Raw genomic sequence first — 115,343 nt, forward strand, 5'->3', positions numbered from 1 at the left:
CCGGATACTAAACGAGAACTACTGAACAACTTTTCTCACTACAGATATGTTTCTTTCTTTCCACAGCTGTGGTAAGAAAAGAACATTGCTGTGGAAAGATTAGTTTTTAGAGAAAAACAAGGTAGTACATCGCAGTTTTTTTCCTAACTCTTAGGTGTCATCTACGCACCATACTGCGACAATCAGTAGAAGCCTTTATCAAATCCACTTCTGTGCCCTACCCAAAGAACGCACAACGGCAGCAAACTCTTCCCGAGGAATGATAGCCTTATTACGTGTTTTCAAACGATTATTATAAACGGTCTGAGGTGAATAATGCAAGAATTCGGCAATCTTCACACTATCAGTGATACCTAAACGCACCAAAGCATAAATGCGCAATTCCGTATTCAGTAACTCACCATCTTTTAGCACAATCTGCTCGTCAGGATGGAGCAAGGCATTGAAGTCACTTACAAAATCCGGATAAATGTGCAAGAAGATAGCATCAAAGTTATGATAGAACTCTTTCAACTCATTCTGTGCCATAGAATGAGTATCGGTTAATGCTTTCACATCCTCCAACTGGTTTGCCTTAAGCTTACGATTGATATTTTTCCGATACTCATCCAGCTTACTGATATAATTGGAACAAATGGAAAAGACATAACCTATGTATTCCTCCTTCACATAGTTGGATTCACGAAGCTGATTATTGGTATCCCTCAACTGTTCATTCAAAGAAGTAAGCTGTACATTCGTTTCTGCCACTTGTCCGTGCATTTTCGAAAGCTCTTCCACATGCTTATTCAAGCGGTTGTTTGCCTCATTCAGCTGTTGGCGCGACTGCTTCAACCGCTTCATCTGCTTGTATATATATAGGAAGGCAAACAAGGATATCAAAGACAAGACACTGACCAGTACCAAATACATACGTAACCGCGCTTCTTGCCTCTGATTACGTTCCTGATAGATCTGATGAATGGTGTCCTGCACCGCAGAGATGCCCACTACCCTCACCCGGTTCCGATATGCCAAGGCATTCTGCAAGCAGTAACTCATGTAGACATAAGCATGGTCAATATCACCCAAACTAAAAAGTACCCCCGCCAGCTCTTCCAACGAAGCAATATCTTTATTGGAGATACGTACATCGGCCATAGCAGAATATATCAGGTAAGTCAGATAATTTTCCTGCTCATCGGACTCGCGATAAAAGCAGGCCAGCACGTAAGCATTCATGGCATCGCGCCGAGTGTCGAATGCAGAATTAAGAATTCCCTTCTGCAAACGTTCTTTAAAAACATACATACTGTCCGTACCTTGTACTACCTGCCCTTTATACCACAAGAACAAGGGGTCTTCAGGGGTAAGAACCATATTCAAAGAGTCCTTGTAAACACGCTCCAACTGTGCATAATGTTCATGCAAAGTACCCATTTCACTACCGGTATACTGATTGAAATGCGAATACAGATACAACATTTGTCCGTAATAGTCCACTAACAATTCTTTGGGGAGCGAACCGCCCGAGACTCCGTCCAACTCATCCTGGGCTTCTTTCAACAGACCGGTGGCAGCCAACAGAAAAGACTTTTTTATCTTCCACTCCATCTGCCGGTATTTATCATTCTGCTTATAAACTATGTCCAAATTGCCTGCCACATAATTCATTGCAGAATCGGCATTATAGACACAATACTCATCATAAAGATTTTTATTCAGCCAATATCTCTCCTCCAAAGTACGCACATCCTTTCGCAACTTGTGCAACTGGGCAATCTTCGCCTCTTTAAGCATAGCAAACGTGTTTTTTTGCGCAATCAGAGAATCAAGACGCACCAGCAGTTCTTTTATCTTTTCACTGTAAGGTGCCGCATTCAGAAAGGTACACCCCATCAGCAAAAATAGTAAAGCTATGATTTTTCTTTTCATTTCTATTATCTATATAAGGCTGAGAGCACAAAGATAAATTAATCTATCTAAACATAAACTACCTCCACCCTAAAAAGTACATGAAATTTAAGAGATATTTCGACCGCTCAAAGCGACAAAACAGTATATACAGACCTCCTTCCATAGTGGCCGACCTTTACTTTACACAGTAATCAGCAAGAATACAACTTATTATATATCTGATATTTACATTTCACACAGACTTACTTCTCCATATTACCTGCCTATCGGACGAATAGGGTTGTCCGCTATCTTTGCAGCACAGAAAGAAAAGTGTACTATGGAAAACCACCAATCTCTATTAGGACATACTTTTCTAATAATAAATTAAATCTTTCAATTAAAGTACTATGAGAATGATTACAAGAAATCTTCTTACGCGGAGTTACAAGCTCCTTTTGACATTACTCGTACTGCTAATGTCAACAAATGCATTTGCCCAACGATTGACAGCTACGGGTAAAGTAACAGATGCTGCAGGCCTGGAGGTCATTGGCGCATCCGTATTGGAAAAGGGTACCGCCAACGGTGTTGTTACCAATCTGGACGGGGAGTTTTCCCTGAGTGTAGGACAGAATGCCACACTGGTAATATCCTTCATCGGCTACAAAACGATAGAGGTAAAAGCAACCACCAACATGAATATCACATTGCAGGAAGATAACGAACTGCTGGACGAAGTGGTAGTTATCGGTTATGGAAGTGTGAAGCGTAAAGACGTAACCACAGCCGTATCCACGGTTTCTACAAAGGATTTGGACCAACGCCCCATTGTATCGGCAGCCCAAGCCCTGCAAGGCAAAGCAGCCGGCGTGTCGGTTATGCAACCCAGCGGTGAACCGGGCGGAGGCATGAGCATCCGCGTACGTGGTACCACCTCATTCAACGGCAGCAACGACCCGCTCTACGTAGTGGACGGTGTGCCCGTGGACAACATCAACTTTCTCTCTCCCAACGACATTGAAAGTCTCTCTATCCTAAAGGATGCCTCATCGGCAGCCATCTATGGTTCGCGTGCAGCCAACGGTGTGGTACTGATTACGACCAAAGCCGGAGCAGAAGGCAATGCCAAAGTGGCACTGAACGTACAATATGGTATGACGAAAGTAGCCAAGAGCATGGATGCCCTGAATACAGAACAATACCGTGAGTTACAGGAAGAAATCGGGGCTGTCAACCCCGCTGCCCTTGAAGGTCTAACAGACCAGACAGACTGGTTTGATGAAGTTTACAAAACCGGACAGACCCAAAACTACCAGGTGTCCGTATCTAACGGAAACGAAAAGATGAAATACTTCCTCTCTGCCGGTTATCTGAATGAAAAAGGCATTTTGGAAGGCACGTACTTCAAACGATATAGCTTCCGTGCCAACATTGACAACCAGATACGCAGTTGGCTGAACGTAAGTGCCAATATCTCCTACTCCGACAATATCGGAAACACCGGCATCATTTCCGGTACGGGTGCCAACCGTGGCGGTGTAGTCCTCTCGGTTATCAACACACCGACCTATGCTCCTATTTGGGACCCTGAAAAGCCGAATCAATACAATAAGAACTTCTACGGGGTAAATATCATGAACCCGATGGAAAACCTGGCCCGCCAGAAAAACAACAAGAACAAGGAGAACCGCCTCATCGCATCCGGAGCCGCTACCATCAGCTTTCTGCCCAACCTGAAGTTGAAATCATCCGTAGCCCTGGACCGCCGTAACGGTGTAAGCACCACATTCCTCGATCCAATATCGACCACCGACGGACGCAACAGCTTCGGTACAGCTTCCGACAACCGAAACATGAATACCGTATTGGTTTTCGACAATATATTGACTTACAACACCAACATCAAGAAACATGGTATCGACGTCATGGCAGGTTCTTCCTATACCAAATCGGACTATACCAACAGCTGGATAAACGGCTCACACTTCCGGGACGATAAGATACAGACTCTGAATGCCGCCAATAAAATTTCATGGGACGGTACCGGAACAGGAGCTTCACAGTGGGCTATCTCTTCCTATTTCGCCCGCGTGTCCTACAATTATGACAGCAAGTACATGCTTACCATGAACATGCGTGCCGACGGTTCGTCCAAACTGCATCCCGACCATCGTTGGGGCATTTTCCCGTCCTTCTCGGCTGCCTGGCGCATTTCATCGGAAAAATTCATGAAAGACATCACTTGGATTGATGACCTGAAACTCCGTGGCGGCTGGGGACAGACCGGTAACCAAAGCGGCATAGGCGATTACTCGTATCTGCAACGCTACAACATCAACCGCATACCGTGGTTCGAAGAGGGCAACGACCATGCTGTTCCCGGCATCAGCCAGGCCAACCTGAGAACAAGTGACCTGAAATGGGAAACCACCAGCCAGACCAACATCGGCCTTGACCTGACCGTACTGAACAACAGACTGACCTTCAGCATGGACTACTATTACAAGAAAACCACAGACATGTTGATGAACGTAAGTCTGCCTGCGGGTGCGGCAGCAACCACCAGCATCACCCGTAACGAAGGCGAGATGACCAACAAGGGATTCGAGTTCGCCATCAACTCCCACAACCTGACCGGCGAGTTTTCCTGGGATACAGACTTCAACATTTCTTTCAATAAGAACAAGCTGACCAAGCTGTCATTGCAGAAAATCTATACCGCAGCAAGCAGTGCCGAGGTGGTGAAAGAGAATATCGTACGCAATGAGCCCGGACGTCCTTTGGGTGGTTTCTACGGTTACATCAGCGACGGCGTAGACCCTGAAACCGGTAACCTGATCTATCGCGACCTTAACGAAGACGGCAAGATTTCCACTTCCGACCGTACCTATATCGGCGACCCGAACCCCGACTTCATCTACGGATTGACAAACACCTTTACATGGAAAGACCTCAGCCTGAGCATCTTCATCCAGGGAAGCTACGGAAACGACATCTTCAATGTGTCCCGTATGGAAACCGAAGGCATGTACGACGGCAAAAACCAGTCAACGGAAGTATTGAAACGCTGGAGAATCCCCGGACAGATTACGAATGTCCCGAAAGCCAACTTCAACATCAAGAACTCCACTTATTTTGTAGAAGACGGCAGCTACCTGCGTGTCAAAGACATTTCACTCTCTTACAACATCCGTTGCCGCCAGTTCAAGAAATGGGGTATCAGCCGCGTACAGCCTTACTTTACCGCCAGCAACTTGCTGACCTGGACCAGCTATTCAGGTATGGACCCCGAAGTGAACCAATATGGCAACAGCGGTTCTGTACAGGGCATCGACTATGGAACTTACCCGCAGAGCAAATCATTCGTTTTCGGTATCAATGTTGAATTCTAAAAAAGGAAGAAATAACTTATGAAACTAAACCATATATATAAAAGTATAGCTTGCGGTGTATTGTTGGCAATGACCGCAACCTCATGTGACTTGGACTATAATCCGGTAGACACCTACTCGGATGTAACGGAAGGAGTGAACAAAACTGATGAAAAGCCTATTTTCAACAGTGTGCAAGACGTGGAAACTTCAATGGTAACCCTTCACAAAAAATTTCGTGACCGGCAGGAGCACTGGTATGTCGACAAACTGCTTATCGGTGACGCTCATTCCGATAATGCCTACGCCGGAACAACGGGGGCCGAAGTGGTGCCTTACGAAACCAACTCCATTGAAGGCTCTAATTCTGTACTAAAACGTGACTGGGACCGTTTCTTAGGCGACATTGCCGTTGCCAACCGCATCATCGTGGGCTGTGACCAGCTCAAGGCACTCAGTGAAAGTGAACGCGGCAAGTATCAGTCACAAGCCAAGATATTCCGTGCCATGGTCATGTTCGATATGGTACGCTTATGGGGTAACTTCCCGGTCATCACTACCGTGGGCGGTGACATTACCGAAGACAACGTAGAAGAAATGTACCCGACCTATTTTCCTCCACAGAATACGGCTGAAGAGGCTTACGCCCAAATAGAGAAAGACCTGACTGAAGCAGTGGAAAACCCCAACACACCGACAAACGACACATCAGACAAGAGCATACTTACCAAATCGGTGGCACGTGCCATGCTTGCCAAGGTCTATGCAGAAAAACCTCTGCGCGATTATGCAAAGGTTATCAAATATGCCGATGAACTTGCTGCCGACGGCTTCGACCTCGTGGAAGACTTCAGCGACCTTTGGGCGTATGATACGGAAAAAAAAGACTGCCGGGTACGCAATACCAAGGAGGCAATTCTCGAAGCCCACTTTCCTCCCGGCTCCGGCAACTGGTGTACTTGGATGTTCGGCCGTAACTTGAGCAACTGGGATGAAAGTTTCACCTGGGCCAAATGGATTACCCCTTCCCGTGACCTTATCCGCCTCTATGAAGAGCAAGGAGACACGAAACGTTACAATGAATCTGTTGTATGGTATGACTGCGGATGGAGCAACTATTATCCGGCAGACCATTATGCCTTCATGTACAAATGCCGCTCTGCGTTCAACAGCATTATCTATCTGCGATATGCCGATATCCTGCTCCTCAAAGCCGAAGCAAAAATTATGGGAGAGGCTCCCGACCTGAACGGTGCAGCCGACATCATCGACCGCATCCGCAACCGCGCCGGACTGGGCAAACTTCCACAAAGCACCCGCAGCAGTAAAGAAGCATTGCTCCAAGCTTATATGGACGAACGCCGCATGGAGCTTGCCTTTGAAGGACAGCGCTGGTACGACCTTTGCCGCCTCAATAAGGTAGAAGAAGTGATGAACGCCGTTTACGCCAAAGACAGCGGCCGCCATGCACAAGAAAATCTGTTCAATGAGAACTCCTATCTGCTGGCTATTCCCCAAGGAGCCATCGACCAGAACGAAAATCTGATACAGAACCCGGGCTATTAATACTAATGAGTAATATAAAAATCAATTGAATATGAATTTAAGAAATATATTCACTACCGCATTAGGCTGCTTCACCATACTGGCAGCCTGCGGCAATGACAATGACAGTAACATCACCCCTACACCGGAACCCAAGCCAGACCAACCCACGGAAGAGGCAAAGGATGTTACCCTCTATGTAACGAACACCAGTCGTACTTATGATTTGACAAAGTCCGGGCTGGCCTTCGGCACCGGAAGCAACATGTCACCTTCTACCGTGACACTTGACCCTGCCACCCGCTATCAGGAAATGGACGGTTTCGGTGCAGCCATCACCGGCTCTACCGGTTACAACCTGATGCAGATGACACAAGAGAACCGCACGAAGTTTCTGACTGAAACATTCTCGGACAAAGAAGGCTATGGCTTCAGCTATGTACGTATTGCCATCGGTTGTTCCGACTTCTCATTCAGTGAATTCACTTGCTGTGACGAAAAGGGGCTTGAGCACTTTGCCCTTCCGATGGAAGACACCAAATATGTGATTCCTATATTGAAGGAAATTCTGGCAATCAATCCTGCCGTCAAAATAATTGCCGCTCCCTGGACATGTCCGAAGTGGATGAAAGTGAAAAGCCTGGAGGAACGTGTACCCTTTGACTCATGGACCAGCGGACACTTGAACCCCGAATATTACAGAACGTATGGCGACTATTTCGTAAAATGGATACAAGCTTTCGAAAAGGAAGGCATCAAAATCCACGCTGTGACTCCGCAGAACGAACCGCTGAACCACGGTAACTCAGCATCCTTGTTCATGGGATGGGAAGAAGCCCGTGACTTCATCAAGACCGGCCTGGGCCCTGCCTTCAAAGAAGCCGGAGTTACTACAAAGATTTATGTTTTCGACCATAACTATAACTACGACAATCTGGCCGATCAAAAAAGTTACCCCACCAAGATTTATGATGATGCGGAAGCCTCACAGTACATTGCAGGTGCTGCCTACCACAATTATGGCGGCAACCGTTCCGAACTGCTGAACATCCATAAGCTTTACCCCAACAAGGAATTGCTTTTCACAGAAACGTCTATCGGCACCTGGAACTCCGGCCGCGATTTAGAAGCACGTCTGCTTAACGATATGGAAGAAATAGCATTGGGGACAGCCAACAACTGGTGCCGCGGTGCCATTGTGTGGAACCTGATGTTAGACAGTGACCTGGGACCGGTAAGCCCTTCAGACGGTTCTTGCAAGACCTGCTACGGTGCAGTGGATATTGACAATACAAACTATTCTAAAATTGTCCGTAATTCCCATTATTACCTTATCGGGCACATGTCTTCAGTCGTGAAACCGGGAGCTGTACGTATCGGAACGACCGGTTACACAGCCAACGGAATCACCTACTCCGCCTTCGAGAATACGGACGGTACCTATGCATTCGTATTGGCAAACAACAATGCAGATGCCAAGCGAATCACCGTAAGCGACGGCACACACTACTTTTCCTACGAAGTTCCGGCCAAAGCAGTCGTTTCTTACCGTTGGAAAAAATAAAACTAATAATTTAAACAGAAGATTATAATGAAAAGCTTAAAATACTATCTAATGGCATTGGCAGGCATAGCCATGCTGAATGCTTGCAGCGATGACGATCCGGTTCCCGGCAACCCGACAATGGACTTTCAGGCAGAACCTTCTTCAGCCTTGTTCGGAGACAGTCTGCCTTTTACAATCAAGGCATCGGACGCAGATGTACCCCTTTCCACGTTAAAAGCGCGGTTATACTTCAGCGACGAAATGGTGTCAGAGACTATAATCCGTACAAAAGTAAACGGTCAAGACTATACCGGGAAAATATATGTTCCCTATCTGGCAAATATTCCCAACGGAACAGCTACATTGAAGTTCATTCTGCAGAACATCAATTTCACAATTACAGAAAAAAGCTATGACGTGGCGCTGAGTCGTCCGGACTTCCCCTACCTAACTCTGATTTCCGGAGACCAAGAATACCGCATGGAAAAAGTCGCAGCCAATCAGTATAGCGTGACCGGTGAATTTGCACAAAAAGTGAAAGGTTACATCAAAGCTCCTAAAGTAGGCGCCAACGGGAATGAAATCAACTTCGGATGGAGCAACGGTGCCATTACACAAGGTACCTCCAGTGAAATTACCTTCTCCAATCTGTCAGCTGGAGAATATTCCATCTCCTTCAATACGTTGACTTATGCAGCCGCTCCTTTCGTGAAACTACTGCTGAACGGTTCTGAAATGGAGATGGTGGATGATGACCATTACAGCATCGACCTCAATCTGAAGCAAGGGGACAACATCACTGCAGACATTCCCAACTTCGACCAATATTGGATAGACCCCGACTTCTTCGAAAAGAATGAAGACGGTTCGCTGAAGTTCCTGCCCATCGATGGAACTTATCGCGTCATTGCCAACCTGGCCCTGAATTATCTGGAAGTATTGAAAATGAACGGAACAAGCACCGCCACTCTGAACGATGACGGAACCGGCGCCCTTTGGATTATCGGTGACGGTATCGGTAAACCTTCCGTAGCGACCAATGCCGTAGGTTGGACCACAGAGAAAGGACTCTGTATGTCACAGATTGAAGCGAAGAAGTATCAGGTAACAGTAGTAGCGGGAGAGCAAATCAAATCTGATGACATCAACTTCAAGTTCTTCCACCAGCAAGGTTGGGGAGGTGAATATAAAAACGATGCCTTGTCTACCACCAGTGACTTAGTATTTATAGGTGACGGTACCAACGGACGTGATGCCGGCAACTTGGGCCTCGTAGAAGGCAAAAGCCTGGAAAACGGTGTCGCTTACCGGTTCACAGTTGACGTAACGGCAGGTGTCTCTTCGGCAGTTCTGACAGTAGAAAAGGTAGAAAGATAGACGGATAACGCAGAAGATTAACTAAATGAGAAAGGGGCTGGCTCTATAAAAGAGTTCAGCCCCTCTTGTTTATGCAGAATATATGTTCCGGATTTAGCTTAAACCTTCTTTCGCCTCTTCTTGTGGAATACGTATCGAAGTGTAAAGCTCAAGAATGGCGGCTATCGTCAGAGACACAATCCATTCATTGCCCCTTGTAAAGAGCATGAATGCCCCCGTAAGCACCAGCAAAAGCGCACCGAATATTTGCTGTCGGCGCAGGCGTTTGACAGTGGGACTTTTACATTTGGACGGAGAATTAATTTGGGCCAAAGCAACCATCGTAGCGCCGATAGTATATATATAAGGTGAAAGAGGCCAGCCCGTGATATAAACGGCAGCTCCTGCCAAGAGCATCACGGCCCCTACTGCGAAAAGGGCAGGTATCAGTTGTTTCATTCTTCTATATCTTCTTCAAATACATAAATATCCTCATTGGGCTTTTTCATCAGATACTTCTCACGGGCAATCCGTTCGATGGCACCGGAGTCGACGGCAAGCTCATTGAGCCGTTCGGTATTCTCCTCGTATTCCTTGCGGTACTTTTCTATTTCATCGCGCAGACGGCTTTCTTCCCGGGCGTAACCCAAACGGCGTACAACACTGTTCTCATCCAGGAACCCGATAATTACAGCAAACAACGCAAGCGTAATCAAATATTTATGCTTGCGGACAAAAGACCAAAGAGAAGCAAGTTTATCCATCTCGTTATCTACTATTTAGCAATTTATCATTCATGATGGAGCTTGTCCATCATATAACTTCACGTCACAAAGATAAGAGGAATAACCGAAAGATTTCTTTTTTTTGTGTACATTTGCACAAAAAGCAAAGAATATCCCGAATATGGAAAACTATATCGTATCTGCACGGAAATATCGTCCCTCGACCTTTGAGTCTGTGGTAGGCCAACGTGCACTGACCACTACCTTGAAGAACGCCATTGCCACCGGAAAATTGGCGCATGCCTATCTTTTTTGCGGTCCAAGAGGCGTGGGAAAAACAACTTGTGCCCGTATCTTTGCTAAAACAATCAACTGCATGAGCCCCACAGCAGACGGCGAGGCATGCAACCAATGTGAATCCTGCACTGCCTTCAATGAGCAGCGCTCCTACAATATCCATGAGCTGGATGCCGCCTCAAACAACTCTGTGGATGACATCCGCCAATTGGTGGAGCAGGTACGCATTCCACCTCAGATAGGCAAATACAAAGTATATATCATTGACGAGGTACATATGCTGTCCGCCTCGGCTTTCAATGCTTTCCTGAAAACACTGGAAGAGCCTCCACGCCATGCCATATTCATCCTTGCCACTACCGAGAAGCACAAGATATTGCCCACCATCCTTTCACGCTGCCAAATATATGATTTCAGCCGGATTGGTGTGGAAGATACCGTAGCACACCTCGCATATGTCGCCTCCAAAGAAGGTATCACTGCTGAACCGGAAGCGTTGAATGTCATTGCCCTCAAAGCAGACGGCGGTATGCGCGACGCACTATCCATCTTCGACCAGGTGGTAAGCTTCACCGGAGGACACATCACCTATAAGAGCGTGATTGAAAACCTCAATGTGCTGGACTATGAATACTACTTCAAACTAACCGGATTCTTTCTTGAGAACAAAATCAGTGACGCGTTGCTATTACTGAATGATGTGCTCAACAAAGGCTTCGACGGCAGCCACTTCATCACCGGACTTTCATCCCACCTGCGCGACTTGCTTGTCAGCAAAGACCCGGCGACACTGCCGTTGCTTGAAGTGGGCGCAAGCATCCGCGAACGTTACCAAGCACAAGCACAGCAATGCCCCCTCCCTTTTCTTTACCGTGCCATGAAGCTCTGCAACGATTGTGACCTGAACTACCGTGCCAGTAAAAACAAACGGCTACTGGTAGAGCTCACTCTGATACAAGTGGCACAACTGACCGCCGAGGAGGACGACGGTGCCAATGGGCGCAGCCCTAAACAAGCTATAAAACCCATATTCACGCAGCCTGCCGCCGCTCAGCAGCCACAGGCCACTGCTGCCATGCCCCAACAAACCGTACAGCCGGCAGTACAGACAAACAGCACTCCCCAACCTGCTGCCACGCAGCATAGTAATGCAACAACTCCACATGCCACACCTGCTGCCGTATTAATGGCGCAAGGGAGAGAAGAGAAAAAAATTCCGGTCATGAAAATGTCCGGATTAGGGGTCTCCATCAAACGCCCCCATATAGAAGAGGAACAAAGAAACCCTTCATCTAACCCTACTGCCGCCCACCAAGCAGCACAACCGGAAGAAGACTACATCTTCAATGAAAGGGATTTGAACTATTACTGGCAGGAGTATGCCGGACGTATGCCCAAGGAGCAAGTAGCCATAGCCAAGCGCATGCAGAACATGCGCATCACTTTAATAAATGACACAACTTTTGAGGCTGTGGTAGACAATGAAATCGTTGCCAAGGAATTTACCGGCATGATACCCACTCTGCAAAATTACCTACGTACCCGGCTAAAGAACCGCAAAGTCACCATGACTGTCCGGATTAGTGCTCCTACTGAAAAGGTACGTGCCTATGGACGCGTTGAAAAATTCCAAATGATGGCACAAAAGAACAGTGCACTATTACAACTAAAAGAAGAGTTTGGTTTGGAACTCTATTAATCCCTTCCAATCGCCTGCATAAAGTTGCTAACAAATTGAGTATAAAGGATAAAAAAACATCTATTTAATTTTTTATTTATTCATTTATATTTATTTTTGCCAATAATAAACAAAAGAGGCAAACAAACATTTGAGAACAAAAACAATTATATGGATGCTATTGGGGCAGATACTGTATACTTCTGTCTTATCAGCACATACAATAGCCAATCAAGAAAAGCAGAGTATTCTGCAATCATTGGTCAAAAGACAAGTTCTCTATGATGACTCTATATCCATAGACAGTGTCATTGCGTGGAGTGAGCAACTTCTTCCCATCCTACAATCAAATGAAGATAGAACAACATATTTTCTATTACAACTTCAATTGGCCAATGCCTATACATTGCGCGGCGATATCAGCTTAGCAACGAACCGGGCACAACTTATGTACGAAGAAGCTAAAGCAACAGACTACCAATTTGGTATGGTAGTGGCCAACCAAGCCATCGGAGACGCCTATAATACAATAGCCAACATGGGGGATAAAGCCCTGGAATCATACCAGGATGCTTTGACTGAACTATCCAACATTTCAGACCAGCATCCATATAGGACACAGCTTCTTTTAAAAATGTCCAACGTTCTGCAACGGAAAGGACGTCTGGAAGAAGCGGAAAAAATCCTGGAAGAGCTGGAGAAAATATTATATCAGGAGCCTGACTACCCGACAGACTTCTTTTTCTGCATCGAAAAGACGAATTTTGCCATTTCCCATGGACACCTCTCACAAGACTATCTTGATGAAGCAAACATCTGGCTCCACAAAATGGACTCCATTTACCAACTGCACCCAGAGAAGTTCTATCGGTTTCACTTGGATTATACCACTGCCGCCTACTATAGAGCCATGGGAAATTGGGACAAACAATACTGGAAACAAGCTCTGGACATCTACTCCAAATTGCAAGCAGAATACTCCGGTAATAAGCGCTCCACGTATTACCGCTGGACTTCGCTGGAAAAAATCTATCTCTGTAAAATACAAGGCATGGCCATGGAAGCCTGCCGAATCTACCAGGAATTGTATCCTCCTATAGATACACTCGCTTCACAAAGCTATATCCGGCAAATCAATACGATAAAGGCAAAATACCAGGTAGATAAGGCAGAGACGGCCAGCAATAACGAATACAATAAAATCATAACCAGCATATTGGTAGGAACGATGGCATTAGTAACGTTATTTGTTCTACTTGCCATCCTACTCAAAAGGCAACGGGAAAAGGTGAAACTCTCCACCCAAAAACTGGCAACATCACGGATAAATGCCGAAAATGCCATGCGTGCAAAAAGCGTGTTCCTCTCGAACATGAGCCACGAAATCCGTACCCCACTCAATGCATTATCGGGCTTTTCATCCCTATTGACGGAAGAGGGACTGGACGATGAGACACGCCGTCAATGCAATGAAGTTATCCAACAGAACTCAGAACTATTGCTGAAGCTTATTAACGACGTGATAGATCTATCGAGTCTTGAATTCGGCAAACTGCAATTCTGTATTGCACTACATGATGCCGTAAGCATCTGCAGAAACGTGATAGATACCGTGAATAAAGTGAAACAGACACAAGCTGAACTCACATTCACCACCGAGCTGGAAGAAATGCCCATCGAGACTGACGACTCACGCCTGCAGCAAGTCCTGATTAACCTACTGATAAATGCTACCAAATTTACCCCACAAGGCAGCATTGTCCTAAAGCTGGAAAAAGAAACGGACGATACCGTACTATTCACCGTAACAGATACCGGTTGCGGCATTCCCAAAGACAAGCAAGCCAACATTTTCCAACGTTTTGAAAAGCTGAATGAGAATGCTCAAGGCAGTGGGTTGGGACTCTCCATATGCCAACTTATCATAGAGCATATCGGCGGACAAATATGGATTGATTCAGAGTATGCCGAAGGCTCACGCTTCTGCTTCACCCATCCCATAAGCCAGAAAGGCAGAAAGGAGAATAAGAAATGAAACAGATATTTACATTGCTCATTGCCTTATGCTGGCTGTTACCGTCCGCACACGCAGATGTGCGACGGACAGAAGCCAAGGATAGCCTGCTACGTATATATCTTGCCTCCCCAGCCGATACCACCAGATTGGAAACCCTATATCAGATAGCACTGCTTGACCAACTGTCACCGACATTCATCTATTACGAGAACAAATTACTGGAAGAGGCCATCGCCCAGAAAAATATACTTTACCAGAGTGCGGCCATATATGCGCACATTATTTATTACTACAACCTACTGGACCAAAAACATGCAGAACAATGGCTGAAGAGGCTCGAACAGTTGTCTGAAGAGCACAACTACTACCGTCATTACTTCAGAGGCAAAAAGATGATGATAGAATTCTATGTCATCAGCCAGAAGATTGAATTAGCCCTCAAACAAGCACAAGACATGTACGACAAGGCTCAAAGTCTTGGCAACCATGACGGTATGCGCGAAGCATGCCTATGCCTGATGACTGGATATTTCAATACCTTACGTTACAAAGAAGGAATCACCTACCTAAACAAGGCTTTTGAACTGACAAGTCCGGATTCCTCCCTTGCCACTCAGATTGATTTATTGACAAAAGCGGTACTGGCTTACTCATATCTGCATGACAATGACAACATGTTCCGGTATCTGGAGGAACTCAACAATGCAAAAAACAGATTGCAGGAAGAAGGCACCACCGTACTGACAAACGGCTATACCAATTTGTATCTGCTCATAGATTTACAATACGCCCTTTACTATACCCGCCTTCAACGTCCTGCGGAAGCATGGGAATATTTGCAGAAAGCAGAGCGGCATCTCAGTACATCTTCATTTCTTCCTTATCGGTTGATACGTTTGGCAGCATATGCCGAATATTACCAACTGACAAAAGAATACGACAAAGCTTTGGTTTATTTAGAAGACGCCATTGAACTTGTAACCCCTATTTCACTGGATGATGCCATGATTTATGGACTTCAGAAAGCGGATATATTAGTAAAGATGGGGTTTCCGGACGACGCACTTCCTGTCTATAAACAAATAACCAAGGCAAAAGATTCGTTATATACAGTATTCTCCACCTCACAGATAGAACAGATACAAAGCCTATATAATATGGACCAACTGCTTTTCCAAAAAGAACAGCGGCAAGCCACTTTTCACCGTATCTGTCTCGTTACCTCCATCATCATCATTATAGCCTTGTTACTTTTCAACCTACATATGTATAGAAGCAGGAAGCGGCTGCAACAAGATGAGAAGGAAATGCGTAAATTGGCAATTATTGCCGAAGAAGCCAACGAAATAAAAAGCCGTTTCCTTGCCAATATGAGTTATAATATCCGTATCCCACTGAACAATGTAGTCGGTTTCTCCCAACTGCTTTCCACCGACAACGAGCTGGATGAAGAAGAGCGAAAAGAGTATTCCTGTATTATCCAAGCCAATTCGGGTGAGCTTATCCAACTGGTAAACGACGTATTGGACCTCTCACGCCTGGAAGCGAATATGATGAAATTTCAATTGCAGGATTGTAATGTAAAAGAATGGTGCAACGAACTAGGTTGTCTAATACAAATGCGCAGTGAAGGCCGTATCCTCCTGGAACTACAAGTGGAGGTAGGAGATGTACGTATCCATACCGACGTCAACCGCCTTACACAAATAGTGACAAGTATGCTGCTTTATCCGAACGACTGCAAAGAAACACGCAAAGTCAGCATGTTCTTGGTCAACCATCCGGACAAACACATCATCGCATGCCGGATAGAGAACAGTCCTATAGCCGATTCCAGGTTTGCCTCTCAAAAAGTATCAGTGCAACAGAAAATCAACCAGTTGTTCTTTGAACATTTCAAAGGTACCTATCAAACCGAGAATGTCGAAGAAGGAGAAATCGCAGTGATTACTTTTACCTATCCGACTCTTTCTTAAAAGTTGAAAATCGGCTTAAGCTCCAGCTAAAGCCAATAGTATCAGAGCAATTCGTTTACGAAATTCAAAAACGAACATTTTTCAGTCTCTGCGGTATGCTGTGTCGCTTTCTCGACTCCTTATTTAGACGACATACAAATTATACGTTTTTAATCAAGATTGATAGCAAGTAATAAAGAAAACCACTATTTTTGCCAAACGAATTAGTACTAATAATAATTTAAATCTAAAAGAAAATGGCTTACGTAATTAGTGACGATTGTATTGCTTGCGGAACTTGTATCGACGAGTGTCCGGTTGGCGCTATCTCTGAAGGTGATATCTATCATATCGACCCTGAGACTTGCACAGAGTGTGGTACTTGTGCAGATGTTTGTCCTTCTGAAGCAATTCATCCGGGAGAATAATACAATCCCAGTATCAAAAACAAAAGCGTGGGTAGATAAACTGCCTGCGCTTTTTTATATCCCACGTGAGATTCAGTACCTTCACCCCCCTCATTGTTATTTTCTATATACGGATAATACGTTAGTTCACAGACATGAACACTTTGTTCCATAAGTATAAAACAAAGTGTTCATATAGTAGAAAACAAAATGTTCGTATAATATAAAACAAAGTGTTTATACTGTATGGAACAGAGTGTTCGCTATAATGAAACAAAGTGTTCGTCATAACAAAACAAAGTGTTCGTCATAACAAAACAAAGTGTTCGTCATAACAAAACAAAGTGTTCGTCATAACAAAACGAACAGTCCGCTTTGATGAAACGAACTGCTCGTGACAGCATGACAGATGTCTTGCTAAAATAAGTTTGTAGAAGAAGTTAGAATCACTTCAGATTAGCCAGTGCTTCTTTTATACGACGGATAGCTTCAACTATATTTTCATCGCTGGTTGCATAACTCATACGAATGCATTCAGGAGCTCCGAAAGAAGCACCACCTACGCAAGCCACATGAGCCACTTCCAACAAATACATGGCCAAATCATCTGAATCATTGATTTTACGTTCTCCGGCAGATTTACCGAAGAATGAATCGCATTTAGGGAACAGATAGAAAGCACCTTCCGGTACATTCACCTCGAAACCCGGAACTTCCTTGGCCAACTTTACAATCAAATCACGACGACGCTCGAAAGCCTTGCGCATTTCCTCCACCGGAACTTGTGTACCCGTATAAGCAGCCTCAGCAGCCTTCTGAGATACAGAACAAGGACCGGAAGTATACTGTCCCTGCAATTTATTGCAAGCCTTCACAAGCCATTCCGGACCTGCAATGAAACCGATACGCCAACCAGTCATTGCATATGCTTTGGAAACACCATTCACAATGACCGTACGCTCTTTCATTTCGGGGAATTGTGCTATGCTCTGATGCTTGCCGATATAGTTGATATGTTCGTAAATCTCATCGGCAATCACAACAACCTGCGGATACTTTGCCAATACTGCGGCCAGGCCTGCCAACTCCTCCTTGCTGTACACCGAACCCGTAGGGTTAGAGGGAGAGCAAAGAATCAGCGCCTTTGTCTTCGGGGTGATGGCAGCCTCCAGCTGTGCAGGTGTTATCTTAAAGTCCTGGTCGATACCGGCAGGTACGATAACCGGCGTACCCTCAGCCAACTTTACCATTTCCGGATAACTGACCCAATAGGGAGCAGGTACAATTACTTCGTCACCCGGATTTACCAATACCAGGATTGCATTGCAAACCGACTGCTTGGCACCATTGGCGCAAGAAATTTGTGCGGCGGTATATTCCAGACCGTTTTCCTTCTTCAACTTCTCTACAATTGCATTACGTAAGGCAGGATAACCCGGCACTGGAGAATAGCGAGAAAAGTTATCGTCTATCGCCTTTTTCGCAGCCTCTTTAATGTGGTCGGGAGTATTGAAGTCCGGTTCTCCCACACTCAGGTTAATTACGTCTACGCCTTGAGCCTTCAGCTCTGCGCTCTTTTGAGACATAGCCAGTGTCGCAGAAGGCGACAAACTGTTTAAACGATCTGATAATTGGTTCATTTTGTTACTATTTAATGATTGTTACGCAAATCCGGTTGCAAAATAAGCGATTTTCTTTGATATAAGAAAACAAAAAGACAGTTACTTATTGAAATGAAGTGTATGTCCCATACGTTCTTTCTTGGTACGGAGATAACGCTCGTTGTATGGATTCGGAGTAGTCTCAATAGCTACGTTCTCCGTTATTTCCAAACCGTAAGCCTCCAAGCCCACACGTTTCACGGGATTATTGGTCATCAGCCGCATTTTGTGCACTCCTATCTCACGAAGAATCTGGGCACCCACACCATAATCACGCTCGTCTGCCAGATGTCCCAGGCAAATATTAGCATCCACAGTATCCATGCCTTCTTCCTGCAATTTATATGCTTTCATTTTTTCCATCAGGCCAATGCCGCGACCTTCCTGATTCAGATATACAACTACCCCCTTACCGGCTTTCTCTATCATCTCCATTGCCTTATGCAGCTGCTCGCCACAATCACAGCGTTTGGAATTGAATATATCACCAGTGGCACAAGAAGAATGTACACGCACCAGAATCGGTTCATCCAATTCCCAAGTACCCTTGAACAAAGCTACATGTTCCAAACCGTTCGACTTCTGGCGGAAAGGAATCAAACGGAAATGACCGTGGTCTGTAGGCATATCCACTTCCACTCCTTTTTCTACAATAGACTCCTGCTTCAAACGGTAGGCAATCAAGTCACGGATAGAAATCAATTTCAAGCCAAATTCATCTGCCATTCTGCGCAATTCGGGCAAACGGGCCATTGTACCATCCTCATTCATTATTTCCATAAGGGCTCCCGCCGGATAAAGTCCAGCCAAACGTGCCATATCAATAGTAGCCTCCGTATGTCCGGCACGGCGCAACACACCTTTCTCCTGGGCATACAATGGATTAATGTGGCCAGGACGCCCGAAAGTGGCCGGAGTAGAAGCCGGATCGGCCAACGCCTGGATAGTAGCAGCGCGGTCTGCCGCAGAAACCCCGGTACTGCAACCTTCCAACTTGTCAATAGTCACCGTAAAGGGAGTACCCAATACAGAAGTATTATCCGATACCTGATGCGGCAAATCCAGTTCCTTGCAACGCGAAACTGTAATTGGAGCACAAAGTACACCACGGGCATGCTTCAACATAAAGTTTACTTTCTCCGGTGTAATCTTTTCAGCTGCAATTATCAAATCACCCTCATTCTCACGGTCCTCATCATCCACAACAATCACAAAGTTACCGGCTTTGAAGTCTTCAATGGCCTCTTCTATCGTATTCAACTTTACATTTTCCATAATCTATTTTGTTTTTATTTATTCTGATCTCTTTCTATGATTCCAATCACATCTTCATTTGTCTTGATAATCCGCTCCATATCCTTATTCAGACGGATACGGAATGCCCAGATACGGAAATAAAAGAACAAGCCTATCGGGAAAACAATACCGCAGAGCAAGTTTAACCAATAATTGCGGAACGGACGGACATGCGCATGGATGGGGATGACCGGATAGGTGTTCAGCGCTGTCAACAAAGTAACGGATCTTGTATTCGACATCTCATCTATCAGACTCTCCAAACGTTCGTTAATATCTTCCACTGCCTCATCCTGGCTATCAGTCATCCACAATTTAAAGTAATTGGGAGCACGTTTCAACCCCTTTCTATCAGCATATTCACGACAGTCTACGGACAAAGCCTTCAGCTCTTCCGGAATACGTGTATAATCAGGATCATGGATGATTACTTCCTTACGGAACAGATGGCGTACACTGCGAATACCCACAACCTTCTTGAACCAATTTATATAAGCATCAGCATTCAATACCACTGAATCATTGTTGGATTTATATGTCAAGAACGCACCCAATGGAGCCAAGACAGCAGTACTGGTCCACATACCCATCCAGACAACCCACTGTCCGTCACGGGCCATCTTATACCCCGTATTGTTGATGATGTAATAGATAATAAAAATCAATACAGAAACCACCACCGGCATTCCCAAGCCTCCTTTACGGATAATTCCTCCGAGTGGCGCACCAATAAAGAAGAAGATGAGACATGCCAGAGAAAGAGTCAGTTTCTCATGCCAGGAAGTCATGTGCCGTCGAAGGCTGCTTTCAGTCTGCGATATATTAAAGCTCTTAAAACTCCAGTCACTCCCCGCACTCTCTGCACGGCTGACGGCCGTGGATATAACCTTCTGTTTCTGCATCAGTGTAGCCACATTGTAGAGGCTGTCTACATTGTACTCACCTAAATAGGCCTTTTCAATCTTCAATGTATCCTCTTTAGACAAGCTGGCTGTCACCTTATAAGTTCCTGCCATAGCTTCTTTATAATAACCACGTCCCACACTGTCATTCTGCAATTTCATGGAATCAATATCCGCCTGCAGCATTCTCATATCCTTACTGTTGGACTGATTACTCATGATACCTGCATCCACCATATTAAAATCCGAATTGAACTCAATGATTGCATGCTTTTCGCGGAATGTCTCACGCCGGTAAGGCACATTCCTTTGGTTCATGTTCTGCGATTTCAAATTCTCAAACTGCTCACCACTGTATAAATGCAAATATAAATGCTGTTTGTCAGCCGTCATCTCCAGACGTCCCGAATCAGACTTGATAATTTGAGCATTCTCAAAACCTTTCTCAAAATTATATATCAGTACGTCATACAGCATACCAGTTTTGCGGTTCTTATGCTTCACATACAGATTATAACCATCTATTTCATCGTAGAACACACCTTCAGGAATATCCACTTCGGGAGATTTCTGCTTCATGGAAATAAGCAAAGTCCATAATTTTGTTTGGGCTTTTGGTCCTATGACATTTTGGAAATAGAAAGAGACACAACAGATGAAACAAATAAAGATAATCAGGGGCCGCATGATTTTCAATAAAGAAATACCGGCTGCCTTCATGGCAAGTAATTCAAAACGTTCTCCGAAATTTCCAAAGGTGATAAGGGCAGCCAGCAGAATAGCCAGCGGCAACGACGCAGGTACCAACGAAAGCGCAGAATAAAAGAAAAACTGTGCAAGGACAGTCATCTCCAATCCTTTTCCTACCATTTCGTCCACATACCTCCATAAAAACTGCATCATAAAGATGAAGAGGCAGATGAAGAAAGTACCCATAAAGAGCATGCAAAAGCTCTTCAAAACAAATATATCTAACTTTTTTATGCGCAGCATTTTACTCGTTTCATGCAATGAGAGCACAAAAGTAGTACAAAAAAAGGGAGTACGGGAAATTTTTAATCTAAAGTTAACTAAAAACCACAAGTTCTTCGCAAAGTATCCACTTGCGATTCCCATAATTCACGCGAATCACCCACCTCGTCTATATCGGCAAAGTCTGTTATCTCCAATACGAAATCATTGGTCAACTCATTGTTTGTCATCTTCAGTTCAAAGTATTCTCGCTCGTTCTCATCGTCCAGCCAGCGGAAGCGGATGAATGAATACGCCCGCACGGCAATAATCTCGGCATCACGTTTTTCTGTTTTTCCCCAAAAAAAGGTTACTGTTTTATCGTCTGACTGAACCCTATCAGCAAACCAGCCCTCCAAACCAGTAGGGGTACTTATCGCTGCCCAAAGAATACTTTTAGAAGTCGCATTCAAGAGATATTCCAAATGTATTTTCTTTCTTTCCATAGTCTATTCTGCTTTTTATTGCGCCAGCCAAGATAAATACTTTTTTCTAATTACAGAAAATAAATCATCAAATTTATTTATACCTCCCTTTCCATACACCCCTAATTCATTGATAATGTTATACAAAGACTTTTAATAAAAAGTACTGCAAACCACTTCAGCACCCTATCAGCAAAAGAAAAAGCAGAAAATATCCATAAAAGTTTTGGCAATTTAAATAAAAGCTATATCTTTGCACCCGCAATCGAGAAATGATGGCGGGATAGCTCAGCTGGTTAGAGCGCATGATTCATAATCATGAGGTCTCCGGTTCAATCCCGGGTCCCGCTACAAAGAAGATTTAGACTGTTAGGAGGCTTCCACTCTTGGCGGTCTTTTTTGTTTTTAATACTCGTTTTTTACTATGGTTTGTTTTCAAATTATAGTAAAAAGGAAAATATGAATACAAACAGTTGATATATGGATAGTCCTCTTGCATTTTAAGCCACTAACTTTGTGTGCAAATATCAAGTGACTATTATGAAAAGACAACTGTTCACATTTTCCTTTCTGTGTCTGCTTGCACTAGGTACAAGAGCACAAGATACCCTAACCTTGGAGGACTGCCTCAAAATAGGTATCGAAAACAACTTGTCCTTGCAAAGCAAACGGAAGGAAATACAAAAAGGGAAATACGGCATCTCTGAGAATCGAGCCAAACTGCTGCCCCAAATCAATGGTTTTGCCAACTATAACGACAACATCGATCCACCCGTATCCGTCACTGACGGCTCAGCGTACGGCAATCCCTACAATGTAACCCAAACCTTACAATACAACGCCAACTTCGGATTACAGCTGCAGATACCACTTTATAACCAAACACTCTACACCACTCTGTCCATAGCTAAAACCATGGATGAGATGAATCGTCTTTCTTATGAAAAGGCAAGAGAAGACCTCATCCTTCAAATTAGTCAAATGTACTACCTAGGACAGGTTACAGCTGAACAGATTATTTTGATAAAAGCCAACATCACTCGCCTGGAAGAGTTGAGAGATATCACTCAGGCCTTCTATGACAACGGTATGGCTATGGAAGTAGATGTGAAACGCGTCAACATCAACCTGGAGAACCTCAAGGTGCAACACGACAACGCACAAGCCATGATGGAACAGCAACTGAACCTACTGAAATACATCATCGACTATCCGGCAGAAGAAAATATAGCACTGGTACCGGTGAATACAGAAATGATTACGCCCGCAGCACTCACCGGGCTATCTGAAACACTATATGAACTACAGCTGCTGCAATCACAGAAACAACTCGCAGAGCAACAAAAAACAATAGTCAGCAACGGTTACATCCCCTCCTTGAGCTTGACGGGAAGCTGGATGTTCTCTGCCTATACGGACAAAGCTTACCATTGGTTCCATTCCGGCCCTTCCAACCATTGGTATCGCTCCTATGGAGTGGGACTCTCCTTGCGTATTCCCATTTTCGACGGACTGGACAAACGCTACAAGATGCGCAAGGCAACCATTGACATAGAGAACATCAAGCTCGCCCAAGAGAATACCCGAAAAAATCTTCAGACACAATATCTGAATGCCACCAATGACCTGATGAACAGCCAACGTAACTTTAAGAAGCAGAAGGACAATTATCTGCTTGCCGAAGATGTATATACCGTCACCATGGACCGTTATCGGGAAGGAATCGCCTCAATGACCGAAGTATTGCAGGACGAAATGCGGATGAGCGAAGCCCAAAACAACTATATCAGTGCCCACTACAATTACCGGATAACCAATCTGACTTTGCTGAAGCTGACGGGACAGCTGGAGACGTTGAGCCCCTCAATTCATTAAAGAGGAAGATGAATAGAGCCCGTATTCAAGGACGGATGTATATATAATAAGTAAACAATATAATATAGAAAATATGGAAACAAAAGAGAACAATAACACCGCAAGTACCCACCAAGAAAAAGCACGGAAATTGAAGAAGCTTCGCCGTTGGCAAATCGTTGTCAGCCTATTAGGAATAGCTATCCTTATCTGGGGAATTATTCAAGTGGTCTGCCTCTTTTTGAACTACAAACGGACGGAAACCAGTAATGATGCACAGATTGAACAATACATATCTCCCGTCAATCTGCGCGCATCAGGATATATCAAGAAAATTTGTTTCACAGAACACCAAGAAGTACACAAAGGAGATACCTTACTTATATTGGACGACCGGGAATATAAAATCAGAGTCATGGAAGCTGAAGCTGCACTCAAGGATGCACAAGCCGGTGCCACAGTCATTGGTGCCACACTACAAACCACGCAAACTACAGCCTCTGTCTACGACGCCTCCATAGCAGAGATAGAAATCCGCCTTACCAAGCTGGAGAAAGACCGCCAACGATACCAGAATCTGGTGAAGAGAAACGCTGCCACCCCCATTCAATTGGAACAGATAGAAACCGAATATGCAGCTACCCACAAGAAGTTGGAAGCCGTGAAACGACAACAGAAAGCTGCCTTGTCGGGTGTGAACGAAGTGTCACATCGCCGTGAAAATACCGAAGCTGCCATACAACGGGCAACAGCCGCACTCGAAATGGCACGACTGAATCTCTCCTACACCGTAGTAGTAGCTCCTTGTGATGGGAAATTGGGGCGGCGTACCCTTGAAGAAGGACAATTCATCACTGCCGGACAAACCATCACCTACATTCTGCCTGACACACAAAAGTGGATTATAGCCAACTACAAGGAAACCCAGATTGAGAATCTGCACTTGGGACAAGAAGTAGTCATTACCGTCGATGCCATCAGCGACAAAGAATTCAAAGGAAAAATCACTGCCATCTCCGGAGCCACCGGCTCCAAATATTCCCTAGTGCCCACGGATAATTCTGCCGGCAACTTCGTGAAGATACAGCAACGCATCCCAGTCCGCATCGACTTTACCGATTTGTCTAAAGAAGACAACAGTAGCCTTGCCGCCGGTATGATGGTAATAGTCAAAGCGAAAACAAAAAAATAGGGATTAAGGATTAGAGGTTAGGGATTAAGGCAACCAACTCCTTAATCCTTACCCCCTAATCCTTAATCTTTAACCCTTAATCCCTAACCCCTTAACCCTTATCCCCATGCCCTCATATTCCAAGAACTATCCCTTCTACAACTGGGTACCTAAACCGGTAGGTATCATCATCCTATTCGTATTCTTTTTGCCGATACTGACCGTGGGCGGTACCTACTCGGTGGCAAGCACCGAAATGATGAGCGGACTCGGCATCATTTCCGAGCATATCCAGTTTGCCAGCTTCGCCACTTCCATCGGCATGGCGGCATTCTGCCCCTTTCTGTATAGGCTGGTAGTGATACGCAGGCAGAAAATGATGTGTCTGGCAGGTTTTTCGCTGATGTACATCTTCAGCTATATCTGTGCCAAGACAGACAGCGTTTTCCTGCTGGCACTATGCAGCATCTTTATGGGATTCCTACGAATGGTGCTGATGATGGTCAACCTCTTCACCCTCATAAAGTATGCTGGGCATATCGAGGCGTATGACAAGATTACACCCGGCAACGAGCCCACAACCGACGAAGGCTGGGACAAGCTGGACATCGAACGGAGCGCGGCACAACCCGCCATCTACCTGTTCTTCATGATACTGGGACAATTGGGCACCTCGCTCACTGCCTGGCTCGCCTTTGAGTACGAATGGCAGTACATACACTACTTCATGATGGGCCTGCTGTTGCTCTGCATCCTCATCACCTTCATCACCATGCCTTATCATAAATATACCACGCGCCGTTTCCCCATCAACTTCAAGCAGTTCGGCAATGCCTCCATCTTCTGCATCACACTGGCCTGCATTACCTACGTGCTTACTTATGGCAAAGTGCTCGACTGGTACGATGACCCAACCATACAATGGGCCACAGTCTGCGCCATCATCGCCGGTGGCACATTCCTCTACATCGAGTCTACCCAACGCAATCCTTACTATCAGCTCGATGTATTCAAACTGCGTACCATCCGTATGGGTTTCCTATTCTATTTTCTGTTAATGGTACTGAATTCCAGCACCATGTTTGTCAATGTATTCACGGGTATAGGCATGAAACTGGACAACTTCCAGAACGCCACCTTGGGCAACTGGTCCATGCTGGGCTACTTCATCGGCGGCATTGCCACCATCTGGCTCAGCGTGAAAGGTGTACACTTCAAATATCTCTTTGCCGCAGGTTTCCTTCTATTGGGGCTTTCCGCCATGTTCATGTATTTCGAGGTACAAGGTGCAGGACTGTACGAACGGATGAAGTATCCGGTCATCATCCGTTCCACAGGTATGATGTTCCTCTATTCGCTGATTCCAACCTACGCCACCCAACGCATGCCTTACAAATATCTTTCTTCCTGGATATGTACCATGATTACCGTACGCATGGTATTGGCTCCCTGCATCGGAGCCGCACTCTATACGAATGTGCTGCAAGAACGCCAGCAGCACTACGTCACCCGCTATGCACAGAATGTAGACATGTTGCACCCCGAAGCGTCCGCCTCGTTTACCCAAACCGTACAAGGCATGCAATATCAGGGAAAAAGCAAACAAGAAGCAATCAACATGGCTGCCATATCCACCAAAGGACGCATCCAGGTGCAGGCCACCCTCTCTGCTGTAAAGGAAATGGCAGGATGGACACTCTATGCCTGCCTGATTTGCATGATATTTGTGCTTGTCGTGCGGTATCCTAAACGAAAATTACTAACTTAGCAGACAATTTTCGGTACAACCTGTAATTTTGTCTGTTATGGATACTCAACAAGAACGTTTATCCCACTTGGACCGCGCATTGTCCAACGGAGAAAACATTTGTAGTTCAGAAGGTATGCTCTGCTCCTTCCCTGCCTCCTTGAAGAAACCTTTCATGATTAATGGAGCAGGACTGATGGTCTGCCGCCAGGGCAACTTCACCTTTTCGCTCAACATGAAGGTATTCTCGGCCCAGGCAGGCGAAACAGTTTTCATTCCGGAAGATTCCCTCTTCCAAGTGCTGAGCGAATCGGAAGACCTGCAACTATTCATATTCATTTACCAGATAGAACCGATAAGGGACATCATAGGCAATTCAGTGGCAACCATGTACCTATACATGCAGCTCCGGACCGAACCATGTTACGTATGGAACACCGGAGACGAAGAAGAAGTCCTGAAATACATGTCCTTACTGGACAATACCCTGCACTTAGACAACAACACCTTCAACGACAACGAACAAAGGCTGCTTCTGCTGGGACTCACATACCGCATCTGTTCCATTTACAACCGTAAACTGATGAACCTTAAAACAACGGTTGGCCACAAACATGAAATTTTTATCCGGCTGATTCAGTTGATAGATGCGCACTACACGGAAGAACGCGGTGTAGAGTTTTATGCAGACAAACTCTGCTTATCACCCAAATACCTCTCTGCACTATCCAAGTCCGTCTGCGGATTCACCGTGCAGGAACTGATATTCAAATCCATCATCCGCAAAAGCATCTCACTACTCAAGAACACCCAGAAAAATATCCAGGAAATCGCCGATTTCTTCAATTTTCCCAATGCTTCTTATTTTGGTACATTTTTCAAGAAACAAACAGGCATGTCTCCGCAACAGTACCGCAAAAAATAGAAAACGTTACGCTTTCAACCGGATAACGAAGCGGCTCCCCTTACCCAGCTCACTCTGAACAGTCAGTGTACCGCCATGCGCTTCCACAAAGTCTTTCGAAATGGAAAGTCCTAAGCCACTACCTTGCACTTTAGTGCCCGGCACTCGGAAATAACGGTCAAAAATGCTCTGGTGATAACGCGGGTCGATACCTTTTCCAAAATCCTGCACATACATTTCCACAAAATCCTCGTCATGCTTGGCGCCGATAACCACCCTCCCGTTCTCTTTGGAATAGCGGATAGCATTACTCAACAAATTGGTGAGTACCCAAGCAATCTTTTCGCTATCGACAAACAATTTAGGCATTTTTTCTTCCGGATACTCCACTTCTATCTGAATGCCGAATTTATCAGCCTGTACCTGATTAGCCTTGATGGCATACTCTATCAGTTCAATGGGCTTTGTTATTTTAGGCATCATCTGCAGTTTACCGGCTTCTACCTGCGTCATGTTCAGTAGTTCTCCGGTAATCCCAAGAAGGCGATCAGCATTTTCCTTAATGCTGTTCGATAATTGCTCCTGCTCGTCGTTCAACACCCCTACCCGTTTGTCCTCCAACAACTGCAGACTCATCAGAATAGCGGATATAGGCGTTTTCAGTTCATGAGAAATAGTCGAGATAAAAGTAGTCTTGGCACTATCCAATTCTTTGAATTCTGTAATATTTTTCAGTAAAATCACATCGCCAAGATTATGAGGTTCGTCATCATCAGCCTCTGCATTTATAATGGTAATGTAAGAAGCTTTAAAGTAACTCTCCTTATTGTCTGCATAAATCTTCAACGGTTCTTTCTTTTCACCCGGATTTACCAATTCACGAACTAAACGGCGGAGCAAATCATTCTTCAAAGAAAGCTCCTCAGCCGAACGGCGAATTACCTCTTCCCGTTTTAAATTCAGCACAGTTAAAGCCTCATTATTGATAAAGAGAATTTCCCTATTACGGTTCAAACCAATAATAGGTTCATCAATACTATTCACAATAGCCTCAAGAAATTTCTTAGCAGAAAGTATGTCGTTCAGCGTACTGGCGCGATACTCCGTCAGTCGTTCCGCCATCCGATTAAAACTATCAGCCACTTCACGAAATTCCTCGCGTCCACTCATATCCAGACGTTTCTCATAATTATGGTTCGCTATTTCAAGAATCCCACGCGTCAGTTCTTGAATAGGTTTGCTGATGGAACGGGGAAGCCATACCAACAATATGATACTGGCAAAAATACATACCCCACCTATCACAGAAATCCAGAGCAATGCACGTTGCAATCCCGGTACAGCAGCAGGACTATCCGGCTCTGTAGCCGTCAGTATCTGTAGATTCACCACAGAAAGAGCAACCAACAAAATAATCATTCCAGCCAATACCCCTACACTGAGTATCAATTTTGTACGAATATTCATAATGTTCCTAAGAATTAATATTATGCAAGTATAATCAAATCTATGTTTACTTGTGCCAAATCACGCACAAATTTTCGGTATTTCAATATCATGAACAATGATTTCGGAAAAGAAAGTGACGGACTTCCCATGCAGACAGTTGTTATCTGTTTCTCCCTACAAGTATCAACAATGCTTCCCAGCACATCCGGCGATTGCACCTGAACGACCTCCCCTCCCAGTTCGGTCACCAATTTGAAGTGGTTCAATAAATACCTTTGATTTGCCAGACCGATGCGGTCAGTACTTTCTCTGGGAGTCTGCACATAAAGGGCAACAAACGAAGTATTGTAGCGGGTTGCCAGACGTGCAGCTTTACGAATGATGCGTCGTGGTGTTTTCTCGTTGCTGCTGATACATGCCAGAAATCTCTCATGACGGACTCCCACACTGGTAACCACTTCATTCTCCACTTTCTTTTCCACCCGTAAAGCCACCTCTTTTAAAGCCAGTTCACGTAATTGGAGAATATTTTCCGTTTTAAAGAAATTGTTCAAGGCAGTAGAGACCTTTTCCGGCTTGTAAATTTTTCCAGCTTTCAGACGGGCTATCAATTCTTCCGCAGTCAAGTCAATATTCACCACCTCATCTGCCTCTTGCAAAACGCTATCGGGAATACGTTCCTTCACCTCAATACCCGAGATGCCTTGTACTTCTTCATTGACACTCTCAATGTGCTGGATGTTAACGGCAGAAATCACATTGATACCCTCATCAAGCAAATCCATCACATCCTGCCAGCGTTTCTCATTCCGGCTACCTTCCACATTGGTATGTGCCAGTTCATCCACCACTACTATCTCAGGGTGTATCTGGATAATGGCATCCAAATCCATTTCTTCCAGCTCTTTCCCTTTATAGAATATCTTACGACGAGGAACAACGGGCAATCCTTCCAACATAGCATCCGTACCGGCACGCCCGTGTGTCTCTATATAGCCTATCTTCACATCTACTCCGTTGTCAAGTAACTCGTGTGCTTCCTGAAGCATACGATAAGATTTACCTACACCAGCAATCATGCCGATGTAGACTTTGAACTTGCCACGCCGCGACTTTTTAATCAAATCAAGAAAATGCTGTACGCTTTCTTCCCTACTCATTTCTTCTGTTTTTTTACTTGTCTTATATATGCCATATAACCCGTAACGATCATCACGACCGCCACGGGCATCCAACACTAATTCATGAGTTCTAAAGTTATATCTAAATAAATCATGGCCTTAAAGTAAAGCCGAATACCAGATGTGCATCTTCCATACGAGGGTTCCAAATGGCTTGTGCAAATACAGGTATTGAGAAATTGTCAGTAATCTTGATTTCCGTAATACCTTTCAGTGCCACATTGGTTACGGCAAACCCGCTGTTAGGAACGCCATATACTCCTACCCCAGCTTCATAAGGCAGAAATCCGCAAGTCAGGTTCAAATCTACAGACTTAACACTGAACGGATAGTTGAGTTCAACATACGAAGAATAATTCTGCCTGCCTTTGTCATCTTTGTCAGCTCCGGCAAACATAGTGTACCAAGCGATTGACAAAGGGAACTTTTCAACCGGCAATGTATAGGCTAATCCCGCTTCAAAGTGATGAGCTGTTTCGTGACTCTTAAAATTAAAATACTTTCTTGCTCCTTGTCCGCCCCACCACAAGCTGGCAACAGAAAAAGTTAGACCTGATTCTCCCAAAGCATAGGCAGCCGTCAAATCAATCTCCTTAGCCGCAGCCCCTTCCCCTGAAGAAACTCCGTCAAAATCGGTAGAGCCCCATGCCGTCAAAGAAAAATCACCGACCCCAAAACCCAAAGTGGGCTGAAAACTGACTCCCGTCTGGTAAAAGCCGCGCCAAACATAAGAACTGACTAAATCACCTTGTATTGTAAATTCCTGAGCTTGCACTTTGCCGGTTCCCATAAAACAAGCAGCTACCATACTCGCAAAAACTAGAATTGATATTTTTAAACTTTTCATATCCAACTATTTATTTACCATTACTAATCAATCGTTGAAAGGCAGGAAGGAAGTTTCGGCTCCCCCTGTAAAATGACAGTCTTTCGCTGCCTGAACAGAAATACTTCCGCTCCTGCCCATAACACATGACAAACACAACTAAAAAATTATTTATTCTGATCGGCTTCTTCTAATGCAATGTTCAGTTCCAGCACATTGACAGTTTCCGTACCAAACACCCCCAAAAAGGGTTTGCTGATGTTCTTGTCTACAATGGCTTTCACTTCAGCCTCGTTCATGCCACGTGCCTGAGCCACACGCTTCACTTGTACATAAGCACAAGCAGGTGTGATATGTGGGTCTAGACCGGAACCACTGGCGGTTACCATTTCAGCAGGCACATCCTTGCGGCTCAGATAAGGATGATGTACCAGAAAAGTATCGATACGGGCTTCCACTTCTGCCAGGTATTCATCGTTCGTAGGTCCCTTGTTACTACCACCCGAAGCATCGGCTGTATAATTACCCGCAGATGGGCGTCCCCAGAAATAAATATCTTGCGTAAACATCTGGCCTACATTGGCTGCACCTACCACTTTACCATTGAGTGTTGCCACCTCTGCATTTCCCTTGTTGGGACCGGCGAACTGTGCAAATATCCACAAGACAAGGATATAGAACAGAGAGAAAAATATGCAAAATGCAATTGTTATTTTAAATGATTTCCAAAGAGTTTTCATTTTATCCAAGTTTTAAAAAAACAGACTAACTATCATATCTATCAGTTTGATGCCGACAAACGGAGCAATGACGCCACCCACACCATAAATCAACAGATTGCGACGAAGTAGAGCACTGGCACCGATCGGCTTATACTGAACACCTTTCAAAGCCAACGGAATCAAGATAGGAATAATGATAGCGTTGAATATGACAGCCGAGAGAATGGCCGTTTCAGGGCTATGCAGTCCCATAATGTTCAGAGGAGCCAACTGAGGGATGGCTACCATAAACAAAGCAGGGATAATAGCAAAGTACTTGGCAACGTCGTTCGCAATGGAGAAGGTAGTCAACGTACCGCGTGTCATTAACAACTGTTTGCCAATCTCCACAATTTCAATCAGCTTCGTCGGATCGTTGTCAAGGTCCACCATGTTACCAGCTTCTTTGGCTGCCTGCGTACCGCTGTTCATTGCCACCCCCACATTAGCTTGTGCAAGGGCGGGAGCGTCGTTTGTACCGTCACCCATCATAGCCACCAGCTTACCGGCCTGCTGTTCTTTTTTGATATATTCCATCTTGTCTTCCGGCTTGGCTTCAGCAATGAAATCATCTACTCCAGCTTTCTCTGCAATATATTTGGCTGTCAAAGGGTTGTCACCGGTCACCATCACAGTTTTCACACCCATCCTGCGAAGACGCTCAAAACGTTCCTGAATGCCCGGTTTGATAATATCCTGCAACTCAATTACCCCAGTAACTTTCTGATTGACACATACCACCAGCGGAGTTCCACCGTTGCTGGTAATTACAGCAATCACCTCTTCAATCTCTTTCGGGAACTTGTTTCCGGCATTTTCCACAATCTTGCGAATAGCGTCGAATGCGCCTTTACGTATCTGAGTACCATCCTGCAAATCCACACCCGAACATTTTGTTTCGGCTGTAAACTTAATCATATGAGCACCGGTAGTATTCAAATCACGCATACGATGACCGTTTTCACGTCCCAGTTCAATGATAGACTTACCCTCCGGAGTCTCGTCAGAAAGTGAGGACAACAAGCAAGCCTCTACGAACAAATTCTCGTCAACACCCGAAGCCGAATGAAACTTAGTAGCTTTACGGTTACCGATTGTAATGGTGCCAGTCTTGTCTAGCAACAAGGTATCAATGTCACCGGCTGTTTCTACCGCCTTACCGGATTTTGTAATTACATTAGCGCGCAAAGCACGGTCCATCCCAGCAATGCCGATGGCAGAAAGCAGTCCGCCGATAGTAGTCGGTATCAAGCAGACAAACAAAGATATGATGGCTGCAATGGAGATATAAGTTCCCGGATGGTCAATATTCGTATAATCAGCCATAGGAATCAACGTTACACATACAATAACGAATACCAAAGTGAAACCAGCCAGAAGAATAGTCAATGCTATTTCGTTCGGAGTCTTCTGGCGAGTAGCGCCTTCTACCAAAGCAATCATCTTGTCAAGAAAGCTCTCACCCGGTTGCTGCGTCACCAATACCTTGATTTTATCAGAAAGAACTTTTGTACCACCAGTTACGGAACTCTTGTCACCACCGGCCTCACGGATAACCGGAGCAGATTCACCGGTAATGGCACTTTCGTCAATGGAGGCCAAACCTTCCACAATCTCACCGTCGGCAGGAATCGTATCTCCTGCTTCACAAATAAAATAGTCGCCTTTCTTCAAACGTGAACTGCTAACGGTATGGATTTTACCGTCAACCAGCACTTTAGCCGGAGTCTCTTCACGGGTTTTACGCAAGCTGTCAGCTTGGGCCTTACCACGCGCTTCAGCGATGGCTTCAGCAAAATTAGCAAACAGCAACGTCACAAACAAGATGACGAATACCAAGAAATTATATCCGAATGCTCCATATTCCGAAGTACCCAATGAAAGGAAACAGACAATCAGCATGACGACTGTTACGACTTCCACCGTAAACATAATCGGATTCTTTATCATCACCCGTGGATTCAGCTTCACGAATGATTGCTTCAAACTTTCCATTACTTGCTCCTTCTGAAACAGAGAAGCTGATTTATTATCTTTCATACCTATGAAATTACTTTTTACAAACTACTATTACAAACTGAAATGTTCAGCAATCGTACTCAATGCATGTGCCGGGAAGAATGACAAGGCAGCCACAATAAAGATAACGGCAAAAGTCATCACACCGAAAGTTACTGTATCTGTCTTCAGCGTACCGGCACTCTCCGGAACATATTTCTTTCCGGCCAACAGACCAGCAATGGCTACCTGACCTACGATAGGCAGGAAACGTCCTAAAATCAGCGTCCAGCCGGTAGTATAGTTCCAGAAGTAAGTATTGTCGCCCAATCCTTCGAAGCCAGAACCATTATTGGCCGCAGCCGAAGTATATTCATAAAGCTGCTCACTCAGTCCGTGGAAACTGGGATTATTCAACCAGCCGCCTTCACCTGCCACAAATTCAGGATAATGAGCGAACAAAAAGCAAGAAAGTGCCACACCGCCCAAGATGATAAGCGGATGAAGCAGTGCCACAATGGTAGCAATCTTCATTTCACGCGCCTCTACCTTCTTACCGAGAAATTCCGGAGTACGTCCCACCATCAGTCCACTGATGAATACGGCGATAATGATGAATGTATAATAGTTCATGAAACCTACACCCACACCTCCAAACCACGTATTAATCTGCATGTTCAGCATTTCCATCATACCGGAAAGAGGCATCGTTGAATCATGCATACCATTCACAGAGCCATTGGAAGTAACTGTAGTCACAATACTCCAAAGAGCAGTAGCAGCAGACCCTAAACGGACTTCTTTACCTTCCATTGCTCCATTGTCTTGAGCAATTCCCATCTCATCAATGCGCGGATTACCTCCCATCTCCTGCGAAACATTGATGCAAACACCGACAAGAAAAGCAAAAAGCATTACGCTATAGATAGAGTAAGCCATCTTCTTACGTTTGATGTAAAAGCCGAGTGCAATCACCATAGACATTGGTATAATTAGGATAGACCAACATTCTGCAATATCTGTCAAGTAAGTAGGATTTTCCAACGGATGTGAAGAGTTACATCCAAAGTAACCGCCACCGTTCGTACCCAATTGCTTGATAGGAACAATCGCTGCCGTAGGACCTTGTGAAACCAACTGGGTTTGTCCTTCCATCGTCTGAACTTCCAGCTTACCATCAAATCCCATCGGAGTACCTTGTAGAATGAGGATGAAGCCCACAATCAACGAAAGCGGTAATAATACACGTGTACAGCTCAAAACCAAGAACTTCCAGAAGTTACCGATAGTCTTCGTCGATTTAGCAGCCATACCCTTCATGATACCTGCCATAGCTGCCATACCGGTAGCGGCGGTAATGAATTGGAACAACATAATGACGAACAACTGTGTAAAATATGTCAGTCCGCTTTCACCGGAATAATGCTGCAAATTACAGTTCACCATAAAACTGATACATGTATTGAATGCCAGATCCGGTGTCTGGTTAGCGTTTCCATCCGGATTTAACGGCAACCACTGCTGTGTACAGAGTAGCACCATGCCCCATACAAACCAAAAGGCATTCAGAATCAGCAGGGCTTTCAAGAACTGTTTCCAGTTCATCTCTTCCTCCGGATTGACTCCGGCCACTTTATAAATCAATCTCTCGACCGGCTTCATGAAATCCGACCATGTCTTTTCGCCTTTGTAAACCTTGGCAATATACTTTCCCAGAGGATAGGATATCACAATCAGCAGAACAATCTGCAAGGCTACACCTAAAATTTCAGTGTTCATTTCTCCACTCTCCATTCATTAAAACTTTTCGGGTCTTATCAGCACATAAGTCAGATACCCGAACATTACAATACCTAATACAAATAAAGCTGTGTACATAATTCTCTCTTTTAAATCTTCTCAAACCAATCTACGCATTTCCAGAAAAGCCAAAAGGCGAACAAACCGCTCAATAGGCAAAAAATAAATGATACTGTTATTCCCATGTTTTTACCTTTTAAAATGTTACTACATATTTTTGTCTGCCAGGAATGTGCCAAATATGTACCAAAAAGAGCGCATATACCATACACCATTAATTATCAACAGAATACATACTAAACAAGTATAAAAAGAAACAGGTTGCACCCTTTCAAAATGAAAAGGTGCAACCTGTTTTGATATGTTTTAGCCCATAGGCACTTTCTGCTTCTAAGCCTGTTTCAAGAATAATCTTGCCACGGTCCTATATCGAAGGTACCTCAGTCGTATACTGAGCCCCCTATTATAGATCTGAGATCTTGTATTCCTCAATCTTCCGATACAACGTCGTCAAACCTATTTTCAATAACCGGGCTGCTTCTGTCTTATTCCCCTTTGTATACTCCAGTACACGGGCAATGTGCCGGCGTTCCATAGCTGAAAGTTCAAAACTGCCGGGACTTGAATCATTGGAGTGTTCATAATGGGCATTCTGAATATCAAACGGCAAATCAGCAATGTCCAGATATCCGCTCTCGCAAACAATCATACTGCGTTCTATCACGTTACGTAATTCACGAATATTTCCCTTCCACGGTTGGGAGTCCAATGCTTCAAGAAATGCGGGAGCTATTTCAACCACCGGACGCGCCAGCTGTTCCGCAAAACTCTTTATAAAAGCCTTCGCCAACAGCCGGATATCACCTGCACGTTCGCGCAATGGCGGCAGATGTATCTGAAATACGCTTAATCTATAAAACAAATCCTCGCGGAAACGTCCGGCAACAATCTCCTGGGACAAGTTGCGGTTCGTAGCGGCAATGATGCGGACATTGACACGGGTAGGTTTCGTATCACCTATCTTAATATACTCACCGGTTTCAAGAATACGCAGCAACTTGGCTTGCAGTTCAAACGCCATCTCACCGATTTCATCCAAAAAAATAGTCCCATTATTCGCTTCCTCGAACAGTCCCTTCTTATCCTTCAATGCGCCGGTAAACGAACCGGCTTTATGACCGAACATTTCACTTTCCAGCAACTCCTTGCTGAACGAAGAACAGTTAACCGCTACAAAATTCTGCCGTGCACGCTTACTACTGTAGTGGATGGCCTGGGCAAATACCTCCTTACCCGTGCCCGTTTCTCCAGTCAACAGTACAGGAACATCAGTCCCTGACACCTTCTGAGCTAATGAAACAGCATCCTTCAGGACTTTGGATTCTCCCAGGATAGAATCAAAAGAGTACGTCTGTCCCACCTTCTTCTCCAGTTTTTCCAACCGCACATTCATACGCGCTTTCTCTACAGCACGGCTTATCAGAGGAATAATCTTGTTATTATCGTCTCCCTTGGTGATGTAGTCGAAAGCACCGTTCTTGATGGCCTGCACCCCATCGGGAATATTGCCGTGCGCTGTCAGCAGAATAACTTCCACATTGGGTGCCGCCTTCTTGATAGCCAACACCAGGTCTACCCCATTTCCATCGGGCAGAAACACATCACACAAAACTACATCGGGATTTTGGAGTTCCAGTTGCTTCAGGGCAGCCCTGCAATCACCAGCCTGACAGACGTCATATCCCTCCAACTCCATCATCCGTGTCAGAAGGGTACGGATTTGTACCTCATCATCAATGATTAGAATCTTACTCATATCTATTCGATAAGTTTTTAAACTGATAACGGTAAAAAACAGGGTGTGCAAATATAGGCTTTTCCCAAATACCAACGGCATATCTTTTGAACTTTTATAGGTGAAGGGGCAAGAGCCTGCCACCAACCGGGATATGAATATCCCACCACAGCAATGCCACAGCGGCATTATGCAGGCCTAGTCCCAGTGAAAGCCCCTCATGCCTCCCCCTTCCATTTTGGAAAGAGGCCACCTGAAATGAAAAGCCGGAAGGAAGAACATCCGGATGAATGCAATTATGAAACTGTTAAAAAAGAAACAAGAAATGAAAGTTTGTAAATTCGGCGGAACTTCCGTCGGCACCGTAGAGAGAATGAAACATGTAGCAACACTCATTAAAGATGCAACACCCAAGATTGTGGTACTGTCTGCCACTGCAGGCACCACCAACCATCTGGAGGAGATTGCCGCCAACTTGTTCAACCGTGAAATAGAACAAGCTCACGACCGTATCACCCGGCTGGAATTCCAATTCATCGAATTTGCCAATGGGTTGCTGACCGACGAGAAACTGAAACGGGAAGCAATAGATTATATCCTCGACCGCTTCCAGCAACTTTGGAAATTTACCAAAGATTCCTTCACCTCTGTCGAAGAGAAGGAAGTGCTGGCACAAGGCGAACTTATCAGTACCGCCCTAATGCACTTCTACCTGCGCGAGCTGAAAGTTCCCAATGTACTGCTTTGTGCATTCGACTTCATGCGTATCGGCCCCGACAACGAACCCGACTTGGAATATATAGAACAGAAACTCCGAGAACAGCTTGCCTGCCATCCCGGCATCAATCTCTTCATCACTCAGGGTTTCATCTGCAAGAATGCCTATAACGAAACAGATAACCTGAAACGCGGCGGCAGTGATTACACTGCTTCCCTCATTGGCACCGCCCTCCAAGCAGACGAGATACAAATATGGACGGACATAGATGGCATGCACAACAATGATCCGCGCGAGGTGTCAGGTACCCGCCCCGTGAAACGCCTCAGCTTCAACGAAGCCGAACAACTGGCCTTCTATGGTGCCAAGATACTGCATCCCTTCTGTATCGCCCCGGCACGCCTAAGGAATATTCCCGTCCGGTTGCTTAACTCTATGGAACCGTCGGCAGAAGGCACGCTAATTTCCAACCTGCAGGACGACAATATCATCAAGGCCATAGCCGCCAAGGACCACATCATATACATAAAGTTCGAATCGAACCATAATCTGTGTCCCTATCTGTTCATCAGCAAGATTTTCGACATTTTTGCCAAGTACCGTACCCCCCTCTGCCTGCTGGTATCTTCCAATCTGGACGTATCTGTGGCTATAGACGACTGCACTCGTTTATCGAACATCATCTCCGAACTACGCCAATATGCCCATGTATTGGTAGAAGACCGCATGACCATCGTCTCCGTGGTGGGCAACATGCAATGGGAATATGCCGGGTTTGAGGCAAAGATTATGGAGGCGCTAAAGGACATCCCCCTACGGATGATTTCATATGGCAGCAGCAATAATGATGTGGCATTCGTCATTAAGAATACAGACAAAAAAAGGGCTTTACAAGCCCTAAATGATAAGTTATTCCAACCGGAATATGCAGAACGGAACTAAAAGAAATGGTTCCGTATCTCCTTCGCGATGTAACGGCCCATCAGCTCCTGCCCCGGTTTGTCGGGATGCAACCCGTCGCGCAGATAGCGCCCGCTACCGGAAGGCTGCTCAAACTTTTCGGTGATACCACAATTGGAGTAACAGTCTATCAGCTGCACGGAAAGCGCCCGGCACAACTCACGCAAGATGGCAATCTTCTGCAGATTCAGTGCATTGTGTTCGGGGTTGCCGGTCTGAATCGGCGTGCACACGAATACGCGGCATTGGGGATAATGCTCCAGAATGGTCTGAATGGACCAACGGGCACCGCCCGCCATGGTGTTGACATCTACTTCATCGAGCGTCTTCCCTTTAAGGGCCTCTTCGGCACTACCCAAGTTACGGTCATTCGTTCCCATAGAGAACACAAAGACATCGGGCGCAGGGTAAGCGCCACTTTCCACTTCGGCTATGAACTTCTGGATATGCACCTTTGACACGTTGTTGTGCCGCATCTGTAACTCATGCTTATCCTCCGTAACCTGCCAACCGCCGGAGATGCCGGCAAAAGCTTCGCTGCCATAATCCTGAGTATCGGGATGGCATGCCCATGTGGCAGAACCGACCGCCACGTTGTGATGTGTAGCGAATCCGAGTTTATCCACTACAGTCTTAGACCATTGTTCGCCTGCGGTAATGCTGTTTCCATCGCACCCGAAGTTCAGCTTGCTGAAGTCCGGATAAAGAGATTGCGCATGCAGCGCAATCCCCATCCAGACAAGAATCCCCAAAACCATCAATCTATTCATCTTCTTATGATAGAAAACCTATGAAAAACGTTCAATAATTTCCATGCACATACGTCCGTTGTGATACGGACATTTCCAGAATCCCGCCTTGTCATCATCGGTGTTCACCGTGCCGTCGGCACGCACGCTCCAATGCCATTCTCCGTACTTGTAGTCTACCAGATGCTGCTTGATGAAGTCCCAACATCGGAGAGCCTTCTGCATGGCCACTTCGTCATCAAAGTGCTGGTAGAGGTTGGCATGTCCCACTACGTTCTCGGCCTGCACCCACCAGTGGCGGTCAGTATCGGTCTTTCCTTTATCCAGAAAAGTCTCGTATATCATGCTGCCGTCGGGCGTCAATCCTTCATCGGCAGCGGCAGCGATGTATTCTACAAGTGGTTCCACTTTCTCCAGGAGGTCCTTATCGCCCAGAACAAGGGCAGCCTCGTGTATCAACCAGGAGGCTTCGATGTCGTGCCCATAGGAGACAATGCGGTATTTACTAACCCAATCATCATTGAAGAACAATTCCAGATGACCGGTCTTGATATTCAGAATCCGTTCCGTGAAAAGGCCTATCAAATTGCGCAGTTGCCTCTCCAGACGGGTATCCTTCCACACGCGGAAAAGATTGGTATAAGGTTCCAGAATATGCAGATGGGTATTCATCGTCTTGCGCTCGTTCTCATCCTTGGCGCTGAGGCGCATGTCGGCTATTTCTCCCCATTCGCGGGTCAAGGCTTCGCAATAACCGTTTTTCACGGGGTCGAAGCTATGCTCTTCGATGGTCTCGAACAAGCGGATGGCATATGCCAGCGCTTCATCATCGCCCGTGGCACGAGCATATTCACTCAGCCCGTAGATGGCGAACCCCAAAGCATAAATCTGCTTCTTGGTATCGAGCGGATTGCCTTTATAGTCGAGAGACCAGTAAACTCCACCAAATTCATTGTCATAGAAACGGTCGATAAGAGTACGTTTGGCACGCGTAGCCGTTTCCAGATACTCCGGCCTCTTCAGCAAGCGGTATGCAGCCGAGAAGGTCCACAAGATGCGGGCGTTCAGGATTGCCCCCTTTTCTGCTTCGGGCTTCACCTCCTCCCGGCCCGTGATACGGCCGTAGAAACCGCCGTTCACTTCATCCGTCATTCTATTTATCCAGAAGGGGAGGATATTGGAAACCAGCTCCTCCTCCATCTCCTGTTTCATCTTCTTGATATCCACAAGTTTTTGAGTTATGAGTTATAAGTTATGAGTTATTCTGCTAAAGGTTCTCACGGCGCTCTTTCAGGTCTGCATTGATGGCTGCCATACGCGTCTTATTCAATGGATAGATGAATACGACAACGATGGAAAGTGCGGCTATCGCAGCAGGAATAAAGCTCATCAGATACTTCAAGCCATCCAGCGCCTCGGGAGTCTGCACGGCATTCTCTGCGGTATTGTAACCGAAGAATGCCAACAGTGCCATTACTGCCCAGCCTGCAAATGCACCGCCAAACTTCTGCGCCATAGAACCGGAAGAGAATATCAGCCCCGTAGAGGATGTGCCATCCTTTTGCTCGGCATAGTCCGCCACATCCGCATACATGCTCCAAATCAACGGAGATACGATACCGGTGCAGATGGAGATAAGCACCTGGAAAATCATCATCAGCCACCATCCCAGCCCGTCATTCGGCACAAAGAAGAAGAGCACGCTGAGCACTACCAGGCACACGAGCGAAATGATATAAGTGGACTTCTTTCCAAACTTCATGGACAGAGGCACAGCCAGCGCCACACCAATCATATTACACACTTCACCCACCATCAGGAACAAGCCGGCATACAATACCAGATTGAACACCCCGAAATCGAGGAATGCATTGGCACTGATATAGTCCTTGAAGAAGTAGGCGGCAGTAGCTCCGCGTACCGTATTGAAGAAATTCGACAACAACGCCGCACCATTCAATATCCACCAAGGCGAATTGCGCACCAGTGACTTCACATCCTTACCGATGGATTCGGACGCCACACTCTTGACATGCTCGCGCGTCATGCTAAAGCAAAACAGAAAACCCAAAAAGCAGAGCGTGGCAATGCATACCATGGCATATTGCCAACTGGAAGCATTGCTATAGTCCATTGATTTAAACCAATTACACAATGGCTCCCATGCTCCCAAAGCGATAAAACTACCTCCGTATGCAAAAAACATACGGTAAGAAGAGAAAACCGTTTTTGTGTTCGAATCATCAGTCATTACTCCCAACATAGCCCCGTATGGTACATTGATTGCCGTATATACCGTCATCATCAAGATGTAAGTGACATAAGCCCATACCAGCTTACCCGTTGTCCCCATGTCGGGCGTTGTAAAAAGTAAAATCCCGGCAATGGCAAAAGGAGCTGCAATCCACAACAAATAAGGACGGTATTTACCCCAACGCGTATGAGTACGGTCTGCAATGACTCCCATCATCGGATCGGACACTGCATCCCAAATACGTGTCACCAGCATCAGCAATCCTGCATCAGCCAAGCTCAAGCCAAAAATATTCGAATAGAAGAACGGTAAGTAATAGGAGAATATTTTCCAGAACATAGAGGAAGACATATCCCCGAAACCATAACCGATTTTCTCTTTTAGTGTTGCCATAGTATGTTGTATTTTTATTATTTCATTATCTGCAAATTCTTGTCTATCAGCTTCTTCAACGTTTCTACCGAAGCTGATGAAGACAAGCCGTCAGCAGGCGTATTCATGCAATAGTCCACCAGCTTATCAATGGTAGAGGTAGCCACATGCATCCGCGTGTCGGAAGAAGCGTAGTAGATGAATACTGTTCCGTCTTCGTCGGCAATCCAGCCGTTGGTGAAAAGTACATTGCTTACGTCACCTATACGCTCCTCACCCTCGGGTACCATAAAGGCCCCACCGGGAGTGGCAATCAGTTTCGTCGGGTCTTCCAGGGAAGTCATGTACATATAGAGCACATAACGCAATCCGGCGGCACAACCGCGGACACCATGAGCCAGATGCAACCATCCTTTCGGAGTCTTGATGGGATGCGGACCTTCACCATTCTTCACCTCCTTGATGGTGTGATAGTAGCGCTGGTCGATAATCTTCTCTTCCTTCACCTCAGCATGGGTTATGTCGTCCACCAGCGCCCAGCCGATACCACCACCGCTGCCGGCATCAATAAAGCCATCCTGCGGACGGGTATAGAGGGCATATTTGCCATCTACAAACTCCGGGTGCAGCACTACGTTGCGTTGCTGGCTCTTGGTCTTCAGGTCGGGCAGGCGTTCCCAGTTCTTTAAATCCTTGGTGCGGGCAATGGCAGCTGTAGCCGTAGCCGAGGACAAATCACCGGCAGGCGCATTGTCGTCGTGGCGTTCGGCGCAGAAGATACCGTAAATCCAGCCGTCCTCATGAGCCGTGAGGCGCATGTCGTATACATTCGTTGCCGGAATCGCGTCTTCGGGCATGGTGATGGGATAATCCCAGAACCGGAAATTATCAATGCCGTTGGGACTCTCGGCTACGGCAAAGAACGACTTACGGTCAGCGCCCTCTACACGTACCACCATCAGATACTTGCCATTCCACTTAATGGCCCCCGAATTCATGGTCGCATTCATACCGATACGTTCCATCAGGTACGGGTTGGACTTCTCATCCAAATCATACCGCCAGAATACAGGTGTATGAGCAGCCGTCACTACCGGATATTTATAGCGGGTGAATATGCCATTGCCGTCTTCCACGGCCACATTCTTTCTCGTAATCAACTCTTCGTGTCTCTGAAAGAGCCTCTCTACCTTTTCTTTAAAAGCTTCCATGTCTGTTATATTGATTGTTTGTTTATTGATACAGATTTACATCAGCTGCAAACAGCGTCTTGGGATTGTTATAGAACTCCACAAAATCCTCCGCAGATGTCTGTCCCGGATAGGGGGCATAGTAATGGGTCACCTTTTCACGGGCATTGCGCCACACCAGCACATAGGCAAGCGGATATTTCTCCAACGCAGGCAGCAGAGTACCAGTCCACCATTTGGCATCGGGAATTCCTTCGTAACCGGTTTCGGTCACAGCAATCACCTTATTGTGTGCTTTCCCTACACTGTCGATAATGGAAAGTGCCCTATCCATCCCGGCAAGATAGGCATCCCGATCGAACTGATAGGTATCGAAACCGATAACGTCTATCAACTCATCGCCCGGATACTTCTTCAAATATTCCGTCGTGTCCTTGGGTTCCGTGCCCGGAGAGTAAGCATAAAGTGCATTGTCCACTCCTTTGGCCTGCAGAGTATCCACTGTCATGTGCCACAATGCCTTATACTCTTCAGGGGTACACAGTTTTTCGCCCCACCAGAACCAGCTGCCGCTGTGTTCGTGCCAGGGACGGAAAAGTATGGGTATCTTCACGCCGTCCGCCGTCTTCAACGAATGAAGGAAATCGGCCACTCCTCCCAACCAGCCGGCAAATTTCTGGTGATTCTCGCCACCAGGCAAGATGGACTTCACCACCGTCGTATCCGATACATCCCAGGCATCACCGCCCGTCTTGGGATTGCGCGCATGCCAACTGAGCGAAACCATGCCGCCCCGCTGATACTGATTGATTATCTCTTTCCTGATTTTATCGAAGGGAACCTTATCCAGATTGGCGGCATTCCCAAGTTCCAGCTCTCCCAAATCAAAGCTGATAACAGCCGGATAGTCGCCACACACGCTTTTCACATCCGAACGGCCTTCCTCACCTTCCCAGCCGATACCATATACCGTATCGTCATGATGGCCGAGCATGATACCTTTGGAAGGGATTTTTTTCAAGTTAGCCAGTAAGTTCTCCGTTTCCTGCGTACGCGCAGCAGCCGTCTCTTCATTCACACTCTGTTCTTTCTTGGAAGAACCGCAGGCGGTCAACAGACTTGCCGCCAGAATCATCATAGCAAATTTTACTTTTCTCATATCCATGTTTTTCAATCTGGTATTGTTATTGGTAACACTAATTCCTGGCACAAAGATAGCGGATTGCACCAAGAGAAAATGATACAATTTTATCCCTTTACTGTATTAAAAAGCAGAATATAAAAAACGTATCATCTAACTTTCACCGGAACGCGCTTCCGCGAGACAATTCCCCGTTCCACTTTCCGGCGTTCCAGCTTCACCGGTTCGCTTGTAAAATCGGGAACATTGTACGAGTAGACCAGACGGTCGTAATACTCCCAAGGATTTTCCTGAGGAAGCAGGAAAGGCTTGCCCACCACCCCATTCTCATCCATACTTGCCAGATACAGACGGGTATAAAGCCCATCTCCCCTGCGGCTACTGAACACAAACCATCGGGAGTTACTGCTCCAGTTATGGAAACTTTCCGTATCATCGCTGTTCACCTCCTTTATGGGACGCATACCGCCATCCTTCAAATCCAACAGCCATAAATCGGCTTCTTTATGCCAAATTGAGAAATTCCCGTAATCCGACAAAGTAAACATGATATACTCGCCATCGTACGAGGGCCTCGGGAAGGAGATGCTTTTCTTCATAGCTGCCGCATTGACCAGCGTATCTATCTTTTCGCCAAATGTCCCGTCTTCCGGATTGAAATCTATACTACACAAGCTATAACGTATTTCCTTATATTCCGCCGGTATCGGCTTGGCCTCCGCAGTACAGAAATACAGTTTGCGTCCGTCCGGTGAAAATACTGGAAAGGTTTCGAAGACTTCCTTCTTCTGAAGCAAGGGAGAGAGCAGTAATTCATGTGTCTCGGGATGATAGACCAGTACATCCGATTCCAAGTCGAGCACTTCCACACGCTCATCCTTCACCGCATGGAAAGACTGGCGCGTATTGTTGACAGAATAGGCAATATATTTGCCGTTTGGATGCCAATAAGGGTACACCCCCGCAGAGAGAGTGGAATCCGTTTTCGTATCCAGCATTTCGCGCTTCCCGTCTATCTGCATCAAGGTCCCTCCGTTCTTTCCACGGATATGCAGGCTCAGATGGTCCGGATTTGTTTTGTTGAAAGCATGACAATTCAGGCACATGCCCGGCACCATGGTATTCTCCAGCAAGGGACGCTCCTCGAACGAAGCAAGGTCACGCTCATAAATGCCCATCTTGCTATAAACTTCATATCCGGGAGCCAGCTTGCGGTATACCACCCCATAATCTATAGGATACGGACTGACATACATGGGAAAAGAGCGGTACTGTTTCCACTCGCCGTCTTTCCGGATACATACCGTAAACAGAAGGCTATCACCCTTGTTCTCCTCCAAAAGCTCTTGCCATGCATCTTGCGGAAATGATACTATTTTATCATTTACGTGCATCTCTCCGGACTTTCCTCCGGTCACGGTCACATCCACACGTTCGTACGCTCCACCAATACAATTGAAATTCATAGGAGCAATGGTTGCAGGAATAGTCACACCGATATAGTCGGGATAGATATCCGGCCATTCATCCACCCTTTCCGGGGAAGTCACCGGATTGCCGCAAGCGGCAAACCACCATGCAGCCATTATGCAAACAGCTATATTCTTCATCTTTTTCATTTTACTTTCTTAGTAGCAAATAATTCCAGTATGTACTGCCGAAACGCGCCTCCAACATCTGCCGGGCATTCTGCTGCGAGGTATATATCCGCGCAAATTCCGTTACATCCCGCACCACTTGGGGCGAAATACTCCACGGCATACCCTGGAAGTTCTTGTGCGTCTGTGTCCATACATATATCAACGCCTCTTGATAGCTGCGGGGAATATGGTCGTAGCCGGCATGCTTGCCCAGCGGATAGTACTTCATGAAACGTTCCAAATCACGTTGCTGCAGGACATAGGCCAGCATATACTCAAATGCCATCCGGTTCCGGTGGTTGTGCTGGTAAAGCAGCCCCAGCATGATGTCCGTTTCCTGGCTGCTGAACAAGAAGTCTTCCGTATAGCGTATCTGCCTCAACCAACCCCACTCCTTGTGGGCATTGATTTTTTCCTCATTATACAGATAGGTCATGGCATCCTCCGCCCAATCCTTGTAGAAGATTGTCTTCCTCAACAAACGCAGGTACTTGGCTGCCACTTCGTATTGCCCGTTTATCAGGTTCGTCTCCGCCAGACGCTTGAAGCAACGGCCACTCTTGTTGAAGTTAGGTATGGCCTCCATCGCCTCAAAAGTGAAACGCTGTGCCGTATTGACCATACCCAAATGATAGTATGCCTCACTGGTGGGCAACGGAGAAGTAAAATCACGCTGAAACTCCGGCAGCAGCCCTTCCGTCCCGTTCTGGTAAAACTCGAACATACGGTCGCCCATCTGTCCCGTCTTTCCCAAAGCAAGATTCAGGCAGGTCACGCCGAAAGGTGAAACCGGTGACTTCTCTTCTGCCTTTTCTATAATCTCCTGCCATTGTTTATTACGTACCAGCTGGTCATACTCCATCGCTTCCTCTTTATCCATATCGCAACCGGCCACCACGTAGTAATAGCCGAACAATGTTACCGCCACCACTTGCAGAACTCCATAAAATACCGGCTTCTTCTTCAAAGCGGGCAAAGCGGACAGCAGGAAGGGGAGAACAACCAGTAATACGGCAAGCCCTATCTCTATCCAGGGAATCACTGCCGGGAAACGGTAATATCCTATACCGCCCATCAGACGGTAAATGGGGAATTGTACCCACATGCTTGCCAATAGCGGACAACCGATACCCCACAATCCTACACCCCAGAACACTCCGACACCACCCCAGAAATTCTTACCTTTAAGATTCAACCGGAACTCGCGTACAATCACCCAGCCCATAAAGATGAAGTGTGCCGCACCCGCTGTCCAGTAAAGCAGCGGAAGGGCTATCAGAATGTATGCCACACGCTGCCACTTCCCTTTCAAATCCGCATACCAGCAGGATGCAGACAATGCTAACAGCAGAGCCACCACCAATGACAGCATCGCATTTTCATCACCCATGAAATGCCACAAGACAATGATGGGCAGAAAACTCAGCGGATAATACACATCAGCCGCACCCTGCTCCTTCGCCAGTTTCCAAACCAACCGTTGCAACAACACGTACAAAAAAGCCAGAATACAAGCTCCCGCCCACACGTGATAATAGAACTGCGTCAGATACTCAGCGATATAATCGGCCAACCCACCGGGAACCACTATCCGTTCCCACCAGTAGTCGGCATCGAACAAGAAAAGCTGGAACTGCTCCTGATAGGAAATATGGGCCGGATATACGCTTCCCCAAAAGAGAAGCACCGCTACGCCAAAAAGTATCGACAACCCTATCTTCCAAGTCTTTTTCAGAAATAAGAACATTTACTATTTACAATTTATTATTTACAATTTGGTACTCTCTGTATGTCTTGTCATTTGAATTCCTCAGCCTTCAGTTGCCGGTTTATCCGCTTGATGGAAGAAGCATCAAAAGGAACGGGAGTAGCCGACAAATCGGGAATATTGTAGGATTTCAATGTCAAATCGTCTTTTTCAGGGTCCGACTGGGGTAGCACAAAAGGCTTATGCGCCTTCCCTTCAGCATCCAGATAGGCAAAATAAACCCGCCCGTACTGCCCGTCACCCCGCTTGCTGGCAAAGGCAAACCAACGGCTGCCTGACGACCAACTGTGATAAGTGTCCGAACGGTTGGAATTGACCATTGGCAGGGAATCGATGGCACCCGTCTGCAAATCCATCAGCTGCAATTCCGTCTCCCGGTGCCAAATGGGGAATGTTCCATAATCAGCAACGGTATAGAGCAGGTAGCGGCCGTCCGGTGAAGCTTTCGGATGACACACGGAGCCTTTCTCCAGCCGGGCATTCCAAAGGGTATCCACGCGGTCACCCCATGCGCCGTGATTGGCATCGAACGCAATGCGGCAAAGCGAATAGCGTAATTGCTGTACGCTGTCCGGCAATGGAACAGTCGGAGCTGAGCAGTAATATATCCATTTCCCATCGGCAGAGAATGTGGGAAAAGTTTCCAATACGGTGGAATCCGCCGTAAGCGGAGATAGAATCATCCGGTTTCCGTCAAAATCGGCGACAGCCAAATCGGAGACGGTATCGTAAACTTCCAGACGGCGGTTACTTTCCGTATGGAACATGGGAATAATCACATTAGACGAGAACACACCATACCGCCCGTCAGGATGGAAATCCCCGTAGACAGCCGCAGATATCATCTGTTCATTCTTCAAGGCAAGCTTACGGAGCTTGCCGTCACGGTTCAGGACAGTCCCCCCTCCCTCACCCCGAAGATGGAACATCGAAAGGTTGCCACTATTTCCTCCGTGCACATGACAGTTCATGCACTTGCCGTCTGTCTGACTGTTATCCGCCAAAATACGCTCTTCGAAATTCTCAATACAACGTTCACGTATCTGCAAGGTATTCCATACCTCATAACCGGGCTCTATCAGACGGTAACTGACATAGGCGTCAAGCTTGTCCGCCACTACCTGCCATGCAAAGGAAGGATAGCGCAGCCAGCGGCCGTCGGTACGGGCAGTAACAGTTACTTCCAAAGTATGTTCCTTCTCCGCTTCAAGCAATGCACGCCAAGCTTTCAAGGGGAATATCGCCTTGTTCCCGCGCGCATTTATCTCCAAGCTGTCCGATGCTCCCTTTACACTCACGCATACCGCATCCACCCCTTCATTCCGCACAAGGAAATTCAAAGGAGCCACATTGTAGGGAATGGTTACATCCTGATATTCCGGATAGAGCACCAATAACCGGTCTGCAGGCTGTACAGACTCCGGACGGGGACTGCAAGCATATAGGCAGTAGCACAGTAACAGCCCCACAACAACTTGTATATATTTCATATCTATGTTCATCATAAATCACTTCCCCTTTTTCATCGTAGCATAGTGGAAATAAAACCAATATGTTTTTCCGTATTTGGCTTGCAAAGGGGCACCATTACCACCATTCGCCTCGTACAGTCGGGTATAATCGCCAAATTCATCCAATACTTGAGGCGGTATATTCCATTTTTCCACTTCATCCAACGAAGCCTTTTTCCCGGCAAGATAGATAAGTAAACCTTCGGCATACAATCTGGAAGGAAACTTCTTTGCAGCAAACTCCCGATAATCTCCGGCGAAAGCCCCAATATCCTTATTCAGCAAATCAAAGCAGAGAAGGTAATCGCATGCCAACGTATTATCAGGATTGTTACGCAACAGATGACGAAGTGAAAGCGGAATGTCGGCAGAAGAACGCAAAGTATCCGTTGCAGGCAACAACAACCGCTTCCGTTCCAGCCATTGGCAGACTTCGGCCGTCTGTTTTCCGGGAATACGTCGTTCTGCCCAATCACGGTAACACATTGTCTTTTGCAGGAGACGAAGATATTTCATAGCCGCCGCCTCATCACCGTTCACCAGGTTGATTTCCGCCAAACGCTTGACAGCTCTTGCCCCGGTGTGGTGCGGAGAAAAAATCATTCCCAGAATGGCGGCATGTTCAGCCATCGTCATATCTCCCAACGCAAACCAGACTTCATTGGCTGCATAAATAGTGAGGTAGGTAGAATGGGGAGCCACAGGCAGAAACAGCCCTTGCGAAGCCGGTTGATAACCATCCATCAGCCGGTCGGGAAGCCGGTTCTGCTGTGCATTCAGCAAATTATAATAATAGGCAGTGAACGGAGAGCGGTATTCACCCTCCACCAACAGTTTCCGTACTTTTTCCGAACGGCCGAAATACATTTCCGAATCCAACGCCAAAAGATATTCCCGCCCTAAATCGGGCATATTGTACCATCGTGACGACCAATCGCCACAGCCAAACAGCCAATAGCCGGACAATACCGCCAATATGCTTACCGGTAAGCCCGACTTCCACGAACGTCGCATGCAGCTACGGCACAACAACAAAACACCTCCGATACCGGTTAAAGCGATTGTGCCGGAAAGCGGATAACTCAATCCGCATTGCCTTCCTGCCTCCCAAGCCACCGCCAACACCGTAGGAATCCACGCCCAACGTCCCATGTACGGAGCCAACAAACGAAACACCACCACTCCCCAAAGCAACAGCACGACAGCCATTATGGTCGGGCCACCCCCTTCGTAATAAAAGAATTGAGTGAGGAAATCTCCTGACAGACGTGCCAGAGCCGCCGGATGCCGCAGATACCCGGCCAATGGTTCGGTGGCAAGCAAAAAGAGCTGTGTCTGCTCCCGATGGAACAGATGATAGGGCAATATCCGGAAGAAAAAAAGAAACAACGCCAAAGCACCGATTCCTGCCGCTCCCCATTCAATGTATTTCCTTCTGCAAGCTTTCATCCAACAGTTTTTGTTGTTCTTCCGTCAAGGAGCCACGCACCATCTTCCGCATGAATGTCCCCAACGTATTGTTTCCCTGCTCTTTCAAAAACAGAAAGTTCGTTTCCTGCTCCTGCATCCTCAGACTGTCACGTATCCGTATCAGATGCAGTGAATCTTTTCCGGTGGCATTCCGTAGTCCCGTCCGGATAAAATGGTAAGCCTCTTGCTTCTTTTCCCTCCCCTCTTTCCATTTCTGAAGGGCATCATTTTGCGGAGTGCCCGTTACCGAACCGACAGAGTCGGCCTTCACATGTATGGTTCCCGGCTCCGTCACCACCAGCAGTTCCTGGATGTAGATACGCAGCAGATGGCGCAGACGCAACACCCTCATCTCCTCCCCTTGTCCGGAAAAAGAAAAAGAGGCATTGGTTATCTTTACAGAATCCACCCGCCCCGGCGCATTCTCCATCGGCACGAGGTATATCCATTCCCCGTCGTATTTCACCGACGGCAACGTTCCTTCAATCACATAATTCTGTCCGGAATTTCCACAACTTGCCCAAAGAAGGCAACTGATACAGAAAAGCAAGATACGTGTTTTCATCCTTATACATTAGAATTTCAACAAAGGTAGGCGTTTACCAACTGTCAGCCTAATATTCAATTAACCAAAGATAATATTTTTAATCAGAGATTTTCTTCACCGCCATACACTCCATTTCCACCAGCCACCCCGGGCGACAGACGGGAGCCAGCGTAATCACTCTCGGCGTATCGGGAAAACGCTTGTCAAACATCTCTTTCACTACAGCATAATCCGCAATATCACGCAGATAGACAATGATATGCCCTACATCTCCAAAGCCGCAGTCAGCTTCCTTCAGCAGAGCCTCCACATTCTCCCACATCCGTTCTGTCTGACGGCGTACATCTCCGGCATACATCACTTCCCCACGGTTGTTGATACTCGCCGTACCGGAAATGAGTACTTGCCGACGGTCGTCGTAATCCACCGCCGTTCCCCGTTCGAAACTGACTCCATACTCATAAGTGGGATTCAGGTGTGTGCGGGCATAGAGATATTTGATTTGTCCGGGCTTTAATCCCGCTACAGCAAAAGCATCAAGCATCACCAATGCTTTCGGGTCGGCATGACGCCCACCGATACCGGTACTGGCAATATAGTGCGTGTTCTCTGTCAGGTTCTGGGTGACGAACATCTCATTGCGTGCCTTGACTACACCGGCATAATTGCAATCCACATTCTGCACAAATATCCAGGTACGCAGGCAATTGTCGGCCAAGGTACACCCTTCTTCCATCAGTTGCATGGCATAGTCGTTGAGCAAAAGACGCATCTGGTATTCCGAATTGGCGGCACGGTTGAAGCTGCCTCCCATCCAGAGCTGGCGGTAAACACCGTGTTTCACTTCATACAGTCCGTTCGGCAGCACTCGTGTCTGCACATCGGTCTGCAGATAGGCCCACAAAGCAATCTTGGTACCATCCAGCGGAGGCTGTTCCACCACAGACAGCGCGCAATCGGAGCTTTCCGCCGTAGCGGCAAGCAACAGTTCCGCTTGGTTGGCGGCATCACTCAGGAAGTATCTTTTAAAAACCGCCACGGCTCCGGACAGTTCTTTTTTCAGTAAAGCGGCATACGCATCCAACACGACATTCATCTGTTCACGATAGGTCTGTTTCGGGTCAGTGGCATGTATCATCACATGGTATTCCGTCACTCCGCCGGTCACAACAAATGCAGCCACTTCCGCCCTGCCTGAAGGATAAGAGTATGATGTGTATTTCATATCATTAACAAGAGATTGTTTCAATCGCAAAGATAAGTTTTTTATCCGACAAGGAGTAGTGAAAATCGCAACTTTCGCTTGTTTTGTTCTTATAAAAAAGTTACTTTTATAGAAATCTATAAAATATACAGTTATTATGAGCGAAAATATTTATCCCATCGGCATCTACAACCTGAATTAATAGGAATCTATGTCAATCCGTAATGAGACTATAAACCGGCTTTCTCTTCCTTCACCCCTTCACCTTTCGCATTATTTCCCTATCGTTCAACCCTTTCCGGTGAAACTTCTTTCTTCCTTCTCACCACCTCATATACATTGCCGTACTTCGTATGCCGGCGTTTCAGTCCCACCCGCAGCAACACCGAACCGAACTGCATGGGATTGCTGCCACGCATCAGGGCGGGATGCGTTTTTTGTAACTCATCAAAGATGTCGGCGGCAGTCAGATCGAAGCTCTTCTCTGCCGGAAGCGGGGCACGAAACAAGCTGTGAACTGCCTCCTCCACAAGGCTGACACGATAGAAAGCCTCGTTATGCCATTGCAGTTCCTCCTCCTCCGGCTTGGTGAACCAGTTGCGCCGCCCGGCAATGAGTTCCGCTTTCAGTTGGGCAAAAATCTGGTCGTGCTCTATGCCTATGCAGTCAATATTGTGCTTCACCTCGATGCAGAGGAAGCGCCGGCTCCCGGTGGGGTCGGTCAGCAGGTCGAACCGGTTGCTGGTGCCGATGAACGAGGCGATACGGGGCAGTTGCCTGAAGTTCTGCTGATAGGCCTTGCGGATGTTGAGCACCGACATCTGCATCAGATTTTTCAGTAAGGGCATTTTGTTGTCGGCATACTTGTCGAACTCGTCCATATTGAGCAGCCCCATTTCCGCCAGCATTCTCTCAGCTTGTCCCTGCGAGGTCAGTTTCAGGTTGTCGGCGTAGTAACGCGTCAGCACGTCAGGCATCAAGGCGCGACAAAAGCTGGATTTCCGTCGTCCCTGCTCGCGGCTGACGAGAACGGGAGCCACGCTGTTGGCATGCAGTCCGGACACGCCCATCCATTGCGAGGCAAGTCCCAGCATCCAGGTATGGAATCCCCGCACCCAGTGAGGCCGAGAAGAGACGCGGCAGGCAAGCGCAGTCAGCCGGTCCTTGCCGTCCCAATCGGGCAGTTCGTCCATGTAGAGCAGGAAGGGATGGTAGGCAGGGATGTAAGTGGAATAGACGTATCGGTTCAAGTCCTTGTCCCAGCAAGGAATACCTTCGGCATGGGCTTCGATGCAGAAAGTGTTCAACTCGCGCTTGCCCACGGGGGTGAAGGCGGCAGAGCGTTGTCCGGCGGGGCGGAACTCGGTTTCATCCGTCAGCAGATTATAGCGAAAGTCGTAGCGCGAAGTGAGGAACTCCTCGATGTCGCCGCTCAGTGCAGTCACGGTGCTTGCGGCTTTCGCGCTCCGGCGGCGCTGCTCTTCCCGCTCCTTCCAGTTTCGGTCGGTCGTTTCTTTTTGTGCGTGTTTCAGCCTTTCGGAAAAGGCTATCAGTTGTCCCGCTTCCTTCAAGAGCCGGTGTTGCTGCAAAGTCATCAGTTTTTTCTTCATAAATATTTTTTATTAAAATGATTATTGGGAGGTTTCGAGGAAGGGAATCATCCTTTCTTTCCTCTCGCCTCTTCGCCAAAGTTACTGCCTGCCGAGGGCGTTTTGCAAACCATTCTCCGCTTATTCTTCAAAAATCATTCCTGCCGACAAACATACTTATTTATGCTTCGGAACCCTTTATTTTCAGTACCTTTGCACGGTTCTTTATAAGTGAACGCCCCGGGTCGTCCAATCGACTGACTTAGGTCGTTCAATCGAACGACCCGGGTTATTCGTTCGGCCGACCGGAGTCGTTCACTTACAGGAAGACACTTCCGAGGGAAGAAACAAGTATGTTGAACGCACTAAAACCTATTGATATGGCAATACTATATGACTGGTACGAGAATCCGGGCACTAATGAGGAAGCCCCTGAAGAGAGAGGCCTCCATCCCCGCCCGTTGCTCAACGGGAAAGTAACCATGCGGCAGCTCTACAACCGCGTGCATGCCCGCAGCTCGCTCACGGTGGGCGACGTGATGAACGCGATAGACTGCCTGGCGCAAATTTGCGGCGAAGAACTGCGCGACGGCCACGAGGTGCACATCGAAGGGCTGGGCTACTTCGCCCCCACCCTGGAAGCCACACAGAAAGTGACCCGCAGCACCCCGAACAAGCACCTGAAACTCCGGCTGAAAAGCATCAGCTTCCGTCCCGACGTCAGGCTGAAACAAGCGATGACGGGAGTCAATGCCATCCGCAGTAAATACACCCGCCACTCCCTGAAGCTTTCGGAAGTGGAGATAGACATGAAGCTGAAAGAATACTTTGCCGACCACGACGTGCTGATTCGCAGTGACTTCCAAGCGCTCTGCGGCATGGCGCGCACCACCGCGAACGTCCACCTGAAACGGTTGCAGCAAGAGGGCAAGCTGAAGAATGTGGGGAAGCCCACGCAACCCATCTACCGGGCCATGCCGGGATACTACGGCGTGTCGCGCGATGCAAAGGCGGGGCGATGAGGGTGGAAAGCGGTTTCACCGGGAAAGCCAATGAACAGGAGGATGGGAGAAGGAGGTGAAGGAGATGCAGGGATAAAAAGAAACATTCTGCGCCCTGAAATCAGGGGTAATACAAAAAGGAATGTGAATTGCATCCGGAAAGGCAATAGAGAATGAATGCGAAAAGGCGAATCTCACGACTCGCCTTTTCCTGATTTAACCATTAAACAATTGTACTATTCGGTTAATGCATTTACAATTATCCGATGTTACGGGCGACTAATAAAGTCGGGGGGTAACGACAACTGCTTTGAGTTGAATAATTCATTTATAGATTATTCTTAAAGTGCCTTTTTAGAAAACACAATGGAGAAGAATGACGCAGGAACTGTGAAAGTCCTACCAGCAGAAAGCGGTTGTCTAACATTTCCATACTCCAAATAAATATAATTTCCATTGGTAGCACTCAAAGATTTTATAGTGTATGTGCCTGGCTTAATGTAAAAGTAATGAGCACCGCCTATATGTCCGGTATAATTAAAGATACCATATTCTTTTTTGTCAGAATCAACCAACACCCCACCGCCGTTTGTCTCTATTCCATACACTTTCATTATATTGTAACCTACTTTGGAAGGAGGAACATTATCATCAGTACCCGATGCTTGAACAATACTTGGAGTAGAGATTGTTCCTATATAATTTAAAGAAATATAGCCACCTCCTGTCACTTCGAAAATTGTACCAACCGTAAGTGCGCCCCAATTAGATTGTGCTGTACAATCCTCTAAAGCGACCACGCGGTAAACGCCATAAGCCAAGAAATAACAATATGGAGCAGCATTTGGGGTAGTAGTTCTCAAAACATACTGTTGACCACTTTCGTCACAAACAGTTATGCTTACGGCTACCGAAGCGTCAGCACCTCCTATCGGAAGTACAACCCGAGCATATCCGGTTGGTGTGGGAGGTACATTACTATCCATTGTATACGGTCCCAAAACATCCGCTTTAACAAAAAGAGCACAGAAGAACAGTAATATCAAAAAGAAAGTTCGTTTCATTGTTGCATTTTTTTATTAGTAATAAAAGTATACGAGTGGTCGTTACCCACCCGTACCTTTCAATATTAACTATTTTTTCTTGAAGTTCCAGAACCATGCCGTACCCCAAGCGCCAGCACCGGGTTCAGGAGCACAAAGACGAAGTTCATCTTCTGTAATCTTCAAAATATGATACTCATACTGACGTGCATTTCCTTGATTCGGCTGTATACCTAACAATGGAATAGTACCAGAGAACTCCATAGTACCTACATCCCAACCGGATTGCACCACATCTTCTGACACCTTGACAGAACCACTTTCACCACGACTTGTCTGAACACCAGTCAAACTAAGTGAGAACCAACCATTTAATCCATCATCAGGCAATCCTTTTCCTACAGCTTGTTCATCAATTTGCCCTCTACCGTTTCCGACATCTCCCACAGCATCACAAATCCACCAACCGGGGCCGGTATTGCCGAGATAACCTCCATTACCCCAACAACCGTCTGCAGCTTCTGTATTCCAGACCCAAGTGGTTGTTCCATAACCACCGTCCGGAGTTGTGCCGAATACATCAGCATAAATAGCGGGAAGATCTGTATACTCCGTTACTGCTATTGATTTGGAAGCCGATTTTGTTATGGAGCCGTCCGAATTAATGGTTGTTACATATACTTGCAATTCTTTATTAGGAGGAGCTACTTGAACCGACGGAGCCGTACCTTCTGCCAACTTGATATCAGACGTAGCATCATAAACCTTCACATAACGTGACGGAGTAGGAACAATCTGAATGTTGTTGTTTCCCTGGTTCTTGGCCACAAGTTCAAAAGTAAGATTTTCCGGTGTGACATTGGGATCCGGACTGATTTCATCCACTATCGGATCGCAAGCCACCAGCAGCATTGCAAACAAAGGTATTGCGAATAATATCTTTTTCATATCTTTTTTCATTTTAAATTCATATTCTATTCTTGCCAACCATTATACTCAGCACTTGCATCCGTATAACCCTCATTTTGTTCTACCTTTCCTTCATTCAGGAGGACTTGGTTTTCGGGAATCTTCTGGAAACCTGCCGTAGCCTTATAACGTGCGGCATAACCACCGTTCTGCGCCACATTACGGCTTTCAGCCCCATTTGTATAAACCTTTGCTCCCGTCTGTCTTTCAAGGGCATCGGCAGCAATATGCCAACGGCGAATATCGTTCCAGCGAGTACCTTCAAAACATAATTCCCAACGGCGTTCATTCTGCAATGCAGCCAACGAATATGTACCAATAGGTTCAAGTCCGGCACGACTACGCACTCTGTTTATACCGGAAACATCTTCCTTCAATTCAGACTGCATCAACAATACATCCGCAAAACGAATCAAAACCAAATCATGAATAGAACCGGTTTGCATCAGATTATCATTAATCCAGCCGTCGGCACCATACATTATCTTCTCAAATACCGGCTCAATCGTTTTATTTCCAGCCGCATCCGTACTATAAGCCATGATAGAACCTATTTTCATCTGATAATAATCCGTTTCTTGGATAAAGCCGTCACCACCACCTTTATTATAACTCGGCATATCCTCCGTCTTGAATACGGAGGCCGGACGACGGGCATCATCTTGTTCTGCCACACTCCAATCATTATAAAAATTGGGAGCTACAGGACCGGCACCCCATCCTTGTCCGAAGGGGAAAGAATTGGCCTGATCATTGCCACGTACACCAAAATGCAGAGCATAACCGTTACCATAACCGATAGTAGTGCTCCAAGATGCAAGTTTATTATATTTAATGGCAAACATGGATTCGGGATTTACCGCTGCATCATCTTCTACCCACTTCAATCCCTGACCGGCAGTAAACGGAAAATCTTCTACCGTACATTTATTGGTATATGCCCACAAATTACGAAACTCAGGAACAAGACTATAACCAGAATTATTCACACAATCATCAATATACCCAACCACATCCTGCTTGGTCAAAGTTGTCCCATCAGGCAAATCAACTGAAGTCAACGGACTATAGTTCGTACTAACCAAATCGTTCAGAGTTTCACCATTGCCATACATACCAGTATAATACAACCAAGCACGTCCTAACATAGCTTCAGCCGTATATTTATCAACATGCCCATCCGACTTGCGAACAGCCGGCATATTTGCAGCCGCATCGCGAAGATCCTGCAGAATCTGCCCCCAGATAACAGCGGCAGTCGGAGGAGTAGTATCTTCGGGCAACAAAGCAGTAATCACCAAAGGTACGCGCCCATACATGGAAGCCAACTCGTAGTAATAAAAAGCACGAAGGAACTTGGCTTCGCCCTCAGCCTGCGCTCTTACTTCCGGATCCATTTCAATACCAGCAAGAGCCTCCAACAACGTATTGGCACGGTTGATTCCTTGATAGCGAGCCACCCAGTAGTCCTGCGTAGCATTTGTACCCGTATTACAAATAAGGTCCAAAGATTGCATCAACTTATCATTGGGACCACCACCACCCAACATATCATCGCAAGCCAGCAGAGAATTATACAAGAAAGACTGCTGTGGAAAAGCATTGACATTATTCAGGTTCTGATATATGGCAGCTAAAGCCTGATTGGCATCTTCAGCCGTTTTAGGAAAATTGGTCGTATCTTTTTCCGTCAGACTCATCGAGTCCAAGCTACAAGAAGCAAACATTCCTGCTATCATCAAAGCTGCACCTATTAAATATGCTATTTTTTTCATCGTGTATCAATTTTAGAATTTAACATTAACACCTACCATATAAGTACGAGGTTGAGGATAGTTACCTACATCAACACCGGTTACCCACGGTTCTTTGTCATTGAGGGCTCTACCATTCTCCGGATCCATCCCTTTATAACCGGTAAAAGTAAATAGATTCTGTGCAGCAGCATACACACGAAGTTGCTGGAACGGACAGTTCTTCCAAATTCTCTTGAAATCGTATCCTATAGTCAGATTTTGAATGCGAACATAGTCGGCATCATCAATATAAATATCTGAAATGGCCTGGAAATTCTGTCCACTATTTCCCGGCGCAAGCAGCGGATATCTGTTTGAGGTTCCTTCGCCATGCCAGTAATCGTAAACTTCTGTCGTATAGTTTTCATACTGTCCATCTGAGAACTTTCGCCAAGAGCGAGCTACCTGTGCACCAAAAGCGCCATAGGTTGTTACAGAGAAATCAAATCCTTTATATTCCGCACTTAACGTAAGACCCATTGTCACGTCAGGATGAGGATTACCCAAATCAGTCTTATCGTCATCATTAATCACCCCATTTCCATCAACATCCACAAACTTCAAATCACCCGGTTTAATACTTGCACCTTGCTTAGAGTTTGCCGCATTTCCTTTACAATTCTGGTCAAGATATGCCTGCAAGTCATTCTGGTTCTGAATGACACCATCCGTCTTATAACCATAAAAATAGCCAATAGGATGTCCTTCTTCCATACGGACAAACCGACCCGTACTTTGAGCCAACAAATCATTACCGCCTTCAATAAAATGATTGGCGTTATTAACCTCCGTTACTTCATTCTTATTATAGGCCATATTGACATTCACCCCATACTTGAACTCCTTACCAATCTGATCTCTCCAGCCCATTGAAAGTTCAAGGCCAGTATTCTTTACCGTACCAGCATTTTGATATTGAGTAGCGAAACCGGAAGCCGCATTGGTACCCACTTCCACTAACAAGTCTTTCGTCTGCTTGCTATACCAGTCCATGGTAAAACTCAGACGGTTATCCAAGAAACGGGCATCAATACCGATATTGGTCTGTTCTGAAGTTTCCCATGTCAAATCGGGGTTAGCCAAACGATTCGGGTAAGCTCCGGTTGTACCTCCATTCTTATCCGAGCCAAATGTATAAAGACCATAATCGCCAAACTCGTAACCGGCACGCCAATTTGAATTAGGGATATTGTCATTACCATTCTGTCCCCAACCAGCACGGACTTTCAAGAAACCAAGCCAAGAAGCAGTATTCTTCATAAAAGCCTCGTTTGAAATAACCCAACCAGCAGAGAATGATGGGAAATATCCCCATTGATTGCCTTTCGCAAACTTAGACGAGCCATCGGCACGAATGATAGCAGAAAACATATAAGTTTCCTTAAAGTCATAATTCAAACGTCCAAAATAAGACATCTTAGAACCATAATCCGAGGGATAACCATTTACTGTAGCAGTAGCTTTACGTTCTGTATTATGCAAATAAGCATGTGTAAAGTCACCAAAAGCACTATTATAACCGGTTGCCTCTACTGATTCGCCATAAGTTGGTCTTGATTTAGAATACTCTGTACCAGCCAAAACATCAAAATGATGTAAGTCTGTAATATCAAACCGATAACTCAACGTATTAGTCAAACTCCAGTTCCAACCCAAAGACACGTTATTTATCGTTTGGTCTTTATCACGGCTATCTCCCTGATTATTAATTTGGTAAACGGGAAGATATGAACGCCATGAACTTGACCATTGTTTGTAACTAACCTGACCTTTATAAATAAGATTCTTAAGTGGTTGTACTTCCAGATATGCCGCTGTGTTCAGATTAAAATTCTTATTCTTATTATTCCCAGCCTGATTATATACCATGTGAGCCATCGGATTAGAAGCATATGCAGTATAATCAAGTATACCATTAGCACTCGTTCCAAAATTCTTCAAATCATCATACATGAAGAAATCACCATTTTCATTATATACAGGAATCAGAGGAATAGCACGCAAAGCATTAGAAAGGTCATTCGAATATTGATTACCTAACTGCACACCTTGATTCTGTTTGTGCTGATAATATATATTCTCACCAAACTTTATCACATCCACATCTCCCTTACGATATATCACATGCTCAGAATTAATGCGGAAAGTAAAACGACGATAGTCAGTCTTCACCGGACCACCGAATGCACCATCCTGATACTGATAGCCTATACCTGTCGAAAATTTGGAGAATTCAGAACCACCTGTTACATTCAACGCATGATTAGTAACCACAGCATTTTTATTCCGGAATTCTTTTACCCAATCTGTACCAGGATTGGTACCATTCTGATAAGCAGTCAGCAAATCAGCATCTACGAATTTTGACCAATCATACGGTTGGCCTCCATTATTATAGGCCACTTGATCCATTACCGCCATATATTCTTTGGCATTCAACATATCAGGCATCTTATATATATTTGCCCAACCTATGTTTCCATCATAAGATACAGAAACCTTTCCTACCTTACCCTGCTTCGTAGTAATAAGGATAACACCGTTGGCACCGCTCGAACCGTAAATTGCACAAGATGCAGCATCTTTCAACACGTCAATACGTTCAATATCGGCAGGATTCAAGGCGTTAATATCGCCACCGGCTACACCATCAATAACGTAAACTGGAGCTGTATTTCCGTTAGTACCAGCACCACGAATATTAATTTTAAACCCATCACCCGGCTGACCGGAAACGGCCTGAATATTTACACCCGGAGACTGGCTTTGTAAAGCGCCCAATGCCTGCGTAGTATTTAATTTTGCGATGTCTTCGCCTTTTACCTCAACCGTAGCACCTGTCACCAGTTTCTTCTTCTGTACACCGTAACCCACTACGACTACTTCATCCAACAATTCCGTATCTTCCTTTAGCTGAATCTTGAAACTAGTCTGGTTACCTACCACTATTTCTTGCGGCTGATAACCGATAAAAGACACAACAATCGTTGCTCCCGGCTGAACATTCAATGTGAAATTACCGTCAATGTCGGTAATGACACCATTTGTGGTTCCTTTCTCCAATACATTGGCACCGATGACCGGTCCCATTGCATCTGTTACAGTACCTGTGATTTTTTTTGCTTGCTGCACAGCATCTATTGCATCGACCGATGCGGCGAAAAGTTGCGGAGTATAAGTCAGGCTGACAGCCGAACAGATACCCACGAGCAGCGCGGTTCTTCTGAAATTTAAATTCATACTTGTATTTTTCTTAGATTAATGAATTGGTATTGCCTGGCGGCATCTACCGTTTAATATAAGGTTAAACTTCTCTTTTTGAGGAAAAATTAAATATACCTTATTCTATAAAGTGGTTGGTATACATATCACTCCTTTCTCATAGGCATTTTTCATTTCATTAGCGGTTAAACATTATATGATTATTATCAAATTTTAATTAGGCTTGACAAAAGTAGACTTTTAGCAGCAAACCTTATAATACTATTTTATCAAATAACGACACTCATTTAACATCCATTACTATTTTTCCTAAAAAGTATAAAGCATGAATTCTATAACCAACAACTAAAAGCTATAAAAGACAGAAAGGGTTGCCCCGATACTAACCAGAGACAACCCTTTCTATTTTATTATTAAAAATTGCTATTCCATAGAAGGAAGCTCTTCACGGGAAACAACAAATTCCTGGCTCATAGCATCCTTCCACCATGCTTCATCAGCATGGACTACCGGGCTACCATCCTCATTTGTCCCGTCATACCACGGCATGAACCAACTCCAACGTGCACCAGATGCCCATTGTTCGGAAATAAGTCCGACCGTACCACATTCACTCAGCGAAACAATCTTGTTTCCATAATTTTCGGCAATGGAAGTATATTCTGAAACACAATCTGCAGTTTCCTTATTATAAATATCACGTCCCACGATGTCTACATATTGGTCTCCCGGATACCAATCGGAATCATTGCCCTCGGTAGTCCAAACCCAGATAAGATTATCCAATCCTTCAGTCTTGAAGTAGTTGAACATAGCAATCCACAGAGATTTAAAGCTGGCAGCATCCTTACCCCACCAGAACCAGCCACCGGCTGCCTCATGGAATGGGCGCCACAATACCGGAATATCCGCATCTCTCAACAGCTTCAAGTAAGCGGCAGCATTTTTCAAATCTTCGGTAAACACCTTGTTTTCCCAAGTGCCTTCCACTGTGGCATTGGCAGCATCAAACTCCGTATCTGCCTTATAAAAGGCATAATCCTTATTCGGGTCGAGAGCTGTACCGTTATTTTCAAGATAAACAGCAACTGCTGTATAATCATGTCCACCAATGATGAGACCACCTTCTTGCAGGGATTTCAAAACATCTTCGGTAATCACCAATGTATAGTCCCCGGATATGTCAAAATAATCAGTTCCTGAAGCAATCTCGCTCCAACCACTGTTTTTGAACGAACCTTGCGCACCCGCTGCCACATCCTTCACAGCCACGCGTATCACCTGACCCACTTGCGCATCAGCAAAGACAGCTTTTGCAGCATCATCCGTCATCTGTACATTTCCACTCCAATCACCCGGCATTACCGTCTCTCCTTCCCATATCCGGGTAGAAGAAGCTTCGCCTACAGCTTTCTTGGGTACATTCCAATGCCACATGGCAGCTACGATGCCACCTTTGTCAGACCAATCCTTAACAGGAGTAATGTCACCGTAATTAATCCAGTCTGCTCCAGCTACAGATGCCGGCAGATGAACATAGTCGAAACAGTTGATAGCCGGATATTTTCCAGTCCATCCATACACCTTTTCGGACATTTCCGTATTCCAGGCAACATTGGCCATCATAGCTGAAAGTGTCTTCGTCTCAAAATTATCCAGTAGATAATTGTACAGTTTCACAGCTTTGGCCGAAGTGGCAGCAACCAGCGTCTTGTCCAAAGCAACAGTAGAGAACTGAACCGATACAGCCGGAGCAGGCATCTGGTTTGGTCCGGTTACTATTCCCTCGGGGATAGAGAGAGAACAAGCCGTCTCTCTCCCGGGAACATTCACTTTTACAGTCAGTATATTGCTTGCGCCAAGTACATCGGCACTTATCAGTTCACCACCGGTAAACTTGATTTCGCTCAGATTGTCTGTTGCAAAGAATATATTCTTGTCATATTTCACCTCAATAGTGATTTCTCCCGTTTTCACTTTGGCTGCTCCACTTTCAGGAGTAGTAGACACCAATACCGGTGCATCCACTGCAGGGATATCATGATCGACATCAGTATCGCAGGAGGCAAAAGTAAAAGCTGCTATCAACGAAAGCATCCATTTTATATTCAGTTTCTTCATCTTAATTATGATTTTATTTCATTCTTAATCAAGGCATCCATAGTCACATTCTTCAAGCCACAATTCATCAATTTACAATCGTTATTTTTGTAAACGTCAAATCACTGCCCTGAATAATGATACCTACATTTGTCTGGTCTTCACAATCTCCTTGTTTAGCTTGAATATTATCAAGTATCTCCTGAGTCAACGTCAACTCCATCACACGGCTCTCGAAACTCCAGCCGTAAATGTCTGTCGGTACCATAGTCGTATCAAACAAAGAGAAAGTTATGCCACTCCAATCGCCATAGTTAAACTGAGCCTGTGCCCAAGTCTGGTCTTTCTGATCGAAATAGACTTTCATGACAGTGCCTGCCGTTACCTTGGCAAAAGATACAGCCGGTACCAACACACGTCCTCCATCACCCCAACTAATATCGAGCGGACCAGCCCAAACTGTTTCTTCATTAGCAACCACAAGAACATCATAAGCAATTTCACCATTTGAAGAAATCAGTTTCAGGCTATAAGTTCCATCCAGTTCAGCCGGTACATTCAACATCAATACCCCTTTAGCCGCATCATTGATATACTGGACTGAAGCCTCATTCAGCAATACATTTGTCAGTTTATCAGCATTAACAATCTCAAGTTCCACAATTCGTCCCCGAACCAATTTGTCAGGCAATGCCGGCAAATAGGCGCATACCGGTTTCTCTATTGTCAGAGACGGTGCTTCCACAGATTCACCATTGGCCATTTTCAAAAGTAAGGCCCCAGTTTCGGCAGTTGTAGGTACAGTCAAAGAAATGGCAGTAGCAGTGGCATCGGATACGGTAACTTCCACATTACCACTGAATACAACAGCCGAAACTACATCCATATTTATTCCTTTGACAGTCAAAGCCTCTCCTGCCGGGACCGTCGCCGCACTATAAGAAATGTTTTCCGGCTTTGCCGTTGCAATAGATACGGCAGTTGCTTTTCCACTATTTGTATTCAATTGCAAATCACCACTAATAGCCGCAGCCGGCATCAAGACCTTTATTTCAGTCGAGTTTTGTGATTCCAATCCTACTGCTTCTTCTACACCAGGGAACGTTACATCAGTCACCAAATCCATATTGGTACCTTTCAAGGTAATCATATCTCCACCACGCAAGTTCACAGCAGGAACAGCCACTACGTTCGAAGGCGTAGCTACTACAACAGTAGCAACCACAACTTTTACATCCGAAGCAGGAAGTACCGTAATTTCTCCGTCCGAGACATTATCCGGCAATGTAAAAGTAAGTTCATCTCCTTCGGAAGAGGCAGTCATCGTAAATTCAACTTCATCCCCATTCGGCATCTGCACTTTCTTCACCAAATCAAAGTTTTCACCAGAAACTCGAATGACATCCCCCGGCTTCTTATCTACCAGGTCGAGTGGAGCCTCTACCGATGGCAAAGTAACCTCCAGTTCCCCTTCAGAATAAATCCAATTGGGGATTTCAGCTCCATCAGACAAGATGAACTTACCGGTCTGAGCAGAATCAGGAACAATAACTTTAATCTCCTGACGGCTTTGACTGACAAACTCATCAGCAGGCACTGTTACCTCGTCAGCAAATATCACTTCTTTAATCAAATTCAAATATTCACCAGTAATGGTCAATTCACTACCAGGCTTTACTTCTGCCGGTGCAAAAGCCTCCAAAGCAATCGGCTCCGTAAATGTCAACTCGGTTTTTGTTGTAATATCCCCTTTCGGAGTCTTCAAGACAACCAACCCCGGCTGGGCTGTCTGAGGTACAGTGACACGGATTTCCGTATCACTGACTACTTCGATGTCTGTTATATCGTCGCAACCGGGAATAGCGACCGCAGTCACTTTATCCATGCCACTGCCTAGGAAACGGAGTACACCGCCGCGGGATACGGGACTCGGTCCGAATACATTCAGACTGATTCCCCCTTTATATTGGTTGGTATCTTCATCATCCCCATTGTCGCAGGCCGTAAACGTCAAGCAACTGAAGAGCATCAGGCACATCATCCACAGTGCCGGAAATTTATATGTTTTATTCATATCAGTATTCTATTTAAAAGGTTATTCAATAGGTACCACACGGATGTTGTCAATCATAATCACCGGATTGCAATCCTTACCTTCCACACCACCTGCCCAGACAAAGAATGTCAATCCGGTCAGCATAGTCTTGTCAAAAGTTCTATCACACTTATTACCTTCATGCGTCTTGTTGAACTCGGACAGATTCATGGAAACGGTTGTCCATTTACCACCCGTATCATACGAACCCGTATTCTTCCAAGGCAACCACAAACCGCGCGGCACATTCGTATCACTAAAATAAGCATTAGTTCCCGTCGCATAAGTCACCACATCATTACCCGTAAACATCACTTGTAGAGCGCAAGACTGCCACGGATTGGAAGAAGGAATATTCACCTCGAATTTCAGTTGCAAGCCATTGACGCCATACTCCTCGAGCAGTTCTGCAAACTCAGGACGTGCAGAAAGTTCGGGATAACCGGCAGACGGTTCCGGCCAATAGTTGAACGAGAACTCATCTTCTGCCCAAGTAGCTCCGATAGCACCGTCAAGTGCTCCGGTGAGACAGATATAAGCACCGTCAATACTGTTTTCATCGGCTTCTCTCAACACCTTGCTACCATCACGCCAACCGTGGGCAATAGCCATACCGCCATGAGAACCGTCCCAGTCAAAGAGAATGTTACGTGTATCATAATAGCGGAACTTGGAACGTCCGGTACCATAAATGGACTTCACGTTGATATAGCCTGCAGGAGCATTGTCCGGAAGAATAAAGCTGACCGCAGTCTTGGTTATGTTCGTAATATTAGTCACTTCCACATTACCGGCCATCGTAATGGTCAGCGGCACATTCGGGTCATCAATGAAATAGTCACCAATCAGTGTCACCTCACTACCCGGCTTTGCAAACTCACAAGAAATGGAGTTCACGGTAGGAGCCGGAACCAACACCTTGAAATCATAATCTATGGTATCCTTTGCTTTGGTCACCATATAAATCTTATCAGTCACTACCGAAGGAATCTCTTTCGGAACATCTACCATAAGTGTATGGTCAGTGATGTAACTGGTATTAAGTATCGCCTTCTGGTCATTGAAATAGAGCTCGTAAACACTCCGCAGATTCTCACCGACCAGACAAATCGTATTCGCCATATAAGCCCCCGTCAGCAAAGAGTCTGCCGCTGCCGGATCAGGGACACGAACATATTTCAAGGTAGGCTTTCCCCCTGCCACTTCATATTTATCCGGTTCATCCTCACAAGCCGCCATGGAAAAGCCTGCTACAACAACAGCTGCCGCGAAGAACCAATTCGTATATCTATTATTTTTCATCTTTTCAAGCATTAAATTAATAACTGAATTCAGAACGTACATCTACGTGTACCGGGTCTTTCATCAAATTAGGATTGAACACCACGTCTTCTGTCGGGAACGGCAATGTAAAGCTGGAGACTGTCACATTCGGCGCCTTTGCATCCGGATTGTAACGGGTCTCGTCCGGATTCACCGTCCAACTGCCGTTTTCATAATAAGCCTTATAAGTAGTACCCAGACTATAATAAACATCACGGCGCTGTGCCTTCAACTCATTGATAGCACGCTGGGAATCATAATATGCCAAACGTACATAATCATACCAACGGTCGCCTTCGCAAGCCAGTTCCAGCCGGCGTTCCTTCCAGACGTCCTCCCAAGTAATGGAGGTTTTCGGAGTAACTCCCGGAATGGCACGGCCACGTACTGCATTGAAAGCATCCAGTGCACTCTGGTCTGTAGTAGAGGTAGCCAGTCCCATTTTCGCCTCGGCATATACCAGATAGATATCGGACAGGCGCAGGATATGGGTTGCCAGGCCGCTGTACATATTACCAGCCGATACGCCCAAGCCCAATACATGGTCATTATTGTTACCATAGAGATGCTTCACGTGATTGGCACCGGTAGGAGACTGGTAATCGCCATTAGGTCCTCCCTTACCATATTCGGCATCATAAATAAACCGCAGATAATCAAATCCGCCCTTGTCCTGCCAGAAATAATCGTATACATCACCTGCCATCATCATAGTAGCCTTACGACGGGTATCCGTATCCGAACGCGTCTCAGGACTTTCCAAAGCGGAAATTCCAAATGCATCCTGCAAATCAACCGACGGACCTGCATAGCCACCCCAGCAATCACCAAATTCATCGAATCCCACCATTGCCAAGTCCGACTGCAACGTATTCTGCTGTGTCCAGGGGTCACGTCCTGCCGACCAGTGCCAGGAGAAGAGACACTCTTCATTCTTGTTGTTTGCCAAACGGAAAACATCGGAATAGTTAGCCAGCAAGTTACGGCCGGAATTATTAATTACATCCTTGGAATATTCTGCCGCTTTCGCCAAATCATCCGCATTGCGGGTACCGGAAAGGCCACTCTTAGTCAGATACACCTTAGCCAAAAGACCTTCGGCACAATAGCGGTCAATACGTCCCGTTTCACCTCTGGCCGGAAGCAACTCCATAGCTTTCTCCAGAGTCATAATGATATATTCGTACACATCTGCTGCCTCCACTTTGAATTTGGAGTTATAATTACCGGAATTCAATTCGTCCGTATTATCATGGATAATGGGTACTGCGCCAAAACTACGTACCAAATAGAAGTAAGCCATGGCTTTCCATGCCAGACACTCGCCCATACACTGATTTTTCACTGCTTCTGACGCATTTGCCGTCTTCAAACGAGTATATACAGTATTGGCATGGCCAATCACTGCCCATAGAGAATAGGACATGTTCACAAGGTTTTCATCCGTACCATTCACCGTAAAATTCAAGTAAGGGCTGTTTCCCTCGTATACGTTTCCAGACAAGATTTCACCGACTTTAATAAAACCGCGCTGAAAATCATACCAAGGTGAGTTATAAAGATAATTAACCCCCTGCACACATTGTTCGTCATTCTGATAGAAGTTCGATTCGTTATAATTGTCTTCGGTAGGACGGTTCAGGAAATCCTCGCATGAAACTGTTCCCATACCGAGTACAGCTGCAAACGCCCAATATTTAATATATCTGATTTTCATGTTTTCTTCAATTTAAAGTGTTAGAATGAAACGTTCAAGCCGAATGAATAAACTGTAGGAGACGGATAACGTCCGTTGTCCAAACCATAGACATTGACGCTTGAAGTGCTGGCACCAATTTCAGGGTCATAGCCGTCATAACCGGTAATGGTCAGCAGGTTCTGGATATTGGCATAGATACGCAAGTTGCTCAGTCCCAGTTTATCAATCGTCTTTTTCGGGAAAGTATATCCCAAAGAGATGTTCTTCAGACGGATATAAGAACCATCTTCAATATAACGGTCACTGATACGGTCGTTGTCATTCGGGTCATTGATAGTGGCGCGTGGAATGGAAGCTCCCGGGTTTGCCACCATGACGTTAGACACATCATTATACCACATCGTTCCATCTTCGTAGACCTTGTTCGGATTGATAGGAACAAGCTGTGCACGTCCGTTTACAGCATTCAGCTGGTTAGTCCAGGGAGAGTTCATATGTGTCAGCTTCATGGAAAGGTAGTTATACACCTTGTTGCCATAGGAACCGTTGATGAAAACGGACAAGTCGAAGTTCTTGTAACGGAAAGTATTGGTCCAGCCAAAAGTAAACTTAGGCATCGGAGAACCGATATTGGTCTTGTCATAGTCGTCAATAACGCCATCGGGCACACCGTCAGGACCACTGATATCCTTATATTTCACATCACCCACCCATACGGTATTGGTACGGTCGAATACACCGTTTGCCGGGTACTTGGCAGGTTTCGGAGAAGTCTGAAGGTCCTCCAGGTCCTTGTAAACACCATCACAAACAAATCCATAGAAGTTATAAAGTGATTCGCCTACACTGGATACACTGACTACATCGGTCCACTGTCCGTAACCCACAATCTGCGCATTGGCTGTACCAGCCAATCCTTTCAGTTTGTTCTTGTTGAAAGAAATCTGGAAGTCAGAATCCCATTCAAACTTACCCGTAATAGGATGTGTGTTCAGAGAGATTTCAAAACCGGTATTCTCTATGTCACCATAGTTACCTTTCGGAGCAGCCAATGCAGAAGAGGCATTACCGGAAGTACCCATATAAGAAGGCAACTGCAACGGCATCAACATATCACTGGAAGTTTTCTTGTACCACTCTACCGTCAGGTTGATACGGTCGTGCAGGAATCCCAAATCCACACCGACGTTCCATTGCTCCTGGGACTCCCATTTGATGGAAGTATTCGGTATATTGGAGGGGCGATACCCCATACCCAGACCGGAAGGCATACGACTCATGGATGTACCCCAAGCATAACCACCGATGTTGGCATTACCAGTTTGTCCCCATCCCAGACGCAACTTACCGTTACTGATGACCTTCTTCAACGGTTCAAAGAACGTTTCGTTGGAAAAGCGCCAGGAAGTAGCCAATGAATGGAAGCCTGCCCAACGGTTCTCGGGACCGAAGTTTGAAGAGCCGTCATAACGATAGGTATAAGTACCCAGATAACGGTCGGCATAGTTATAAGTCAGACGTGTAAAGAAAGATGCCATAGACGAGCTTCCAAAACCTGCATTGATAGTCGGGGTTCCCGTACCCAAGGCAGGATTGTGCACTTCATCCGAAGGCAGACCGCTATTGAACACACTCGTGAAGTCATAGCTGGACTCCCAGCACTCCTGGCCCACCATGGCTGTATAATGATGCTTGTCGCCTATGTTTCCGGAATAGGTCACATAGTTCTTCAATTGCCAGAATGTACTGCTGTTTTTCTGGATATTGCTTTCATTACTGGAACGTACCCATCCACCCAAATCAACCATCGGCTTGTAGCGCTCACCTTTGCTGGAACTGATGTCATAACCCAATTCGGCATGCCATACCAGATTTTTAATCGGAGTAACCTCAAAGAAAATATTACCCGTCAGTTTCTGACGGTCCAGCAGAATGTCATCCATCATGGCAAGGGCAATCGGGTTAGGATTCGTGTAGCCTTCGCGAACAACGGTGGCATAGCTGCCATCCAGATTATAGATAGGTATATCAGGAAGAGTGGTCAACGAGTAGTTAATCAAACCTTCATCACTGTCTGCCAGTTTCAGGTCATCACCCGTTGCTGTATAGGTGGCGGTCAAACCGAGTTTCAACCACTTCTTCAGTTGGGCATCCAAGTTGGCACGGAAGCTGTAACGGTTAAAGTTTGAACCGATGATGGTACCGTCCTGATCCATATAGGAAGCTGATACGTAGTATTGTATCTTCTCTGTACCACCTTGTGCCGAAATCTGGTGCTGATGCTGCAAAGCAGTCTGGAAGATGGCGTCCTGCCAGTTTGTACCTACTCCCAGCAGAGAAGGATCGGCATAATAATTACTAGGGTCAGAGATTTCACCCATGTTTGCCAAATCATTATAATAAGTGGCATACTCACGCAGATTCATCATATCCAGACGCTTTGTCTGGCGTTGAACGGCAAACATACCATCATAAGTAAACTTAGCCTCACCCGCCTTACCACGTTTGGTCGTAATCAAAACCACACCATTGGAACCTTGCGCACCGTAAATGGCGGTTGCCGAAGCATCTTTCAGAATTTCCATACTGACGATATCAGCAGGGTTGATGGTGGAAAGCGGAGAAATGGTGGAAACCGAGCCATTACCCAGTGCATCGCCCAAACCATAAGATGAACCGCTTTGTCCCTGACTCTGTACAATCACACCGTCAATTACATACAACGGCTCGGCATTAGCATTGATAGTGGCCTGACCACGTACGCGGATAGAGGAGGAAGAACCCGGAGCACCGGAAGTGCTGACTGCCGTCACACCGGCAGCACGCCCTTGAAGGGACTGGTCGAGATTGGTGATAATAGAACCCTTAATCTTGTCTTCACTCATGGAAACGGAAGCACCGGAAAGGTCGCTTTTCTTCATCGTACCGTACCCCACAACCACCACTTCGTCCAACATCTCGGAGTCTTCCTTCAGCGTGATGTTCACTGTTGTCTGGTTCGTTATCTTTATTTCCTGGCTGACATAGCCTATAAAGGAGACTACAATGGTAGCTCCCGGTTTCACATTCAAGGCAAAGTTACCGTCAATGTCGGTAATTACACCATTCGTTGTACCTTTTTCCAATACATTGGCACCGATAATAGGGCCCATAGCATCACTGACGACACCCGTAATTTTCTTTGTTTGCTGCACTGCCTCAACGGTATCCGTCGATGATACTGCGAAAAGCTGAGGAGCATAACCCAGACTGAACACCGAGCATATCCCCGCAAGCAGCGCTGTCTTTCTAAAATTCAAATTCATACTGTATTTCTTAGATTTAAAACAAACACAAAACCTCCCAAAAGAAGATTTTTTTAGTTAACAAAATGAGAGTAAGTCAAGAAACCGTGACATGCAATCAAGGCGTTGACACTTAAAATTACTTCCAAACAATTCATGTTTTCACAGCATCATTCTTCTTTTCTTCCATAAGCACAATTCTTTTTTCTTAATTATTAATGGTTAAATCATATTGTTTTTAAAGGGCTATTTTTTCAGTGTCGTCAATTCGTCACGAACCATTCTCCCCCACTCTTTCATGTCTGCATCTTTCCAGTTTCCCTCGGAAGAAGCCGACGGATAAAGCATGGAACAAGTCTCGTCTTTGTCCGACAAGGACCAAGCCACCCAACTGATGGAATGCCGCTGCATCCACTCCAGCCAATTCCCCCACTCTTCTTTACTGATGGGGCCGTCCCCACTTGCCTCCATACCGGCGCATTCGGAAACGAAAATCGGCAAGCCCTTGCCCAGAGCATAGTCGGCGCGGTCGCGCAGCCACTGTCCGTGGGTGTTGGCATAAAAGTGGAGTGTATACATTATATTGCTATATCCGGTAATAGGATCGTCCGCTGCCAAATGGATGTCCTGGTCCCAATGCGGACAACCAACGAGGATAACGGCATCCGGTTCTATGGCACGAATCGTCTTGATAACCTCCACAGAGTATGACTTCACCTGCTCCCAACTGTCTTCCACCGGTTCGTTGAAAACCTCATAGATGACATTAGGAACCCCTTTGTAACGGGTAGCCATTTGGGTGAAGAACTCCTTTGCTTCTTCCTGCCGCAGATTGTGGCTATGCCAGTCGATGATGACGTAAACGCCGTTCTCGATAGCAGCATCCACCACTTTCGTAACACACTCAATACCGAATTCGGGCTTGTTCACATAGCAGGCGCTATCCAAATCCACTCCCATAGAGGCCCGAAGCACTTGTGCGCCCCAGTCATTGACCAGATAAGCAACCGAAGAGGCATTGTAGAAACGGGGCCAGAACTGATGCCAGCCATAGCTGACACCGTGCAATACCACCGTGTCTCCTTCGGTATTCATCAACTGCGTACCATTGACCACCAATGCCGGTAGCGTTTCCTTTACATTTTCATTCTTCGACGGGTTTGTTCCACAACCAATGGTCATACCTAGGCAACAAACCGCCAACATAACTTTCCATATGCTTTTCATATCATACTTAGTATTTAGAGTAATAATCTTTCTTATATAACGGTACAAACGCTTTGTACACGCTTACATTCTAATTTTCAGGCAGGGATTACACGGAAAAGCACGGATAGGTTCAATTTTGCAGCTTCCGGTTTTCCGCTTTAATTATTTCAATAGTGCTGTCTGTGGCAAAGACAGAGTTCAGTCCTTGTTGTTCTTGAGCCGGGTCACCGGTATAGTCATCTCCCTTTTCCCAGAATACATGGTCGGGATTTTGTCCGGCAAAACCACCCCATGCCCAGAAGTTGCATCCGGCAAAGAGTCCGCCGCTCTCACGGTCCTGGCGGATGAGGTCGAATACATAACGGTAATATTCATCGCGGGCAGTGGTCGGTGCCTCTTTGGAAAAGCTGAAACCGTCACGGGGAAAACCGAACTCCTCCAAAACAATCGGCTTGCTGTACTTCCGAGCAATGACCATGTGGTCATCTATATACTTCTTAGTATTTTCCTTGGCACGCGGAAGAAGTTCCTTCAGGCTGTCCGCCTTCACCCAACTCCAGTTGTAAGGCCAGATGTGGATATTCAGATAATTGATGTTGGGGTCGGCATGAATCTTCTCGAAAAGATTCATATCCATTTCGCATCCCCACGAGCCCTCACTGCCGGAAGACACCATGTGGTTCGGGTCAAGTGACTTGATTTGTGCAGCCACATCGGCCATCCAGCGGGCAAACGGTTCCTTGTTCTCGTCAGAGAAAGCGCGAGGCTCGTTACCAATCTGCCAAGACATAATAGTGGGGTCATCCACATATTTTATCTGATTATACCTATTGGTGCGTGAAACAATATAATTGACATGATTGGCAAACAAGGCCTTCGCGCTGTCCGATTGGGGGAACTGCTTGACATACTCCATATAGGCGGGCCATCCGTCTACGGCAGGTACCACGGCATCACCGTGTCCGGACCATTGCAGGTAAACGGAATAGCCACCGCTCCATTCCCAGGAATTGTTCAAATAGAGGACAGCTGTCATATCACGTTCACGCAGTTCATTCATAAAATAATCCAATCCGGCTAAAATAGTATCATTATAGACGCCCGGTGCCACTTGTAAAGAGGGCTCTACCCGCGTCTTTATGCCATTTTCACCGTCAGCACCCACCAATACGCGCAGGTTGTTGATGCCAATACTTTTCAGAAAGTCCAGCTCCTTATGCAACCGTTCACGATTGCCGCCTTCACCTTCGGAACCAAGAATGGCACCGTACCAGAAATTGGTACCTACAAAATAATAGGGTTTTCCGTCGCGAACGAACTGTCCATCGGCATTGACCTTAATAAACGAATGCTCCGCAGGCTTAGGGGCACATGCCCCCAAAAGGAATAAAAGTACTGTCAGCAAAAGGAATTGTTTCTTCATATTATCAGTTTTTAAGCGATACACAAAGATACGCGGCTCATATCATAAAAAATGATACTATATTATCAGATTAATGTGCCAATGTGATTAATCACATTGGCACATTAAGTTGTCTCCGTATCCAGTCCAGCCATTCATCCCACTGTTCCTGATACCAGTAATGCCCGGTTTCCAGATAAGGATGCAGTTCCTTCGGAGAAGAAATCACATTGTAGGCTGCATACATGGAAGTGGGAGGACAGACCTCATCGTTATACCCCCAACTGAACCAACCGGGCACATTCAGCAGGCGGGCAAAGTTTGCCGTATCATAATAGCGCACCGTTTCAAGCTGCTTTTCATCGGGAGCACCGTAATAATAGAAATAATGGGGCCAGCCGCAAGCGCGCTTCTTGAAGAACGCTTCGTGGTCGCATAAGGCAGGATGAACAGCCGCCAGGAAAGTAACGCGCGAATCAAGAGCCGCCGTAATCACAGACAAGGCACCGCCCTGGCTGGAGCCCGTAACGCCCAGCGCCTTCCCGTTGTACTGCGGCAGCGAACAGATAAAATCCACAGCACGCAAAGCGCCTACCACCACACGGTTATAGTAAGAAGCATCCCGGCTGTCGCGGCCGAACGTCCAGTAATTGCTCAGCGCCCCACCTGCCAGCGCATCATATACAGACTGCTGCATCGTGACGGGAATGCCGTGGATACCCACCTCCAATGTAATCACCTTTCCAGGAGCCGTATACGTATCTCCCGCATAAGGCAGGATGAACAGCCGCACCGGGCACACGCAGCAAAGCCGGATACTTCCCTTCTTTCTTGGGAATACTGAGAATACCGTAAAAACGTCCTCCCCAAGCTTTTGTCTGGAAGCTGACCTGATATACATTATCCGTTTCCGTACAGCGTTCGGGAAGCAGCGTCATAAGGGGATTCAACGGAGTCTTGCGCGCCTCTTCCAAGGTCTTGGCCCAATAATCCCGAAAATCGGCAGGAAGTTTCGTCACAGGTTGCAGCTGCTCGGGAGCATAGGCCGATGTAGCCAGCCCTTCATAAGTCCGGCCGTCCACATGCGCCTTGACCTTGCAACGCAAGAAGCCTGCAGTCTTCATCGTGCCTTGCAACTTCAAGGTACCATCTTTCAGCACCACGTCTTTCTTTACTTCAGTAGGATACATCTCGGGGCCCAGTTCATAGTCAATCTTGACATCGGACAAGAGGTTCTGTGCCTTCAGCACCCGGACGGTAAACGTACACTTCTCATTCAGACGATACACCCAATCGCTATGGTCAGGTGAAACGACTACACGGATTTCATTGCCGCGTATCTGCGCCGTCACAGCACATACACACAGCAGACATAAAAATAAGGAAAAAACTCTTTTCATGATATCAGATATTAGTATTAATCATTGGTGCAAAAATAGGCACTTTCAATGAAGAATACCAATACTTTTTTATCATATCACCAGCTTCTTTTTCCGATAATTCTCACGGAATTCCTTCGGCGAGCATCCCTTCTTCCGCTTGAACATACGATTGAAATTGGACAGATTGTTGAAGCCGCAGTCATAGCACACCTCTGCAATGGTACGCGTGGAATCTACCAACATACGCGTGGCAAAGCCCAGACGGATATCAATAATGTAGTCGGAAAGCGTCTTGCCGGTGCGCAGGCGAAAGAAACGGCTGAAAGAGACCGGGGTCATGCCCACCATATCGGCCAATGAAGCCAACCGGATATCCTCCTGATAATGGGTGGAAATGTATTTCTGCACCTTCTGTACCCGGCGGCTGTCAGAGAAAGTCTCTATCTTGGCAAACGAAGAACTGGACAACACCCGGGCATTGTCATAGAGGGAAAGTTCGTAAAGGATACGGAGAAAGTTCATCACGGCATAAAAGCCCTGCTCCTCGGAAGCCAGCTTATCCAGCCAGTTGTACACCTTCATGATGGCCTGCATGGGGAAACTAAGTCCGCACTGTGCACGCTCCAGCATCCGACGGATACTGTCGAACTGGTTCTTGTTGACAACGTTCCCGAAGAACAAGTCGGGAGAGAACTGAATGGTAATCTCCCGAATATCCCCGGAGGTACATTCATGTTGCTCCCATACATGCTCCAACTCCTTACCGGTTATCAGCACCAGGTCATAATCACCGATAATCTCGGCAGAATCGCCCACCACACGACGTACGCCGGAAGCATGTTCCGTGAAGTTCAGTTCATACTCTGCGTGACAATGGATGGGGTAGGTAAATTCTGTTTTGCGACGATCGGCAATATAGAAACAGTCACGTTCCGACAGAGGGGTTATTTCCCTCATGATATAGTTCTGGTTTTCCATAGGCATTGGTTAAAAAAATATCATGCCACAAATATACTCATTCTTTTTAATCCCACAACAGTACCATTTGTTACATTTAGAGGTAATAATTGTTATATATGAGCAGATACCCGGGAAAGTCCCACCCGGAAAAGCAAAACTTCCGTTCTTCTCCCCCTCAGGCTCTAATGTAAGGATGTATGAGATGCGCATCTCGTACACTTACACACTATAGTTTGAGGAAGAAAGAAGCGGAGATCCCTCTCTTGCCCCATAGACAAGAGAAAGGTCTCCGCTTCGCCGGATGATATAAATGATAAGCCGCTTACTTCTGCAACTTCAAGACACAGGAAGTTTCCGGCAGGTTTTCCGAAACGACCGTCAGTGTGGCTTCTCCCGCTTCGCCGGTACTTTGCAACAGCACCTGTGCAAGTCCGTTGAATGCCTTTACCTGATAGGTGCGGGCATCGGCGTCGGCCGGACGTTCCGTAGCCTGATAAGCGGGGTCTCCATTCCCCACCCCAAGGATGCGTACCGGACCGGAAACGGTTATCGTCAAGTCGTTGCAGGCAGTGGGGACAAAACGTTTCTTTTTGTCCTGCAACTCAATATTACACACTGCCACATCCCGATTGTCTGCCTGAATGACGGGACGGTCTGCCGTCAGGGAGATACGGGCAGGAGCACCGGTAGTCTCCACAGTACGGGCCAATATTTTTTTGCCGTTCTTATAGCCTACAGCCTTCACTGCACCGGGCTGGAAAACGGCTTTCCAGGAAAGATGGCCGTTTCGGGGCATCGGTTTGCGATCCAGTTTCTTGCCGTTCACAGTCAGTTCCACTTCATCGCAGTTGCTGTATACCCAAATGTCGATGCTATCACCTTCGTGACCTTGCAGATTCCAGTGAGGAAGGATGTGCAGCACCGGCTCATTCGTCCACCAGGACTTCAGATACCAGGCTTCGTCCTTGGGGAAGCCACAGTAGTCCAGAATGCCGAATTGTGAGCCCGTAGCCGGGAACTTCATGGGGTTGGGCTCGCCGCGGTAGTCGAAACCCGTCCAATAGAAAAGACCTGCCAGATAGGGGCGTTCGTCATAGAATTTCCAGCCACGCTCGATGCAGTTCAGCAGGCTGTCAGGCCCGTTCGGTTTACGGTTGTGCGCCACCATGTGGCCTTTGCCGTGGGCATCAAAGTAGATGCCGCGCGTACCACAGCCCGTGGTCTCTTCCGAACCGAGCGCCCGGCGACCGGGATAATCCTTGCGGTGCTGCTCCACAGGGTTCTGAAGGATGTAGTTATAACCGGCCACGTCTGCGGGAATCAAGATGGCAGGGCCACTGCTCGAAGCAACGGTCATGAGGCGCGTAGGGTCGAAACGGTGGCAATATTCGCGCATCGTGGCAGCAATGCGTGTACCGCTTTCTTTCCACTCGATGCCCCACTCCTCGTTGCCTACGCTCCAAAGGATGATGCACGGATGGTTGCGGTCGCGGTCTATCATACGTTTCAGCAGGCGGGTATGTTCCTCGTTGACGCCCGTCAGACGGTTTTCCTCTATCACAAGAATGCCGAGGCTGTCGCAGGCATCGAGCATTTCGGGAGTCATCGGGTTATGGGAAGAACGGCAGGCATTGCAGCCGAACTTCTTCAGTTCCTTCAGTCGGTACACTTGCAGGGCATCGGGAATGCCGGCACCTACTCCGGGGTGGTCTTGGTGCATGTTCACACCTTTCAGTTTCAGAGGCTGTCCGTTCAGGAGGAAGCCCTTGTCGGCATCGAAGCGGATGTCGCGAATACCAATCGGGGTGGCCACCACGTCCACCTGCCTACCGTTTTGCCAGACGCTGGTTTCCATTTTATAAAGGTAAGGATGTTCTGTACTCCATAGCTGGGGATTCAGCACTTTGGTACGCACCTTTACGCTACGCGTTTCTTGCGGCAGCAGGGTTATCTCTTCCGCCTCGTCCTCCATCTGCACTTGTCCGTCGGCATCAAGCAGACGGCACCATACTTTGCCGGAGACGGGGTCTTTTCCCGAATTCTTCATCTGCACTTCGGTCACCAGCACAGCCTTGTCGAAAGGAGCTTCCAGCGTGGAAGATACAAATACGCCGAAAGGAGCTACATGCAACGGCGCCGTCTTGTTCAGCCATACATGGCGGTAGATGCCCGCACCCTCGTAAAACCAGCCCTCCTCGAGCGTGGCATCCGCACGGACGCAGATAAGATTCTCTTCTCCGTAATTCAGGTATTCCGTAATGTCGTATACCTGCGTGGCATAGCCGCTGGGTTCGTGTCCCAGGTAGAAACCGTTTATCCAGATACGGGCATCACGGAAGATACCGTCGAACTGAAGATAAAGATGCTTGCCGAGGTCCTCTTGCGGAACAGTGATACTTTTCCGATACCATCCCACAGAGTTTTCGGGGAATTTATAGCCGACGGCTTTATAACCATGACTGTGGCTCGCCTCTTTGGCATAAGGCAAATCAACCACCCAGTCATGCGGAAGGTTGACCGTCTTCCAGTCCACGCCCCACTTCTCCGGATTGAACTTGGGGGAGTAAGGACCCTCGTTATGGATAGAGGCTGCCTTGGTCAGATAGTTGAAGTACTCCGTTCCGCAGCCGAAGTCTTTCTCCGGTGAGGAAGCATTGCCAAAAGCAAACTGCCAGCCGTCGTCCAGCAAAATACGTTCGCGGACGGATTGGGCAGAAAGAGAAAAGGTAATTCCAAGAAGGAACAGAAATGCGAATAAGTGTTTCATATCGGTTAATCATAAAATGTGTTTACAAAGATAGAGCGAAAAAGATTCGTGCGGTGATACTTTTGTATCATTTTCCGGTACTTCATGTTTCCGAGGGGAAAAAACACGCCGGGCAAACAAGGGTGATAGGAGAAAAGTTTTTAAATTTGAAGCGTGCTTCCGGGAAAATGGCCGGATGGCACAACTAATGAAGAATGTATCAAACTAAATACAAGAAATAATATGCAAGACAAAAGATTCGGATATTTCGATGACGACAACCGCGAATACGTCATTACCGACCCCAAGACACCTTGGCCATGGATTAACTACCTGGGCAATGAAGATTTCTTCTCACTCATCTCCAATACTGCCGGAGGCTATTCCTTCTACAAGGACGCCAAGTTCCGCCGCATCACCCGCTACCGCTACAACAACGTGCCGATGGACAACGGGGGACGCTACTTCTACATCAATGAAGGCGGCAACGTATGGTCTCCCACCTGGAAGCCCTGCAAGACTGCACTCGACAGTTACGAGTGTCGCCACGGCATGAGCTACACCCGCATCACCGGATCCAAAGACGGCATCGAAGCCAGCCTGCTCTTCTTCGTCCCACTGAAGACCTGGGGAGAGGTGCAGAAGCTGACCTTGCGGAATACTTCTGCCAAAGTGAGAAAACTCAAACTATTCTCCTTTGCCGAATGGTGCTTGTGGAATGCCGCTACGGACATGGAGAACTTCCAGCGTAACTTCTCCACGGGAGAGGTGGAAGTGGACGGGTCTGTCATCTACCACAAGACGGAATACAAGGAACGCCGCAATCACTACGCCTTCTACAGTGTCAATACACCCGTAGACGGTTTCGATACCGACCGCGAAACATTCGTGGGACTCTACAACGAGTTTGCCGACCCGGAACGGGTAGTAGAAGGCAGACCGGGCAACAGCATTGCCCACGGTTGGAGTCCCATCGCCTCGCACTATCTGGAAGTAGAACTGCAACCCGGCGAAAGCCGCGACTTCATCTTCCTGCTGGGCTATGTGGAAAACAAGCAGGAGGCAAAGTTCGAGGAACGTGAAGAATCTCTGCATGAAGCGTTCAAGCAGAGTGTACCCTCTTCACCTATTATAAATAAGGTAAAGGCTAAGGCGATGATTTCGGCCTTCGACACTACCGCCAAAGTAGATGCTGCCTTTGCCGAACTGAAAGCCTACTGGGACCGCCTGCTGGACATCTACGTCGTGAAGACCGACGAAGAAAAACTGGACCGCATGGTGAACATCTGGAACCAGTATCAGTGCATGATTACCTTCAACATGTCCCGTTCCGCCTCTTTCTTCGAGAGCGGCATCGGTCGTGGAATGGGTTTCCGCGACTCCAACCAGGACCTCGTGGGCTTCGTGCATCAGATACCGGAACGAGCCCGCGAACGAATCATCGACATAGCTTCTACCCAATTCCCCGACGGAGGATGCTACCACCAATACCAACCGCTGACCAAACGCGGCAACAACGACATCGGCGGCGGCTTCAACGATGACCCCATGTGGCTTATCTTCGGTACGGTGGCATACATCAAGGAATCGGGAGACTTCAGTATCCTGGATGAGCCCGTCCCCTTCGACAACAAAGAAGGTTCGGAAGTGTCTCTGTTCGAGCACCTGCGCGTCTCCTTCAACCACGTCATCGAGAACCTCGGCCCCCACATGTTGCCCCTCATCGGCCGTGCCGACTGGAACGACTGCCTGAACCTGAACTGCTTCTCCTGGGATCCGAATGAATCCTTCCAGACCACGGAAAACCAGACGGAAGGCAGCCAGGCAGAATCGCTGATGATTGCCGGCTTGTTCGTGGTATGCGGACGCGACTACGTGGAGCTGTGCCGCCGCCTGGGTAAAGACGACGAAGCAAACAGAGCGCAAACCTACATAGACAATATGGTGGAAGCCGTAAAAAAACACGGCTGGGACGGAGACTGGTATCTGCGCGCCTACGATTACTTCGGCCACAAGGTAGGCTCCAAAGAGAACGAAGAAGGACAAATCTTCATCGAATCGCAAGGCTGGTGCACCATGGCAGGCATCGGACTGGAAGAAGGCATGGTAAAAAAAGCGCTGGACTCCGTAAAGGAACGCCTGGACTGCGAGCACGGTATTGTACTCAACAATCCACCCTTCACCCGCTATGTTGTGGAGTATGGAGAAATCTCCACCTATCCCGCCGGCTACAAGGAGAACGCAGGTATCTTCTGCCACAACAACCCGTGGGTCATCATCGGAGAAACCGTACTGGGACGGGGTGACCGTTCCTGGGAGTATTTCCGCAAGATATGCCCGTCGTACACCGAAGAGCACAGTGCCCTGCATAAAGTAGAACCTTACGTATGCTGCCAGATGGTGGCCGGCAAGGACGCCGCCCGCCCTGGTGAAGGCAAGAACAGCTGGCTGACTGGAACGGCTGCCTGGATGTGGTATGCCATCACGCAATTCATACTCGGCATCAAGCCTTCGTATGAAGGTCTGGAAATCAATCCTTGTATCCCGGCAGGCTGGAAAGGCTTCAACGTGAAGCGTAGGTTCCGCGGGGCAGAATATCATATTACCGTGAAGAATCCCGATGGTGTGTGCAAAGGCATCAAGTCCGTCACAGTAGACGGCCAGCCGATAGAAGGCAATGTGGTGAACCATCTGCCGGGCACGCATACAGTAGAAGTAATAATGGGATAACCCACAAAATACAATATCATGATAAACCCTATTTATTCTCCAGCGCCCGAACGCTATGACAACGGCATGAAATTCCGCCGTTGCGGGCAAAGCGGCATCCTGCTGCCGGAAATATCACTCGGATTGTGGCACAACTTCGGCGACATGAACACATTTGCCAATTCCCAGGCCATGGCGCACTATGCCTTCGACCGTGGAATCACGCATTTCGACCTCGCCAACAATTACGGTCCTTCCTACGGTTCCGCCGAAGAGACTTTCGGAATGATTATGAAGAAATCCTTCATGCCCTATCGGGACGAACTATTCATCTCCACCAAGGCCGGACACGACATGTGGCCCGGCCCCTACGGGGAGTGGGGCTCACGCAAGTACCTGATGAGCAGCCTCAACCAAAGCCTGAAACGGATGAACCTGGAGTATGTGGACATCTTCTACTCCCACCGCTACGACCCGGATACTCCGCTTGAAGAGACCCTGCAAGCACTGGTTGATATCGTACGGCAAGGCAAAGCACTCTATGTAGGAATCTCCAAATATCCCAAAGAGGCGGCCGAGTTTGCCTACAAATACCTGGAAGAACGGGATGTACACTGCCTGCTCTATCAAGGCAGATACAATCTCTTCAACCGCGAACCGGAAGAAGAAGGTATCCTGCAGCAAGCCAAAGGGAACGGAACCGGCTTCATCGCCTTCTCCCCGCTGGCGCAGGGCCTGCTGACCAACCGCTACCTAAATGGTATTCCCGAAGATTCGCGCATGGCAAAGGGGGCTTTCCTGAAGAAAGAAGCACTGACCGACGAGACGCTGCAAAAAATCAAGGCACTCAACGAAGTTGCTGCCTCACGCGGGCAAACCCTTGCCGAGATGTCACTTGCCTGGCTGTTGAAGGACGGCCTGGTGACAAGCGTCATCATCGGAGCGAGCTCCGTTACCCAACTGGCAGATAACCTGAAAGCGACTGAAAATACAGACTTCTCTGCCGAGGAACTGGAGAAGATAAAGAAAATCATTCAAAAATAAATCAACATGAAAAGCCTCCTTATTCAAACCTTTTGTTTATTATTCCTTTGCTTGGGCACGGTCCGTGCACAGCAATACCAACTTGCATCACCCAACGGAAAACTATCCGTTACGGTAGATGCCGGAGAAGCCCTCACCTGGCAGATAGCACACGACGGCACCACAGTGCTGCAACCCTCTGCCATTGCCCTGCAAGGCAGAGATGAAAAATCAGCCAAGAAAGCAATAACTTTCGGTAAAAATGTAAAAGTAATCCGTGCAGAACGCAAGTCTGTGGAGTCCTCCTTCCCCACTCCCCTCTACAAAAAGGCAAGTGTGGAGGATGTCTACAACCTGTTGACACTGAAATGCCGCGGAGGCTACAGCGTACAGTTCCGCGCATACGATGACGGTGCTGCCTACCGCTTCATTTCCGAACAGAACAAGCCGTTTATCGTCCTCAACGAAACTGCGGACTTCAATTTCGACAAGGATTACCAGGCATTTGTACCTTACATAAACGACAACCGCAACGGTGAGCGCTATTGCTTCTCCTTCGAGTCTTACTACGACGAAGCCCCGTTGTCCAAAATGCACACCGACTCACTCTCCATCACCCCACTGATGGTTTGCCTGGACGGAGGAAAGAAAGCCGTTATCATGGAAGCCGGATTGGAAAACTATCCCGGCATGTTCCTCACTGTAAATCCTCAGACACGTCAAGGAGTGCAGGCAGCATTTGCCCCCTATCCGCTGGAAGAAATAATCGGCGGACACAACCGGCTGAACCTGATACCGACCAAGCGTGCAGACTACATCGCCCGTTGTGCCAAGCAGGAGCTCCCCTGGCGTGTGATACTCGTCACCGAAAAGGACACGCAGCTTGCCGACAACGACATGGCACAGCGTCTTGCCCCCGCCTGCCGCATCAAAGACATTTCCTGGATTAAACCCGGCAAAGTGGCTTGGGACTGGTGGAACACCTGCAACTTGACTGGAGTAGACTTCAAAGCCGGCATGAACACCCCGACTTATAAGGCATTCATCGACTTTGCCGCCGACAACAACCTGGAATATATCATCATCGATGACGGCTGGAGCGGAAACGAATCCTTATTGAAAGACCTGAATCCGGATATCGATTTAAAGGAACTGGTAGCCTACGGAAACCAGAAGGGCGTCGGCATCATTCTCTGGGCAAGCTGGCGAAATTCTGCCAAAGATACGGAAGCCGCATTCAGCCACTATGCACAGATGGGTATCAAAGGCTTCAAGATAGACTTCTTCGACCGTGACGACCAGCCACTAGTACAGTCCGTAGAACGCATTGTAGCCTGCGCCGCCGAGCACCGCCTGGTATTAGACCTGCATGGACTCAAGCCATACGGTATACAGCGCACCTATCCCAACGTCCTAAACTTTGAAGGTGTAAAGGGACTGGAGAACGCCAAATGGGAACCGATAGTGAACGGAGCCCCCCTCCACAACTTCCCGCGCTATGACGTGACTGCTCCCTACCTGCGCATGCTTATAGGTCCGATGGACTACACACCGGGAGCCATGATGAACGCAACCCGCGAAACCTTCCGTGCCGTCAACGACCATCCGATGAGCCAGGGTACGCGCGTCCACCAGATGGCGATATACACCCTCTTCGAAGCCCCGCTGCAAATGCTTGCCGACAGCCCCAGCAAATATATGAAGGAGCAGGAATGCACGGACTTCATTGCCAAAGTGCCTACCGTTTTCGACGAGACCGTGGCACTGGACGGTGAAGTAGGCGAATACCTTACACTGGCACGCCGCAAGGGAGACGTCTGGTACATCGCCTCCATGACCGACTGGACACCACGCGACTGTACCATCGACCTTTCCTTCCTTGGAGAAGGAAGTTACGAAGCCGAAATCTTTTCCGACGGCATCAATGCCGACCGGGAAGCAACCGACTACAAAAAAGAAGTACGCACCGTGACCTCGGGGGACAAGCTGAACATACACATGGCACCCGGAGGAGGATGGACAGCACGGATATGGAAAAGATGATAGGGTGATAAAATAATGACATGATAAGTGCAATAGGGTGACAGTTACGTTAAAAGTGCTGTCACCCTATTCCTTTATCACTTTTAACATACCTCTACGTGAACCTTTTATATCCTATCTTGTTTTTTCTCACAAAAGCCTAAGGTACCATAGGGCAGGAATTTATATTAAACCTAAACAATTATAAAAGTATGAAGAAATTTATTCCCCTATTATTAGCGGTCTTTGCAGTGACGCTTGCATCTTGCGAAAAAGACCCTGACATGGATAAGCTGGACAATAATTATCTGGTTTATACCAACTATGACAAGAAGGCGGATTTCAAAACCTTCGAAACTTATTACTTGCCGGACAGCATTCTGGTTATCGGTGATAAGGAAAACGCCGAATACTGGAAAGATGAGAATGCCCAGGAAATTCTCAGCGCTTATGTTGCTAACATGAACAGCCGCGGCTACACCCGTGTGGAGGACCGGGAAGAAGCCGACCTTGGCTTGCAGGTAAGCTATGTCAGAAGTACCTATTACTTCACCGACTACGGACGTCCCGAATGGTGGTGGAACTATCCAGGCTACTGGGATGCTCCTTACTGGGGCAACTGGGGCGGATGGTATTATCCCTATGCCGTGAACTATTCCTACAGCACCGGTTCCTTTATCAGCGAATTGTTGAATCTGGAGGCGCCGCAAGGCCAGAGCGAGAAACTTCCTGTTCTGTGGACCAGCTATATGAGCGGCTTGCTGAGTGGTTCTACTTCTGTCAATACCAAACTTGCCGTGCAAGGTGTGAACCAAGCTTTCACTCAATCAACTTACCTGACTAACAAGTAGTGACAAGCTACGAGCTATAAGTGACAAATGACGGGTTACCCAATATTAAGGTAACAAGAATAATACGGCAGCATCCTTTCCGGACTGGGAAGTTGCCATTGAACCAAAAAACAAGAACAAAGTATGAAAACAATAAAATATCTTTCCTTGAGAGTACTTGCGGTTGCCGCTCTTGCTCTCGTCTTCGCCCTACCGACGAAGGCACAGATGACCGATAACGGTTATGCCAATATCGACTGGCAATATAACTTTCCCCTCAGCAACAACTTCGCCGACAAATCAAGCGGCTGGGGTATGAATTTTGAAGGCGGTTACTTCCTGACAGACAATTTTGCATTGGGAGCTTTCTTGAACTACCATAGCAACCATGAGTATTTCGGTCGCCAGACACTTCCCGTAGGCGAAGGCGGCAGTCTGAATACCGACCAGCAGCACACTGCATTCCAGTTGCCTTTCGGTCTGGCCTCCCGCTATGTATGGAACCGTGGAGGTGCATTCCAGCCGTATGCCGGTGTAAAACTGGGTGCTGAATATGCACAGTTGAAGTCAACTTTCAACGTATTCGAAGCTAACAAAGATACATGGGGTTTCTATGTATCTCCTGAAATTGGTTTCAATGTGTATCCTTGGGCTTATGGACCGGGCTTGCATTTCGCAGCCTATTACAGCTACGGTACGAACAAAGGTGACCTCTTTACGTACAGCGTAGACGGTTTGAGCAATTTCGGTCTGCGCGTAGGTATTGCGTTCTGATAAGACACACACTTAAAGCTTAACAGATAGAATTTAATTGTTTCAAAATTGAAGAAGAAAAGAGCCTTTCCTGCGTGAGCAAGGGAGGCTCTTTTTAATTGTACCAGTTATTTTTTTCCTCCCAGCATCGCCTTATATACAGCCTCCTGAATCCCCGTCCTTATATCCAGCCTCATCAACTTGTTATTCCACACATCCGGATAGGTGCGGTTGCTCAAAAAGACATAAACCAAGCCATTCTCCGGGTCTGTCCAGGCGCAAGTGCCCGTGAAACCGGTATGGCCGTAGACAGAAGCAGGGGCAGACTCTGCGCAGGGACTCTTCTGGGGATTACGCTGGTCGGGCTTATCAAATCCCAGCCCCCGGCGGCTTATCCTTGAGACGGTGGTAGTAAATACCCTGCAAGTCTCCTTGCTCAAATAGCGCTTACCGTCCAGCTCACCCCCATTCAGCAACATCTGATAGACTTTTGCCACTTCTTCGGCAGTGGAAAACAGCCCGGCATTACCGGAAACGCCGCCCTGAAAAGCTGCAGATTCATCATGTACAAATCCTTGCAAGGTAGTCTTACGCAAGAAAGGATCTGTTGATGAAGGTACAATATCTTCCTTCTTCAAGAAGCGCAGAGGAAGATACCCCGTACGCTCCAATCCCATCGGAGTATAGAATTCCTTGGCCAAATATTCGTCCATAGACATGCCGGTGCGCGCCTCGACCAACTGCTGCAACAAAATAAAGCCCACACAACTATAACGGTAACGTTTATCTCTAAGCGGAGTATCCACAATCTTCTGCAAGTACTCTTGCTTGAAGGAACGGTTCAGCCAAAGGCTGTCGGACACTTGCATTGTATGTTCCGGTGTCTGCACCTTCGACGTCAGTCCCTGGCGGAAGCGGAACTTAGGGTTCGCCCAAGTCTGCCGTCCGATGCGTGCAGAATGCCGGGCATCGGGACGTGCCTTGAACAAAGTGCCGGTGTAGCTCTCTTCATCAATCGCTTCCTGATAGAATAGCAAGGTAGAAGGCAGACCGGATTCATGCATCAGCAGTTCGCGTACCGTAATATTCTTCTTGTCCGTATCCTGTAGGAAAGGCAGATAGGTTGACACCCGGTCTGTAAGGCTGAGACGTCCGCCATCGTACAACTTCATCACAGCAAGCAGTGTGGCCGTGGTCTTTGTCAGCGAGGCGATGTCGTACACATCCGTTTTCTTCACGGGAAGCGCCTTACTTCCGGTCTTGTTCCAGACGTGGGTACCGAAAGCTTTATTATACATCTCCCTGCCATCCTTCAGCACCACTACCTGGCAACCGGGGTAAGCCCCTTCACGAATGCCTTCTTCGGCTATCTTGTCTATTTCAGCCAGCAGACGGGAATTCATACCATGCTCTTCGGGCACAAAGCGGGGGGTACTTTGAGGAGTCAGCGTCACTCCCGCACCGGCAGCAAACCGGCTACCGATACTGGCAGACAAGCGTCCCTCTGAACAAGCACTGCCATAAACAATCCGGGCAACCTGCCGCTGTACCTCCCCGTTGGAGGAGTGTGCCAAAATCACCGCTTCAGCAGCAGCGTCCCCTTGTTTTATCTGCAATACCTGCTTGCCGGGAATAAAGAACAGATAAACCACCGGTACGTCAGGAGCGAACTTTGCAAAGAAATTCTGATAGGGCGTCAAACGGTGTTCGGTGACACAAACCAGAATACGTTTGTACTTGGCCAGCGCATTTCTCAAACGGTTCCCGTCAGCCTCCGGCAGATTCTTGCCCAAACGGAACTCCACAGGACGGGTATACTGCGACAGTTCCTTGAGGAACGGCTGGATTTCCTGCGCTTCTCCCACATTGAGCACGGCAACTTCACCGATGGAAGGGTCCAGCGGAAGTACCTCGTCCCGGTTATCCAGCACAGTGATGGCCGCCAAGTTCAACCGGCGCATCAAATCACGCGTTTTCGGAGTATTGATGCGGGTCCCCAAACCTGAAAGCTGTACACGGGGTTTCTTTTCCAACCCAAGGGCATATTTATATTTCAGCACTTTACGGCATTTCGCCTCTATCTCTTTCTCTGTCAGCTCCCCTTTTTTCACAGCGGCAAGCACAGCCTCCACTTCTTCCTTAATGCGCCGGGGGACAAGCAGCAAATCATTGCCGGCTTTCAGCGCCTGCAAACAGATGCTTTCATTGCCCGATACCCCTTTCATAGCAAGGGCATCCGTAAAGACAAGCCCCTGAAAGCCGAGGTCATTCACCAACAGACCGGAAACTACCTTACGCGAAAGCGAAGACGGGAGCCCCTTTTGCGGCTCTATGGCAGGCACCTCCAAGTGCCCCACCATCATACCTCCCAGTCCGGCACGAATGGCTTTTCTGAAAGGATAAAGCTCTATACTGTCCAGACGGGCACGGGTAAAAGGCAGCACGGGCAACGCCTTATGAGAATCCACATCCGTATCCCCATGCCCCGGAAAGTGCTTGCTGACAGAAAGCACACCACCATCCTCCAACCCTTTGGAGTAGGCAACAACCTTGTTCGCCACATTGAACGGACTTTCACCGAAGGAACGGGTATTGATAACCGGATTCTTGGGATTGATATTCACATCCGCTACAGGAGCAAAATTCACTTGCACCCCCAGTTCACGGCATTGGCGGGCCACCTCGCGCCCATATTCATAAATCAGTGTATCGTTCTGTATGCAGCCCAGCACCATGTTTCGCGGAAAGTTCGGAGTACCGCGAAGGCGCATAGCCAGTCCCCATTCACCATCAAAGGTAATCATCAGCGGAACTTCCGCCATCCGCTGCGCCTCATTGGTCAACATCACCTGGTTCTGCATCAATCCGCCGGAGAATAACAGACCGCCTACCTTATAGTCCTCCACCACCTTACGCAGCAGTTCCTTGTTGGCCTTGTCCTGCCGGGGGGCAATCGTATAGATGAACAGTTGTCCGATGCGTTCTTTCAAAGTCAGACGCTGCATGACGGAATCCACCCACTGCCTGCACCGCACGTCACTGTTCAAGAGGCGTACAAGCGAAGGGGCGTTCGGCGGCACCGGAGTAAACGGCATCGGGCCAAGCTGCGCTTTCAGAAGCGGACAAAGACAACACAATATAGTGATATAGGCAAGCAGGTATATTCTCTTCATTCCTTATAGATAGATTGTTTTCAGGGGATTTGCGGAATAATACTTTTATAAATCAATTCCTGGATATCTCTTCTTATATTCATGTCACCCAGTTTCGTGTTCCATACATTGGGGCACAAGCGGTTGCTGAGGAATACATACACCGTCTTGTTTTCCGGGTCCACCCAAGCACAAGTACCGGTAAATCCGGTATGTCCATATACCGCTTCCGGAGCGGAAGGAGCACAAGGGCTGCGCTTCACAATGGATACATCCGGCTTGTCGAATCCCAGACCGCGACGGCTGATGGCAGATTTCTCCGTCGTAAACAAACGGCAGGTTGCCTCACTCAAGAAACGCTTGCCATTGAATTCACCGCCGTTCAGCAACATTTGATAAACCTTTGCCACCTCTTCGGCCGTAGAGAAAAGTCCTGCATTACCGGACACCCCACCCATGCAGGCAGCAGTCTCGTCATGCACATATCCGCATATATCCTGGCGACGCAGGAAGTCATTGGATGCCGTGGGCATGATTTCCGCTTTGGTGAACTTCGTCAAAGGCAGAAACATAGTACGTTGCAATCCCATCGGGGCATAGAACTCACGGGCAAGGTACAAATCCATCGGCAGCTCCGTCACCTTCTCCACCACCTGCTGCAGCAACACGAAGCCAAGGTCGCTGTAAACATAACGTTTACCATCCAACTCGCACTTGGCTATCCGCTGAAGGATAGAATTCTTGAAACTCTTGTTCAGCCACATGCCATCTGCCATGTGCAGAGTATAGGCCGGTGTATTCTTGTCGGACACCATCCCTTTCCGGAACTTAAAATCGGAACAATAATAGCTATGCTCGCTTACCTGCGTACGATGCCACTCGTCCACCCAACTCTGGGAGTACGGACCGTGTACCGAATTCGGGTCTATGATGTCCAGGTAGAAGCGGATATAGGGAGGAAGCCCCGATTCGTGGAACAAAAGTTCGCGGATGGTAATGTTCCGCTTGTTGCCATTGCGCAAGAAGGGCAGATAAGCGGAAACCTTGTCATCCAGTTTTATCTTGCCCTCATCATACAGTTTCATGACGGCAAGCAACGTAGCCGTAGTCTTGGTCAGCGAAGCCAAATCAAAAAGGTCCGAAGAACGGACAGTAGTGGTATCCTTATCAGAGTGGGTTCCGAAGCCTTTGTCATATACCGGCAGTCCGTCTTTCCACACCAGCACGCGGCAACCGGGATAAGCTCCCGCTTCCAGTCCCTTCCGGGCAACGGCATCGATACTTTGCAGCACATACGATTTCATGCCGTAATCTTCCGGAACAGTCTTCCCCGGTTTCATGCCCGGTTCAATCATACAGCCCGTTCCCGCTGGAAACAGTTTACCGATACTCATCGACATTCTGCCACTGGCCGGCTTTTTGGCAAAAAGAACATCAACCACGTATTGCTGCAAATCCGTCTCTGCCGAATGTGCCAGCACCACAGCGCTAGATTTGGCAAGTGCGGGCATCAGAGGTTGCAATGTACGGTAAGAGGTAAAAAAAGTATAGACCAGCGGAGCACGCAGGTTCAAGCCTTCCAGAAAGGCCACATCACGGTCGCTGACATAAGCCGAACCGGTGATGCTGATAACCACGCGACGGAAAGCAGCCAACTGCCCCTGCACTTCCTGCCAGAGAGCCTCATCGGCATTCCAAGGCAAGTGGAAATGGCTGATGCCTGCATTCTTTTTCATAGCTTCCACAAAGGGAGCATCTGCCTCCTTCTCTCCGATGCTGAGCACGGCAATATCACCTTCCACCGGTGCCAGCGGGAGGACATCGAAATAATTGTTCAATACAGTCACTGCCGAACGGCGCAACTTGGCAGCCAACGCCTGCGCTTCCTCCGTATTGATGCGATAGCTCATTCCGCTGACCCGAAGTTGCGGCTGGCGGTTTCTCAAGCCAAGCATATACTTGTACATCAATACCTTGCGGCACTTGGCATCAAGTTCGTCCTTACTCAGTTGTCCCGACTCCACTGCATCTACCAGCTCCTGCACCGCATTCTTCGTATTGAACTGTACCAGCACCATATCATTTCCCGCCAGCAGCGCTTTGGTAGTTACCTGCGGAATGGCAGACACACCCTTCATGTCCAAGGCATCGGTAAACACCAGCCCTTTAAAGCCGAGTTCATCCTTCAACAGCCCGGTCACCACATTCCGCGACAAGGAAGAAGGAGTCACCCCGTCCGGGTCCAGCGCCTGCACTTGCAGATGGCCTACCATGACACCCCCCAATCCGGCACGTACCATTTCCTTGAAGGGATAAAGTTCCACACTGTCCAGGCGTGCACGGTCGTAGTGCAAGGCGGGAAGCGCCTTATGAGAATCCACATCCGTATCGCCATGCCCGGGGAAATGCTTGCAAACGGAAAGTATGCCCCCGCTTTCGAGCCCACGGCTGTATGCCACCACCTTTTCCGCCACCCGCTGCGGGTTCTCGCCAAAGGAGCGTACGTGTATCACCGGGTTCAGCGGATTCGTATTGACATCCGCATCGGGTGCAAAATTGACGTGTACCCCCAATTCGCGGAACTGGCGGGCCACCTCACGTCCATATTCTTCAATCAGGCCATTGTCCTCGATACATCCCAAGGCGGCATTACGGGGATAGTCCGGAGCGCCTTTCAGCCTCATTGACAGTCCCCACTCTCCATCGAAAGTAACCATAACGGGAATCTTGGCATCCTTCCGGGCCATATTGGTCAAGATAGCCTGCTCTTCCGGAGTACCTTCGGAAAACAGCAAGCCACCGACCTTGTATTTCTTTACCAGCTCGCGCATCTGCTTTTTCGTGGCCTTGTCTGCTCTGGCCGGAATGGTGGCAACGATGAGCTGCCCCACTTTTTCGTGTACATTCAGACCTGACAACACGGAGTCCACCCATTGCCGGCACCGGTTGTCTGCAGCCGAAGGAAGAAACGGGCCTCCCGTCTGGGCGTGAAGTGAAGATAATCCCAATATAAACAATCCTGCAACCCATAAAAGGAGGGTGAGTCTTTTCATCATGCTATTTTTCAGTTAAAGTAAGTACCATTTCTCCTACGTAGATGCCACTCTTTCCGGTGTGCAGCACGGGAACGCTCTTGCCGTCCGCATTCAGATAAACGGCAGGCTTTTCCATAAAAGTATGCGAATGTCCTCCCAAAATGACATCAATGCCACGCGTCTTGCCTACCAGGTTCTCGTCGGAAGCGCCTTCGGGATTTGCACTGCGGATACCCAAATGAGACATGCAAATCACAACCTCGCAATTCTCCTTCTCCCTGAGAAGGTCTGTCATTTCTTGGGCCACCTTTATCGGGTCGTTGTAGACAATGCCTATGCATTTATCCGCCTGCACCAGCCCTTCCATCTTGGGGGCCAGGCCGAAGATTCCGATTTTCACCCCTTCGCGCACCAAGGTGATATAAGGCTTCACCAGCCCTTCGAGTACCGTACCCGTCACGTCATAATTGGAACAGACCACGGGAAAATCCGCCATACGGAACAATTCCGCCATATTCTCAAGTCCGAAATCAAATTCATGATTACCTATCGTCATGGCATCATAGCCCATGAGGTTCATCATCTTGACCTCCAGCTCGCCTTTGAAAAAGTTATAATAAGGGGTACCTTGCGAGATGTCTCCGCAATCCAGCAGCAACATATCCGGATGCTTGCCGCGAAACTGCTTTACAAAACCGGCACGGCGCACCACACCGCCCATCCCGGCATACTCGTCGGCAGCCTCGGCGCTGATGGGTTCTATACGGCTGTGCGTATCGCTGGTGTGCAGGATAAACAGTTGTTTTCCGGATTGGCCGGACGATACAGAATCGGCGGACACCAGGCAAAGGGGTTCTTCAGTAATGACACGCCCCTCTTGCTGTGCCGATGCGGGGAGCATGAAAAGCAGCAGGGCTGCCAAGGAATACATATGTTTCATAGAACTTCTGTTTTTTTAATGCTTACTCTTTAACGACCACTCTTCCCTCCATGCGCGAAGTCACCTTCTTGCCGGCTGCCGTCTGCTTCTCCACATACTTCATGAACAGACCACGCAGTGTAGCCCCATCCGGGCACTCCCTTTTATCCGCCTGCAGGAAAGCCGTCATTCCATCGTTTCCATCAGCCAGATAATCAATCGTGGCAACCGTATAGTCACGGTCATCCTCCACCGGCTTGCCGACAATGGAAGCCTGGAGCAGCTTGCCATCCTTGCTGATTTCCAACTGTATACCACTCACCCCTTCACCAAGTCTCACCGCAATGTTTTCAAACAAGTGCTTCATGGCAGAGCCTTTCATCGTCAGCACACAGAGCGAATTCTCAAAAGGCAATATCTCATAGATGTTTTCGGTAGTGATATCTCCTTCCGTCAGGGAATTCCGGATTCCACCGATATTGATTAGCCCCATATCGGCCGGTTTGCCCAGCACTTCCACCGCAGCCTCACGCAGTACATCTGCAATCAGATTGGATAAAAGGCTTTCGGGCCGGAATCTGTCCATCGACATTTCTGCGGTTCCCACCACATGATACATAACGCTGTCCATCCGGGCCTTGTAAGGCGCCAGCAGAGCCACGGCTTCGGCATCCGGCTCGGCATCCCAGACAGAGTTCATGGGAATTCTGCCTCCCTCTACCTTGGTCACTTCGTAGGAAGAATGGCAGGAAACCAATAGAAGTGCAACCGCCAACACTGCCCCCGCAAGGAGACTGAAAGTTTGTTTCTTCATATTCATTTAGTTTTAAATTGCTACAAATATACTTTTCTTTTGCGACTGAGCCACACAATTAACCGATTATTTAGACTTGCGTTTAGCAGAATGAAACGCTCAAAAATCATCCCAACTGGCGAAAAAAAGCTTGAAGCACTTGTGTATCTGGCAAATAATTCGTTCCTTTGCACCGCTTTCGCGCAATCGCTGTCAGGACACCAAGAGAGAAGCCTGGTATGTTGCGTTGTAACGATGAAACAATTTAATAATAAAAACAATGGATTTAATTAAAATTGCAGAAGAAGCATTTGCTACCGGAAAACAGCACCCGAGCTTCAAGGCAGGTGACACTGTAACAGTAGCATATCGTATTGTCGAGGGTAACAAGGAACGTGTACAGCTGTACCGTGGTGTTGTTATCAAGATTGCCGGACATGGAGACAAGAAGCGTTTTACAGTACGTAAGATGTCAGGAACCATAGGCGTAGAACGTATTTTCCCGATTGAATCACCGGCTATCGACAGCATCGAAGTGAACAAGGTGGGTAAAGTTCGTCGCGCTAAACTGTACTACCTGCGCGCTCTTACCGGTAAGAAAGCAAGAATCAAAGAAAAAAGAGTTAACGGTTAATTCCAGACTCCTATTTCGAAATAAAAAAGGGAAACTGACAATGTCGGTTTCCCTTTTTTAGTGATATACACAGTAGGCATACACACCATGCGATACTCTACTGCTACTCCCTCATTCAAAACATTGTAAGCCTGCGCTCCTTTCCTTTCACATAAGCCTTCCTTCTTGCTGATATGTTAGTTTATCAGCGCCCAACGGCCGTGAGACGCTCTGCTAACGACCGTCAACAAGGTGCTTTATGGCCGTTAGGCGAACGCCTCACGGCCGTTAAACAGCTCTCATATGCATAGCTTGCCTATACTGAATACCTATCTTATCCATACCAAAAACCTGACTTCCACCTATTATCGCACGGGCTTTTACGAAGTTAATACCGTGTTTGCAGGAAACCAATAGCTTGTTTACACGATATTGGCAAATCGCTCCATATCCTATTAATTTATTGTACTACAAGATATTAATAGATTATATGGCGTAAATTTAAGGTGGAAGCAAAAGTTGCTTCCACAGCATCCGCAACCCCTATGAATAAAGGGATACAGAGAATGGGTGGAAGTGTGGAAGCAACTTGTGCATAACTCTATTTCTGAGGAGTTTTAGAGAATATACAGGAAATAAGCTTCAAATCAAATTTTGGCCTACGATCGTAGAAGAAGATTCCATTCTGCTCCTGCTCCACATCAGTCAACTGCGTATAACAATATCCCCAAACATGTTCTTTTAAACTCAATATAGCATCTATCTGCCCTTCAAGACGTTGTAGAAACTCCTCTTGAGTTGCAGGCGGAGTGCTATACCCCCAAGAACTGTCCGAATTACTTTTATCCTTTGCTTCTACCCACTTGATACCTCCTACCTCGTCAATCAAGTAAGGCATTTTACCATCATATTGCGGAAAAGGATAAGGACTATTTACTGCAAGCCCGTTAAATCCGACGTTTTCCGGCTGTACACCTTGCGGATTATTAGGCGTCTGAAAGAACTTTCCATCCTTATATAGCAAATTCTTCAATGCCTCCGGGTCTTGTTCATAACTATGTACGGTCCAAATATCCGTCTTTATATGACAGCCTCCACTGGCATCATTCACCGGACGGGTAGGGTCCAATGCCTTAGTCAAATCGTATAAATCTGTTGTAAAACGCGGATACTGTATATGGTCAGGCCACCATTCCTCATTCATCGGAGTCCAAATTAACAAAGAAGGATGATTGCGGTCACGCAAGACGAGTTCCGACCATTCTTGCAGAAAATTGCGTGCAACCTCAACGCTGTTTGCATCCATGCCACAACTCGGTGCCTCTCCCCAGGTAATATATCCCAATTTATCAGCCCAATAATAAAAGCGTTCTTCAAAAGCTTTCTGATGCAGACGGGCTCCATTGAAACCTGCCGCCAATGACAATTCTATATCATTCTTCAATGCCTCGTCTGAAGGTGCTGTCCAAATTCCATCCGGGTAAAAACCCTGGTCGAGAACCAAACGCTGATAACAAGGCTCATTATTGAGATAAATTCGGTTCCCTTCAATATGGACTTTCCTCATTCCTACATAAGACACCACCTCGTCCACCACTGTTCCATCTCTATCCAGTACCTGATACACGACGTCGTACAAGAAAGGCGATTCCGGAGACCATAGTTTAACATTCTTCAGAGAGAATACAGCTACTGAACTATTGGCGGCTTTTACACATACCGTCCCAACTGCCTTTCTACCTTCCTGCAAGGCAATCCGCAACATATGCCCAGAGTTTTCTATATAAAAACGAGGGTGGATAACCAGCTGTTTCTGGTCTATATCTGTAAGCACATGGACAGACTGTAATCCTGTCGGTGCCACGGCTTCCAGCCATACTGTCTGCCAAATTCCGGTAGTACGTGTATATTGACAGCCATGGGAGTTCAATAAAAGACTCTGCTTACCGGCACTTTGCATGGTAGACCTCAGGTCACTGCTTGCACGTACTGTCAAATGGTGTTCCAGTCCATCCTCCACAAATCTGGTAATATCAAAGCTAAAAGAAGAACTGCCTCCAAAATGTCTTCCAACCAATATCCCATCCAAATAAACCTCCGAATTAAAATAGACAGCACCAAAATTCAGCATAACTTTCTTTCCAGCCCATTCCTCTGGCCTCTGTATAGTTCGATGATACCAGATATGATTAATAAAGTCTTTGTATCCTACTCCGGACAATTTACTTTCCGGCGGGAAAGGAACAGTAATCTTGCCATCAAAGGCAGTAGCTTTATGAAAGCCTTTTTCCATTCCGATGTTCGTAAAATCAAAAGTATAATCCCATTCCCCATTCAAGTTGAGCCATGCTTTACGTTCAAACTGGGGACGAGGATACTCTTTCCGTGGAATTTCATCAGCATTCCCTTGAAGCCCCCACACAACAAGCGCAAGGAATGTCACAAATAATTTTTTCAATATCATATAGCTACTGTTTTAATCAATATCCAGTACAAAACCTCCGTGAGGCAATACATCAATCTCCATCGTATCTTTCTCACTCATCTCCGAAAAAGTTTCAATCCGCACATCGTGCAATTCATTCCCTTCCTTATCAGCATATAAAGTAATGGTATGCTCTCCTGCCCCCAAGAAAGACAAAGGTACCTTAATCTTACGCCCTTGTTCACTGTTTATTCCTGCAACAAACCATTTTCCGGCTTTACAACGAGCCACACAGAAGTACTCACCAGGATAGCCGTCTATAAAACGGATATCGTCCCAAGCAGCCTCAATCTTCTCAAGTAAAGGGCGGGCGGGAGAGTTCAAATAAGCATCCGGCCGGTCTGCCATGCAGACCCATCCGGACTCAAATGCAAACGCCAGAGCCAATTCATGCGCATACGTTGTTGTACGAGGATTTTCGTCACGAATGGTGAAGGTTACGGGGGTATAGTCCATAGAACCGACCACATTACGTGTGAAAGGCAGAGTACAATTGTGTCGGCTATCGGGGCAACGGGCACCCTTGAATGTATAATATTCAGCTCCGCGCACACCTTCATTCGTCATGATGTTGGGGTAACGCCTCCGATGTCCCCTGGGTAAAGTCTCCCCATGGAAACTCACCATCATCTTACGTTTGGCAGCTTCGGCACAAGCCGTATCACGAAACATCATTGCATATTTCGAATCCGAATCAATATAGTCAATCTTTATCCCGTCCAATCCCATCTCCTTGTAACGGTCAAAAACAAAGTCCCGGCCAGCCTTGTTGTCCAATACCTTTATTTCATCCCAACCATACACACGTATGTTCTTTTCTTTGGCATAAGCTGTCAGTTCCGGTATCCAAGTAACGTCCTCCCATTCCTTTGAGGAATGAAATGGGGTGTTAATCAAGGAAACATCGAACTCCAACCACTCCCATTTCATCTCGGCAGCCAAATCGACATACATTTTCAGAGTGTCTATATAACTGTTTGCCAAATAGTTTCCCCACCATGGGAAGGCAGCGACACCAGGCTTTATCCAGTCCATATCAGAAAAGTCCGCAGACGGATTCAAATTCTCTACCAACGAAGACTCCACGACATCACCCAAATTCCGTCCCATAATAAAAGTCTTCCATGAAGTCTTGAAAGCGGCATCAACCGTAAACACAGAATCTTCGTGTGCATATTCATAACGGAGTACAGTAGATTCCGGCTCTTTCGACAAATGCATGGCAGGTATTGAATACACTTCGGCTTCCGTCATCAGCATCCACTGCTCATCCTGCAAGGTCAAAACAGGAAATAGGAATTCAGCAGGCCGGGTAATGGTATCAAGTACGCGTTCCGGATAGAAATTCTCATAGTCCTTAATCCAGTCCATCATCCAAGTATGGGTACCTGCTGACAAATTACACTCTGTCAGCTCATGTCGGATGGTCAACGATTCCTGATTGTCCAGTTCATAACGGAATGCCACTCCATCATCATAGGCACGACAAATGACCTTCAGTAACCGATCATCTGCATTCCGATAGACGAAGGTATTCTCATTGGCCTTGTTCACATATTTCGAGCGTTTACCTACCGGCAAGGTATATGTTTCGTTTATGCTCCTACCTACTTGGTCTATATATACCAATCCCCTATTGAAACTATATCTTTCATTCTCAGATTCAATTCCCATCAGCGATTTATGGACAACTTCATTTTTGCCGGAAAAAATCTGATAATACAATGAACCGGATTCATCCAACATCAATACCAACTTGTTTTTGCCGTCAGGTGAAGTAACTTCTGTTTTTTGTCCGCATGCGGAACATAGGAATAACAGTAACCCATAGATAAGTGCAGTATATTTCATACTTTATGTCTCTTATTTATCCTATTTATAAATGTTGCGGTCATTTCTTGAAAGAGAACTTCCAAAAGACCTTTCCACCACGCGCACTCTCCAAAGAAAGTTTCACAATATCCTCAGAATTTTTCTCCGAAGAACATTTTACTTCAGCATCGGAAACGCTGCACGATTGGGGATTCCAGCCATTACTCGCTATGGCAATACGCATAGGTTCACCAGCAACCAACTCTGCATAACCAGCCAGTTCCTTTGTTTCCTCATTCCAGGAAACCTCAGAAAGCTCCAGTAAACCTTGTAACAGATGTCTGTCGGTAGACAGCACCTGAGGATTACTCTCCATTTCACGGACAGCCATCTGTCGGGCTTCTCCTTTACGCAGTTCCTGCTCCAGCACATCACTACCTTTGAAAATACCAATCAGTCTATCATTCCAAAAATCATAGACATAATACCGCTTGTCAGCTTGCAAACCAGCACCACCACGTCCTTCTATTCCCGAAAGCCTGACAGCAATCTTCTGTGAGTGTTCCTCATCTTCATTGAAAAACGTCAGCGAGCTCCACTTGTCTGTGAGCTTCATCCCATACACCCTTGGATAATCAGCAGTAAAAGCATCCAAAGGACGGGCACTTCTAGCGAATTGATGGAAAGGATAGATGCGTGACAACTTATAGACATGAGCGGAATCCAATGTACCGAAGCTATTGGCCAACAACAGACGGGAAGCGGTTACATAAGACATTGTCAACAACTTGTTAACTCCATCTTCCGAATCCGACGGTTGCGCCTTCAGCAGATTTTTAGCATCCATGTCATAATTCACCACAACACGATTCTTATACCATCGCAATCCACTTCGGGTAACCATCTCCGGAGTAATAACATCCGTATCTCCCCAAGTACGCTGGGAAGCGACATATCCCAGTGCTATATCAGAGCCATATTTCAAATTACGTTCATGAATGTATGCCTCGTCTCCCAACCCTTCTGAAGCCAACTTAAAAATCGTACGGTAAGCACTGGCCGCCGTACTGTATTTGTCGTCCATTCCACCATAAACCGGCCATCCTGTATATGGATAGTCAAACATCATACCAGTAATGCCAGCATCATGCAGATTACGGTATACATCACGCATATGCGCCACAAACCCCTCATCCGTAAAATCATAAGTCGTATAATTCTTGTTCAACCAGTCAAATGTATCAATCTCATGGAAAGACTCATTGAAAAGCATATGCTCCGGATAAGCTTCGGCATAATCTTTAGAACGAACAGCCGTCTGGAAATAAGTAAACGGCAAACCACCTAAGTCCAAAATCGCCTGCGCCCATTTTTTGGAAGTATCATAAGGAGAACGGTAATGTCCCGATTTCAACTTCATACCCTCTCCCTGCGGACCACTGCCATGCAGACGCCAATGCTCATCATCCCACCAGCCATTCTCATTGTTCTCATCATAACAATCAGGAACCAAACGAATACCCATTGTCGTATATTTCAAGAATCCGCTCGACTTTACACGTTCCATTTCCTCTACTGCACCAACAGTGTCATTTGTTCCCATTACAATATTTCCTCCATAAATTGGCATCATGGCATACCACATACAAATTGTCGGGAAATAGTAATAATTCAGCTTTATTTGTTGTAGAGTCCGTAATGTCTGTGCATACTTTTCAGCCGAGTATACCGGATTCCTTGTAATGAAGTCCAAATAGAATCTGTCGTTCTCGGCAATATAACCGGATTTTGCATCCACTCGTTTACCAACAACATCAGAGGCATATAGATTGAATGTACACTCTTCAAAATCAGCCTCAGGTATTTCAACTTTCTGAGGAATATTCAAACAATCCGCAGAGAGTTTCCCCTCATAAATAACGACTTCACTGATAATAACATTGTCACCGCCAGCCTGCTTCACCAATAATTGCGGTTCCTGCACATTGGCCGCTGCCGGAATTTCAAAATACACAATTTCCGCATCTTCATTATTCTTTAAAGAAGGAAGCCGGCAGTTTTCAATACAAGCAATCTCTTCATTCCCGTATTTAAGGCTTACAGTTTGTCTGCGTCTATCTGCATCATCACACCATGACAGACCGACAACATAGGATTTATCCTTTTTCAAATTATGGAGCTTTACTCCGATCTCCTTATCAGCCCATACGACAGTTCTGGCTTCCTTGTAAGCAACATTCCCCTCAAACTTGTAGGGAGCTACCGCAGAGAACGTCGCGTAAGGCAGAACAGTATCCGCATCAACGGCATCTTCTCCCAAGTCCATATAGGATACCAGACGCAAACCATCCAACGGATGATTTTCCAAATCTGCTTTCCTCCGTTCTTTTTCCCCCATCAGAGCATATTTAGCAAATTCACTATAAGAAACACCTCCAGCTACTAAAGAATGGAAATCATCATCTGTCCCGAAATGGAGTATCATATTGTTTTGTGACAATAAGGAAGGGGTTTCACGAACATACGTCGGACAGCCTCCACCTTCACCGTCTATGAGTCTGAAATTCTTCGAGATATCTATTCCCTGAAACAGACGGGCATTTACAACCGGTGAGATTTCCTTTATCTGCACATCAGAAGATGTCTGATTACGAACACCTCCATACATGACGACAAAAGGCTCCTTATCGTACAAATTAAAATTGAACACCAAATCCGGCTGTCCCTTTTTTACCGAAACAATCTGTATAGATTGCCCCTTGCCTAATGAATCCCGGATTGCCTCTATCTGATAATAGATAGAATCCGCATCCGTAGAGGTATAATCGTCCACCCGCCAGGAAGCATCATAAATACAAGTCTGTCCCGTCGCCATATCTATCCCCTTGTAGGTTCCTTTTTGTAAATCAAATTCCAGCTTTACAATGTCATTGTCCACAGAAACCCGATTCTTATCTGTACAGCTTCCACAGAGAAATGCAACAAAAGCCCATCCTAACAACAATCTGTTCATAGTTTGTATCTTTATAATTTTATTTATATCCCTCGTTTTGGTCTTCCGGACCTATTCCATCATTCATATTGATTTCATTGGTCGGAATCGGATAGAAAGCATGATATGCCTGCACATTCCCTTTTGCAAAGGGGTTGTACTTGTCAACTTGTTCTACGAAATAATCTGCTCCACGACGTATCAAGTCCATTCTTCTCCAACCTTCCATACCCAATTCACGCATACGCTCTTCGTAGATGAAATCGAGCATTTCTTGCTTGTTTGAGGCAGTAATTGGCGTAGCGACCTTCGCACGGTCTCGTACACGCTCCACCTGTTTCTTAGCACCAGCCAAATCATTGTCTGCCAAAAGACACTCAGCATACAGTAGTATCAAATCTGCATACCGAATAAAATAAATATTTTTGGAACTGGCTCCGGCATCCATTACACGGTCATAATCTTCATATTTCTTGCAGTGGGGAGCTATATATTCCGGATCGGCAGCCGAAGTCAGCAGATTGCCGTTTTTATCGTAGAATTTTGTCCGGACACTGGCATCAAACCGTTCGTCAGCATCATCGAACAAGCTTAGATATCTATCACTCGGTAGGAATATACCAAACCCTCCTCCTACTGTAAATTGGTCAAGGGCACGGCTACCACAGAAATATTGGAATTGGTTCTGTTCATCAGGATATTCAAACTGGAATTCATATACAGATTCTACACCATTCTCAAATTCCGGTTTGAACAAATCAGCATAAGACGGCTGTAAAGAGTACACTCCCAAATCTTCTATTTCCTCAAACAGGCGTTTTGCTTTAGAGTAGTCTCGTATCCCAATAGACTCTGGAGCATACATGTACACTTTCATCAACATTGCCTTGGCCGTACCGACAGTAGGTCTCCCTACCCGATAGTCAGTTTTCAAGTTTTGTTCGCAGAATTCCAGGTCCTGTATGATATACCTATAAATTTCTGCTATATCAACGCGAGGATAATTGGGAGTGGCAGAAAGAGCGGTCTCCTCGGTTATCAAAGGAACACCACCAAAATTCTGTGCCAGCATGAAGTAATCGAATGCACGTACAAAACGTGCTTCCGCTTCCTTGCTAAGTCTCCATTCCTCGGTATTACCCGTAAAACTACGGCAAGCCTTTATTGCCGTATTAGAACGCGATATTCCAAAATAACTGGAATCCCATAACCATTTGGTAAGCCAATTGTCCGCATTCAATGAAGTGTTATAACGGTCTATAGCTCCTTGTTCAGCCCAATAGTTCACTTCAACAGTTTTTCCTCTGGCCTCATCTGTTCCGGAAATCCCGATAAAACCCTGACGCCCATTCTTAAACCATAACGTAGCCTTATAAGCTCCTTGTATTTCCGCCTCTATCAAAGCTTCATCCACAGTTTCAGACTCAGCAGACATAAAATCTTCCGGTTCCTCTCTTAAGAAATGATCACATGATGATAAGGCAACCACTCCCACCAATGCCAATATATATATCTTTTTCATATTTCATTTTTTTTACTAGTACAACTTAAAAACTAACATTCAATCCCACTGTGAAAGAGCGTGCATTCGGATACGTTTCATCATATCCTGTACCGACAGATTCCGGATCAGCTCCTTTGAATTTGGTCCAGGTCAGCAGGTTCTCACCAGAGACATAGATATTCAAATTACTTAACCCTGCTTTGCTAATCCATTTGGAAGGGAATTGATAATTTAGCGTCACATTCTTCATACGCAAATAGGAACCATTCTGTACCAGTCTACTGGATATCAGCATTCTGTCCAAATTATTGGAATGGGCTCTGGGTATAGAACCATTTGTATTGTCTACACTCCAACGGTCCAACTCATCATCAAACATGTTCAAAGTTCCATATCCGGCACCTAATGTATATTCATGATACGACCGGTTGAAGACATCATTGCCATACACATAATTGAATATTGCATTCAGCGTCCAATTCTTATAAGTCAAGGTTGTAGAAATACCTCCATAACCCTTAGGATCCGTATAGCCTACAATCTCCCTATCATTTGTCGTAATCTGTCCGTCTTCATCCAAATCTGCAATCTTATTCTCACCGGGATAATAAGTGTCACCACCTTCACGTCCATCTTTCATCTTATCCATCAAGGCTCTATCATCATCCCACTGCCAAATGCCCTCATAACGGTAAGTATAAATCGTACCCAACGGTTTTCCTACCCACCAACCGGCATTCAACGGATTGGAAGCATCGTTCATCCTTTCCTTGATGCCTCCATACAATGATTTTAGTTTATTCTTGTTCGTCGCCCAATTTACATCCAGATCCCATGAGAAATCTTTAGTTGATATAATCCGTCCTCCTAAAGAGATTTCAATACCTTTATTTTCCAGTTCACCGACATTGGAATAGATATTCAGATAACCTGTAGTAACCGGCAGAGGAGTTTGCAAGACCAAATCCTTGCTGTTCTTTTTGTACACATCCAAAGTAAACCGCAGACGATTGTTGAAAGCAGACAAATCAACACCGGCATTAATTTGCTCCTGACGTTCCCAACGCAGATCTTGATTACCCATAAACTGGTCTGAATTCTGGATTGTATTCACAGAATTTCCTTGATAATCAACCGTAATCCCCGGAGAAAGCTTTGTAAATGACGAATAGAGCGCCACATTACTATTACCCAACTGTCCCCAACCAACACGTAGTTTCAAATCGTCAATCCAATGAGCCTCTTTCATGAATTTCTCTCCGGAGATGCGCCAAGCACCGGCTACAGATGGGAAGAACCCCCACTTATGACCTTCTGCATAACGGGAATTACCATCATAACGTCCTGTAAAAGTGAAAATATAGTTATCCTTATAGGCATAATTCAATCTTCCAATAAAAGATGCCAATGCCCACCTTGTTTTACTTGAGCTTTGTCTACCTGCCGGGAATTCTGATGCTGAACTAATGTTATTATATCCCATTACATTGGTTGCAAAACCATTACCGTATTGGGTATTGCCAAAATAGTTGTTTACTTGTACCGTATTACCCAACATTACATTTATCCGGTGTACTTCTTTGAATAATTTAGAATAATTCAATGAATTCTCCTGCATAATATCCGTCCATCTGTCATTCTTAATCTGTGCCTCTCCTTTCACACTCTGTCCTTGCTTGATATTGGAAGGAGCAAAATATCCTGCAAAATTATTCACCTGATCCAAAGACACACTGCTCTTCAAGAACAAATCCTTTGTAAAATCAATCTTCAGATAAGCATTCATAGAAAAACGGCTGGACTTTGCATCGTTGTCTATCTGCTTAGACAGTACAGGATTACTCTGTCCTGGATTCGTATAATAGGGCAGTTCCAAAGGAGCCTCACCATCTATTTCAAAAGGATACATAGGGTTGGCACCCAAACCATTTCCAATATTAGCTCCTCCGTACGTGGTTTTTCCATCATAATACGTTGAGTTCACACCCACTTTCAACCAAGACTTTATCTGCTGTTCCAGATTCACGCGAAAGCTAAAACGGCGATGTCCAGTTCCTTGGATAATACCTTTTTGGTCATAATAATTCGCACTGATATAATAATTTGTTTTATTGGTACCTCCAGACAAGGATAAAGTATAATCCTGTACAATACCGGTTTGTGATATCTGATCATACCAATCATAGGTCTCACCTGCCAGCAGAGTCTGTCTTTCAATATCCGAAAACATGGAAGAGGGCAATTCCTTCGCATACTGCTGTTTTAATGCATTAAATTCACTACGGTACTCTTCAATGCTCATTTGAGGATTAGCCAGAAACTTCGCATCCATCTGTGAGTTCACATTCCCTTCTATTCTAATTTCTGCCAATTCTTGCGCTGTCAGCATTTTAGGCAAATTAGAGGGTGTTTGGAATGAGGTTCTAGCACTGAACGATACCCGTGCTTTGCCTTCCTCCCCTTTCTTTGTGGTTACAATCACTACGCCATTAGCTGCTCTCGAACCATAGATTGCAGCAGCGGAGGCATCTTTCAGAATGTCGATGGAAGCAATATCATTCACATTGATATTATTCAATGTACCTTCCATTATAATGCCGTCCACAACATATATTGGAGCATTAGACTGATTGATGGAACCTTTTCCACGGATAAGTACATTTACGCCACCACCAGGAGAATTATCACTTAATTGTACCTGCACACCCGCACTTTTACCTTGAAGAGCCTGATTCAAACTGACAGCCGGAGTCTCTTTCAGTTTGTCTGCCGATACGGAAGAGATAGCGCCGGTTATATCTTTCTTCTTTGCTGTACCATAACCGATGACAACCACTTCATCCAGCGCTTGTCTGTCCTCTTCCATAACAACAACTAAATCAGATTCAGCTTTACTGACAAGTATGGTTTTATTCATAAATCCCAGATACGAAAATACCAACTTTTCGCCCACCGCTACATCTATGGAAAATTTTCCATTCAATTCGGCAACAGTTCCGTGTGCTTTATTTGATTGCACAAAAATGCTCACACCCAACAAAGGTTGTCCACTTTCATCTAAAACCTTACCGGCAACTTTTACTGTCTGGGCTGATAATCCAAGAGTGAATAGCAGCCCAAATACTACTAATAGATAATTTTTCATAACATAAAACATTTATTAGATTTAAAGAAAAATATTAGATTCATCACAGAATGTTCTTCAACCTTACCACCACAGATAGTAGAAGTAAATCAGAACAGCTATAATAATGCAAGACAAAATATTAAAGAGCCTACTGGTGCGGAATATCGGCCATCGGACGAAGGGTGCCGAAGGGGATATTTGTGCACGGTTTTTCAGCATGACAATCAATCCACAGCAAAGCAGAAAGACAATCCCCATTCTATCCATCCAAGGCAATCCCGGACAAAGGAACTTTAACAGAAGTGAAAAGATAAAGGTTCCCAAAGCAGCTGCCAATGCCCCATTGGCAGTAGCCCTCTGATAAAAGAAACCTGCAAGAAAGATTGCCAATGCCCCAGGACTGATAAAGCCCGTAAATTCCTGAATATACTGGAATGCCTGATCAAGTCCAGACAACATAGGAGCTATCACAACAGCAATCACCAGGGATACGAAGCTGGCCCAACGTCCGATATGTACAAGATTAGCTTCCCCTGCCTTAGGACGGATATAAGAGCGGTAAATATCCATCGTGAAAATGGTGGATATGCTATTCATCATTGAAGCCAACGAACTGACAATAGCCGCAGTAAGTGCTGCAAATGCAATACCTTTTATACCCACAGGAAGTAAATTGCCAAGCAACCATGGGTAAGCCTCATCCGACTTTTCCAACGGAGCATCCAAAGCAAAAGCCGCAATACCCGGAATAACAACCAATAATGGAATCAACAACTTGATAAACCCCGCGAATAACATTCCATTCTGCGCTTCACGTATGGACTTGGCCGCCAAGGCACGTTGAATGATGTACTGGTTACATCCCCAATAATAAAGGTTTGCTACCCACAGCCCACCAATAATAACAGAGATACCCGGAAGATCCATATAACTCGGGTGGGATTTATCCAGGATCAGATGAAACTTATCTCTTGCTTGTACATACAGATTCTCAAAACCACGTACCACACCGTCACCCATTCCCAGGATATCGAGTGCGATATAGGTGGTTATCAGCCCACCGCCAATCAAAAACACCACTTGAATAACGTCAGTTAAAGCTACCGCCTTCAATCCTCCATAAATGGAATATACTCCCGCAAATACAGCCAATCCCAACACTCCCAAAATCATTGGAACCCCCATAATCTTCTCAATAGTCAATGCTCCTAAGTAAAGAATGGAAGTTAAGTTGATAAAAATAAAAACAACCAACCAGAAAAATGCCATAACCAATTTCACCCGGCTGTCGAACCGCTCTTCCAGAAACTGAGGCATTGTGAATATTTTCTTTTCCAGAAAAATAGGAATGAAATATTTGGCCACTATCAGCAAGCCCAATGCAGCAATCCATTCGTAGGTTGCCATGGCCAAGCCAATAGCATAACCAGATCCGGACATACCGACAAACTGCTCTGCCGAAATATTCGAAGCAATGATGGAAGCACCTATTGCCCACCAAGACAATCCCCTTCCAGCCAAAAAATATCCTTTTGCACTCTGCATCTCCTTTTGGGATTTGCGGGAAACAAAGAGTCCCACAAACAAAATCAACAAGCAATAAGCCCAAAAGATTATCAAATCAATAATAGAGATATGCATACTTCATCAATTAATCAGTTATAAATGGATAATGATTCTCTCCAGGAATAACCTCCGGTATATCTACAGCGAAAACACTGCCACTCAAAGGATATTTTTCACGTTCTGCATCAGAAAGGCCATCCAAAGCTGTCGTTATAAACAACTGGTTATGTCCCGTTCCTCCAAAAGTACAAGAGGCGACATTAGGAGCAGATACCTCTACCTTGTCTATCAGTTTACCAGTTGAAGGATTCCACACATACACGCCCGCTCCTCCCCAATGCGCCACCCATAAGAATCCATCGGCATCAATAGTCATTCCATCCGGGATTCCATATTCTGGTGGAACCTGCACAACTGTACGCAACCGGGTAATAGTCCCATCCAAACAATCATATCGATATTCTTCAATACAGCCACGTCCGGAATCAGCATAATACATTCTATCACCAGTGTTGTTCCAAACCATTCCATTAGGGATACACTGCCCTGCCAATACAGAAGTACACGACAAATTCTTGCCAATACAATATAGACTTCCCGTTCCGGCATGTTCTGACAAATGCATGATCCCACACCACATACGCCCCTCCGGTGATGCCTTACAGTCATTGGTACGCAGCCAAGGATGTAGACTTGATAATTCCAGAAGTACCCGATATCTTCTTTCCAAGAGATGATAGGTTATCAAACGATTCTTCATGGCCAAAATAATTTCATACATATGCCCTTTCCATGGAATTATAGAAGTTATCATTTCAGGAAACTTATGTTCCTCCACACCTTTGTTTTCCTGACTGTATTGGTGTAATATACCATTATCAATATCCACCCATAACAGCGTTTTTGAGTCTGGGAGCCATGTAATAGCTTCCCCAGTCATATCTTGACAACGGTACAATAGTTTTGCCTCCATCTTGATGCCTTATCATTAAAAATCCTGCATCAATGCCGAACGGCCTCCGTCCATCAATACAGTAGTTCCACTAATAAAACAAGCCATAGGAGAAGCCAAGTAAACACACAAAGCCCCCACTTCTTCCGCTGTCCCGAGCTTTTTCACTGGATGATGGTCAATCGTACGCTGACGTTCAGCATTTGCGTTAGGAAAAGAATTAAACCACGTATCATTTCCTGCAGTATCAATAAATCCCGGCGCAACACCGACAGTACGTATTTCTGGTCCCCACTCTATTGCCAAACTCTGTACCAGCCCCGTTATGGCAGTCTTCGTTACATTGTAAGGAAAACATCCTGGAATGGTACAAAATGCATGATTCGAAGTCATCAGCAAAATCACCCCTTCACCAGTTTGTGCTAAATAAGGTTTACAAAGTTGTGCTAAACGCCAATGGGAAGCTAAGTTTAAATCAAGATTATAAGACCAACGGTCTTCACTACAAAGCTCGGTACCCTCAAAAACATTCATTCCTGCATTGGACACGAGAATATCCAATCTACCAAAAGCCTCAATCACCTTACGGACTAATTTTTCCAAATCCTGCTTTTTCGTGACATCAGTTTGCACATAAAGTGCCCGAGCTCCCTCTTGCTCTACAGCCTGCTGGAAAGTTACCACACTTTCATCTCCTATAATCTTGCGTGAGCAACCAGCCACATCCGCACCTGCACGTGCAAATTCACGTGCAACTCCTAAGCCGATACCAGAAGAAACTCCGGTCACCAATACAACTTTGCCTTTCAATTCAATAGTAAATGCCATACCTTACCTCAAATATAAAAGTTGTCGGGAGCATCCGTTATAATACCAGGGTGTCTCTCCAATTCATCTTCCACCAAGTCCACTCCTAAACCCGGTCTGTTGGACAAATGCAAATGACCATCATATACCATCTCCGAGATGGGATGATCAATAACCATATCCCTCCAAGCCACATCATTAAACATAAACTCTTGTCTGAAAAAATTAGGTATAGATGCACAGACATGGGCTGAAGCCAACGTGGACAATGGACCATTGGGGTTATGGGGAGCTATCAGTACATTATAAGCTTCTGCCATTGCAGCCATCCGTCTCATCTCAGAAGGTCCACCACAACGGGTAATGTCCGGCATAATTATATCACAAACATGTTTCTCCAGCAATGAACGGATACCAAAACGAGTATAATGCCGTTCTCCAACACAAATTGCCACATCCGAAGGAATGCGTTCACGCATAGCGCGTAATGTTTGAGAACTTTCAGGACCGGCCGGTTCTTCATACCAAGCAATATCCAACCCTGCCAAGCGTTTGGCCATTTTTACTGCAATCCGATAGTTCAACATGGCATGAGTTTCTATCATAATATCCATTTCCGGTCCAACGGCTTCACGTACGGCCTTAGATACATTAAAAGCCAAGTCTTGTTGTGCAGGAGTCAATGTCAAATTGGAAGTCAAGTCCTCACCATAAAAATAATTTGTATGCGCAAACGGATCGAATTTCAGTCCTGTAAAACCAGCTTCTTTTACTACACGCGCCTGGATAGCATAGTCTTCTTCATTATGTCTGCCTTTCGTAAACCAATAGTTAGCATATAGCAGGATATCCTTACGATACGCTCCCCCCAACAACTCATAACACGGAGTATTCAACACCTTCCCCTTCAAGTCCAGTAAAGCCATATCAATACCACTGATAGCACACATGCTGGCACCATACGGACCTATCCAATTCAAATCGCGATACAATTTTGTCCAGATGAAATCTGTTCTCATCGGATCCAAACCGATGATACGCTGTCCGACATGCTTTGCTGCCTCATAGACGATAGGGCTACCCGGCCAGTTGGTCGCCTCGCCTACCCCTGTATAACCCTCATCCGTATAAATTTTCAATAATGTCCAATTGTATTTGATGCCTTGCACCAGCCACACTTTCACATCTGTTATTTTCATACCCAAATTCTATTTAATATTTAAACTTACATTATACCAAATTTGTCAAATGCATCACGTGCGCGCATACCTTGCTGTATCTTTTGCAATACAACGCGCTCTCCACGTGCCTTCTCCAATGCGCGGGTAAAAACTTCTTCTTCCAGTTGGCGGGGTATGACACATACACCATCAATATCACCTACCAGCATATCACCATCATTAACCAATACACCATCTAATTCAAGGGGGACACGATAATCGATAACTTTACCACGAGGAGCCTGGTCCTGCGCATAAGGTCCATATGAGAAACAATGAAAGTTCAAAGCCAGAATACCTTTAGTATCACGTGAGTAACCATTAACCACTGCACCTGCCGCCTTACATTGTATGGCACGTGCACTCATCAGTTCTCCCCAAAGGGCATACCTAGGAGAAGAGCCGGAGCAAATATACACTTCGTCTTCCTTCAAATCATCCAATGCTTCTAGCATCAAACCGAATGGTCGCTGTAATAAAGGATTGTTTCCTCCAGGCACTGTGTTTTCACATACATCAGCTTCTAGAACCGTCATGGCCCGTCCGACTACCAACATATCATCACGGAGTGGCCGGATACGGGGAGATAAGAATTGATGGGTATATCCCATTTTATCCATAATGTCTCCGATAACAGCTGTATAAAGTTCAGCTTTTATCAAAGTTATCAGAGCTTTATCATCTTTCCATTCTTTCATTTTTCATTTCTTTTTTTATAAGGTTACACTTCTATGTTCCAGTAATGACAAAGATAGTTTACTTAATAGAAAGAATGAATCAGTCAGCCTTGTAAGACGTGTCCGAAAAGGCTCGTTGAAAAAGGAAAAATGTACAAAACGGCAATACTACTTCGCCACTTCACGTGGAGAGATTCCAGTCTGCTGCTTGAATATGCGTGAAAAGTATTGTGGAGATTGAAAACCACATTGGAAACAGATCTCCTTTACGGACAACTCTGTGTTTCGGAGTAACTCAATAGATTTATTTATACGAATTTGATTCAAATAATCCAGTGGGGAGATATTCAAATATTGGGAAAAAAGACTTCTGAGATAGCGTTCGCTAATATCAGCTTGTATGGCCACATCATTAATACTGATATCCTTATGATAGTTAAAGCGAATAAAGGAGATAGCTCTTTTTAAAGCATCGTTTTGACAGATTGGCAAATAATTCTCGCTCATATAGCGGTAAATCAAGACAAGTAACTCCGCATAGTACATTACAACCAAATACTGGTAATAGGAGTTCTTCCCTTCCAGTTCATTTACAATACGCTGTACCACGCGCATAATACCTATATTATTCACAATCTTAATCAGCTTATTCTCCTCCGAAAAAGGAGAAATGGAACCAAGCCCAATCCCATCAATACAACCTGGAAAATTCAAATCGAAACCTGAAAATATCTCAGGAAGAAATTCAAGCTGCATTAAGGTAGTTCCTCCCGAACCTGCCTCAAACACATGATTCACATTTGAAAGAATAATCATAGTATCACCTTCAACGAAATTGATACTCTCGTTATCCAAGTGCATCATGCAATTCCCTTTTTTCACATGATTGATTTCAAGACGTAAATGTTTATGGGGACCATACGTTTCAAAAGGATAAAAGGAAATAAAACGGAATACATCTGCCAATCTCTGGCTCTTCAAATTATTAGTGATATTATCCAAAAATGTCCAGAAGGTGGGAAGTTCTGCAGGATTACTCATACTTATGAAGATTTAAACAGATAGGATAGAGTTGAAAGTTAAGCACGGATTATCAGCATTCCACAGTTTTCATTCCACGAAAACAACAGATAGCCTATAATCCGTGCTTAATTATTACTTGATATCTCTTAGCTCCCAGCCCAACGCACTGGCACCCAGCACTGCAGCATCAGAGTCCTTCAACTCGGAAGCCAGCAACTTGGTCTTACCTTTGTAGATATTCAATACATTGTCGTCAATAGCTTTCTGGATAGGCTTGAAGATATAGTCTCCCGCTTTTGCCAGACCACCGAACAACACGATAGCTTCCGGACTGGAGAAAGCGATGAAGTCAGCCAAAGCCTCACCCAAGATGGTTCCGGTAAACTCAAAGATGTCTTGAGCAATCTTGTCACCCTTCACCGCTGCATC

General features: G+C 46.3%; 75 protein-coding genes, 1 tRNA gene and 1 pseudogene (1 of these 77 running past the window's edge). 21 read left to right on the forward strand and 56 right to left on the reverse strand.

Features of this window, described 5'->3' with window-relative positions; translation table 11 throughout:
• Positions 1 to 198: 198 nt before the first annotated feature.
• Positions 199 to 1,914 (reverse strand): DUF6377 domain-containing protein, encoded by a 1,716-nt coding sequence (locus tag DWX62_RS00005; protein ID WP_005824747.1) that lies wholly within the window; start codon positions 1,912 to 1,914, stop codon positions 199 to 201.
• Positions 1,915 to 2,285: 371 nt separating this feature from the next.
• On the opposite strand from DWX62_RS00005, the gene DWX62_RS00010 reads away from it, so the two are divergent.
• Genes DWX62_RS00010 through DWX62_RS00025 form a run of 4 tightly spaced genes read left to right on the forward strand, consistent with a single transcriptional unit; the run spans position 2,286 to position 9,717 of the window.
• On the forward strand, positions 2,286 to 5,270 hold the full coding sequence (locus DWX62_RS00010; protein ID WP_034523052.1) for a TonB-dependent receptor: 2,985 nt from the start codon (positions 2,286 to 2,288) through the stop codon (positions 5,268 to 5,270).
• 18 nt (positions 5,271 to 5,288) lie between these two features.
• Positions 5,289 to 6,815, forward strand: coding sequence for a RagB/SusD family nutrient uptake outer membrane protein (locus DWX62_RS00015; protein WP_005834883.1), 1,527 nt, complete (start codon positions 5,289 to 5,291; stop codon positions 6,813 to 6,815).
• A gap of 31 nt (positions 6,816 to 6,846) precedes the next feature.
• On the forward strand, positions 6,847 to 8,358 hold the full coding sequence (locus tag DWX62_RS00020; RefSeq protein ID WP_005834881.1) for a glycoside hydrolase family 30 protein: 1,512 nt from the start codon (positions 6,847 to 6,849) through the stop codon (positions 8,356 to 8,358).
• A 27-nt stretch (positions 8,359 to 8,385) separates the two neighbouring features.
• A complete protein-coding gene (locus DWX62_RS00025) occupies positions 8,386 to 9,717 on the forward strand; it encodes a DUF5125 domain-containing protein (protein WP_005834880.1) in 1,332 nt (443 codons plus the stop codon).
• Positions 9,718 to 9,810: 93 nt separating this feature from the next.
• On the opposite strand, the gene DWX62_RS00030 is transcribed toward DWX62_RS00025, so the two are convergent.
• Complete coding sequence (locus tag DWX62_RS00030; RefSeq protein ID WP_005834878.1) at positions 9,811 to 10,155, reverse strand: hypothetical protein; 345 nt, start codon at positions 10,153 to 10,155, stop codon at positions 9,811 to 9,813.
• On the reverse strand, positions 10,152 to 10,460 hold the full coding sequence (locus DWX62_RS00035) for a septum formation initiator family protein (RefSeq protein WP_005824736.1): 309 nt from the start codon (positions 10,458 to 10,460) through the stop codon (positions 10,152 to 10,154). The genes DWX62_RS00030 and DWX62_RS00035 overlap by 4 nt, the downstream gene beginning before the upstream one ends.
• A 142-nt stretch (positions 10,461 to 10,602) precedes the next feature.
• Here DWX62_RS00035 and DWX62_RS00040 point away from each other — a divergent pair, with 142 nt between their 5' ends.
• The 4 genes from DWX62_RS00040 to DWX62_RS00055 all read left to right on the forward strand — a co-directional run bounded on the left by DWX62_RS00040 (position 10,603) and on the right by DWX62_RS00055 (position 16,796).
• The gene (locus DWX62_RS00040; RefSeq protein ID WP_005824735.1) at positions 10,603 to 12,417 is read left to right on the forward strand and encodes a DNA polymerase III subunit gamma/tau; all 1,815 of its coding nucleotides are present in this window, start codon (positions 10,603 to 10,605) and stop codon (positions 12,415 to 12,417) included.
• Between the two features lie 154 nt (positions 12,418 to 12,571).
• Complete coding sequence (locus tag DWX62_RS00045) at positions 12,572 to 14,431, forward strand: sensor histidine kinase (protein ID WP_057097715.1); 1,860 nt, start codon at positions 12,572 to 12,574, stop codon at positions 14,429 to 14,431.
• Entirely contained in the window at positions 14,428 to 16,389 is a 1,962-nt protein-coding gene (locus DWX62_RS00050; RefSeq protein ID WP_057256116.1) for a HAMP domain-containing sensor histidine kinase, read from the forward strand. The genes DWX62_RS00045 and DWX62_RS00050 overlap by 4 nt, the downstream gene beginning before the upstream one ends.
• Before the next feature lie 236 nt (positions 16,390 to 16,625).
• Entirely contained in the window at positions 16,626 to 16,796 is a 171-nt protein-coding gene (locus tag DWX62_RS00055) for a 4Fe-4S binding protein (RefSeq protein ID WP_005834872.1), read from the forward strand.
• A gap of 425 nt (positions 16,797 to 17,221) precedes the next feature.
• Here the strand turns inward: DWX62_RS00055 and DWX62_RS00060 are convergent, their stop codons facing one another.
• From DWX62_RS00060 to DWX62_RS00075, 4 genes are all read right to left on the reverse strand, one after another.
• Positions 17,222 to 18,415 (reverse strand): pyridoxal phosphate-dependent aminotransferase, encoded by a 1,194-nt coding sequence (locus DWX62_RS00060; protein WP_005834870.1) that lies wholly within the window; start codon positions 18,413 to 18,415, stop codon positions 17,222 to 17,224.
• Between the two features lie 81 nt (positions 18,416 to 18,496).
• The gene (locus tag DWX62_RS00065) at positions 18,497 to 19,711 is read right to left on the reverse strand and encodes a bifunctional 3,4-dihydroxy-2-butanone-4-phosphate synthase/GTP cyclohydrolase II (RefSeq protein WP_005824728.1); all 1,215 of its coding nucleotides are present in this window, start codon (positions 19,709 to 19,711) and stop codon (positions 18,497 to 18,499) included.
• A gap of 14 nt (positions 19,712 to 19,725) precedes the next feature.
• Entirely contained in the window at positions 19,726 to 21,627 is a 1,902-nt protein-coding gene (locus tag DWX62_RS00070) for an LptF/LptG family permease (protein WP_005824727.1), read from the reverse strand.
• Positions 21,628 to 21,704: 77 nt separating this feature from the next.
• The gene (locus DWX62_RS00075; RefSeq protein ID WP_005824726.1) at positions 21,705 to 22,091 is read right to left on the reverse strand and encodes an START-like domain-containing protein; all 387 of its coding nucleotides are present in this window, start codon (positions 22,089 to 22,091) and stop codon (positions 21,705 to 21,707) included.
• A gap of 256 nt (positions 22,092 to 22,347) precedes the next feature.
• On the opposite strand from DWX62_RS00075, the gene DWX62_RS00080 reads away from it, so the two are divergent.
• The 5 genes from DWX62_RS00080 to DWX62_RS00100 all read left to right on the forward strand — a co-directional run bounded on the left by DWX62_RS00080 (position 22,348) and on the right by DWX62_RS00100 (position 27,767).
• A tRNA-Met gene (locus DWX62_RS00080) sits at positions 22,348 to 22,421 on the forward strand.
• A gap of 189 nt (positions 22,422 to 22,610) precedes the next feature.
• Entirely contained in the window at positions 22,611 to 23,945 is a 1,335-nt protein-coding gene (locus tag DWX62_RS00085) for a TolC family protein (RefSeq protein WP_005824723.1), read from the forward strand.
• Positions 23,946 to 24,018: 73 nt separating this feature from the next.
• Positions 24,019 to 25,116 carry an HlyD family secretion protein gene (locus DWX62_RS00090; RefSeq protein WP_009037809.1) on the forward strand — a complete coding sequence of 366 codons (1,098 nt, stop codon included), beginning with the start codon at positions 24,019 to 24,021 and terminating at the stop codon, positions 25,114 to 25,116.
• 106 nt (positions 25,117 to 25,222) lie between these two features.
• The gene (locus DWX62_RS00095; RefSeq protein ID WP_117652760.1) at positions 25,223 to 26,863 is read left to right on the forward strand and encodes an MFS transporter; all 1,641 of its coding nucleotides are present in this window, start codon (positions 25,223 to 25,225) and stop codon (positions 26,861 to 26,863) included.
• 37 nt (positions 26,864 to 26,900) lie between these two features.
• Positions 26,901 to 27,767: an AraC family transcriptional regulator gene (locus DWX62_RS00100; protein WP_034525423.1), complete on the forward strand. Its 867-nt coding sequence runs from the start codon at positions 26,901 to 26,903 to the stop codon at positions 27,765 to 27,767.
• 6 nt (positions 27,768 to 27,773) lie between these two features.
• On the opposite strand, the gene DWX62_RS00105 is transcribed toward DWX62_RS00100, so the two are convergent.
• From DWX62_RS00105 to DWX62_RS00140, 7 genes are all read right to left on the reverse strand, one after another.
• Positions 27,774 to 29,213 carry an ATP-binding protein gene (locus tag DWX62_RS00105; RefSeq protein ID WP_005824715.1) on the reverse strand — a complete coding sequence of 480 codons (1,440 nt, stop codon included), beginning with the start codon at positions 29,211 to 29,213 and terminating at the stop codon, positions 27,774 to 27,776.
• Between the two features lie 20 nt (positions 29,214 to 29,233).
• A complete protein-coding gene (locus DWX62_RS00110; RefSeq protein WP_005834862.1) occupies positions 29,234 to 30,355 on the reverse strand; it encodes a hypothetical protein in 1,122 nt (373 codons plus the stop codon).
• A 112-nt stretch (positions 30,356 to 30,467) separates the two neighbouring features.
• Positions 30,468 to 31,223, reverse strand: a complete 756-nt coding sequence (locus tag DWX62_RS00115) for a hypothetical protein (RefSeq protein WP_034529308.1) — start codon at positions 31,221 to 31,223, stop codon at positions 30,468 to 30,470.
• A gap of 146 nt (positions 31,224 to 31,369) precedes the next feature.
• Positions 31,370 to 31,942: a K(+)-transporting ATPase subunit C gene (locus DWX62_RS00120; protein WP_005834858.1), complete on the reverse strand. Its 573-nt coding sequence runs from the start codon at positions 31,940 to 31,942 to the stop codon at positions 31,370 to 31,372.
• Between the two features lie 12 nt (positions 31,943 to 31,954).
• A complete protein-coding gene (kdpB, locus tag DWX62_RS00125; protein WP_016273952.1) occupies positions 31,955 to 34,003 on the reverse strand; it encodes a potassium-transporting ATPase subunit KdpB in 2,049 nt (682 codons plus the stop codon).
• Between the two features lie 30 nt (positions 34,004 to 34,033).
• Positions 34,034 to 35,740 (reverse strand): potassium-transporting ATPase subunit KdpA, encoded by a 1,707-nt coding sequence (gene kdpA / locus DWX62_RS00130; protein WP_009037805.1) that lies wholly within the window; start codon positions 35,738 to 35,740, stop codon positions 34,034 to 34,036.
• Positions 35,741 to 36,224: 484 nt separating this feature from the next.
• Positions 36,225 to 37,577, reverse strand: a complete 1,353-nt coding sequence (locus DWX62_RS00140; RefSeq protein WP_008662930.1) for a sigma-54 dependent transcriptional regulator — start codon at positions 37,575 to 37,577, stop codon at positions 36,225 to 36,227.
• Positions 37,578 to 37,881: 304 nt separating this feature from the next.
• Here DWX62_RS00140 and DWX62_RS00145 point away from each other — a divergent pair, with 304 nt between their 5' ends.
• Complete coding sequence (locus tag DWX62_RS00145) at positions 37,882 to 39,216, forward strand: aspartate kinase (RefSeq protein ID WP_008662927.1); 1,335 nt, start codon at positions 37,882 to 37,884, stop codon at positions 39,214 to 39,216.
• Here DWX62_RS00145 and DWX62_RS00150 read toward each other — a convergent pair.
• The 12 genes from DWX62_RS00150 to DWX62_RS00205 form a co-directional block, all read right to left on the reverse strand.
• Positions 39,213 to 40,004, reverse strand: coding sequence for an SGNH/GDSL hydrolase family protein (locus tag DWX62_RS00150; protein ID WP_005824695.1), 792 nt, complete (start codon positions 40,002 to 40,004; stop codon positions 39,213 to 39,215). The two genes, DWX62_RS00145 and DWX62_RS00150, sit on opposite strands and share 4 nt — an antisense overlap.
• Before the next feature lie 18 nt (positions 40,005 to 40,022).
• Positions 40,023 to 41,210, reverse strand: a complete 1,188-nt coding sequence (locus DWX62_RS00155; RefSeq protein WP_008662925.1) for an AGE family epimerase/isomerase — start codon at positions 41,208 to 41,210, stop codon at positions 40,023 to 40,025.
• 40 nt (positions 41,211 to 41,250) lie between these two features.
• Positions 41,251 to 42,630 carry an MFS transporter gene (locus DWX62_RS00160; protein WP_005824990.1) on the reverse strand — a complete coding sequence of 460 codons (1,380 nt, stop codon included), beginning with the start codon at positions 42,628 to 42,630 and terminating at the stop codon, positions 41,251 to 41,253.
• A 17-nt stretch (positions 42,631 to 42,647) separates the two neighbouring features.
• The gene (locus tag DWX62_RS00165; protein WP_005824991.1) at positions 42,648 to 43,820 is read right to left on the reverse strand and encodes a glycosidase; all 1,173 of its coding nucleotides are present in this window, start codon (positions 43,818 to 43,820) and stop codon (positions 42,648 to 42,650) included.
• Positions 43,821 to 43,842: 22 nt separating this feature from the next.
• Complete coding sequence (locus DWX62_RS00170; protein WP_120172552.1) at positions 43,843 to 44,958, reverse strand: glycosyl hydrolase; 1,116 nt, start codon at positions 44,956 to 44,958, stop codon at positions 43,843 to 43,845.
• 131 nt (positions 44,959 to 45,089) lie between these two features.
• Positions 45,090 to 46,550, reverse strand: a complete 1,461-nt coding sequence (locus DWX62_RS00175; RefSeq protein WP_005834841.1) for a PD40 domain-containing protein — start codon at positions 46,548 to 46,550, stop codon at positions 45,090 to 45,092.
• A 10-nt stretch (positions 46,551 to 46,560) separates the two neighbouring features.
• On the reverse strand, positions 46,561 to 48,327 hold the full coding sequence (locus tag DWX62_RS00180; RefSeq protein WP_005834839.1) for a DUF6057 family protein: 1,767 nt from the start codon (positions 48,325 to 48,327) through the stop codon (positions 46,561 to 46,563).
• Positions 48,328 to 48,377: 50 nt separating this feature from the next.
• The gene (locus DWX62_RS00185; protein ID WP_005834836.1) at positions 48,378 to 49,853 is read right to left on the reverse strand and encodes a PD40 domain-containing protein; all 1,476 of its coding nucleotides are present in this window, start codon (positions 49,851 to 49,853) and stop codon (positions 48,378 to 48,380) included.
• 3 nt (positions 49,854 to 49,856) lie between these two features.
• The gene (locus tag DWX62_RS00190) at positions 49,857 to 51,308 is read right to left on the reverse strand and encodes a DUF6057 family protein (RefSeq protein WP_005824997.1); all 1,452 of its coding nucleotides are present in this window, start codon (positions 51,306 to 51,308) and stop codon (positions 49,857 to 49,859) included.
• Positions 51,280 to 51,894, reverse strand: a complete 615-nt coding sequence (locus tag DWX62_RS00195; protein WP_005824998.1) for a DUF4369 domain-containing protein — start codon at positions 51,892 to 51,894, stop codon at positions 51,280 to 51,282. Before DWX62_RS00195 ends, DWX62_RS00190 begins: the two co-directional genes overlap by 29 nt.
• 79 nt (positions 51,895 to 51,973) lie before the next feature.
• Positions 51,974 to 53,101, reverse strand: coding sequence for a Rid family hydrolase (locus tag DWX62_RS00200; protein ID WP_005834831.1), 1,128 nt, complete (start codon positions 53,099 to 53,101; stop codon positions 51,974 to 51,976).
• A 260-nt stretch (positions 53,102 to 53,361) separates the two neighbouring features.
• Entirely contained in the window at positions 53,362 to 54,690 is a 1,329-nt protein-coding gene (locus DWX62_RS00205) for a VapE domain-containing protein (RefSeq protein WP_055288239.1), read from the reverse strand.
• 359 nt (positions 54,691 to 55,049) lie between these two features.
• On the opposite strand from DWX62_RS00205, the gene DWX62_RS00210 reads away from it, so the two are divergent.
• Positions 55,050 to 55,691: an HU family DNA-binding protein gene (locus tag DWX62_RS00210; RefSeq protein WP_005834825.1), complete on the forward strand. Its 642-nt coding sequence runs from the start codon at positions 55,050 to 55,052 to the stop codon at positions 55,689 to 55,691.
• Positions 55,692 to 56,011: 320 nt separating this feature from the next.
• Here the strand turns inward: DWX62_RS00210 and DWX62_RS00215 are convergent, their stop codons facing one another.
• From DWX62_RS00215 to galA, 14 genes and pseudogenes are all read right to left on the reverse strand, one after another.
• Positions 56,012 to 56,734, reverse strand: coding sequence for a hypothetical protein (locus DWX62_RS00215; RefSeq protein ID WP_005825006.1), 723 nt, complete (start codon positions 56,732 to 56,734; stop codon positions 56,012 to 56,014).
• Between the two features lie 69 nt (positions 56,735 to 56,803).
• Entirely contained in the window at positions 56,804 to 57,661 is an 858-nt protein-coding gene (locus DWX62_RS00220; RefSeq protein ID WP_005834823.1) for a hypothetical protein, read from the reverse strand.
• A gap of 26 nt (positions 57,662 to 57,687) precedes the next feature.
• Complete coding sequence (locus tag DWX62_RS00225; protein WP_005825008.1) at positions 57,688 to 59,457, reverse strand: RagB/SusD family nutrient uptake outer membrane protein; 1,770 nt, start codon at positions 59,455 to 59,457, stop codon at positions 57,688 to 57,690.
• Positions 59,458 to 59,469: 12 nt separating this feature from the next.
• The gene (locus DWX62_RS00230) at positions 59,470 to 62,718 is read right to left on the reverse strand and encodes a TonB-dependent receptor (protein ID WP_005825009.1); all 3,249 of its coding nucleotides are present in this window, start codon (positions 62,716 to 62,718) and stop codon (positions 59,470 to 59,472) included.
• A gap of 405 nt (positions 62,719 to 63,123) precedes the next feature.
• Positions 63,124 to 64,821: a glycosyl hydrolase gene (locus DWX62_RS00235; RefSeq protein WP_120172507.1), complete on the reverse strand. Its 1,698-nt coding sequence runs from the start codon at positions 64,819 to 64,821 to the stop codon at positions 63,124 to 63,126.
• A gap of 67 nt (positions 64,822 to 64,888) precedes the next feature.
• The gene (locus tag DWX62_RS00240; protein ID WP_120172508.1) at positions 64,889 to 66,874 is read right to left on the reverse strand and encodes a hypothetical protein; all 1,986 of its coding nucleotides are present in this window, start codon (positions 66,872 to 66,874) and stop codon (positions 64,889 to 64,891) included.
• A gap of 21 nt (positions 66,875 to 66,895) precedes the next feature.
• Positions 66,896 to 68,197, reverse strand: coding sequence for a glycan-binding surface protein (locus DWX62_RS00245; protein ID WP_005834814.1), 1,302 nt, complete (start codon positions 68,195 to 68,197; stop codon positions 66,896 to 66,898).
• Between the two features lie 16 nt (positions 68,198 to 68,213).
• Entirely contained in the window at positions 68,214 to 69,935 is a 1,722-nt protein-coding gene (locus DWX62_RS00250) for a RagB/SusD family nutrient uptake outer membrane protein (protein WP_005825019.1), read from the reverse strand.
• A 20-nt stretch (positions 69,936 to 69,955) separates the two neighbouring features.
• Positions 69,956 to 73,222 (reverse strand): TonB-dependent receptor, encoded by a 3,267-nt coding sequence (locus DWX62_RS00255; RefSeq protein ID WP_005825021.1) that lies wholly within the window; start codon positions 73,220 to 73,222, stop codon positions 69,956 to 69,958.
• A 225-nt stretch (positions 73,223 to 73,447) separates the two neighbouring features.
• Positions 73,448 to 74,428, reverse strand: coding sequence for a glycoside hydrolase family 5 protein (locus DWX62_RS00260; RefSeq protein ID WP_005825023.1), 981 nt, complete (start codon positions 74,426 to 74,428; stop codon positions 73,448 to 73,450).
• 112 nt (positions 74,429 to 74,540) lie between these two features.
• Positions 74,541 to 75,833: a beta-galactosidase gene (locus tag DWX62_RS00265; protein WP_005825026.1), complete on the reverse strand. Its 1,293-nt coding sequence runs from the start codon at positions 75,831 to 75,833 to the stop codon at positions 74,541 to 74,543.
• Positions 75,834 to 75,924: 91 nt separating this feature from the next.
• Positions 75,925 to 77,212 (reverse strand): annotated as a pseudogene (locus tag DWX62_RS00270) (acetylxylan esterase).
• Positions 77,213 to 77,284: 72 nt separating this feature from the next.
• Positions 77,285 to 78,172, reverse strand: coding sequence for an AraC family transcriptional regulator (locus tag DWX62_RS00275; RefSeq protein WP_009037794.1), 888 nt, complete (start codon positions 78,170 to 78,172; stop codon positions 77,285 to 77,287).
• A gap of 304 nt (positions 78,173 to 78,476) precedes the next feature.
• Positions 78,477 to 80,921, reverse strand: coding sequence for a beta-galactosidase GalA (gene galA / locus DWX62_RS00280; protein WP_005834802.1), 2,445 nt, complete (start codon positions 80,919 to 80,921; stop codon positions 78,477 to 78,479).
• Between the two features lie 222 nt (positions 80,922 to 81,143).
• On the opposite strand from galA, the gene DWX62_RS00285 reads away from it, so the two are divergent.
• The 5 genes from DWX62_RS00285 (at position 81,144) to DWX62_RS00305 (ending at position 88,258) form a co-directional block, all read left to right on the forward strand.
• Positions 81,144 to 83,630 carry a glycosyl transferase gene (locus DWX62_RS00285; RefSeq protein ID WP_005834800.1) on the forward strand — a complete coding sequence of 829 codons (2,487 nt, stop codon included), beginning with the start codon at positions 81,144 to 81,146 and terminating at the stop codon, positions 83,628 to 83,630.
• 18 nt (positions 83,631 to 83,648) lie between these two features.
• Complete coding sequence (locus DWX62_RS00290; RefSeq protein WP_120172509.1) at positions 83,649 to 84,653, forward strand: aldo/keto reductase; 1,005 nt, start codon at positions 83,649 to 83,651, stop codon at positions 84,651 to 84,653.
• A gap of 6 nt (positions 84,654 to 84,659) precedes the next feature.
• Entirely contained in the window at positions 84,660 to 86,675 is a 2,016-nt protein-coding gene (locus DWX62_RS00295) for a glycoside hydrolase family 97 protein (protein ID WP_120172510.1), read from the forward strand.
• Between the two features lie 191 nt (positions 86,676 to 86,866).
• Positions 86,867 to 87,505, forward strand: a complete 639-nt coding sequence (locus DWX62_RS00300; protein WP_022400889.1) for a DUF4136 domain-containing protein — start codon at positions 86,867 to 86,869, stop codon at positions 87,503 to 87,505.
• Between the two features lie 123 nt (positions 87,506 to 87,628).
• Positions 87,629 to 88,258, forward strand: coding sequence for an outer membrane beta-barrel protein (locus DWX62_RS00305; RefSeq protein ID WP_022400890.1), 630 nt, complete (start codon positions 87,629 to 87,631; stop codon positions 88,256 to 88,258).
• A 107-nt stretch (positions 88,259 to 88,365) separates the two neighbouring features.
• On the opposite strand, the gene DWX62_RS00310 is transcribed toward DWX62_RS00305, so the two are convergent.
• From DWX62_RS00310 to DWX62_RS00325, 4 genes are read right to left on the reverse strand one after another with little or no spacing between them, the layout of a single operon-like run.
• A complete protein-coding gene (locus DWX62_RS00310) occupies positions 88,366 to 91,410 on the reverse strand; it encodes a glycoside hydrolase family 3 N-terminal domain-containing protein (protein WP_120172511.1) in 3,045 nt (1,014 codons plus the stop codon).
• 20 nt (positions 91,411 to 91,430) lie between these two features.
• Positions 91,431 to 94,445, reverse strand: coding sequence for a glycoside hydrolase family 3 N-terminal domain-containing protein (locus DWX62_RS00315; RefSeq protein ID WP_005834791.1), 3,015 nt, complete (start codon positions 94,443 to 94,445; stop codon positions 91,431 to 91,433).
• A gap of 1 nt (position 94,446) precedes the next feature.
• Positions 94,447 to 95,364 (reverse strand): metallophosphatase, encoded by a 918-nt coding sequence (locus DWX62_RS00320; protein ID WP_005825055.1) that lies wholly within the window; start codon positions 95,362 to 95,364, stop codon positions 94,447 to 94,449.
• Between the two features lie 22 nt (positions 95,365 to 95,386).
• Positions 95,387 to 96,157, reverse strand: coding sequence for a 5'-nucleotidase (locus DWX62_RS00325; protein WP_120172553.1), 771 nt, complete (start codon positions 96,155 to 96,157; stop codon positions 95,387 to 95,389).
• A gap of 259 nt (positions 96,158 to 96,416) precedes the next feature.
• On the opposite strand from DWX62_RS00325, the gene rplS reads away from it, so the two are divergent.
• Positions 96,417 to 96,770 (forward strand): 50S ribosomal protein L19, encoded by a 354-nt coding sequence (gene rplS, locus DWX62_RS00330; protein WP_004292313.1) that lies wholly within the window; start codon positions 96,417 to 96,419, stop codon positions 96,768 to 96,770.
• A 580-nt stretch (positions 96,771 to 97,350) separates the two neighbouring features.
• On the opposite strand, the gene DWX62_RS00335 is transcribed toward rplS, so the two are convergent.
• The 12 genes from DWX62_RS00335 to DWX62_RS00390 form a co-directional block, all read right to left on the reverse strand.
• Positions 97,351 to 99,213, reverse strand: coding sequence for a glycoside hydrolase family 2 TIM barrel-domain containing protein (locus DWX62_RS00335; protein ID WP_120172512.1), 1,863 nt, complete (start codon positions 99,211 to 99,213; stop codon positions 97,351 to 97,353).
• Positions 99,214 to 99,225: 12 nt separating this feature from the next.
• A complete protein-coding gene (locus tag DWX62_RS00340; RefSeq protein WP_120172513.1) occupies positions 99,226 to 101,085 on the reverse strand; it encodes a glycoside hydrolase family 97 protein in 1,860 nt (619 codons plus the stop codon).
• Between the two features lie 40 nt (positions 101,086 to 101,125).
• Entirely contained in the window at positions 101,126 to 104,059 is a 2,934-nt protein-coding gene (locus DWX62_RS00345; RefSeq protein ID WP_120172514.1) for a hypothetical protein, read from the reverse strand.
• A 19-nt stretch (positions 104,060 to 104,078) separates the two neighbouring features.
• On the reverse strand, positions 104,079 to 105,560 hold the full coding sequence (locus DWX62_RS00350; protein ID WP_120172515.1) for a RagB/SusD family nutrient uptake outer membrane protein: 1,482 nt from the start codon (positions 105,558 to 105,560) through the stop codon (positions 104,079 to 104,081).
• Positions 105,561 to 105,585: 25 nt separating this feature from the next.
• Positions 105,586 to 108,687, reverse strand: a complete 3,102-nt coding sequence (locus tag DWX62_RS00355) for a TonB-dependent receptor (protein WP_165858997.1) — start codon at positions 108,685 to 108,687, stop codon at positions 105,586 to 105,588.
• A gap of 63 nt (positions 108,688 to 108,750) precedes the next feature.
• A complete protein-coding gene (locus DWX62_RS00360; RefSeq protein WP_243636236.1) occupies positions 108,751 to 110,310 on the reverse strand; it encodes a sodium/sugar symporter in 1,560 nt (519 codons plus the stop codon).
• 10 nt (positions 110,311 to 110,320) lie between these two features.
• Complete coding sequence (locus DWX62_RS00365) at positions 110,321 to 111,208, reverse strand: SMP-30/gluconolactonase/LRE family protein (protein WP_120172517.1); 888 nt, start codon at positions 111,206 to 111,208, stop codon at positions 110,321 to 110,323.
• A gap of 15 nt (positions 111,209 to 111,223) precedes the next feature.
• The gene (locus tag DWX62_RS00370; RefSeq protein ID WP_120172518.1) at positions 111,224 to 112,015 is read right to left on the reverse strand and encodes an SDR family oxidoreductase; all 792 of its coding nucleotides are present in this window, start codon (positions 112,013 to 112,015) and stop codon (positions 111,224 to 111,226) included.
• Between the two features lie 8 nt (positions 112,016 to 112,023).
• The gene (locus DWX62_RS00375) at positions 112,024 to 113,193 is read right to left on the reverse strand and encodes a mandelate racemase/muconate lactonizing enzyme family protein (protein ID WP_120172519.1); all 1,170 of its coding nucleotides are present in this window, start codon (positions 113,191 to 113,193) and stop codon (positions 112,024 to 112,026) included.
• A 26-nt stretch (positions 113,194 to 113,219) separates the two neighbouring features.
• Positions 113,220 to 113,912, reverse strand: coding sequence for an RraA family protein (locus tag DWX62_RS00380; protein ID WP_120172520.1), 693 nt, complete (start codon positions 113,910 to 113,912; stop codon positions 113,220 to 113,222).
• A 147-nt stretch (positions 113,913 to 114,059) separates the two neighbouring features.
• Positions 114,060 to 114,932 carry a helix-turn-helix domain-containing protein gene (locus DWX62_RS00385; protein WP_120172521.1) on the reverse strand — a complete coding sequence of 291 codons (873 nt, stop codon included), beginning with the start codon at positions 114,930 to 114,932 and terminating at the stop codon, positions 114,060 to 114,062.
• A gap of 114 nt (positions 114,933 to 115,046) precedes the next feature.
• A protein-coding gene (locus DWX62_RS00390; protein ID WP_005825067.1) for an ROK family protein crosses the window boundary here: on the reverse strand, positions 115,047 to 115,343 show its final stretch. Its footprint extends 684 nt past the window's final position; the window shows 297 of its 981 coding nt (coding positions 685-981); its start codon lies off the right edge, out of view — the gene reads right to left on this strand; its stop codon occupies positions 115,047 to 115,049.

It is taken from the genome of Bacteroides sp. AF20-13LB, assembly GCF_003603065.1.
GTDB lineage: Bacteria > Bacteroidota > Bacteroidia > Bacteroidales > Bacteroidaceae > Bacteroides > Bacteroides uniformis.

Excerpts from the sequence above, each read along its gene's own strand:
- kdpB (WP_016273952.1), bottom strand. The coding sequence starts at position 34,003 with ATGAAAGATAATAAATCAGCTTCTCTGTTTCAGAAGGAGCAAGTAATG.
- DWX62_RS00045 (WP_057097715.1), top strand. The coding sequence starts at position 12,572 with ATGCTATTGGGGCAGATACTGTATACTTCTGTCTTATCAGCACATACA.
- DWX62_RS00040 (WP_005824735.1), top strand. The coding sequence starts at position 10,603 with ATGGAAAACTATATCGTATCTGCACGGAAATATCGTCCCTCGACCTTT.
- DWX62_RS00365 (WP_120172517.1), bottom strand. The coding sequence starts at position 111,208 with ATGGAGGCAAAACTATTGTACCGTTGTCAAGATATGACTGGGGAAGCT.
- DWX62_RS00090 (WP_009037809.1), top strand. The coding sequence starts at position 24,019 with ATGGAAACAAAAGAGAACAATAACACCGCAAGTACCCACCAAGAAAAA.
- DWX62_RS00105 (WP_005824715.1), bottom strand. The coding sequence starts at position 29,213 with ATGAATATTCGTACAAAATTGATACTCAGTGTAGGGGTATTGGCTGGA.
- DWX62_RS00060 (WP_005834870.1), bottom strand. The coding sequence starts at position 18,415 with ATGAACCAATTATCAGATCGTTTAAACAGTTTGTCGCCTTCTGCGACA.
- DWX62_RS00020 (WP_005834881.1), top strand. The coding sequence starts at position 6,847 with ATGAATTTAAGAAATATATTCACTACCGCATTAGGCTGCTTCACCATA.
- DWX62_RS00175 (WP_005834841.1), bottom strand. The coding sequence starts at position 46,550 with ATGAAGAATATAGCTGTTTGCATAATGGCTGCATGGTGGTTTGCCGCT.
- DWX62_RS00235 (WP_120172507.1), bottom strand. The coding sequence starts at position 64,821 with ATGAAGAAACTGAATATAAAATGGATGCTTTCGTTGATAGCAGCTTTT.
- DWX62_RS00025 (WP_005834880.1), top strand. The coding sequence starts at position 8,386 with ATGAAAAGCTTAAAATACTATCTAATGGCATTGGCAGGCATAGCCATG.
- DWX62_RS00335 (WP_120172512.1), bottom strand. The coding sequence starts at position 99,213 with ATGATATTGAAAAAATTATTTGTGACATTCCTTGCGCTTGTTGTGTGG.
- DWX62_RS00305 (WP_022400890.1), top strand. The coding sequence starts at position 87,629 with ATGAAAACAATAAAATATCTTTCCTTGAGAGTACTTGCGGTTGCCGCT.
- DWX62_RS00385 (WP_120172521.1), bottom strand. The coding sequence starts at position 114,932 with ATGAGTAATCCTGCAGAACTTCCCACCTTCTGGACATTTTTGGATAAT.
- DWX62_RS00140 (WP_008662930.1), bottom strand. The coding sequence starts at position 37,577 with ATGAGTAAGATTCTAATCATTGATGATGAGGTACAAATCCGTACCCTT.
- DWX62_RS00275 (WP_009037794.1), bottom strand. The coding sequence starts at position 78,172 with ATGGAAAACCAGAACTATATCATGAGGGAAATAACCCCTCTGTCGGAA.
- DWX62_RS00205 (WP_055288239.1), bottom strand. The coding sequence starts at position 54,690 with ATGAAGAAAAAACTGATGACTTTGCAGCAACACCGGCTCTTGAAGGAA.
- DWX62_RS00285 (WP_005834800.1), top strand. The coding sequence starts at position 81,144 with ATGCAAGACAAAAGATTCGGATATTTCGATGACGACAACCGCGAATAC.
- DWX62_RS00200 (WP_005834831.1), bottom strand. The coding sequence starts at position 53,101 with ATGAAATACACATCATACTCTTATCCTTCAGGCAGGGCGGAAGTGGCT.
- DWX62_RS00290 (WP_120172509.1), top strand. The coding sequence starts at position 83,649 with ATGATAAACCCTATTTATTCTCCAGCGCCCGAACGCTATGACAACGGC.
- DWX62_RS00230 (WP_005825009.1), bottom strand. The coding sequence starts at position 62,718 with ATGAATTTAAATTTCAGAAGAACCGCGCTGCTCGTGGGTATCTGTTCG.
- DWX62_RS00360 (WP_243636236.1), bottom strand. The coding sequence starts at position 110,310 with ATGCATATCTCTATTATTGATTTGATAATCTTTTGGGCTTATTGCTTG.
- DWX62_RS00260 (WP_005825023.1), bottom strand. The coding sequence starts at position 74,428 with ATGAAAAGCATATGGAAAGTTATGTTGGCGGTTTGTTGCCTAGGTATG.
- galA (WP_005834802.1), bottom strand. The coding sequence starts at position 80,921 with ATGAAACACTTATTCGCATTTCTGTTCCTTCTTGGAATTACCTTTTCT.
- DWX62_RS00150 (WP_005824695.1), bottom strand. The coding sequence starts at position 40,004 with ATGAATAGATTGATGGTTTTGGGGATTCTTGTCTGGATGGGGATTGCG.
- DWX62_RS00195 (WP_005824998.1), bottom strand. The coding sequence starts at position 51,894 with ATGAAAACACGTATCTTGCTTTTCTGTATCAGTTGCCTTCTTTGGGCA.
- DWX62_RS00300 (WP_022400889.1), top strand. The coding sequence starts at position 86,867 with ATGAAGAAATTTATTCCCCTATTATTAGCGGTCTTTGCAGTGACGCTT.
- DWX62_RS00165 (WP_005824991.1), bottom strand. The coding sequence starts at position 43,820 with ATGGAAGCTTTTAAAGAAAAGGTAGAGAGGCTCTTTCAGAGACACGAA.
- kdpA (WP_009037805.1), bottom strand. The coding sequence starts at position 35,740 with ATGAACACTGAAATTTTAGGTGTAGCCTTGCAGATTGTTCTGCTGATT.
- DWX62_RS00225 (WP_005825008.1), bottom strand. The coding sequence starts at position 59,457 with ATGAAAAAAATAGCATATTTAATAGGTGCAGCTTTGATGATAGCAGGA.
- DWX62_RS00050 (WP_057256116.1), top strand. The coding sequence starts at position 14,428 with ATGAAACAGATATTTACATTGCTCATTGCCTTATGCTGGCTGTTACCG.
- DWX62_RS00220 (WP_005834823.1), bottom strand. The coding sequence starts at position 57,661 with ATGAAAAAGATATTATTCGCAATACCTTTGTTTGCAATGCTGCTGGTG.
- DWX62_RS00075 (WP_005824726.1), bottom strand. The coding sequence starts at position 22,091 with ATGGAAAGAAAGAAAATACATTTGGAATATCTCTTGAATGCGACTTCT.
- DWX62_RS00355 (WP_165858997.1), bottom strand. The coding sequence starts at position 108,687 with ATGAAAAATTATCTATTAGTAGTATTTGGGCTGCTATTCACTCTTGGA.
- DWX62_RS00160 (WP_005824990.1), bottom strand. The coding sequence starts at position 42,630 with ATGGCAACACTAAAAGAGAAAATCGGTTATGGTTTCGGGGATATGTCT.
- DWX62_RS00215 (WP_005825006.1), bottom strand. The coding sequence starts at position 56,734 with ATGAAACGAACTTTCTTTTTGATATTACTGTTCTTCTGTGCTCTTTTT.
- DWX62_RS00145 (WP_008662927.1), top strand. The coding sequence starts at position 37,882 with ATGAAAGTTTGTAAATTCGGCGGAACTTCCGTCGGCACCGTAGAGAGA.
- DWX62_RS00095 (WP_117652760.1), top strand. The coding sequence starts at position 25,223 with ATGCCCTCATATTCCAAGAACTATCCCTTCTACAACTGGGTACCTAAA.
- DWX62_RS00100 (WP_034525423.1), top strand. The coding sequence starts at position 26,901 with ATGGATACTCAACAAGAACGTTTATCCCACTTGGACCGCGCATTGTCC.
- DWX62_RS00245 (WP_005834814.1), bottom strand. The coding sequence starts at position 68,197 with ATGAAAAATAATAGATATACGAATTGGTTCTTCGCGGCAGCTGTTGTT.
- DWX62_RS00085 (WP_005824723.1), top strand. The coding sequence starts at position 22,611 with ATGAAAAGACAACTGTTCACATTTTCCTTTCTGTGTCTGCTTGCACTA.
- DWX62_RS00350 (WP_120172515.1), bottom strand. The coding sequence starts at position 105,560 with ATGAAAAAGATATATATATTGGCATTGGTGGGAGTGGTTGCCTTATCA.
- DWX62_RS00185 (WP_005834836.1), bottom strand. The coding sequence starts at position 49,853 with ATGATGAACATAGATATGAAATATATACAAGTTGTTGTGGGGCTGTTA.
- DWX62_RS00110 (WP_005834862.1), bottom strand. The coding sequence starts at position 30,355 with ATGAGTAGGGAAGAAAGCGTACAGCATTTTCTTGATTTGATTAAAAAG.
- DWX62_RS00380 (WP_120172520.1), bottom strand. The coding sequence starts at position 113,912 with ATGAAAGAATGGAAAGATGATAAAGCTCTGATAACTTTGATAAAAGCT.
- DWX62_RS00190 (WP_005824997.1), bottom strand. The coding sequence starts at position 51,308 with ATGAAAGCTTGCAGAAGGAAATACATTGAATGGGGAGCGGCAGGAATC.
- DWX62_RS00255 (WP_005825021.1), bottom strand. The coding sequence starts at position 73,222 with ATGAATTTGAATTTTAGAAAGACAGCGCTGCTTGCGGGGATATGCTCG.
- DWX62_RS00065 (WP_005824728.1), bottom strand. The coding sequence starts at position 19,711 with ATGGAAAATGTAAAGTTGAATACGATAGAAGAGGCCATTGAAGACTTC.
- DWX62_RS00265 (WP_005825026.1), bottom strand. The coding sequence starts at position 75,833 with ATGAAGAAACAATTCCTTTTGCTGACAGTACTTTTATTCCTTTTGGGG.
- rplS (WP_004292313.1), top strand. The coding sequence starts at position 96,417 with ATGGATTTAATTAAAATTGCAGAAGAAGCATTTGCTACCGGAAAACAG.
- DWX62_RS00055 (WP_005834872.1), top strand. The coding sequence starts at position 16,626 with ATGGCTTACGTAATTAGTGACGATTGTATTGCTTGCGGAACTTGTATC.
- DWX62_RS00325 (WP_120172553.1), bottom strand. The coding sequence starts at position 96,157 with ATGAAGAAACAAACTTTCAGTCTCCTTGCGGGGGCAGTGTTGGCGGTT.
- DWX62_RS00115 (WP_034529308.1), bottom strand. The coding sequence starts at position 31,223 with ATGAAAAGTTTAAAAATATCAATTCTAGTTTTTGCGAGTATGGTAGCT.
- DWX62_RS00295 (WP_120172510.1), top strand. The coding sequence starts at position 84,660 with ATGAAAAGCCTCCTTATTCAAACCTTTTGTTTATTATTCCTTTGCTTG.
- DWX62_RS00180 (WP_005834839.1), bottom strand. The coding sequence starts at position 48,327 with ATGTTCTTATTTCTGAAAAAGACTTGGAAGATAGGGTTGTCGATACTT.
- DWX62_RS00005 (WP_005824747.1), bottom strand. The coding sequence starts at position 1,914 with ATGAAAAGAAAAATCATAGCTTTACTATTTTTGCTGATGGGGTGTACC.
- DWX62_RS00370 (WP_120172518.1), bottom strand. The coding sequence starts at position 112,015 with ATGGCATTTACTATTGAATTGAAAGGCAAAGTTGTATTGGTGACCGGA.
- DWX62_RS00035 (WP_005824736.1), bottom strand. The coding sequence starts at position 10,460 with ATGGATAAACTTGCTTCTCTTTGGTCTTTTGTCCGCAAGCATAAATAT.
- DWX62_RS00320 (WP_005825055.1), bottom strand. The coding sequence starts at position 95,364 with ATGAAACATATGTATTCCTTGGCAGCCCTGCTGCTTTTCATGCTCCCC.
- DWX62_RS00345 (WP_120172514.1), bottom strand. The coding sequence starts at position 104,059 with ATGAACAGATTGTTGTTAGGATGGGCTTTTGTTGCATTTCTCTGTGGA.
- DWX62_RS00240 (WP_120172508.1), bottom strand. The coding sequence starts at position 66,874 with ATGAATAAAACATATAAATTTCCGGCACTGTGGATGATGTGCCTGATG.
- DWX62_RS00170 (WP_120172552.1), bottom strand. The coding sequence starts at position 44,958 with ATGAGAAAAGTAAAATTTGCTATGATGATTCTGGCGGCAAGTCTGTTG.
- DWX62_RS00015 (WP_005834883.1), top strand. The coding sequence starts at position 5,289 with ATGAAACTAAACCATATATATAAAAGTATAGCTTGCGGTGTATTGTTG.
- DWX62_RS00010 (WP_034523052.1), top strand. The coding sequence starts at position 2,286 with ATGAGAATGATTACAAGAAATCTTCTTACGCGGAGTTACAAGCTCCTT.
- DWX62_RS00315 (WP_005834791.1), bottom strand. The coding sequence starts at position 94,445 with ATGATGAAAAGACTCACCCTCCTTTTATGGGTTGCAGGATTGTTTATA.
- DWX62_RS00340 (WP_120172513.1), bottom strand. The coding sequence starts at position 101,085 with ATGAAATATACTGCACTTATCTATGGGTTACTGTTATTCCTATGTTCC.
- DWX62_RS00120 (WP_005834858.1), bottom strand. The coding sequence starts at position 31,942 with ATGAAAACTCTTTGGAAATCATTTAAAATAACAATTGCATTTTGCATA.
- DWX62_RS00030 (WP_005834878.1), bottom strand. The coding sequence starts at position 10,155 with ATGAAACAACTGATACCTGCCCTTTTCGCAGTAGGGGCCGTGATGCTC.
- DWX62_RS00070 (WP_005824727.1), bottom strand. The coding sequence starts at position 21,627 with ATGCTGCGCATAAAAAAGTTAGATATATTTGTTTTGAAGAGCTTTTGC.
- DWX62_RS00375 (WP_120172519.1), bottom strand. The coding sequence starts at position 113,193 with ATGAAAATAACAGATGTGAAAGTGTGGCTGGTGCAAGGCATCAAATAC.
- DWX62_RS00310 (WP_120172511.1), bottom strand. The coding sequence starts at position 91,410 with ATGAAGAGAATATACCTGCTTGCCTATATCACTATATTGTGTTGTCTT.
- DWX62_RS00210 (WP_005834825.1), top strand. The coding sequence starts at position 55,050 with ATGGCAATACTATATGACTGGTACGAGAATCCGGGCACTAATGAGGAA.
- DWX62_RS00250 (WP_005825019.1), bottom strand. The coding sequence starts at position 69,935 with ATGAAAATCAGATATATTAAATATTGGGCGTTTGCAGCTGTACTCGGT.